The organism is Stappia stellulata DSM 5886 (genome assembly GCF_000423705.1).
GTDB lineage: Bacteria > Pseudomonadota > Alphaproteobacteria > Rhizobiales > Stappiaceae > Stappia > Stappia stellulata.
The window spans coordinates 171,762-285,603 of record NZ_AUIM01000010.1 but is presented as its reverse complement, the minus strand read 5'-3'; the positions used below and the strand labels follow the sequence as shown (position 1 = coordinate 285,603).

Below are 113,842 nucleotides of genomic sequence, written 5' to 3'. Positions count from 1 at the left end.
CGCGATCCTAGCAATGAATGGTGTCGCTGCGAAAGGCGGGTGACCGGGGCACGCGCGTGTTAAAAGGACGTGCGGGCCTTCAGTGCCTGGGTCAGCGTGCCCTCGTCGAGATAGTCGAGCTCGCCCCCCACCGGGACGCCATGCGCCAGCCGGGTGACGCGTACGTCCATCCCGCGCAGCCGGTCGGTGATGTAATGGGCGGTCGTCTGTCCCTCGACCGTGGCATTGACCGCAAGCACGATCTCGGAGACCTCGCCCCCGGCGACCCGCTCGACGAGCTGGGTGATGGTGAGATCGTCCGGGCCGATGCCGTCGAGCGGCGACAGCGTTCCGCCGAGCACGTGATAGCCGCAGTTCAGTGCTGCCGCGCGCTCCAGCGCCCAGAGGTCGGCGACATCCTCCACCACGATGATGGTCGAGGTGTCGCGGCGCGGGTCGGAGCAGATGGTGCAGGGATCGCAGGTGTCGACGGTGCCGCAGGTGGAGCATATGGTGACGCGCTCCACCGCAACCCCCATCGCCTGGGCGAGCGGGACGAGCAGCTGGTCTTTCTTCTTGATCAGGTGAAGCGCTGCGCGCCGCGCCGAGCGCGGCCCCAGCCCCGGCAGTTTCGCCAGGAGCTGGATCAGCTTTTCCACTTCCGGCCCCGCGACCGCCTTGTTGCTCATGGATCGATCAGAACGGCAGCTTGAACCCGGGGGGCAGGCCGAGACCGCCCATCAGTTCCTGGGTCTTTTCCTGGAGCATGGCTTCGGACTTTGCCTTGGCGTCCTGATGGGCGGCAAGGATCAGGTCTTCCAGGATCTCGACGTCCTCTTCCTTGACGAGCGAGGGGTCGATCTTGAGGGCGGTCATCTCGCCCTTGCCGGTCATGGTGACGCTGACCATGCCGCCGCCGGCGCTGCCCTCGACGCTCACCGCGGCGATTTCCTCCTGCAGGGAGCCCATCTGCTCCTGCATCTGCTTCGCCTGCTTCATCATCTTCATAAAGTCCATGACGGATCTCCTTGGCGCGGCCGTGTTGCGGCCAGGCGGGACGGGTTTCGCCCGCGCCTCACATGTCGGGGTCGGTTTCGGTCTCGTCCGGCGCCATGTCAAGGGGCGGGGTCATGTCCTCCGCCTCCTGGATGCGCACATCCACCACCTTCGCACCGGGAAAGACGGACAAGAGGGCCGCGACCGTCGGCTCGGATTTTGCATCGGAGAGCAACTGGTGCCTGTTCGCCGTGCGCTCCTCGTGGAGCGTCGGTCGCCCCTGGCTGCGCGAGACGCTGACGATCCAGCGCATGCCCGTCCATTCGGTCAGCATGCGGCCGAGCTTTCCGGCAAGGTCGGGGTCGGCCTTCTCCGTCGGTTGAAACTCGATCCGGCCCGGCACGAAGTTCACGAGCCGCATCTGGTGCTCGATCATGAACAGAAGATGGAGGTCGCTTTTTTTCCGGGCAAGCTCGGCGCAATCGGCCAGTGACCCGAGCGCGACGACCGGTTCCGGCTGGGGCACCAGGCGCGGAGCCGGGTATGGCGCCGTGGCGGAGGCACCGCCGTTGCCACCGCCGCCGGCCAGTGCCTGAAAGCGGCGCGGGGCGGGGTCGGCCTCCGGAGCGGCGGAGGCCTGAGGCGCTGCCGGCGGAGAGGCGGCGTCAACGGCGGCCGGTGCGCTCTGCGCCGGGGCCTGGTCCGGAGAGTGTGCCTGAGGCGACCCGCCACCGGTGGGCGCGCCCGGGTTGGCCGGCAGGGCCGCCGCAAGATCCGATGCCTTGCCCTCGCGCAGAAGCTTGAGCGCCTCTTCCGGGTCGGGAAGGTCGGCGGCATAGGCAAGGCGCACCAGAACCATGTCGGCGGCGAGATTGGGCTTGGGGGCCGCCTGTACTTCCGCGATGCCCTTCAACAGGATCTGCCAGCTCCGCGACAGCAGCCGCAGCGACAGCTTGTCGGCGAGCTCTCGGCCGCGCAGCCGTTCCGTCTCGGTGACGGAGGCTTCCTCGCCCGCTTGCGGCACGATCTTGAGACGGGTCACGAGATGGGTGAATTCGGCGAGGTCGGAGAGCACGACGACCGGGTCCGCGCCAACCGCATATTGCGCCTTGAACTCCGCCATCGCGGCGGCGGCGTCGCCCTTCATCAGATGGGTGAAGAGGTCGATGACGCGGGCGCGGTCGGCAAGGCCAAGCATGGCGCGCACGGTTTCGGCGCCGATCTCCGTCTCGCCGTGCGTGCCTGCGCCATGGGCCATCGCCTGATCGAGCAGCGACAGCGAATCGCGCGCCGATCCTTCGCCGGCCCGCGCGATCAGCGCCAGTGCCTCGTCGGACACGGCCATGGCTTCCGACTGCGCGATCCGCCTGAGCAGGCCCACGATGTCGTCGGCGTCGATCCGGCGCAGGTCGAAGCGCTGGCAGCGCGAGAGCACCGTGACCGGAACCTTGCGGATCTCGGTGGTGGCGAAAATGAATTTCACATGCTCGGGCGGCTCTTCCAGCGTCTTCAACAGGCCGTTGAACGCCGACTTCGACAGCATGTGCACTTCGTCGATGATGTAGACCTTGTAGCGCGCCGATGCGGGCCGGTAGCGCGCGGCCTCGGTGATCTCGCGAATGTCGTCGATGCCGGTGTGCGAGGCGGCGTCCATCTCGATCACATCGACATGGCGGCCGTTCATGATCGCCTCGCAATGCACGCCCGGCTTGTCGAGATGCACGGTCGGCCGGTCGATCTCGCCGGGGATTTCGTAGTTGAGGCCACGGGCGAGAATGCGCGCCGTCGTGGTCTTGCCGACACCGCGCACGCCGGTCAGCATCCACGCCTGGGCGATGCGTCCGGTCTCGAAGGCGTTGCGCAGGGTCTGGACCATCGGCTCCTGGCCGACGAGGTCCTCGAAGGTCGCGGGCCGGTACTTGCGCGCAAGCACGCGATATTCGGCGTCCGTTCCGTCGCTGCGGGGTGTTGGGGCGAGATCATCCATGCCGGTCAGCTTAAACCTGCGGGGCGCCCATGTTGAGGGCTATTCCGTTCCTGTCCGCGTTTTCTTGTGCGTGTGCGAAGGGAAAACGGCAAATGCCGCCCTGCCGGCGCGAGGACACGACACGGAAGACGTTTCAACAGCTGAAAGGGAAAGGGTGGGAGGCTGGCACGGTGACCCGTGCCCGACTCGTTGGGGCTGCTTCCTTCCGGACCTGACCCGGTTGGCGAGTGGCTCGTCCACCACCAACCTCCCGCGCCCTATATGTCGATTCCGCGCCTGCGTTGCAAGGAAAAATCCTGGGCCGGGGTCACGCGCCGTCTGTCTCTCGCGCGGCGCGCTGCCTCAGCTCCTTGCGGATGATCTTGCCCGTCGTCGTCATCGGCAGCGTGTCGACGAAAGCGATCTCGCGCGGGTATTCATGGGCTGCGAGCTTCACTTTGACGAACTCTTGCAGCTCGCGCGCCAGATCGCCGCTTGGATCGACCCCTTCGGCGAGCACGACATAGGCCTTGACGATTTCCGTGCGCTGCGGGTCGGGCTTGCCGACAACGCCGGCCATGCTGACGGCGGCATGGCCGATCAGGCAGTCCTCGATCTCGCCCGGGCCGATCCGGTAGCCGGCGGAGGTAATGACGTCGTCGTCGCGTCCGACGAAACGGAGCCAGCCGTCGGCGTCGCGCACGCCCCGGTCGCCGGTCAGCAGAAAGTCGCCGGCGAACTTCGCCTCGGTGGCTTTCGGGTTGTTCCAGTAGCGCAGGAACATCACCGGATCGCCGCGCTTCACACCGATGTTGCCCTCCTGGCCATCGGCGACCGGCGTGCCGGACCCGTCGACGATCCGCACGTCATGGCCGGGGACCGCCCGGCCCATGATACCGGGGTGCGGCGGCATGATCGCGGCGCAGGAGGAGACGATCATGTTGCACTCGGTCTGGCCGTAGAACTCGTTGATCGTCACGCCGAACACCCGCCGCCCCCAGTCGAGCAACTCCGTGCCGAGCGTCTCGCCGCCGCTGGCGACGGTGCGCATCTCAAGGGGAAGGGACGGGTCCGGATCGCCGTGGGCGCGCATCATCTTCAGCGCCGTTGGCGGCAGGAAGGCGTTGCGCACCTTTTCCCTGGCCATCAACTCGAAGGCGGCCTCGGCTGTAAATTTCGCGAAGCGGCAGGCAACGACACAGACCCCGTGATGAAGGGCCGGCATCAGCACATCGAGCAGTCCGCCGATCCAGGCCCAGTCGGCCGGCGTCCAGATCCGGTCGCCAATCTGCGGAAACAGGTCGTGGCTCATCTCGACGCCCGGAAGATGGCCGAGCAGAACGCGATGGGCATGCAGCGCGCCCTTGGGCTGGCCGGTGGTGCCGGAGGTGTAGATCAGGATCGCCGGATCGTCGGCATGCGTGTCGACGGGCGTAAAGCTGTCCGGCTGGTCGGCGAGGGCGGCATGCAGGTCGGTGGTTCCCGGCTGCGCGCCGTCGATGGTGTAGGTCCTTGCCAGATCCGGCAGCTGCGCGCGGATGGCGTGAAGCTTGGCGGCCCCGGTTGCGTTGGTGACGACGGCTTTCGCCCCGGAATCGCCAAGACGGAAGGCGAGCGCCTCGTCGCCGAACAGCATGAACAGCGGAATGGAGATCGCGCCGAGCTTGTGGACCGCGATATGGGCCGCGGCCGTCTCCTTCGCCTGCGGCAGCAGGATGGCGACCCGGTCGCCCCGCGTCACGCCGTCGGCGGCAAAGGCATTGGCGATGCGGTTGGACAGCGCCATGAGGTCGCCGTAGGTCACCTCTTCGCGTGCGCCGTCCTCGGAAATGCAGATCAGCGCCGGGCGGTCGGGCTCGCGCCTTGCCCATTTGTCGCAGATGTCGACGCCGATGTTGTAATGCGCCGGCACCTGCCACTGGAAGCGGGCGAGAAGCTCTTCGTAGGTCTGTGCGTCGCTCAGCATCGATGCGATCCTCCCCGGTGGCTGTCATGCCCCAGGGGATTTGGATGCAACGGAAGGGCGAAGGCGTCAACGGCTGTCGTTTGTTTGACCGCGACGGGGGTGGTGCCGCTGCGCGGCGCTTGTATAGTGCCGCCATCATCAAACGCCGTCCGGCCGGGGAACCGCACATGTCCGACTTTACCCTCGACCATCGCCTTGCCGGCGACAGCCTGGCTGTCCTCGATCTCGACCTGTGCACCGTCCGGCTGATGAACGATGCGCGCTACCCCTGGCTGCTGCTCGTTCCCAAGCGCGCCGGCGTGACCGAGCTTGTCGACCTTGGCGCCGACGACCGGCTGCGGCTGATCGAGGAAATCGCCGGCGCGAGCAAGGCGCTGAAAGCGGTCAGCGGCTGCGACAAGCTCAATGTCGGGGCGCTGGGCAACATGGTTCCGCAGCTCCATGTGCATATCGTCGCCCGGTTCGTTGGCGACGCCGCCTGGCCGGGGCCGGTCTGGGGCAGCGGTGCGGCCGAGCCCTATGCCCCCGATAGCGGGCGCGATCTGGCGGAGCGGCTTGCACAGGCAATCGCCGGGGCAAACCGGTGACCCGTTTTCGCCCTGCGTCGGGACACGCCGGGACACAAGGACCGTCTTCATGAACGACCTGCCGCAGACCGGCTTCGGTTTCGCCTTCACGGGAAATCCGCTCGAGCGCCAGTCCGAGCATCGGGGCGATGCCGCCTGGTTCGAGGCGCATCGCGGCGCGGCGAATGCCCGCTTTCTGTTCGTCAGCGAAGGGCGCCCGGTGCTCGACGTCGCGAACGGTCGGCTCGAGCTGCTGCATGGGCGCGCGCTCGGTGATGCCCTCGTCATGCGTGGCGATGAGACGATCCTCCTCGGCTTCGGCGATCCGGACACCGCGCCGGTCTTCGCCGTTCCCGTGTCGCGCACGGTGGAAGAGATCGAGGCCGCTCATCCCGATCTGAAGTGCATCGACACACGCTCGCTCGCCGTACAAGGCGTCTTGCCTTCCGGGTATCTGGGACTTCTGGCGCAGGCGAGCGCGCTTCTGCACTGGCATGACACGCACCGCTTCTGTTCGCGCTGCGGCGCCCCAAGCGCCATGACCCAGGGCGGCTATCGCCGCGACTGCGCGTCTTGCGGCGGCTTGCATTTCCCGCGCACCGATCCGGTGGCGATCATGCTCGTCACCGACGGCGAGCGCTGTCTGATGGGCCGTCCGCCGCGCCTGCCGGAGGGGGTGTTCTCCACCCTTGCGGGCTTCATCGAGCCGGGCGAGACCATCGAGGAAGCGGTGCGGCGCGAGGTGATGGAAGAGGCGGGCGTTCATGTCGGCGCCGTCGGCTATCGCGCGAGCCAGCCCTGGCCCTTCCCCGCCTCGCTGATGATCGGCTGCGAGGGGCGTGCCGAAAGCACCGAGATCCGCATGGACGAAACCGAACTGGAGGCCTGTCGCTGGTTCTCGCGCGACGAAACGCGGGCGATGCTGGAGGACAGGCACCCGGACGGGCTGAAGATCCCGCCGCCGCTGTCCATCGCACACTGGCTGATTCGTTCCTGGGTCGAGGCGGCGTGACACGCGGCTTGTGCGGAAGCGCCCCGCGACCTACCTGAAGCGGGTGGACACGACAGAGAACCAGGACGCCCGACCGACATGATTTCCTCCGCGCTCACCGCGCTCACCCAGATCTTCGAACAGCCGCTGCGCGCGATCTTCTGGAAGACGCTTGGCTATACGCTGCTCCTGCTCCTGCTGGTCTGGGTGGCGCTGAACGGCGCGGTGGCCACACTGGTGACGCTGCCGTATCCGTGGCTGGAAACGGTGCTGTCGCTGCTCACCGGTATCGGTGCGATCTTCGTGCTCGGGTATCTCGTCGCCCCTGTCACGGCGGTGATCGCGGGCATCCTGCAAGACGATATTGCCGAGGTTGTCGAACGGAGAAGCTATCCGCGGGATCCTCCGGGGCGTGCTATGCCGCTTTCCGAGGCGATTCCGCAGGCGATCAAGTTCACCGGCGTGGTCATTCTCGGCAATATTTTCGCGCTGTTTCTGCTGTTGATTCCGGGCGTCAATCTGATCGCCTTCTTTGTCGTCAACGGCTATCTGCTCGGACGCGAATTCTTCGAGTTCGCCGCAATGCGGCACATGTCGGCGGTGGAGGCGCGTGCGTTTCGCCGCGCCCATTCCACGACCGTTTTCCTCTCCGGTCTCGCGATTGCCGGATTTCTGGCGATTCCCTTTCTCAACCTGCTGACGCCGATCTTCGCGACCGTGATGATGCTGCATCTCTACAAGCGCCTTACCTATAGGTCATCTCGTCCGCGTCCGCTCTGACCGCCGGCCTTCGACCTCCCGGCCGGCGCCGGCCTGCCGTTTCCAATCCGTATCCGTCTTGGCCGATAGGATATTTTGACGTTCCGCTGCGATGGGGTTAGAAGGCTGGGATACAAGGCCCTGTTATAGCTAACGTTTACGTAAGCGTGAGGCGATCGGGGAGACGGGAGAACAACCCATGTCGGATGTCGGGATGAAAAACAGCAGGCCACTGTCGCCGCATATCCAGATTTACAAGCCCATCATGACCATGGTCATGTCGATCCTGCACCGCATCACGGGTGCGGCGCTGTACTTCGGCACGATCCTTGTCGCCTGGTGGCTGGTGTCCGCCGCGGCCGGACCGGCCTATTTCGAATTCGTGAACGGAATTTTCGGCTCCTTCCTCGGCCGGCTGGTGCTGTTCGGCTTCACCTGGGCGCTGATCCATCACATGCTCGGCGGCCTTCGCCATTTCATCTGGGACATGGGGCACGGCTTCGGAACCGAAGCCCGTGAGTGGCTTGCCCGTGCAACGATCATCGGCTCCGTCGCGGTCACGATCCTTCTATGGGTCATCGGCTACGCGGTTCGCTGAGGGAGATGAGACGATGACTGATATGCGCACGCCTCTCGGCCGGGTTCGCGGTCTTGGCTCGGCCAAGGACGGAACCTCCCATTTCTGGCGCCAGCGGGTCACCGCCGTGGCCAATGTGGTGCTGATTTCCTTTTTCGTGGTCCTCGTGGTCGCGCTCCAGGGCAGCGATTACGCGAGCGTTTCCGCAGCGCTGGGAAATCCGCTCGTCGCGATCGTCCTGCTCCTCGTGATCCTGTCCGCCGTCTATCACATGAAGCTCGGCATGCAGGTGATCATCGAGGACTACATTCACGGCGAAGGCCTGAAATTCCTCGCCCTGATGGGCAATATCTTCTTTTCGACGTTCATCGGCCTCGCATCGGTGTTCGCCGTTCTCAAAATCAGCTTCGGAGGCTGAATACATGTCAGGACAAGCCTATTCCTTCGTCGATCACAGCTATGACGTTGTGGTGGTCGGAGCCGGTGGCGCGGGCCTCAGGGCAACGCTTGGCATGGCCGAACAGGGCCTGAGAACCGCCTGTATTTCCAAGGTGTTCCCCACCCGCTCGCATACGGTCGCGGCGCAGGGCGGCATTGCCGCCAGCCTTCAGAACATGACGCCCGACAGCTGGCAGTGGCACATGTACGACACCGTCAAGGGCTCCGACTGGCTCGGCGATACCGACGCGATGGAGTATCTCGCCCGCGAAGCCCCCAAAGCGGTCTACGAGCTGGAGCATTACGGCGTGCCCTTCTCGCGCACCGAGGACGGACGCATCTATCAGCGTCCCTTCGGCGGTCACATGCAGAATTACGGCGACGGTCCGCCCGTGCAGCGCACCTGCGCCGCGGCCGACCGCACCGGTCATGCCATCCTGCACACGCTCTACGGCCAGTCGCTGAAGAACAACGCGGAATTCTACATCGAGTATTTCGCGCTCGACCTGATCATGTCGGAAGACGGTGTGTGTCAGGGCGTGATCGCCTGGAACCTCGACGACGGCACGATCCATCGCTTCTCCGCCAAGATGGTGGTGCTGGCGACCGGCGGCTACGGCCGTGCCTATTTCTCCGCGACCTCCGCGCATACCTGCACGGGCGACGGCGGCGGCATGGTGGCGCGCGCAGGCCTGCCGCTCCAGGACATGGAGTTCGTCCAGTTCCATCCGACCGGCATTTATGGCGCAGGCTGCCTGATCACCGAGGGCGCGCGCGGCGAGGGCGGCTATCTGGTCAACTCCGAGGGCGAGCGCTTCATGGAGCGCTACGCTCCGTCGGCCAAGGATCTGGCGTCGCGTGACGTGGTGTCGCGCTGCATGACCATGGAGATCCGCGAAGGCCGGGGTGTGGGCAAAGACAAGGACCACATCTTCCTGCATCTCGATCATCTGGATCCGGACATTCTCGGGGAGCGTCTCCCGGGTATCTCGGAATCGGCGAAGATCTTCGCCGGCGTCGATGTGACCAAGGAGCCGATCCCGGTTCTGCCGACCGTGCACTACAACATGGGCGGCATCCCGACGAACTACTGGGGCGAGGTGCTGAACCCGACCAAGGACGATCCGAACGCGATCCAGCCCGGCCTGATGGCTGTTGGCGAGGCGGGGTGTGCGTCCGTGCATGGCGCCAATCGTCTTGGCTCCAACTCGCTGATCGACCTTGTGGTCTTCGGCCGCGCCGCGGCGATTCGCGCCGCGGAGACCGTCGATCCGAAGACGGCCGTGCCGACACCGAACGAAGCGTCCTGCGACAAGATCATGGCCCGCTTCGACAAGTTGCGCCATGCCGACGGCAAGACGCCGACGGCGCAGCTGCGCGAGAAGATGCAGCGCGCGATGCAGGAAGACGCGGCGGTGTTCCGCACCCAGGAGAGCCTGAAGCAGGGCTGCGAGCGTATTTCCGCGATCTGGGGCGAACTGTCCGACCTCAAGGTCACCGACCGTTCGATGATCTGGAACTCCGATCTGGTGGAAACGCTGGAGCTGGAGAACCTGATGGCCAACGCGATCACCACGGTCTATGGCGCCGAGGCGCGCAAGGAAAGCCGTGGCGCCCATGCCCGCGAGGACTACAAGGACGGTCCGCTGGGCGGTCGCAACGACGACGACTGGCGCAAGCACACGCTCGCCTGGGTCGCCGAGGACGGCAAGACGACGCTCGACTATCGTGCCGTCGTCACCGATCCGCTGACGACCCTCGAGGAAGGCGGCATCGATCCGAAGAAGATCGCGCCCAAGGCCCGCGTCTACTGAGGACGGCCCGGCGAGAGGCGAAGCATCATGTCGATGCCGGCACGGATAACGGATGTGAACTCTCCCTTCGGCACCTATCGTGCCGGGGGGCGGGCACGGTTTGCCTGGGCGCTTGCCGACCGGCACGAACTGTCGCCGCGCTGGCGCAAGCGCGTGCGTGCCTTCGTTGCCCGTCATTATCGCGGTCCCTTCGACCGCGAGGCGGAGGGATTGCGCTTTCGTCTTTATCCGGAGGCCAATTACGACGATCGCAAGATCATGGCCCGCGGACGCCTGCCGGAACGCGCCGAACACGGCCTGCTGGGCGACCTGCTTCGTCCAGGCACCGTGTTTGTCGACATCGGTGCCAATGTTGGCAGCTACAGCCTGGATGCCGCGCGCCGCGGCGCAAGGGTGCTGGCGATCGAGGCCGACAGCGACACGGCGGCGAAGCTTGCCTTCAATCTTGCCGCCAACAAGCTGGGCGATGTCGAGGTGGAGAATGTGGCGGTCGGCGCCCGCGACGAGGTTCTGGATCTGTGGAGCGAACCGTCGAACTGCGGGTTCGCAACGCTGGTTGGGGACCTCACGACCGGCGAATGGGCCGGCGACTGGCGGTCCCGTCCGGTGCAGGTGCGCCCGCTGGCCAACATTCTGGCGGACCACCGCATTGCCCGCGTCGATGTGCTGAAGATCGACGTGGAGGGTTTTGAGGACCGGGCGCTTCTGCCGTATCTGCGCGCACTGGATGACCACGATCTTCCGGGCGCCATCCTGCTGGAGACCAACTGCCGGGAGCACTGGCAGGACGATTGCATTTCACAGCTTCAGGCCCGCGGCTATCATGCGGCCGGAGCGACCAGGGACAACACGATCTTCCGGCGCGGCGCCTGAAGATCCGGATGACGAGGCCGCCGCCAAAGGCGGGCCAAACGCGGAGCGAAACAAGATGGTACAGCTGACGCTTCCCAAGAACTCGCGGATAACGGAAGGCAAGGTCTGGGACAAACCGACCGGCGCCAACGACCTGCACGAGTTCCGGATCTACCGCTGGAACCCGGACGACGGGCGCAATCCGCGCGTCGACACCTATTTCATCGACAAGGAAGACTGCGGGCCGATGGTGCTCGACGGGCTGATCTACATCAAGGACAAGATCGACCCGACGCTGACCTTCCGCCGCTCCTGCCGCGAAGGCATTTGCGGCTCCTGCGCGATGAACATCGACGGCACCAATACGCTGGCCTGCACCCGGGGCATGGAAGAAATCGGCGCCGGGCCGGTGAAGATCTATCCGCTGCCGCACATGCCGGTGGTCAAGGATCTGGTTCCGGACCTGACGCGCTTCTACGCCCAGCACCGCTCCATCGAGCCCTGGCTGAAGACGACGACGCCGGCTCCGGAAAAGGAATGGCGCCAGTCCCACGAGGATCGTGCCAAGCTCGACGGGCTTTATGAGTGCATCCTCTGCGCCTGCTGCTCGACGTCCTGTCCGAGCTACTGGTGGAACGGCGACCGCTACCTCGGCCCGGCCGTTCTGCTGCAGGCCTACCGCTGGCTGATCGACAGCCGCGACGAGGCAACCGGCGAGCGTCTCGACGATCTGGAAGATCCTTTCCGCCTCTACCGCTGCCACACGATCATGAACTGTTCGCAGGCCTGCCCCAAGGGCCTGAACCCGGCCAAGGCCATCGCCGAGATCAAGAAGATGATGGTCGAACGCCGGGTCTGAGGCGCGACGCACACGCAGGCATCCATGCCGACATTTGAAAAGCCGTCCTTCGGGGCGGCTTTTTGCTGCCGGGACGCCGCAACGCAGCCGTGCGGGCGACGCAAGCCGTCCCGCCGTGTTTGGAGGCGGATCCGGGAAAGGATGACGCGCGGGAGGCGGTTGGGTTGGATGGTGACGCGATTGCCAGGGCACTGACGCGACAAGGCACGCGGTGTTCCGCGGTCCGCTTCAGCCCGCGAATCACGTGCCGCGCGTGCATTTCGACAGCGAGGCCGGCGACAGCGAGGCCGAAGTCTACCGGCTCGAACGGTCCGGCGCGCCTCGGCTCGCCCTCAGCTCCAGACCGGACTGGTGAAGATCGCGATGGTCGACAGGAAGCCGACGGCCCAGGCGAGCGAGCGCGGGGTGGCGCGGTCGCTCCAGTAACAAAACACATAGATCAGCCGCGCGCCGATGAAGAGCCCGGCGAGCCGGTCGATCCAGATTGCATCGCCGCCCTGCCAAAGGCCGACGATGATCGCGACGGCGAAAATCGGGAATGCCTCGAAACCGTTCGCCTGCGCGCTGGCCGCGCGCGCGCGAAAGCCGCTCTTCCAGTACTCCGGGTCGCGCGGGCGCGCATTGTCGAAGTCCTTCGAAAGCTTGGCGGGGAAGGCCGAAAGGATCGGCAGAAGAGCGGCTGCGAAAACGCACCAGATGGCAAATGGCATGAAGACTGTCCTGACCTGACGGGGCTGCCGGTCCTTGTGTTTTTTTCTCTTTTCGGTCCGCCGTCAAGGCGGCGCGGCGGTTCCGGGAGAGATTTTGATCCAGCGCATGGCGCTTCGCGAGCTGCGATGGTGTGACTTGGGCAAATGGCCTGCGAGGTCATTCAAGACACCAAGGAGACAGGCACATGGCCGTCAGCGACTGGAACGCCTTCATCACCCAGACGGATGCCCGCATGGCGGAGCTTCGCAGCGGAATTCCCGGCGTGGCGAAAGGATTTCACGAGATCGCCCGCTCGGCCATCGGGAAGGGCGCGCTTGATTCCAGGACCAAGGAGCTGATTGCGCTCTCAATCGGGATCGCCGCGCGCTGCGACGGTTGCCTTGCCTATCACGCCAAGGCGGCGGCGAAATACGGCGCGACACGCGCGGAAGTGATGGAGGCCATCGGCGTTGCGGTCTACATGGGCGGCGGCCCGTCGATGATTTACGGCGCGGAGGCGCTGGCCGCCTTCGACAGCTTCGCGGCTCCCCGGGGCGAGGAGAGCTGAGCTCCGGCGGGCGGCCGAAGCTGCAACGGCACGCCCGCGTCCCGCCGAAGGCAAGATCCCGAAGTCGCCATGATTTCGCCGGGCCTCACCCGCGTTTCGTCATACTCGCGTTTTGCCGGAACGTTACTGCTCCTCGCGGGTTTATGGGGGCGAGGCAAGCGGCGGGAACGAGCATGGCGACCACGATCTTGTTTGTATGTAACGACAATGCCGGCCTCAGCCCGATGGCCGAAGCCTGCCTCAACGCGATCAGCGACGGCACGATACGCGCGTTTTCCGCCGGACTTGCGCCGGCCGGTCATCTCGCGCCGGCGACGGCACGGGTGCTTGCCGAGAACGGCATTTCCTGCGGCGATCTCGTGCCGAAGTCCTGGGAGCTTTTCGCGCTTCCGCATGCGCCGTCGCCGGACATCATCGTCGCCCTGACACCGGGAGTGGCGGCGGCGACTGCCCGCGTGTGGCCTTGGCCGGCGCGCCATGCCAGTTGGCCGCTGGAGCCTTGCGGGCCTGCGTCAAGCGCGCTCCAGGAGGCGCGGAGCGTCTTTGCGACGCTGCGCCGGGACATCGAAATGCGCTTTGCCGGTTGCGGCATTGACCCTTGCATCCGGCGCCGCTCTGCATGACCGGAACCGCGTGTCCAAGGGGGGAACCTGCCTCAGGGATGGCTTCGAAGCAGAGCGCGCGAACCGTCGATCAGGCCGTCGAGCGCGCCGAAGATGTCGGAGGTGTGTTCGCGCAGATGGCTGAAGGGGGAGGCCGAACGCGGGTCGATGCGACCGACGATATCGCCCATCTCGAAGGTCAGGTCCTTGGTGAACTTGCGGGCGAGCTGCTGCATCGCCCGGTTGGTCGCCAGGCAGTTCATGTAGATGTGATGGCACCCCCGGTTGCGGGCGGCGATCAGCGTCAGTTCCATCAGCCGGGTTCCGACGCCGCTCTGGCGGCAGCTGTCTTCGACGGAAAAGGCGGCTTCCGCCGTTTGGGGATCGCCGCAGGGCCGCAGCTCCGCCACGGCCCGCACGTGGCCGTCGACGACATACCCGTGCAGGATGGCGTCCAGTGAAAAGCTGGTCTCCGCATAGCAGCGCAAAAAGGCATCACTCGCCGGCATGGCGAACCGCGCCTGCCTGGCGCCGGGGTCGAGACGCAGGAGATGGTCGCGAAAACGAGGCTGGTCGGCGAAGGAAAGTTTGCGAAAATATCCGGTTGAGCCGGTTTCTGGTGTTTGCGGCATGGGGCGCTCCTGATTGTGTTGCGCCACTCCTTGAAGGTCTCCCCAGACCGAATACACACTCTGGCCGCTTTACTGCGGCAGTTTGATGGCAAGCATGACGGTTGCGTCAACGATTTGGTCACCATAAACGGAGAGGATCGATATGGGCAGCGCCCAGACTGTTGCGCTAGACTGCGCAACCGACTCCTGCCGGACGGACAGCACAAGGAAAGACAGCGCATGATCCGAACCGCCCCGCTTCGCATGCCCCGGCTGGGCACGCAGATGACTGCCGTCGTCTGCCTGACACTCGCGCTCGCAGGCTGCCAGCGGCTTGGCTACGGCAACCGCTCGGCGCCATTGCCCGCGACACCGACCGCGCCGGTCGCGAGCCAGTCGCTCGAGCCGCTCGATCCGAGCCTGAATCCCCGCGACACACAGACGCTCGACGGCACGGCGCCGCTCGACGGCGACACCCAGGTGGCCGGCGTCGATCCGCTTGCCGGCGGCCCGCCCGCCGGCGCACGCGAGATCGGACGCAGCGACATGCTCGGTGGCTGGTCGCTGGCGTCGGGGGCCGACAACTGCAAGCTCTTCATGACGCTGACCACCTGGGAAGGCGGCTATCGCGCCAACTCCCGCGGCTGCGCCACGCCGACCCTGCAAACCGTTTCGGCCTGGGACCTTCAGGGCAAGGAAGTGATCCTGAAGGACACCACCGGAGCAACGGTCGCGCAGCTCTATGCCACAGGCGCGGAACGCTTTTCCGGCCGCACAACGAGCGGCGCGCCGATTTCCGTGTTCCGCTGAGTGCGGTTTCGGTAACGACAAGCGGAGACAGCCCATGTCGATCTGGCCCGTCCTGGACGACGCCGACTTGCCCGAGCGCGCGTCGGCGGTCATCGAGGACATAAAGACCACACGCAACACGGACTTCATCAACAACTTCTGGCGGGTGCTCGCCAATGACCCGGCGCTGCTGGAGCGGACATGGGGCAGTCTGAAGGAGGTGATGGGGCCGGGCGAGATCGATCCCGTGATGAAGGAGATGCTCTATGTCGCCGTCTCCATCGTCAACGGCTGCGAATACTGCATCCGCTCGCATACGGCGGCGGCGCGTGCCAAGGGGATGAGCGAGGCGCAGCTCGGCGAACTTCTCGCGATCGTCGGTATGGCAAGCGAAACAAATCGCCTTGCGACCGCGCTGCAGGTGCCGGTCGACGAAGCCTTCCTGCCCAAGACCTCCGGCAAAGACTGAGTGAAAAGCGCCCGGCCGCCGGCCGTGTCGGGCCGTTTTGCGCCTTGCGCGACTTGCGAGCCTTTGTCCGGCGCGGTATCCCCGCCTAAAGAACGTTGTTTGCGAGGGTGACGTGACGTTTCTTCCGGCTGTGCAACACGATCTTCGTTCCCGCCCGTTCCCGTGCGGTGCCGCGCCGCAAGGCTGCATGCGATGAGCCTGTCGGACGCAAGATCCTCTCCCATCGCCATCACCCATACGGTGGACGGTCGCTACAAGGCGCTGATCGAGGCGGGCGAGATCGAGCACGACCCCGCCCAGGCGGATGTCGTGGCCGCGCTCGACCGGCTTAACGCGGTCCTTGCCGAAACCGGGCCGGCTTCGAAAAAAAGCGCCCTCGGCTGGCTTTTCGGCAAGCGCGGCGCCGCAAAGGACACGCCCAAGGGGCTTTACGTCTGGGGCAAGGTCGGTCGCGGCAAGACCATGCTGATGGACCTGTTCTTCGACATTGCGGTGGCCCGCAAGAAGCGACGCGTGCATTTCCATGAGTTCATGGCGGATGTGCACGAGCGCGTGCACCGGGTCCGTGCGGCGATCCGCGACGGCGAGATCGCCGGCGACGATCCGATTCCCCCCGTGGCGGCGGAACTGTCGGAGGAAACGCGTCTGCTGTGTTTCGATGAATTCACCGTGACCGACATCGCCGATGCGATGATTCTCGGGCGGTTGTTCACGCGGCTGTTCGAGCAGGGCGTGGTGGTGGTCGCAACCTCCAACGTCGCGCCCGACGACCTGTACAAGGACGGCCTCAACCGGGGGCATTTCCTGGGGTTTGTCGAGCTGCTGAAAACCCGGGTGGACGTGGTCTGCCTCGATGCGCGCACCGACTACCGCCTGGAGAAACTTGCCGGCGCGCCGCTGTATCTTTCGCCGCTCGGTTCCGAGGCCGAGCGCGGGGTGGAAGACCTGTGGCGCAAGCTGACCCACGGGTTGAAGGCTCACAGCGAGGAGCTGGAGGTCAAGGGGCGACACATTCCGGTGTCGCGAACCGCCGCCGGCGTTGCCCGCTTTACGTTTACGGAACTTTGCGAGCAGCCACTGGGGGCGGCCGACTATCAGCGCCTGGCCCTCTCCTACCACACCTTCGTGATCGAGAACGTGCCGGTCATGGAGCTGGCGCAACGCAACGCGGCAAAGCGCTTCATCACCCTGATCGACACGCTGTACAACAACCGAAACAAGCTTGTTCTTTCGGCAGAGGCCGAGCCCGACGGGCTCTATGTGGCCACCACCGGGACCGAATCCTTCGAGTTCCAGCGCACGGTCTCGCGCCTTGTCGAGATGCGCTCCGAGGACTGGCTGAGCGAAGGTGACTCTTAGGGCACCCTCATGCCCTATCCCTTCGATTGGCTTGCGCCCAGACGCCAAAGGGTTTATCGCCATGCGCGACCGTTGATGCGGTATGTGCTCCATTTTACGTAAAGGGAAGCAATAGGATATGGCTCGGAACAAGATCGCTTTGATCGGCGCGGGACAGATTGGCGGCACGCTCGCCCACCTCGCCGGCCTGAAGGAACTCGGCGACATCGTGCTCTTCGACATTGCCGAAGGAACGCCCCAGGGCAAGGCGCTCGACCTTGCAGAATCCTCGCCCGTCGATGGCTTCGACGCCAAGATGTCCGGCGCGAACTCATATGAGGCGATTGCCGGTTCGGACGTGGTGATCGTCACCGCCGGCGTGCCGCGCAAGCCCGGCATGAGCCGCGACGACCTTCTGGAAATCAATCTGAAGGTGATGGAGCAGGTCGGCGCCGGCATCAAGGCCCATGCCCCGGACGCCTTCGTCATCTGCATCACCAACCCGCTCGACGCCATGGTCTGGGCGCTGCAGAAGTTCTCCGGCCTTCCGGCGAACAAGGTTGTCGGCATGGCCGGCGTCCTCGACAGCGCCCGCTTCCGCTATTTCCTGGCCGAAGAGTTCGACGTGTCCGTGGAAGACGTCACGGCCTTCGTGCTCGGCGGCCACGGCGACACGATGGTGCCGCTGACGCGCTATTCGACCGTCGGCGGCATTCCGTTGCCCGATCTGGTCAAGATGGGCTGGTGCACGGCCGAGCGTCTGGAAGAAATCGTCCAGCGCACCCGCGACGGCGGCGCCGAGATCGTCGGCCTGCTGAAGACCGGGTCTGCCTTCTACGCCCCGGCATCGTCGGCGATCTCCATGGCGGAGAGCTACCTCAAGGACAAGAAGCGCGTCGTGCCTTGCGCCGCGCATCTGACCGGTCAGTACGGTCTCAGCAACACCTATGTCGGCGTGCCGGTCGTGATCGGCGCCAACGGCGTGGAGCGCGTCATCGAGATCGAGATGAACGCGGACGAGAAGGCCATGTTCGACAAGTCCGTCGCATCCGTCGACGGCCTCGTCGAGGCCTGCAAGAAGATCCAGCCGGCGCTGGCCTGAACCAAGACATGCGGGAGGCCTCGAGCCTCCCGTTTCGCATAACGCGAACCGTCTCCGACACTGGGGGAGTGACGCATGAATATCCATGAATACCAGGCCAAGCAGGTGCTCAAGGCCTTTGGCGCGCCTGTCGCAAACGGCGTGCCCATCTTTTCCGTCGACGAGGCCGAGGCTGCCGCCAAGCAGCTTCCCGGTCCGCTCTGGGTGGTGAAGTCGCAGATTCACGCCGGCGGCCGCGGCAAGGGCAAGTTCAAGGAACTCGGCCCCGACGCCAAGGGCGGCGTCCGCCTCGCCTTCTCGATCGACGAGGTGAAGTCGCACGCGGCCGACATGCTCGGCAACACGCTGGTGACCGCGCAGACCGGCGATGCCGGCAAGGTCGTCAACCGTCTTTACATCGAGGACGGCGCCGACATCGAGAGCGAGCTGTATCTGTCGATCCTCGTCGACCGCACGGTCGGCCGGCCGGCCTTCGTCGTTTCGACGGAAGGCGGCATGGACATCGAGGCGGTGGCCGAAGAGACGCCGGAAAAGATCGTCACCCTGCCGATCGATCCGGACACGGGCGTGACCGAGGCCGACGCAGCCAAGCTCTGCGACGCGCTTGAGCTCACCGGTGACGCACGCACCGACGGCATGACGCTGTTCCCGATCCTCTACACCGCCTTCGTCGAGAAGGACATGGCGCTGCTCGAGGTCAATCCGCTGATCGTCATGAAGGACGGCCACCTGCGCGTTCTCGACGCCAAGGTCTCCTTCGACGGCAATGCGCTGTTCCGCCATGACGACATCATGGAGCTGCGCGACAAGACCGAGGAAGACGCCAAGGAAATCGCGGCCTCGAAATACGACCTCGCCTATGTGGCGCTCGATGGCGACATCGGCTGCATGGTGAACGGCGCAGGCCTTGCCATGGCGACCATGGACATCATCAAGCTCTATGGCGCGGAGCCGGCCAACTTCCTGGACGTCGGTGGCGGCGCCTCCAAGGAAAAGGTCACGGCGGCCTTCAAGATCATCACGTCGGACCCGAACGTGAAGGGCATCCTGGTCAACATCTTCGGCGGCATCATGCGCTGCGACGTGATCGCCGAAGGCGTGGTCGCGGCCGTGAAGGACGTCGGGCTTCAGGTTCCCCTCGTCGTGCGCCTCGAGGGCACGAACGTGGAGCAGGGCAAGACGATCATCAATGAAAGCGGCCTGAACGTTATCGCCGCCGACGATCTCGACGATGCGGCGCAGAAGATCGTCAAGGCCGTGAAGGGGGGCGCATAATGTCCATTCTCGTCAACAAAGACACCAAGGTCATCGTTCAGGGACTGACCGGCAAGACCGGCACGTTCCACACCGAACAGGCGCTTGAGTACTACGGCACCAAGATGGTCGCCGGCGTGCATCCGAAGAAGGGCGGCGAAACCTGGTCGTCCGGTCTCGACGGCGCGGCGAATCTTCCGATCTTCGCCACAGTTGGTGAAGCGAAGGAAGCGACCGGCGCGGATGCTTCCGTGATCTACGTCCCGCCGGCAGGCGCGGGCGCCGCGATCATCGAGGCGATCGACGCGGAAGTTCCCTTCATCGTCTGCATCACGGAAGGCATTCCGGTCGCCGACATGGTCAAGGTCAAGCGCCGGCTGGAGAAGTCCAACTCGCGCCTCCTCGGCCCGAACTGCCCGGGCGTCCTCACGCCGGAAGAGTGCAAGATCGGCATCATGCCGGGCTCCATCTTCAAGAAGGGCTCCGTCGGCGTCGTGTCGCGCTCCGGCACGCTGACCTACGAGGCGGTGTTCCAGACGTCCAACGCGGGTCTCGGCCAGACCACGGCCGTCGGCATTGGCGGCGACCCGGTCAAGGGCACCGAGTTCATCGACATCCTGGAGATGTTCCTCGCCGACGACGCGACGGAATCGATCATCATGATCGGCGAGATCGGTGGCTCGGCCGAGGAAGAGGCCGCGCAGTTCATCAAGGACGAGGCCGAGAAGGGCCGCTCCAAGCCGATGGCCGGTTTCATCGCCGGCCGCACGGCGCCTCCGGGCCGCACCATGGGTCACGCCGGCGCCGTGATTTCCGGCGGCAAGGGCGGTGCGGAAGACAAGATTGCGGCGATGGAAGCGGCCGGGATCAAGGTCTCGCCGTCTCCCGCCAAGCTTGGCGAGACGCTGCTTGAGGTTCTCAAGGGCTGATTGCGCGCGGTCACGGGAAATTAACCGTGACCGCAGCACCATATCGGCTACGGGACCTTCCCTTGGGGTATGTTCCCGTGTACCGATGGGACTGTATGGACTGACAAGGGGGTTGGCGCGGGACACGCCCTGCGCCTGCCCATCCCACATCCGTTCTCTGGGGCGCTGCGTGAAAGGGCTCCCCTCAACAGGCGGGCGGGGGATTCCCCGCTATTGTGATGGCTCGGCAAGACGCGAACACTGCATTCGCGATGACGTCGTTTTTGTACGGCGGCAACGCGGCGTATATTGAAGACCTCTATGCGCGCTTCAAGGAAGATCCGTCCTCTCTCGACGAGACGTGGCGTGACTTCTTCTCAAACCTCCCCGATGAAAAAGCCGATGTGCTGAAAGAGGCGCGCGGCGCGTCCTGGACGCGCAGCGACTGGCCGGTGACGGCCAATGGCGATCTGGTCAATGCCTTCGACGGCAACTGGGCGCCGGTCGAAAAGGCGCTCGGCGACAAGATCAAGTCCAAGGCGGACGCGGCCGGAAAGCCGCTGAGCGACGCGGACGTCCAGCAGCAGACGCGCGATTCCGTGCGGGCGCTGATGATGATCCGCGCCTATCGCATGCGCGGTCACCTGCATGGCGATCTCGACCCGCTTCACCTCAAGGAACGGGTCGATCACGAGGAGCTTCACCCCTCGGCCTACGGTTTCACCGAGGCAGACTGGGATCGCAAGATCTTCATCGACTACATGCTTGGGCTGGAATTCGCGACCATTCGCGAGATGCTCGGGATCCTGAAGCGGACCTATTGTTCCACGCTGGGCGTGGAATTCATGCATATCTCCAATCCGGCCGAAAAGGCATGGATCCAGGAGCGCATCGAGGGACCCGACAAGGAGATCGAGTTCACGCCCAAGGGCAAGCACGCGATCCTGAACAAGCTGCTTGAAGCCGAGGGCTTCGAGAAGTTTCTCGACGTCAAGTACACCGGCACCAAGCGCTTCGGTCTGGATGGCGGCGAGGCGCTTCTGCCCGCGCTTGAGCAGATCATCAAGCGCGGCGGCGCACTCGGCGTCGAGGAGATCGTGCTGGGCATGGCCCACCGCGGCCGGCTCAACGTCCTGTCGCAGGTCATGGGCAAGCCGCTGCGCGCGATCTTCCACGAGTTCAAGGGGGGCTCCTTCACGCCGGACGACGTGGAAGGTTCCGGCGACGTCAAGTACCACCTTGGCGCCTCGTCCGACCGCGAGTTCGACGGAAACAGGGTGCACCTGTCGCTGACGGCCAACCCCTCGCATCTGGAAATCGTCGATCCCGTCGTGCTCGGCAAGGCCCGTGCAAAGCAGGATCAGCTGTCGGCTGTCGACGGACGTTTCATCGAGACGACCGAGGTGGATCGCTCCAAGGTCCTGCCGCTGCTTCTGCACGGCGATGCGGCCTTCGCGGGCCAGGGCGTCGTTGCCGAATGCCTGGGCCTGTCGTCGTTGCGCGGACATCGCACCGGCGGTTCGATCCACGTCATCATCAACAACCAGATCGGCTTTACCACCAATCCGCGCTTCTCGCGCTCCTCGCCTTACCCTTCAGATGTGGCGAAGATGATCGAGGCGCCGATCTTCCACTGCAATGCCGACGATCCGGAAGCGGTCGTCTATGCGGCGAAGGTCGCGACGGAGTTCCGTCAGCTCTTCGGCAAGCCGGTGGTGATCGACATGATCTGCTACCGCCGTTTCGGGCACAATGAGTCGGACGAGCCCGCATTCACCCAGCCGATCATGTACCGCAAGATCCGCAAGCACCCGACAACGCTGCAGATCTACGCGGAAAAGCTGATCAAGGAGGGGGTCCTCACGTCCGAGGAACTGGAAAAGATGCGCGGCGATATCCGCGCCGGTCTCGACACGGAGTTCGAGGCGGGCCAGTCCTACAAGCCGAACAAGGCCGACTGGCTGGACGGCAAATGGGCCGGCATGAAGCAGGCAAAGGATCTGGAAGATCCCCGGCGCGGCCAGACCAGCGTTTCGACGGACGATATCGAGCGTATGGCAAAGGCGCTCACCAGCGTTCCGGACGGCTTCAACGTTCACCGCACGATCCGCCGCTTTCTCGACAACCGCAAGAAGATGTTCGACACCGGAAAGGGCGTGGACTGGGCGACGGCAGAGGCGCTTGCCTTCGGCTCGCTTCTCCTCGACGGTCATCCGGTGCGCCTGTCGGGGCAGGATTGCGAGCGCGGGACGTTCTCGCAGCGTCACTCCGTTCTCTACGACCAGGAAGACGAGAGCCGTTTCATTCCGCTCAATCATGTCGGCGAGACCCAGTCGCGCTACGAGGTCATCAACTCGATGCTCTCCGAAGAGGCGGTGCTCGGGTTCGAATACGGCTACACGCTGAGCGAGCCGAACGCGCTGACCCTTTGGGAAGGCCAGTTCGGCGATTTCGCCAACGGCGCGCAGGTGGTCTTCGACCAGTTCCTGTCGTCGGGCGAACGCAAGTGGCTGCGCATGTCGGGTCTCGTGTGCCTTCTGCCGCATGGCTACGAGGGGCAGGGGCCGGAGCATTCCTCCGCCCGTCTCGAGCGCTTCCTGCAGATGTGCGCGGAAGACAACATGCAGGTGGCGAACTGCACGACACCGGCGAACTATTTCCACATCCTGCGGCGCCAGCTGAAACGCGATTTCCGCAAGCCGCTGATCCTGATGACGCCGAAGTCGCTTCTGCGTCACAAGCGGGCGGTCAGCCGCGTGGACGAGTTCACCAACGGATCGACCTTCCACCGCCTGTTGTGGGACGATGCGCAGATGGATCCCGACGCGGGCATCAAGCTGGTCGCGGACGAGAAGATCCGCCGCGTCGTCTTGTGCTCGGGCAAGGTCTATTTCGATCTCTTCGAGGAGCGTGAAAAGCGCGGCATCGACGATGTGTATCTCCTGCGCGTCGAGCAGCTCTATCCGTTCCCCACGAAGGCGCTGGTGACCGAGCTCGGCCGCTTCAAGGATGCCGACATCGTCTGGTGTCAGGAAGAGCCCAAGAACATGGGGTCCTGGTTCTTCATCCAGTCCTATGTCGAATGGGTCCTGACCCAGATCGAGGCAAAGCACAGCCGGCCGCGGTATGTCGGACGCGCCGCCTCCGCGGCGACGGCAACCGGCCTGATGTCCAAGCACCTGGCCCAGCTGCAGGCCTTCCTCGACGAGGCTTTTGCAGATTGACCTTGAGGTCCCGGCCGCCAGCAACGCGCGGCCGGGACCCTTGCAGCATTTCGTGACCTTCCGTCCCCGCCAAGCGTCGCGGGCGGCAAGGCCAGGGGGCGGATGGCGCCCCGACGTTTCGCACGCGGGCCGATGCAGTGGCCGCGCTGCCAGTGGATGAAAGAGACTGAGATCATGGCGACCGAAATCCGAGTGCCCACCCTTGGCGAGTCCGTTACCGAGGCCACCATCGCGCAGTGGTACAAGAAGCCCGGCGATGCCGTATCCGCCGATGAGCCGATCGTCGAGCTGGAAACCGACAAGGTGACGGTCGAAGTGCCCGCACCCGCATCCGGAACGCTGGGGGACCTGCTCGTCAAGGAAGGCGACACGGTGGAGGTCGGAACCCTTCTCGGCCAGATCGAGGAAGGCTCCGGCGCCGCTGAAAAGCCCGCGGCCGCCAAGCCCGCAGCAGCGAAATCCGAGACAAAGGCCGAGGAGCCGAAGCAGGCCGAAACGGGCGCGCAGGAGACGGTCGACGTCGTCGTGCCGGCCGCCGGCGAGAGTGTGACGGAAGCCGATGTCGGCGAATGGTTCGTCAAGGTCGGCGACGCCGTGAAGGCCGACGACATTCTCGTCGAACTGGAAACCGACAAGGCCGCCCAGGAAATTCCGGCGCCGGTCGCCGGCACCGTCGTGGAGATCGCTGCCGCCACCGGCGACACGGTCACCCCGAACCAGTTGCTGTTGAAGATCGCCACCGGCGAGGGGGCGGCTGCGGCTGCTCCTGCCGCCAAGGCCGCGGCCACGCCGGCTCCGGCCAAGACCTCCGGCACCGACATGCCGCCCGCGCCGTCCGCATCCAAGATGATGCAGGAAAAGAGTGTCTCCGCCGATCAGGTGTCGGGCAGCGGCAAGCGCGGCCAGGTCCTCAAGGGCGATGTGATCGCCGCCGTCGCGTCCGGCATGACCGGTCAGTCGGCGCAGCAGGCTTCCGCTCCGGCGCCGGCACGCGCCGCGCCGCCGGCTGAGGACGAGCCGCGCGAGGAGCGCGTGCGCATGACCAAGCTGCGCCAGACCATCGCGCGCCGCCTCAAGGATGCCCAGAACACGGCCGCCATGCTGACCACCTACAACGAGGTGGACATGGGCCCGGTCATGGAGCTGCGCAAGCAGTACAAGGATCTCTTCGAGAAGAAGCACGGCGTGAAACTCGGTTTCATGGGCTTCTTCACCAAGGCTGTCTGCCATGCGCTGAAGGACGTCCCGGCCGTCAACGCCGAGATCGACGGCACCGACGTGATCTACAAGAACTTCTGCCACATCGGCGTTGCCGTCGGCACCGACCGCGGTCTGGTCGTGCCGGTGGTGCGCGACGCGGACGAAATGTCGATCGCCGAGATCGAGAAGACCATCGCCGGTCTGGGCCGCAAGGCGCGGGACGGCAAGCTCGGCATGGCCGACATGCAGGGCGGCACCTTCACGATCTCCAACGGCGGCGTCTACGGCTCGCTGATGTCGTCGCCGATCCTGAACGCGCCGCAGTCCGGTATCCTCGGCATGCACAAGATCCAGGAGCGTCCGATGGTGGTGAACGGCGAGATCGTCGCCCGCCCGATGATGTATCTGGCGCTCAGCTACGATCACCGCATCGTCGACGGCAAGGAAGCCGTCACCTTCCTGGTGCGCGTCAAGGAAAGCCTGGAAGACATCCAACGCCTGGTGCTGGACCTTTAAGGGCCCGACGCCGGCGCGGAGTGGGAAGGTAACCCATGGGAACGGAGTTTCTCGTTGCAGCGCTGATTGTGGTGATGATCCCGGGGACCGGGGTCATCTACACGGTTGCGACAGGTCTCGCGCACGGACGCGGGGGCGCCGTCGCCGCAGCGGTCGGCTGTACGCTGGGGATCGTTCCGGCGCTCCTCGCGTCGGTCGCCGGGCTTGCGGCGCTGCTGCACGCGAGCGCTGTCGTGTTTCAGGTCCTGAAATATGCCGGCGCCGCCTATCTGCTCTATCTGGCGTGGCAGACCCTGCGCGATACGGGACCGCTGTCCCTCGGCAGCGCGGCCGCCGTACCGCCGGGCCGGCTCCGGATCGCGCGCACCGCGTGCCTGATCAACATCCTGAACCCGAAGCTCTCGGTGTTTTTTTTGGCGTTTATCCCCCAGTTCATCACACCGGGTGCCGGCTCCGCGACCCGGCAGATGGTCGAGATGGGGACCGCGTTCATGGCGATCACCTTCGCGGTTTTCTGCCTTTACGGACTGTTCGCCTCCGCGGTCGGGGCGCGGGTCCTGCGCAGTGCCCGCGCGATGGCCTGGATCCGGCGGACCGTCGCGGTCGCATTTGCAGGTTTCGGCCTGCGCCTCGCCCTCTCGGAGCGATAGGCCCGGCGGTGGAGCGGACACGAAAAAAAGCGGCACGCGGTGTTCCGCAGCACCCGCTTTTATCACGCAGAGCGATTGCGGAGCGCGAAGCCCCGATTGCGAAACACGATTTCCAGAAGCCGGCCGTGTGACGCCGGCGCGCTGCGAACAAAGAGGCGACTTGCAATGGCAGACTATGATCTTCTCGTCATCGGAACCGGTCCTGGCGGCTATGTGTGCGCCATCAAGGCGGCCCAGCTTGGCCTGAAGGTCGGCGTGGTGGAAAAACGCGCGACCCATGGCGGCACCTGCCTGAACATCGGCTGCATCCCGTCCAAGGCGCTGTTGCATACCTCGGAACTCTTCGAAGAGGCCGGTCACAGCTTCGAGGACTTCGGCATCAAGGTCGGCAAGCCCAAGCTCGATCTCAAGTCCATGATGGGCCACAAGCAGAAGACCATTGACGGCAACGTCGGCGGTATCGATTACCTGTTCAAGAAGAACAAGATAACCGCCCATCACGGCACCGGCCGCATCCTTTCTCCGGGTCGGGTCGAGGTAAAGGCAGACGACGATTCGACCACGATTCTCGAGGCCAAGTCGATCGTGATCGCGACCGGCTCCGACGTGGCCCCGCTGCCAGGCGTCGAGATCGACGAAAAGCAGGTCGTGTCCTCGACCGGTGCGCTTGAGCTCGACAAGGTGCCCGGTAAGCTCATCGTGGTTGGCGCCGGTGTCATCGGGCTGGAACTCGGATCCGTCTGGCGTCGCCTCGGATCGGAAGTCGTCGTCGTCGAATTCATGGACAAGATCCTCGGCCCGATGGATGCGGACGTGTCGCGCAATTTCCAGCGCATCCTGAAAAAGCAGGGCATGACCTTCCATCTGTCCTCCAAGGTCACCGCCGTGGAAAAGAAGGGCAAGCAGCTTGCCGTGACGGTGGAGCCGGCGGCGGGTGGCGAAGCCGCGGCCGAGACGCTGGAAGCCGATGTCGTGCTGGTCGCCATCGGTCGACGTCCGGTGACGGCGGGCCTTGGTCTGGAAGAGGCCGGCGTCGCGCTGGACGATCGCGGCCGCGTCAAGACGGACGCGCATTATCAGACGAATGTGCCGGGCATCTATGCAATCGGCGACGTGATCGCCGGTCCGATGCTGGCGCACAAGGCCGAGGACGAAGGTGTCGCACTTGCCGAGATCCTTGCCGGGCAGGCCGGCCATGTGAACTACGGTGTGATTCCGGGCGTGGTCTACACCAGCCCCGAAGTCGCCGATGTCGGCAAGACGGAAGAGCAGCTGAAGGCCGAAGGGATCGATTACAAGGTCGGCAAGTTCGCCTTCATGGCCAATGGCCGCGCCAAGGCGATGAACCACACCGAGGGCTTCGTGAAGGTTCTGGCCGACAAGGAAACCGACAAGGTTCTCGGCGTTCACATCATCGGTCACGGGGCGGGCGAGATGATCCACGAGGCCGCCGTCCTGATGGAGTTCGGTGGGTCCTCGGAGGATCTGGCGCGCACCTGCCATGCGCATCCGACCATGAGCGAGGCCGTCAAGGAAGCGGCGATGGCCGCCTTTGCCAAGCCGATCCACGCCTGAATTCTGTCGGCCGGGGGCCGGCAAGGCCGCGCGTTGAAAACACAAGACCCGCCTTTCATGCGAAAGGCGGGTCTTGTCGTTTGCTCGCGGTTGTCGCGAAGACGTTCAGTCCGTCGCCGCCTCCCCGTCCAGCGGAGGCGTCGGCGTGGCCTCGGCCTCGCCCGCTTTCACCAGATCGTCGCTCAGGTCGTTGGTGGCGATGGCATCCGTCGGCGGCGCTTCCACGCTTGCGACAGGCGACATCCCGGACTGCGCGCTCTTCATCCAGTTGCACTCCGCGATGGCGGGCGCGGTGGTGAAGGCGACAAGGGCGGCAACACTCGTCAATCCGGTCAGAATACGCATGGTGGTCTCCTCCGTTGGCGAGGCGCGGCGGCCGCCGCGCGCTTCTTGCGCCTTCCTTGTGATGGGTAATCCCTGGAAGACGCGACGTAAACAATAGCGCGGGGCGTGCCCCACGGCCAGCCGCGGGCCGTTGAAGGCCGACGGGCGTTATTCGCGCGACAGAATGGCCGCGTGAAAGGCATCGGGTTCCCGAGGATCGTGCGGATCGATGGTGACCAGCGCCTCGATCCGGTTGCCCATCAAGATGACCTGGATCTCCCGGGCGCCGAAAAACCCCGGAAAACGGGCGAAAAGCCGACCGTTCGAGGTGCGGTAAGCATCCGTCCAGCCCCATTTGCAATCACGCGGCGAACACTTCGTGAAGGCGCGCATGCGGGCGACGAGCTGTCCGTTCTCGCAGTGGCTCTCGACTTCGATGCGTTTGATCTGCTGCGTGCGGGCGGATGGATTGACCCAATGTCCGGCTTCGGCAACCCGGCAGGGATCCTGGGCGTGGGCACGCTCCGGCATCGCGCCTGCGCAAAACGCGAGGAAGAAAACCACCGCAGATGAGGCGCTGAAAAACGCGTTGCCGACCGTCATCCGCGGAGTCTGAGATTTTCCGGGGCCAACTGCAAGTGGAACCGTGTGCCCGGTCAGTGCGCGCCCGTCACTGGCGCGGCGTTCTGCCGCGCCCGCGCGGATGCGCCTTGTCGTAGCTGTCCAGCAGGCGGGCCGCATCCACTTCGGTGTAGATCTGGGTGGTCGACAGACTGGCATGCCCGAGCAGCTCCTGGATCGTGCGCAGGTCTCCGCCACCGGCCAGAAGATGGGTGGCGAAGGAATGGCGCAGCGCATGCGGCGTGGCGCTGTCGGGAAGCCCGAGGGCCCTGCGCATCCGTTCCATGGCGTATTGCACGATGCGCGGACTGAGCGGGCCGCCCCGCGCGCCGAAAAACAGCGGCCCGTCGGCATCGGGGACATAGGGGCAGCCGGCCAGATAGACCTCGATCGCCTCGCTTACCACCGGCAACAGCGGGACAATGCGCTCGCGCCCGCCCTTGCCCCGGATGAGCAGCGTTTGTGCCCCCTTGCGCGGGGCGGTGCGCCCGGTGAGCGACAGCGCCTCCGACAGCCGCAGTCCGCAGCCGTAGAGCAGGGTAAGCACGGCGGCGTTGCGTGCGGCGATCCACGGCTCCTCGTCCATGCCGCTGTCGGCATCGACCAGGGTCATCGCGTCGCCGGCGGAGACGGGCTTGGGCAGGGATCGCGGCTGGCGGGGAGCCCGCACTGCGGTGGCGGCGGCGGCGTTGATCTCGCCGCGCTGTTCCAGAAACCCGAGAAAAGAGCGCAGCCCCGAAAGGCCGCGCGCCAGCGACCGGCTTTCGGCACCCGCGCGGCGTCGCTCGGCGAGGAATCCCCGAAAATCGAGAGGCTTCAGATCCGACAGGTCGCAGATGGCGGGGGGCGCGCCCAGATGATTGGTGAGAAAGCGCAGGAACTGCCGCACATCGCGCTCATAGGCGATGAGGGTCTTGTCGGCCAGCCGCCGTTCGGAGCCGAGATGGTCGAGCCAGTCTTCCATCGCGGCATTGACGTCGGGCCGGGCCGATACGAGGAGCGAATCGCCGTCGGTCATGGCGTGAGGCTACCATGGCACGCGGACGGGGGTGGCAATCTCCGCCCCCGCCCGCAAGCGATGTCAGAGAATGCTCTGGCCGGTCTTCGCCCAATCGGCGAGGAACTGCTCCAGGCCCTTGTCGGTCAGCGGGTGCTTGACCAGACCCTTGAGCACGGCCGGCGGCACGGTGGCGACATCGGCGCCCACCATTGCGCATTCCTTGACGTGATTGGCCGTGCGGATCGAGGCGGCGAGGATCTCGGTCTCGAAGCCGTAGTTGTCATAGATGATGCGCATCTCGCGGATCAGGTCCATGCCGTCGATGTTGATGTCGTCGAGGCGGCCGATGAAGGGCGAGACGAAGGTCGCGCCGGCCTTGGCGGCGAGCAGTGCCTGGTTGGCCGAAAAGCACAGCGTGACATTGACCATGTGGCCTTCGCCGGTGAGCGTGCGGCAGGCCTTCAGCCCGTCGAGCGTCAGCGGCAGCTTGACCGCGATGTTGTCCGCGATGCCGGCGAGCGCCCGGCCTTCGGCGATCATCGCGTCGGCGTCGGTCGCCGTGACCTCGGCCGAGACGGGCCCCTCGACAAGATCGCAGATCTCGGTGATGACATCCTTCATCGGCCGGCCGGACTTGAGAATGAGCGAGGGGTTGGTGGTGACGCCGTCGAGCAGGCCGGTGGCCGCAAGGTCCTTGATGTCCCCGGTGTCGGCGGTGTCAACGAAGAATTTCATGGCGGTGCGTGCTCCCTGGCGGTTCGGACATGGGTCCGGAATTGATGCGGTCGTGCGTCTGCATACCTTAGGATAGCCTGCAACGACAGTCCCGATTCGCCCGCGCAACGCCCCTCGTGCCGCAGTCGCAGCCTGCAAGGACCCATGACCGATATCGCTTCCTCCCGAGCCGTCGCGAACGATCTGTTCGGCTCTGATTCGCCGGTGGTCGCGCGGGTGCTGCTGCCCGTGGCGATCGGCATGGCCTACAGCTACCGGGTGCCGCCGGGGATGACCGTGGCGCCCGGCGCGATCGTGCGCGTGCCGCTTGGCCCCCGCGAGGTGATCGGCGCCGTGTGGGACATCCTCGACGGTGAGGCCGCCGCCGAAATCCCGTCCGCCCGGCTCAGGGACATCCTCCATCACTACGACCGTGTTCCGCCGCTTGCCCCCGATCTGAGGGCGTTGGTGGACTGGGTCGCCAACTGGACCCTGGCCACCCCCGGCATGGTGTTGCGCATGGTGTTGCGCTCCCCGGAGGCGCTCGAGCCGGAGCCGCCGGTGGCGGGCGTGCGTCTTGCTGCGGGCGAGGCGCCGCCCGACAGGCTGACGCCGGCGCGAAAGCGCGTCCTGGAAACGCTGGCGGAGGGAATGGCCTGGTCGAAAAGCGGACTTTCGCATGCGGCAGGCGTCAGCCCGTCGGTGATCGACGGCCTTCTGGCGCATGGCACCCTGGAAGTGGTTTCCATGCCCGCCGCCCCGCCGGCGCCATGCCCGGATCCGGACTTCGGCCCGCCGGTGCTGACCGCTATGCAGGACAAGGCGGCCAGCGCGCTGATCGACAGCATCGGCAAGGGTTTCGGGACGTTTCTCCTCGACGGCGTCACCGGCTCGGGCAAGACCGAGGTCTATCTGGAGGCGGTCGCCGAGGTGCTGCGCCAGGGAGGGCAGGCGCTGGTGCTGATTCCCGAAATCGCGCTGACCAGCGCGTTCCTGGAGCGATTCGAGCGCCGCTTCGCCGTGCGCCCGGCAGAGTGGCATTCCGAGATCACGGCCAAGCAGCGCGCCCGCGTCTGGCGCGGGGTCGCGGACGGCGAGGTTCGGGTGGTCGTGGGGGCACGCTCCGCGCTTTTCCTGCCCTTTGCCGAACTCGGGCTGATCGTTGTCGACGAGGAACACGACGGCGCCTACAAGCAGGATGACCGCGTGCCCTACAATGCGCGCGACATGGCCGTGGTGCGCGGACATATTTCCCGCTTTCCCGTGGTTCTCGCCTCCGCGACGCCCTCGGTGGAAAGCCAGGTCAACGCCCTGTCGGGGCGCTACCGGAAGCTGGACCTGCCGGAGCGGGCGAGCGGCGCGCCCCTGCCGGAGATCGCGATCGTCGATCTGCGCATCGACAAGCCGGAGCGCGGGCAATGGCTGTCGCCGCCGCTGCGCACCGCCATTGCCAAGACGCTGGCCGGCGGCGGGCAGTCGCTCCTTTTCCTGAACCGGCGCGGCTATGCCCCGTTGACCCTGTGCCGATCCTGCGGCCACCGCTTCCAGTGTCCCAACTGCACCGCCTGGCTGGTGGAACACCGGTTTCGCAAGCAGCTGGCCTGTCATCACTGCGGACACGCCGAACCGACCCCCGACCACTGTCCGGCCTGCGGCGACACCCAGTCGCTGGTCGCCTGCGGCCCCGGTGTCGAGCGCATCGCGGAAGAGGCGGTGGAAACGTTTCCCGACGCGCGGGTGCTGGTGCTGTCGTCGGACATACAGGGCGGTGCCGACCGCCTGCGCCGCGAGATGCGGGTGATCGAGGAGGGGGGCGCCGATATCGTGGTCGGCACGCAGCTGGTCGCCAAGGGGCACAATTTTCCGCTGATGCGTCTGGTGGGGGTCGTCGACGCCGATCTCGGGCTGGCGAATGGCGATCCAAGGGCGGCGGAGCGGACCTATCAGCTTCTCGCCCAGGTGACGGGGCGCGCCGGGCGCATCGGCGGCGGCGGGCGCGGCTTTCTGCAGACCCACGCGCCGGACCATCCGGTGATCAAGGCGCTTGCCTCCGGCGATGGCGCCGCCTTTTACGAGGCGGAGATCGCGGCCAGACGGGCCGCCGGTCTTCCGCCGTTCGGACGGCTTGCCGGACTGATCGTCTCGGGCCCCGACAAGGCGGCGGCGCACGCCCATGCCCGCGCACTCGCCCGCGCCGCGCCGGTCGACCCGGGGCTGACGGTTCTCGGGCCGGCCGAAGCCGCGCTTGCCCTGGTGCGCGGCCGCCACCGGTTTCGTTTGCTCGTCATGGCATCGCGCGCCACGGACCTGCAGGGCCTGTTGCGCGCCTGGCTCGCCAAAGCCCCGAAAGCCCGCGGCGGACTGCGTGTTCAGGTCGACATCGATCCGCAAAGTTTCTGGTGATCGCGGCAATGTGGCTGCCTGCCGATCGTCTATTCGCCCTTTTTCCGGGCGGTTTGCTCCATTTGGGCTGTGTGGCTATGTTGCACCCTTCAAAGCCCTGTGGTAATCGGAGCGCGGCTTTGGGGAACGGGCCGGACCGGTGGTCCGCCAATTTCCCAAAATTTCAAGATTTTCCAACGCCTTGCAATCAGCCTAGCTGAGAGCTCCGGCCTAACCCGCCTCAGAGAGCACGGACCCTGTGACCGACAACGTATCTCTCATATCAGGTGTGGCTTCCCGTTACGCGACGGCGCTGCTCGACTTGTCAGAGGAGCAGGGCTCCGTGGCGGAGGTCGAGAAAGCCCTTGCCGGTTTCGAGAAGCTGCTTCAGGACAGCGACGATCTTCGTCGTCTCGTCTACAGCCCGGTGTTTTCCGCCGACGACCAGTTGAAGGCGCTCACCGCAGTTCTCGACAAGGCCGGCATGACCGGTCTGGCCGCGAGCTTCCTGAAACTGGCCGCCAAGAACCGCAGGCTCTTTGCGGTTCCGGGAATGATCGATGCCTTCCGTGCCGAAGTGGCGCGGCGCCGCGGCGAGGTTGCAGCGGACGTGGTGTCGGCGAATGCCCTGTCCGAGGCGCAGCTTTCCACGCTGAAAGAAGCGCTCAATGCTGCGACCGGAAAGGTCGTGACTATCTCCGCGAAGGTTGATCCTGCTCTGATCGGCGGCCTTGTCGTCAAGGTCGGCAGCCGCATGATCGACACTTCGCTCAAGACAAAACTCAATTCCCTCAAGTTCGCGATGAAAGAGGTCGGCTGATGGATATTCGGGCAGCGGAAATCTCCGCCATCCTCAAGGACCAGATCAAGAATTTCGGCCAGGAAGCCGAAGTTTCAGAGGTCGGTCAGGTGCTTTCCGTGGGTGATGGTATCGCTCGTGTCTATGGTCTCGACAATGTCCAGGCCGGCGAGATGGTCGAGTTCCCCGGCGGCATCAAGGGTATGGCGCTCAATCTGGAAACCGACAATGTCGGTGTGGTGCTCTTCGGTTCCGACCGCAGCATCTCGGAAGGCGATACGGTCAAGCGGACCGGCGCCATCGTCGAGGTTCCGGTCGGAAAGGGTCTGCTGGGTCGCGTCGTCGATCCGCTCGGCAACCCGCTCGACGGCAAGGGGCCGATCGAGTCGACCGAAATGCGCCGCGTCGACGTCAAGGCGCCCGGCATTCTGCCGCGCAAGGGCGTTCACGAGCCGATGTCGACCGGCCTCAAGGCCATCGATGCCCTGATCCCGGTCGGCCGTGGTCAGCGCGAGCTGGTCATCGGTGACCGTCAGACCGGCAAGACGGCGATCATTCTGGACACGTTCCTGAACCAGAAGCCGATGCATGCGACGGACAATGAGAGCGAGAAGCTCTATTGCATCTACGTTGCCGTCGGTCAGAAGCGTTCGACCGTTGCCCAGTTCGTCAAGCAGCTCGAGGAATCGGGCGCGCTGGAGTACTCGGTCATCGTCGCTGCGACGGCGTCCGATCCGGCGCCGCTCCAGTTCCTGGCGCCGTTCTCCGGCACCGCGATCGGCGAATTCTTCCGCGATAACTCGATGCACGCGGTGATCGGCTACGACGATCTGACCAAGCAGGCCGTGGCCTATCGCCAGATGTCGCTGCTGCTTCGTCGTCCGCCGGGACGTGAAGCCTTCCCGGGCGACGTGTTCTACCTCCATTCGCGTCTGCTCGAGCGCTCGGCCAAGCTGAACGAGGACAACGGCCTCGGTTCGCTCACCGCGCTCCCGGTCATCGAGACGCAGGGCAACGACGTGTCGGCGTTCATTCCGACCAACGTGATCTCGATCACCGACGGCCAGATCTTCCTCGAGACGGATCTGTTCTTCCAGGGCGTTCGCCCGGCGGTGAACGTCGGTCTGTCGGTGTCGCGTGTCGGCTCCTCGGCCCAGATCAAGGCGATGAAGCAGGTCGCCGGCAAGATCAAGGGCGAGCTGGCCCAGTACCGCGAGATGGCGGCCTTCGCCCAGTTCGGTTCGGATCTCGACGCAACGACCCAGCGCCTGCTGAACCGTGGCGCGCGTTTGACCGAGCTTTTGAAGCAGGGCCAGTTCCAGCCGCTGAAGACGCAGGAGCAGGTCGCCGTGATCTACGCCGGCGTCAACGGCTACCTGGACAAGGTCGCGGTCGACCGGGTCGGTGACTACGAGGAAGGGCTTCTGCTCAACCTGCGTGGCGAACATGCCGATCTCCTGGATGCGATCTGGGACAAGAAAGCCCTCGACGCTGACCTTGAGGGACGTCTCAAGGCGGCGATCGAAGCCTTTACCAAGAACTTCGCCTGACGCGTGTTTGACGGCATCCAGGACAAGGGGCGGCCATGCCGAGCCTGAAGGAACTAAGAAACCGGATCGCCTCCGTTAAGGCGACGCAGAAGATCACCAAGGCCATGCAGATGGTGGCCGCGGCGAAGCTGCGTCGCGCCCAGGAGGCTGCGGAAGCTGCGCGGCCCTATGCGGAACGCATGGAAGCCGTTCTGGCCAATCTTGCAACCGCCTTTGAGGGGCGCGACGACGCGCCGCTCCTGCTTGCGGGCAACGGCAAGGACGACGTCCATCTTCTGGTCGTCGCCACCGCCGAGCGCGGGCTGTGCGGCGGTTTCAACGCCTCGATCGCGAAACTGGCCCGCGAGCGGGCCAAGACGCTGCTTGCGGCCGGCAAGACGGTGAAGATCCTGTGTGTTGGCAAGAAGGGCTTCGACAGTCTGAAGCGTGATCTTGGCAAGCACATCGTCAAGACGATCGAGCTGCGTCACGTCAAGCGTGTGGCCTTCGAGAACGCCGACGAAATCGGAATTCTCGTTCGCCAGATGTTCGACGACGGCGAATTCGACGTCTGCACCTTGTTCTACTCCCGTTTCAGGTCGGTGATCAGTCAGGTGCCGACTGCGCAGCAGCTTATTCCGGCGACCTTCGAGAACGCGGAGGCCGAACTGCCGGAGGGCAACGAGGCCGTTTACGAGTACGAGCCCGACGAGGGCGAGATTCTCGCGGAACTTCTGCCGCGCAACATCTCCGTGCAGATCTTCCGGGGGCTGCTGGAGAACGCCGCTTCTGAACAGGGCGCGCGGATGAGTGCGATGGACAATGCGACACGCAATGCCGGTGAAATGATCGACAAGCTGACGCTGAGCTACAACCGTCAGCGTCAGGCTCAGATCACCAAGGAGCTGATCGAAATCATCTCGGGCGCCGAAGCGCTCTGACCGGATCTAGACGAGGATAGCAATATGGCTGACAAGACAGTCGGACGGATCAACCAGGTCATCGGTGCCGTCGTCGACGTGCAGTTCGACGATCACCTGCCCCCGATCTTGAACGCGCTGGAAACGGACAACAATGGCACCCGTCTGGTGCTTGAGGTCGCCCAGCACCTTGGTGAAAACACCGTCCGCACCATTGCGATGGATGCAACCGAAGGCCTCGTTCGCGGCCAGGAAGTGGTCGACACCAAGGAGCCGATCTCGGTTCCGGTCGGTGCCGGCACGCTCGGCCGCATCATGAACGTCATCGGCGAGCCGGTCGACGAGGCGGGCCCGATCGTTCACGAGGCCAAGCGCGGCATTCACCAGGAAGCCCCGAGCTTCACAGAGCAGTCCACCGAGGCTGAGATCCTCGTCACGGGCATCAAGGTCGTCGACCTGCTCGCGCCTTACTCCAAGGGCGGCAAGATCGGCCTGTTCGGCGGCGCCGGCGTCGGCAAGACCGTGCTCATCATGGAGCTCATCAACAACATCGCCAAGGCGCACGGTGGCTACTCCGTTTTCGCCGGTGTCGGCGAACGCACCCGCGAGGGCAACGATCTCTACTGGGAGATGATCGAGTCCAACGTGAACCGCGACCCCAAGGAGAACGACGGTTCCACCGAGGGTTCGAAGTGCGCGCTGGTCTACGGCCAGATGAACGAGCCTCCCGGAGCGCGTGCCCGCGTGGCGCTGACCGGCCTCACCGTTGCCGAGCATTTCCGCGACGAAGGCCAAGACGTGCTGTTCTTTGTCGACAACATCTTCCGCTTCACGCAGGCGGGTTCGGAAGTGTCGGCTCTGCTCGGCCGCATCCCCTCGGCCGTGGGTTACCAGCCGACGCTCGGCACCGACATGGGCGCGATGCAGGAACGCATCACCACGACCAACAAGGGCTCGATCACCTCGGTGCAGGCCGTCTACGTGCCGGCCGATGACTTGACCGATCCGGCACCGGCCTCGACCTTTGCCCACCTCGACGCGACGACGGTGCTCAACCGCTCGATCGCCGAGAAGGGCATCTACCCGGCCGTGGATCCGCTCGATTCGACCTCGCGTATCCTCGATCCGCGCATCATCGGCGACGAACACTACGAAACGGCTCGTGCCGTCCAGGAAACGCTGCAGCGTTACAAGGCGCTTCAGGACATCATCGCCATCCTGGGCATGGATGAGCTGTCGGAAGAGGACAAGCTGTCGGTGGCACGCGCCCGCAAGATCGAGCGTTTCCTGTCGCAGCCGTTCTTCGTGGCCGAGATCTTCACCGGTTCGCCGGGCAAGCTCGTTGCGCTGGAAGACACGATCAAGGGCTTCAAGGGTCTGGTGGAAGGTGAATACGACCACCTGCCCGAGGCTGCCTTCTACATGGTGGGTTCGATGGACGAAGCCATCGAGAAGGCCCAGAAGCTCGCTGCTGAAGCCGCGTAAGACAGTCAAGGACCGAGGCACGACATGGCCGAAGCATTCCAGTTCGAACTCGTCTCCCCGGAGCGGCTTCTTCTGTCGGAAGAGGCGACGCAGGTCGTGGTTCCCGGCAGCGAGGGTGAGTTCGGCGTCATGGCCGGACATGCTCCGATGATGTCGACGCTGCGCCCCGGGGTGCTCAGGGTCTCGCGTCCGTCCGCGTCCGAAGAAGCATTCTTCGTGCGCGGCGGTTTCGCCGAGGCCGGCCCCAAGGGGCTGACGGTTCTCGCGGAACTGGCGGTGCCGATGGCCGATCTCAAGGCCGACGACATTGCACGGCAGATCCGTGAGGCCGAGGAAGACGTTGCGGACGCGAGTGACGACGCATCGCGCATGCGCGCGCAGATCGCGCTCGATCATCTTCGCGAGATGGAGCAGGCTGTCGGCTCCAACTGACACGCCGACACGCAAATTGAAACATTGAAGCCCGGGGCGGAAACGCTCCGGGCTTTTTCATTGCCGCTTGATCGCATAAGTTTTCCCGTCAGACCACGGCGTTAGGATGACAACCATGAAGATGTGTCAGATCACTCGATGAACAGCCGGACGTTCGAAATGCTGCCGGGGTTCCGGATTTTGCCCGGATACTTCGACCGGGCGGCGCAGGAGCGCCTCCTCGACGAGATCCGCGCGGTGGTCTCTGCCGCGCCGCTGTTTCTTCCCCGCATGCCTGGAACCGGAAAGCCGTTTTCCGTCCGGATGTCGAATTGCGGCCCGTTGGGTTGGGTCGCAGATGCCGATGGCTATCGTTATCAACCGACCCACCCGGTCACGGGCGCCCCCTGGCCTCCGATCCCGGGCTTGCTGCGCGACGCCTGGCACGACCTGTGCCCGCAGGCACCCGATCCGCAAGCCTGCCTCGTCAACTATTACAGCGCGGAGGCCCGGCTGGGATTGCATCAGGACCGGGACGAGGAGACTTTCGACGCGCCGGTTCTGTCGGTTTCGCTCGGCGCCACCGCCGTGTTCCGGATCGGAGGGACCACCCGACGCGCGCCCACCCGCTCGCTCCGCCTCGGGTCGGGCGATGTCGTCGTGCTTGGCGGGGAGGCGCGGCTGGCATTTCACGGGATCGATCGCATCGTCAAGGGCACGTCGGAGCTTGTGACGGATGACGGGCGGATCAACCTGACGCTGCGCAGGGTCGGGCCCTAGCCGAATACCGCGATGGCGAGAAGGGCGGCGATCACCCAAAGGGCGAGGCGCCCGGAGCGGCTGTGGCGGGCTTCCGCCCGGCCGATTGCCTCGGCGGTCTCGGCGTCGAAGCGCAGGCCTTTCTCGGCCATCCGCTCCAGCTCACCCGACAGGCGTTGTGCGCGGTCCGCCATCAAGGGCAGGTCGGCGGCAAGGCGGCCGAGCGCGGTCAGGCCGCCGGCGGCGTCCTGCAGGCGGCCGGCCGGCCCGAGGTTGCGCTCGATCCAGCTGCGGATCACGGGTTCGGCGGTGCGCCACATGTCGAGATGCGGGTTGAGGGTTCGCGCCACGCCTTCGACCACGACCATGGTCTTTTGCAGCATGATCAGCTGGGGCTGGGTGCGCATGTTGAAGAGTTCGGTGACCTCCAGCAGCTGCGTCAGCAACCGGGCCATCGAGATTTCCGACGCGTCGTGGCCATGGATCGGTTCGCCGATGGCGCGGATCGCCTGGGCGAAGACGTCAACGTCCTGGTCGGAGGGCACATAGCCGGCCTCGAAGTGGACTTCCGCCACGCGGCGATAATCGCGGGTGATGAAGCCGAACAGGATCTCGGCGAGGAACCGGCGCTCCGTCTTGCCGAGACGTCCGGTGATGCCGAAGTCGACGGCCACCAGCGTTCCGTCGGGCTCAAGGAACAGGTTCCCCTGATGCATGTCGGCATGGAAAAAGCCGTCGCGCACGGCATGGCGCAGAAAGGACTGGATGATGTTGGCGCCGACCGCCTGCAGGTCGTGGCCGTCGGCGGCAAGTCCGTCGACATCGGAGAGCTTGCGCCCGGAAATCCACTCCATCGTCAGCACGCATTTGGCGGTGCGCGGCCAGTCGACGAGCGGAACCCGGAAGCCCGGATCATCCGCGGTGTTCTCGCCCATCTCCGAAAGTCCGGCCGCCTCGAGCCGGAAGTCCATCTCCAGCTCGACGGAGCGTGCCAGCGTGTCGACGATGGCAAGAGGACGGAGCCGGCGTGAAGGCGGGTGGAAGCGTTCCATCAGCCGGGCGATCAGATAGAAGCTGCGCAGGTCGCGGCGGAAGCGTTCGGCAACGCCGGGGCGCAAGACCTTTACGGCCACGTCGCGCAGATGGCCGTCGCGATCGCGAACCTGCGCCGGATGCACCTGGGCGATGGAGGCGGCGGCGACCGGCAGTCCGAATGTCTCGAACAGCGATTCGACCGGCTTGCCGAGCTGTTCCTCGACCACCTTGCGTGCGGCATCCATGGGAAATGGCGGGATCTGGTCCTGGAGCGCCGTGAGATCGCTTGCCATGTCGCGCCCGACGACATCGGGTCGGGTGGCAAGAAACTGGCCGAGCTTCACATAGGAGGGCCCGAGCCGGGTCAGTGCATCGGACAGGCGCTTGTCTGCTGCCTTGTCGCGTGCCGAGCGGCGCTCCAGCAGGCGCACCAGCCTGAGGGCGTAGCGTTGCGCCGACGGCAGGTCGGGGAGGTCGACGATACCGAACACGCCCTCGCGGGCCATCACGTAGCCGGCACGGGCAAGCCGGAAGAGTGCGATCACGGCCATTGGCGCTTCAAACCACCCAGCCGGAATGCAGGCAGGCGATGCCGCCCGAGTAATTGCGGTAGGTTACCCGCGAGAAGCCCGCATCGCGGATCATCTGGGCGAAACGCTCCTGATGGGGGAACTTGCGGATCGATTCCACCAGGTAGCGATAGGGTTCGCCGTCGCCGGTGACCATGCGGCCCATGGCCGGGATCGCGTTGAAGGAAAAAGCGTCATAGACCTTGTCGAGAGCGGGAACGTCGACCTGGCTGAATTCAAGGCACAGGAACCGGCCGCCGCGCTTCAGAACGCGCCTGGCCTCGCGCAGCGCCTTGGCGATATCCGGTACATTGCGAATGCCGAAGGCAATCGTATAGGCGTCGAAGCTGCGGTCGGGGAAAGGGAGGTCCTCGGCATTTCCCTCGACAAAACGCATGACATCGCCAAGTCCGGCTTTTTGAGCCCTTTCGCGGCCCACGGAGAGCATCGAGCCATTGATGTCGCAGACAACGGCCCGTGTTCCCGCGCCGCCCTGGCGCACGATCCGGGTTGCGATATCGCCCGTTCCGCCGGCGACGTCGAGCACCGAATAGGCGCGTCGGTCGCTCTTGGGAGGCGCCAGCGTGGCCACCGTCGCGTCCTTCCAGAGCCGGTGCAACCCGCCGGACATCAGATCGTTCATGACGTCGTAGCGGGTGGCGACGTGGTGGAAGACATCGTTGACCAGCGGCTGTTTCGCGCCGCTTTCCACTGTGCGGAAACCGAAGCTGGTCGCCATTTCGGGCCCTTGCGCGCGCGCGTCATTTCCGTTCGTGCTGCCCGGCATCACCTGTCTCCCGCCTGTCGTCCGGCTGCCCGGATTCCAACCGGTGCCGCCTCTTCCGGTTGCCTTACAGCATTTTCTCCAAGAGGTCACGACCGCCTTGCGCCGGGCGCAGCGCCTGCGTCGATCCGCCCCCGCGCCCCGCTTCCATGTCTTGGCGTTGACGCGGTTCGCCACTTCTATATGCAGGCGAAGTGAAAACGCGGCCGGACATCCGGTCGGCGTGCGATGCCTGTCCCTCAAGAGAGACCATGTCATGCCCGAGTTGCCTGAGGTCGAAACGGTCCGTCGCGGATTGCAGCCGGTGATGGAGGGCGCGCGGATCGAGGCGGTCGCGCTGGCGCGCGCGGACCTGCGGTTTCCTTTCCCGCCCGGGTTCGCCGACAGGATCGCGGGGCGGCAGGTGGTTTCACTCGGCCGTCGCGCGAAATATCTGCTGGTTGATCTCGACGACGGCGAGGCGGTCGTGATGCATCTGGGCATGTCGGGGGCATTTCGGATCGAAGACCCCGAGCCGCCGCGCGGGGAGGCCGCGTTTCGCACGCCGGGGGCTTTCCATTATCCGCGCTCCGAAGAGCGCAAGCACGATCATGTGGTGTTCCGTCTGCGCTGTGCAAACGGTCGCGCGATGCGCATTGTCTACAATGACCCGCGCCGCTTCGGATTCATGACCCTGGTGCGGCGCGCGGACATGGATGCCCATCCCTATTTTTGCAAGCTGGGGATCGAGCCGACAGGCAATGAGCTCGACGGGGCTTATCTTGCGCGCGTGCTTGCCGGAAAGGCAACCTCGCTCAAGGCTGCGCTGCTCGACCAGCGCATCATTGCGGGGCTCGGCAACATCTATGTCTGCGAGGCGCTCCACGATGCCGGGCTTTCGCCGCTTCGCGCGGCCGGGACGCTGACGGGAAAAAGCGGGCGGGCGGGCGCGAAGGTCAACCGGCTCGCGACGGCGATCCGTGCCGTGATCGATGCCGCCATCGCGGCGGGTGGATCGACGCTGCGCGATCACCGTCAGGCGGACGGCGAGCTTGGCTACTTCCAGCACACCTTCAAGGTCTACGGTCGCGAAGGCGAACGGTGCCGGACGGAGGGCTGTAACGGGACCGTTGTGCGCGCCGTCCAGTCGGGCCGTTCGAGTTTTCATTGCCCGCGCTGTCAGACATAGACCCGCGCCAACGCCGGCCTTGCCGGCAACGGCACCCGCATCTCCCGGTGCGGTTGCGGCGGGTGCGGCCATCGGCTACCCCTTCGGTGTTGGGAGCGGCGTTGAGGGTCGATGCCGCGCGGACTGCCGGAGGTTTCATGGGATACGAAAACATTCAGGTCGAGAAGCGGGGCCGCGTGGCCTTGGTCACGCTCAACCGCCCGAAGGCGCTGAACGCGCTGAACTCGGCGCTGATCGCGGAGTTGAACGAGGCGCTTGCCCAGTTTCAGGGCGACGACAAGATCGGATGCGTTGTCCTTACGGGCTCGGAAAAGGCCTTTGCCGCCGGCGCCGACATCAAGGAGATGAGTTCACTCTCCTATGTCGAGGCCTACAAGGGCGACTTCATCACCTCCTGGGATGAGGTCTCGCGGTTCCGCAAGCCGATCATCGCGGCGGTCGCCGGCTACGCGCTTGGCGGCGGTTGCGAACTGGCGATGATGTGCGATTTCATTCTTGCGGCGGATACCGCGAAGTTCGGTCAGCCGGAGATCACCCTGGGCGTCATGCCCGGCGCCGGTGGCACCCAGCGCCTCACCCGCTTCGTCGGCAAGTCGAAGGCGATGGAGATGTGTCTCACCGGCCGCATGATGGATGCGGCGGAGGCGGAGAGCTCGGGTCTCGTCAGTCGCGTCGTTCCCGCCGACGAGCTGGTCGACGAGGCCATGCGCGTGGCGGAGAAGATTGCCGACTTCTCGCTGCCGATCACGATGATGACCAAGGAGAGCGTGAACCGCTCCTATGAGAGCACCCTGGCGGAGGGCGTACGCTTCGAGCGCAGGGTCTTCCACTCGATGTTCGCGACCGAGGATCAAAGCGAAGGCATGTCCGCCTTCGTCGAAAAACGCGCACCGCAATTCAAGAACCAGTAGCGGTTCGGGCGGAAACCGGCCGGCGCCGCGACTTTCACGTTGACGCGCGCCGGGTGGGCCACTATAAGCCAGTTCGACCGGTGGCGGAGTGTTTCGCCGCCGCTTTCGTTTGACCGGGGTGACATCTGGCGCCTCGATCGTGACGAGCCAGAATGTTCACGTAACGCATCAGGACACACCATGGCCAACACCCCTTCGGCCAAGAAGGCGGCACGCAAGATCCAGCGCCGCACGGCCATCAACAAGGCCCGCCGTACCAGGGTGCGCTCGCACCTTCGCAAGGTCGAGGAGGCGATTGCTTCCGGTGACCAGTCGGCGGCCAACGACGCGCTCAAGGCTGCCCAGCCGGAACTCATGCGGGCGGTAACCAAGGGCGTCTTTCACAGCAATATGGCAGCCCGGAAGATTTCCAGGCTGAATTCGCGGATCAAATCGATCGGCGCCTGAATTTTTGCTGCGATACGAGATTTTGAACCCGGCCTTTTGGTCGGGTTTTTCTTTTGCCGGCACACTCTTTCCCGCTTGCTATCCGTCTAAATACACGGACCGAATCGCGCGCTTCCGATGCCGGCGCCCATGGCAAAGAAACCTTCGCAACTCCAAGCCGTTAGGTGGATGTAGGCTGGCTGTGCCGGTCCGCTCGCGGGTTTGGGGTCTGTCAAGAATGAAGTCTGTAAATTTTTTTTCGTGCACAGCAAAATGGGATTTCAGGTGGCTGCGAACGCCAAAATGCATTGAGTCCAAACGCCTTCCAAATCGATGTGACGGGGATGGATGCGCGCGAGACCGGGCAGGGGCCGCACTGCGTTAACGAAATGCTCCGCGTCGCTGTTGCGAGCCCGAATTCGGCTGTGTATGGTCACTTCATCGGGCTGTCGCCCGGGTAAATCGAAACAACAAATCGGAAGAGGGCCTCTGGAAGGGCGATGATATATTTTGGTCAAAAATATTCATTGAGTGGTTCCTGTAACGCCTTCCAGTCCGGTCGAAAGCTTGTCTGGAGGTCATGGCCTCGGCCACTTGTGACCTTCGAGTAAACAGCTTTCTAATCCAAAAAAGATGACATGACGGCCGCCAAATGTATTTGGCGGATCGGGATCCTGTTGTCTGATTACATCAGCGATGCGCCGGGTAGGCGTGCAGCACACGACGGGTGTAAACGCCCGCATCATCGGGCCCGCACTGCGGGTGTCGCAATCGGGAAACACATGGGACGTGCCGTGCGGCAGGTTCCGCGGGCTCGAAGCGAAAACAAAAATGAGGGGCTTGACGATGAACGCGCAATGGACTTTCTGTGCCGCTCCGAAATCGGCGAAAGCGGTCAGGCGCGATCCCTAGCTAGCCCCGGCTGAGCCGACCGGTCGGACACTCCCGTCCGCCGGGTAAAACTGGATCATTCAACCCACGTGCGGCCCGACGGGTCAGGGTTTTGCGACGATGCATCGTGCATCCGTCTCGCACCCAGACGTCGACCGGCCGCGCATCAAGAAACGCCAACGGATGCGGCTTCGCCGCTCCGGATGTGCTCTGTGCGCCAGCGCCAGGGCCCGTCAGGCAAAAAACGATGAAAAAACAAAGGACAGCGGGATCTGCGGCGGCGGACACTCTCGTTGGACAAGGAGGCGATCACGATGAACTTGCAGGAGATGCCGGCGTCTGAACTTGGCGGTGCGGAGCACTGGGTTCGCGTCAAGAAACGGCTGCGTGCGGAGCTGGGCGAGGATGTGTTCACCAGCTGGTTTGCACGTGTCGATCTTGAGGATCACGCGAACGGCACGGTGCGCCTGTCGGTCCCGACCCGTTTCCTGAAGCAGTGGATCCAGTCCCATTACCGCGACCGCCTGATCGGCCTTTGGCAGCGTGAGTGCGAGGACGTTCATCGCATCGAGCTTACCGTCCGCGGCGCCGTGCGAGCCCGGCCGACACCTCAGGCCGCGCTTGGCGGGACCGTGCGCTCTTCGCAAACGCTCAAGGCTGCCGACAAGCCGCGCCTGGAGGCGGTGGCCGGATCCGATGTCGCGCGAGCCGGGGCGGCCGTGTCGCCGAGCGGTGGCGCATCGGTGCCGGACGGCCTTGAGGGGGCGGCGCTCGACCCGAAGTACACTTTCGAGTCCTATGTCGAGGGTGAGTCCAACGCCCTTGCCCTTGCAGCTGCACGCCAGATCGCGACGGCAAGCGCGGTCACCTTCAATCCCCTGTACGTTCATGCCTCCGTCGGACTGGGCAAGACCCATCTCATGCAGGCGGTCGCAAGTGCTGCCCGGGCGTCGGGCAAGCGGGTGCTTTATCTGACGGCGGAGCATTTCATGTACCGCTTCGTCGCGGCGCTGAAGGCGCAGTCGGCACTTGCCTTCAAGGACACGCTGCGCACGATCGACCTGCTCCTGATCGACGACATGCAATTTCTGCACGGCAAGCAGGTTCAGCAGGAGTTCTGCCACACGCTCAACGCGCTGATCGACAGCGCGCGCCAGGTCGTCGTCGCCGCCGACCGTCCGCCCTCGGATCTCGAGACCCTGGACGACCGGATGCGTTCGCGTCTGGCCGGCGGTCTTGTCGCGGCGATTTCCGAGCCGGACTACGGCCTGCGCCGCGCGATCCTGACCGGTCGCGTCGACACGGTGCGCCGCGCGCACCCGGGCTTTGCAATTCCCGAAAGCGTGCTGGACTATGTCGCACGCAATGTCGGTACCTCCGGCCGCGACCTTGAGGGCGCGCTCAACCGGCTGATCGCCCACAACCAGCTGACCAATCAGCCGGTGACCCAGGAAATGGCCGAGGCGACCCTGCGCGATCTGGTCCGCAACACCGAGCCGCGCCGGGTGAAGATCGAGGACATCCAGCGCGTGGTCTCGAAACACTACAGCGTGTCGAAGGCGGACCTTCTGTCGGCGCGACGCACGCGCACCATCGTGCGCCCGCGTCAGATCGCGATGTATCTGGCCAAGATGATGACCCCGCGTTCCTTGCCCGAGATCGGTCGCCGCTTTGGCAATCGCGATCACACCACGGTGCTTCACGCCGTTCGAAAGATCGAGGACCTGAGCCGCAATGATAGCACGCTGGCCCAGGAAATCGACCTGCTGAAGCGCATGCTGGACGCCTGAATACGGGTGAGCTCCGGCACGGGGCGGCTGCCGCCTCGTCTGTGCCTGGCCGCTTGCCGGCGCCGAATCCGGCGCTGGTGGCACCCGCCGGTCCCGGTTGATGGCGCTGTGACCCGACACGACCGCCGCTTCCCCGGGAGCGGCGGTTTTCTGCGGATAATGGCCGAAACAGCGCCGTTCCCCTCTTGCTTTTTACGACGCGAAGGGCCAGTGTCGACGCCCATTTCGCCGTCGCGGCTCACCCTTGCGGACGCGGCCTCCCGGTGCCAACGCATTTGACAACGGACGACACAATGAAAGTGACGCTTGAGCGGACGGATCTCCTGAAGTCCCTGACCCATGTCCACCGTGTCGTCGAACGCCGGAACACCATACCGATCCTCTCCAATGTGCTGTTGCGCTGCGAGGCGGGTGAGCTGGCGTTGAAGGCGACCGATCTCGATCTTGAAATCTCCGAGCGCATTGCCGCTCATGTGGAGCAGCCGGGGGCGACGACCGTGCCCGCGCACATGATCTACGACATCGTGCGCAAGCTCCCGGAAGGCGCGCAGGTGGCGCTTGAAACCTCCGGTGACAATGCGACGCTGGAAATTCGTGCCGGACGCTCGCGCTTTGCGCTTCAGATGCTCCCGGAATCCGACTTTCCCGACATCACGGCCGGCGACTTCACGCATTCCTTCACGCTGACCGCGCGAGACATGCGCACGGTGCTCGATGCCACGCAGTTCGCGATTTCCACCGAAGAGACGCGTTACTATCTCAATGGCATCTACATGCATGCCGTCGCGGGGGAGGCGGGCGAGCGCTTCCGCGGGGTCGCGACCGATGGGCACCGCCTGGCGCGGGCCGAGATCCCGGCGCCGTCGGGTGCCTCCGGGATGCCGGGCATCATCGTGCCGCGCAAAACCGTCGGCGAGATGCAGAAGCTGCTGGAAAATCCGGATGCCGAGGCGCTGATCGAGATCTCCGAGACCAAGATCCGCATCACCACGGCCAACGTCGTCCTGACGTCGAAGCTGATCGACGGCACTTTCCCGGATTACGGGCGCGTCATTCCGCAGAACAACGACAAGGAAATGCTGGTCGATCGCGACGAGTTCAAGGCGGCGGTCGATCGTGTCTCGACGATTTCGTCGGAGCGCGGGCGTGCGGTGAAGCTGGCGATTTCGGAAGGACGAATGGTGCTGACGGTGGTCAATCCGGACTCCGGGTCGGCGACCGAGGAGCTGGCGGTCGACTATGAGTCCGATCCGCTGGAGATCGGCTTCAATTCGCGTTATCTGCTCGAGATTGCCGGTCAGTTGCGCGGCGATACGGCCTCGTTCCGCTTTGCCGATTCCGGTGCGCCGACCCTGATCCAGGACAAGGGCGTGGAAGATGCGCTTTATGTCCTGATGCCGATGCGGGTCTGACGGACGTCCGGGCCCGCCGTTCGCGAAATCGGAGAAAGAAGGGCGCGCGATGGGCGAGCCGGTCAGGGTTGCCCTGCGCAGCCTCACCTTGTCTGATTTCAGGAACTACGAGGCGCTTTCCGTAACCTTCGAGGCGCCCCTGATTGCGCTGGTTGGCGAAAACGGGGCGGGCAAGACCAATCTCCTTGAGGCGGTTTCGCTTTTGACAGCGGGGCGCGGTTTGCGCCGGGCCGCGCTTGACGACCTCGCGCGCCGCGATGCGCCGCGCGGCTGGGCGGTGTCGGCGCGGATCGACGGCAGTGGCGGGGAAACCCGCATTGGAGTGGGGCATGCGCCCGGCGATCCCGGGCGCCGCATCCGCATTGACGGAGCGGATGCACGCAGCTCCGACATGCTGCTCGATTATGTGCGTGTTCTCTGGCTTTTGCCGTCGATGGACGGGCTTTTCACCGGGCCGGCCGGGGACCGGCGGCGGTTCCTGGACCGCTTGGTGCTGGCCATCGACCCCGGTCACGGGCGCCGCGTTGCCGATCTGGAACGCACATTGCGGGCCCGGAACCGCCTGCTCGACGAGCGCGGCTCCGATGCATTTCTCGATGCCGTGGAGGCGCAGCTTGCTCCGCTCGCCGTTGCCGTCAGCTACGCCCGTCAGGAAACCGTGACATTGCTTCGGGCACGCATGGCCTCCCAGGCGCGGGCCGGTCAACCGTTTCCGCAGGCCGACGTCGCCCTGGCCGGTGCCTTCGAGGACAGTGCCGCCGGGGCCGCCGCCGGCGACCTTGAGGATGTCTATCGCGACATGCTGGCGGCCGGACGTTATCGCGATCGGGCGGCGGGCCGCACGCTCGAGGGACCGCATCGCTCGGATTTGACCGTGCGCCATGTCGCCAAGGACATGCCGGCCGCGCTCGCCTCGACCGGCGAGCAGAAGGCGTTGCTGATCGGCCTCGTGCTCGCTCATGCGGAGGTGGCCGCGGCGACCGCCGGGCTGACACCGCTGCTGCTTCTCGACGAGGTTGCCGCGCATCTCGATCCCGAGCGTCGGCGCGCTTTGTTCCAGCGTCTCGAGACCCTTGGCCTTCAGGTCATGATGACCGGGACGGACCCGTTTCTCTTCACCGAACTGCCGCCCGGCAGCGCGATACTAAAGGTCGCAAACGGTACGGTTTCGGTCTATAAGATGTCATAGATCGGCGGCCGATTGCCCGCGCGGTGCGCAGTGTCCGGCACCGATCGCCACCTGATCCGGCTTTGGCGCGTCCCCGGCGGCGCGCAGGGTTGGCATGTGAAGGTTTTCCGACATGGATCTTTCGGCACTCGCGCTGTTCGCGGCTGCGCTTTTCGTGGCTGCGGCCTTGCCCGGTCCGGGCGTTGCGGCGATAGTCGCGCGCGTTCTGGCCAATGGCCGCCAGGGCGCTTTTGTCTTCTGCTTCGGCGTGGCGCTCGGCGATGTGATCTGGCTCGGTTTCGCCGTCGCCGGTCTCGCCGTGGTGGCGAAGACCTTTGCCGGCGTCTTTCTGGCGATCAAATACGCCGGCGCGGCTTATTTGATCTATCTGGCGTGGAAGCTGTGGTCAGCTCCGGCGGACGCGGGGCTTGCGGGCACGGCGGCGCCCCGCAGCGAAAGCCCCTTGCGACTTGTCGCAGGCGGGCTTGCGGTGACCCTGGGAAACCCCAAGCCGATGGTCTTCTATCTCGCGCTTCTGCCCAACCTGATCGCGCTGGAGACCGTGACCGTGCTGGGATATATGGAGCTCAGCGTCGTGGTCCTGGCCGTTCTGGCCTTCGTGCTGGGCGGCTATTGCCTTTTGGCCGAACGGGCCCGTCGCCTGATCGCCAGTCCGCGTGCGGCGCGTCTCGTCAACCGGGGCGCCGGTGCCCTGATGGCGGGCGCGGCCGTGGCGATCGCAACCCGGTGAGGCGCGATCGGCGCTGTCTGGCCGTTAAGGTTGGTTGAACCCGCCCCATCGCCCCGTATACCTTCGAGTTCAAGACATTCAGTGAGCGATTGATTCGTATGAACGACACACCGACGCCCAGCGACAATGACCCGACCCTCCCGCAGGATCCGGATGCCTATGGCGCCGACTCGATCAAGGTCCTGAAGGGCCTGGATGCGGTGCGCAAGCGGCCGGGCATGTATATCGGCGACACCGATGACGGGTCGGGCCTGCATCACATGGTCTATGAGGTCGTCGACAACGCCATCGACGAGGCGCTGGCGGGCCATGCCGACCGCGTGACGGTGGCGCTGAATGCCGACGGATCGGTGACAGTGTCGGACAACGGCCGTGGCATCCCGACGGAGGTTCATTCGGAAGAGGGCGTGTCGGCGGCCGAAGTGATCATGACCCAGCTGCATGCGGGCGGCAAGTTCGACCAGAACTCCTACAAGGTGTCGGGCGGTCTCCACGGGGTCGGCGTGTCCGTGGTGAACGCGCTGTCGTCCTGGCTTGAATTGCGCATCTGGCGCAATGGCAAGGAGCACGCAATGCGCTTCGAGCACGGCGATGCCGTGTCGCCGCTCAAGGTCGTTGCCGAGGCGGACGGACGCAAGGGCACGGAAGTGAGTTTCCTCCCCTCGACCGAGACCTTTACACGCACGGAATTCGATTTTGCGACGCTTGAGCACCGGTTGCGCGAGCTGGCGTTCCTCAACTCCGGCGTCCGCATTCTCCTTACCGACAAGCGTGGCGTCGAGGATGTCGTCGTCGAACTGTATTACGAAGGCGGGCTTGAGGCCTTCGTTCGCTATCTCGACCGCGCCAAGCACCCGCTGATCGAGGATCCGGTGGTGATGAAGGCGGAGCGCGACGGCATCACCGTCGAGGCGGCGCTGTGGTGGAACGACAGCTATCACGAGCAGGTCCTCTGCTTCACCAACAACATCCCGCAGCGGGACGGCGGAACCCATCTGGCCGGCTTCCGGGGGGCGCTGACCCGCCAGATGACCGGCTATGCCGACCAGTCGGGGATCCTGAAACGCGAAAAGGTCTCGCTGACGGGTGACGACTGCCGCGAGGGACTGACCTGCGTCTTGTCGGTGAAAGTGCCGGATCCCAAATTTTCCTCGCAAACCAAGGACAAGCTCGTGTCCTCGGAAGTGCGGCCGGTGGTGGAAAACATCATCAACCAGACGCTGTCGAGCTGGCTTGAGGAAAACCCGGCGCCGGCGCGCGTGCTCATCGCCAAGATCGTGGAAGCGGCCAGCGCCCGGGAAGCGGCGCGCAAGGCGCGCGAACTCACCCGCCGCAAGGGCGCGCTCGACATCGCGTCCCTGCCCGGAAAACTCGCCGACTGCCAGGAGCGGGATCCGGCCAAGGCCGAATTGTTCCTGGTGGAGGGCGATTCCGCCGGTGGCTCCGCAAAGCAGGGCCGCAGCCGCGAAAATCAGGCGATCCTTCCGCTTCGCGGCAAGATCCTCAATGTCGAGCGGGCGCGCTTCGACAAGATGCTCTCCTCCAACGAGATCGGAACGCTGATCACCGCGCTTGGCACGGGCATCGGCAAGGAAGAGTTCAATCTCGAAAAGCTGCGCTATCACAAGATCATCATCATGACGGACGCCGACGTCGACGGGGCCCATATCCGGACGCTGCTGTTGACGTTCTTTTTCCGCCAGATGCCGGACCTGATCGAGAACGGGCACATCTATATCGCCCAGCCGCCGCTCTACAAGGTGAAGCGGGGCAACTCCGAGCAGTATCTGAAGGACGAGGACGCGCTGGAGCGTTACCTCATCGACACCGGCCTTGAGGACTGCGCGCTGACGCTCGCCAATGGCGAGGTGCGTACCGGACAGGACCTGCGCGCGGTGGTGGAGACGGCACGTACCGTGTCCCACACGCTGGACGGCCTGCACTCCCGCTATGACCGGGATGTGGTGGAACAGGCGATCATCGCCGGAGCGCTCGATCCCGACGTCCACGACGATCCGGACCGCGCGCGCGAGGCGGCCGCCTATATCGCGCGGCGGATGGATATTCTGGCGGACGAGTTCGAACGCGGCTGGGAAGGTCGGGTTCTCGACAACAGCGATCTGGTGTTCGAGCGCATCGTGCGCGGCGTGAAGGAAGTGGCGACCATCGATGCCGCTCTGATCGGCTCCGCGGACGCGCGCAAGCTCGACGCGCGCGCCGCGACGCTTCAGGAGGTTTTCGGCAAGGCCGCCACGCTGACGCGCAAGGACACCGATACGCCGATCCGCGGACCGCGCGCGCTTCTGGCGGCGGTCTTCGCCCAGGGACGCAAGGGCATTTCCATGCAGCGCTACAAGGGTCTTGGCGAAATGAACGCCGAGCAACTCTGGGAAACCACGCTCGATCCCCATGCGCGCTCCCTGCTGCAAGTGAAGGTGCGCGAAGCCGACGCGGCCGACGACATCTTCACCAAGCTGATGGGTGACGATGTCGATCCGCGCCGCGCGTTCATCCAGGACAATGCGCTGTCCGTGGCCAATCTCGACGTGTAGATTGCCGCCCGCGCAGAAACCTTGCCTGCGCGGCAATCTCCCTTTGACAAAGCCGGTCGCTCCCCCTATACGAAGCGGCCAAGACATTCCTCAAAAACAAGCCGCAAGCAACCTATGCCGACAATCAATCAGTTGGTTCGTCAGAACCGCAAGCCGACCGTCAAGAAGTCCAAGACGCCTTCGCTGGCGGGTAACCCGCAGAAGCGCGCCGTATGCACCCGCGTGTACACGACCACGCCGCGTAAGCCGAACTCGGCTCTGCGTAAGGTCGCCCGCGTGCGTATGACCAATGGCAACGAAGTCACCGCCTATATCCCGGGCGAGGGCCACAACCTGCAGGAGCACTCGGTCGTGCTCGTGCGTGGCGGCGGCCCGAACGATCTTCCGGGCGTGCGCTACCGCGTGATCCGCGGCGTGCTCGATACCCAGGGCGTCAAGGATCGTAAGAAGCGTCGTTCGCTCTACGGTTCCAAGCGTCCGAAGTAAGCCGCGCTCGGCGACACACGCCGAAGGCAGTTTGCGCGCACATTTTGACCCCCGGCAATGCCGGGGGTTTTTGCGTTTGCCGGGTGGGGTCTTGGCGGCGCGATCGCGTGTTCCAGCCGCGCGGCTTTCCGCTGGTCAGAGCGCTCCGCGATCGAGCCTGTCGAGGGTGCGGCGCGCGGCCGTACGATAGGCAGCCCGGGTGGCCGGCTTCATCCGCTCCCAGGTGCGATAGGGCTGGGCCAGGCGGGGATTCTTGGCGAGAACGTCCCTGTTGCGCAGCAGGAAATCCCAGTACAGCGGATTGAACGGACAGGCGTTTTCGCCGGTCTTGTCCGTCACGTCATAATGGCAGTCGCTGCAGTAGTCGGACATCTTGTTGATGTAGTTTCCGCTTGCCGCATAGGGCTTCGATCCGAGCAGGCCGCCGTCGGCAAACTGGCTCATTCCAAGCGTGTTCGGCAGTTCCACCCATTCATAGGCGTCGGCATAAACGGCGAGATACCATTCGTGGATCTGCTTCGGCTCGACGCCGGACAGGAGCGCGAAGTTTCCGGTGACCATCAGCCGCTGGATGTGATGGGCATAGGCTTCCGCGCGCGTCTGTTCCACCGCATCGCGCACGCAGGCCATCTTGGTGTTGGCGCTCCAGTAGAATTCGGGCAGGTCGCGCTCGGCGGAGAGGAAGTTCTCCTGCGCATAGTCCGGCATCTTCAGCCAGTAGATCCCGCGCACATATTCCCGCCAGCCGATGATCTGGCGGATGAACCCCTCGGCGGCATTCAACGGCGCATGACCGTCGCGATAGGCGCTCTCGACCGCGCGGCAGGTTTCGAGCGGGTCGAGCAGTCCGGCGTTGAGATAGAGCGCGAGGACGGAGTGATAGAGAAACCGTTCTCCCCTCAGCATCGCATCCTGATAGTCGCCGAAACCGGGCAGGGCCGTCTTGATGAAATGGGTCCGCGCCGCCTTCGCGTCCTTCTGTGTGACCGCGAAACGGAACGGCTCCAGGTCCCCGAACCGGTCGGGGAAACGTGCGGCGACGAGGTCGAGCACGGCGCGGGTTGTCTCGTCCGGTTCCACCTGCCTGGGCGAGGGCATGAAGAGGTCGCCTTTCGCCGGCTTGCGATTGTCCGCATCGAAATTCCATTGTCCGCCAACGGGCTCGTCGCCGTCCATCAACAGGCCGGTCTTGCGGCGCATGTCGCGGTAGAAATACTCCATGCGCAGTTGTTTGCGGCCCTGCGCCCATTGCGCAAAGGCTTCGTGGGAGCACAGGAAACGGTCGTCGGGGCAGATTTCGACCGGGATCCCGAATTGCTCCTGCCAGGTCTTCATTGCCTCAAGCACCCGCCATTCACCGGGTTCCGTTACCCGGACCCTGTCGGGCGAATGGCGATCAACCGCGCGCTTTAGCTCGCCGGTGAAGGTCCCGCTGTTGTCCGGATCCTCGAGACGCACATAGTCGACGGTCCAGCCGGCGCTTTCGAGCGCTCTGGCATGGTGGCGCATGGCGGAAAACAGGAAGGCGATCTTCTTGCGGTGATGCGCGACATAGTCGGCCTCTTCGCCGACCTCCATCATCAACACGCGCGCGCTGGCCGGATCGACAGCGCGAAGAGAGGGCAGGGTAAGCGTGAGCTGGTCGCCGAGAACGGGAATGAGAACGGTTGGTGTCATGGCGTGGAAGCTGTCCGAAGAGCAGGCCGGAGGGAACTGGATGCTCTTTCGGTTACGCAGCCGCCAAGGTTGTGGATCGTCGCCGCAATCGTTGGCCGTCAATACGAAAAAGCCGCCGGCGCGAACGCAGGCGGCTTTTCTGGTCTTGGATGCTGATCGTCACGATGCGCGGCGGAGACGTACCCGCGTGCGCCGCGTCGCCTCAGGCGGCAATGCGCTTCTGGGCACGGAAGGCAACCGGCGTGTTTTCGCGGTTGCGGCGGCGCTCCTCGGGAGAGATATAAACGAGCGCACGATGCTCGTCGCAGTAGGAAATCCCTGCCTCGACGCGGTTGCGACACGGAAAGGTGTAGTTGCCACCGGTGCCTTCTGCCCATTTGCATTGGCCGGCGCGCGGAAGTCGAAGATCAGTCATGGCGAAGCATACCCTTGTTGAGGCGCAACCGTCATCCGGCGGGCTGTGCGGCCCTTGCACGCCCCTGGGGGACGGCCATGTCATCGAACGAAGATGTCAACGGACGAAGCTGTGCAAGAATACCGGGGGCTGAGCCAGCCACCCGGCATGTGAAATCTTGTGCGTAATATAAGTGTCACATGGTCGCGCGCCAAGCGCATCCCCTGCATGGGAGCCATGTAAATATTGCAGTGCAGCATTGTGGTTAATGCAACAGGCTGTGCAAACAGGCCCTTGTCGCATCAACAGTCGTGTCTCAGCTTTCCTTTTCCTCGCGCAGGTTGGTCACGACGCGCCGGTTCTGCGCCTTGCATTCTTCTTCCGGACAGTCGCGCACCTTGCGTTCGGTGCCGTATCCCTTGGCCCAGAGACGTCCCGGGGCGACGCCCTTGGAAATCAGATAGGCCATGGTCGCGTTGGCACGGCGGGTCGACAGCGACCTGTTGTCCGCTGCTGTGCCGGGGTCGTCGGCAAAACCCTGGAGCTTGGCATACCAGTCTTTGTTGCGGTTAAGCCAGTCCGCCTGCTTGTCGAGCGTCATGCGCGCGGTCTCGTCGATTTCGGCGGATCCGGGTTTGAAGTAGGTCCGGCGGCCGACGTTCAGCATAAATGCCTCTTCGCTACCTGGCGCGAGATTGGCGAAACCGACCGCCGGCGCATTGGTGACATTGGGTGTGGCGATCGTGTCGGCCGTATTGCAGCCGGCAAGGGCAGCCGCGCCGGCGGCAAGGGCCAGGCCGAGGGCGAGACGTTTGGCGTTCGACGTGGCCACGAGGCGGGGGCTCCTGTTCTGTGTCATCCGTCCTGCGACCCCGTACCCAGATGTTCCAGAACCGAGACGCGCGTCCCGACCGGGCAGCGCTGGTAGAGATCGATCACGTCTTCAGGGAACATGCGAATGCAGCCGGAGGACACATCGGTGCCGATGCTCCAGGGTTCCAGCGTGCCATGCAGGCGGTACCCGGTGTCCGATCCGCTGTCGTGGTAAAGATAAAGCGCTCGCGGTCCGAGCGGATTGTTCGGGGCGCCACCTTCTACCAGGCGTGGAAGATCGGGCTGGCGCTTGAGCATTTCCGGCGGCGGCACCCAGCGCGGCCACAACGCCTTGCGCTTGATCTGCGCACGACCGTACCACTTGAAACCGTCGCGGCCGACGCCGACGCCATACCTCAGCGCCGTATTGTTTTCCCAGATCCAGTAGAGGAAGTGGTTGCGGGTGTCGACGACGACGGTGCCGGGCGATTCCTCGGAAAGATATTTGACCATCTGCCGCTGCCATTGCGGCTTGATCACAGAGAAATTCGTGCGCCGGTAGGCAAATCCATTGTCTTGCGAGGCACCGTCAAACCATTTCGAGGATGCGATGGCCGGCGTGGGCAGCGCCGACCACGCAAGAACCGCTCCGGCTCCAACGAGAATGTTGCGGCGCGAAAACGCCCCCGTTGCGTTCGCCCCGTTTGCCGGATGCTCTCTGGATGTCACTTCGTGGGTCATGCCGTCTCCTCCGCTGACGGGCGGAGCTCTTGCGACAGCGGACCGGCGTGGGTTCAGCCGGTCTCACCGCGCGCGTCCGCCGGACCTCGACGCGGGCCATTACGAAACAGATGGCGGAAAAGGTCAATCCCGGTCGGGCGGCGGCGTGGGGGGGAGAGCGCCGGCGGCGGCAAGGGCTTCCGGCGTGTCGAGATCGAGCCGCGCGCCCGGGCCGATGTCGACAAGCTTGAGTTCCTCTTGATGTTCGTCGATCAGATGGCGTGCACCCGTGTCGCCCTCGAGCCGGGCGAGCGCCTCGAAGTGGATCTTGTCCCACAAAACGGGATTGCCCCGCGCCCCGGCAGCGGAGGCCGCAACGACCGAGATGCCGGCCTGGGGGCTGTAGGCGGCGATCAGCCGGTCGAGTGAGTCCGCCGTGACCTCCGGCATGTCCGCAAGGAGGATGAGCGCGGCGTCGGCGTCGGCCGGCAATGCAGTGATCCCTGCGCGGAGGGAGCCGGCCATGCCCTCGGCGAAATCCGGATTGTGGACGAAGGTGACCGGCAGTCCGTCAAGCGCGGCCTCGATCTGCGCGCTCATGTGGCCGGTGACCACGGTGACGCTGGAAAGGGTGCTCTCCAGCGCCTGTCTGGCCGCGATGCGCACGATCGGTTCGTCCCCGATCTCGGCGAGGAGCTTGTTTATCCCGCCGGCCCGCCGCGCCTGTCCCGCTGCCAGCAATACGCCGGCGACGCGCGGTCGCGATGCGCCTTGCAAAGGCACCTCGCGCGGCTGCGGGCGCGATCCGATTTCCATCAGGAGGCCGCCGACTCCCATCTCCATGATGTCGTCTGCGGTCACGGGACAATCCGCCATGTAGCGGTCGAGCACCCAGTCGAAACCGTTTTCCTTTGGACTGCGGGCACATCCCGGTGCGCCGATCACCGGAATGCTCCCAACGTGACCGATCAGCAGGAGGTTGCCGGGATCGACGGGCATGCCGAAATGATCGACCTCGCCACCGGCTGCGCGGATGCCTTCCGGGATCACGTCCATCGGGTCGACGATGGCGGATGCGCCGAATACCAGAACCATCTCCGCCCCGGCGTTCACCTGGGCCCGGATGGCGCCGGCAACGTCCTCTACCGTATGCGCGACCCGCGTTTCGCCGGTCATGGTCGAGCCCGAAACGGCAAGCCGCGCCTCGGTGATCCGCCGCGTCTTGTCGAGCGTCTTTGTTTTCAGATGCGGAAGCGTGGTCGCGACCAGTCCGACGGGACGGGCGCGAAACGGAGCGACGCGCACCGACCCCCGCACGGTGTCCTCCGCCCGCGCCATCGGGGCCTCGGACACGGCAAGGGGGATGATCTTCGCCGTCGCCACCATGCGCCCGGCCGTGACCCGCGCGAAGGCGGGCAGGGTCGCAAGCGTGATCGCGGGGTCTATCCGGTTGACCGCATTGACCGCCCCGGCATCCACGATGAGCAGGCCGTCGCTTGCCGCGTGGAGATTGACGCGACCGGTGAATGCCGGTGCGCACGTCATGCCGCCTCCGTCGGCCGCGCAGGCCAGCCGCTCCGCCGCCCGGTCTTCGTGGCAATCGTCCGGGTCCAGGCGCGCCGCGACGACTTCTTCGACGCGCGCTGCCTCGAGCCTGCGGATATCTTCGGCTTGCAGGCAGTGCCCTTTCTTCAAGGCACCGCCGTCAAGGCGGATCGTGTGGGCGAGCAGGGCGCCTTCCGCATCTTGCGTGCGAAGGGGGCCGAATTTCACGACGCCGCCTCCGGCCCCTTTCGCAGGGCATGGATGATGTTGGCGAGGACCGCCACCGCGATTTCCGCCGGGGAGGCTGCCCCGATATCGGCGCCGATCGGAGCGTCGAGCCGGTCGAAGTCAGCCGTGCCGACGCCGGCCTCCAGCAGACGGTCACGGCGTTTGCCGTGGGTCTTGCGGCTGCCGAGCGCGCCGACATAGAAGCAGCCGGCGGCAAGGGCCGCGCGCAGCGGTGCGTCGTCGATCTTCGGGTCATGGGTGAGGGCGGCGACCGCCGTATACGGATCGAGGGCGACCTCGCCCAGAACGTCGTCCGGCCATTCGGCGAGCACTGTTCCGCCGGGAAAGCGCTCCGGTGTGGCAAAGGCGGTGCGCGGATCGATCACCACGACATCGAAACCGGCGATTTGTGCCATCGGCACCAGAGCCTGGCTGATGTGGACCGCACCGATCAGGACGAGACGCGGCGGCGGTACGCTCACGGTCAGGAAAAGCTGCGTTCCGTCCGGGTGCTCCACGATGCCGGATTTCCCGGATCTGAAACGGCGGGCAATGTCGTCGGCAAGCGGATCGCCGGTCATGTCGTCGCTCGGGCCGACCAGACGTTGGGGGCTGCCGGGAGCGTCCAGAGGGGTGATCAGGATCGCCGGTCGCCGGCCCGTGCGGGCGGCATTGAAGCGGGAGAGCAGATCGATATCCATCGGGGTCAGCTTCTGTCGATCGCGGGTGGAATTGCAAAGGGGCGTCGGTGAGGGGCGGGGGCGCTGGCGGGAGCCCGGTCACGCTCAGGCCGGCGCAGGTTCCCGGGTTACCGGCTCGACGAGCACCCGTATGCGTCCGCCGCAGGACAGGCCGACGCGCCACGCGGTCTCGTCGGCCACGCCGAACTCGAGCATGGCGGGTTTCTTTGTCGATATGACATCGACCGCTTCGGCGACGACCGCGCCTTCGACACATCCGCCCGAGACCGATCCCTCGAAGTTTCCCTCCGAATCGATCACCAGATGCGCACCGACAGGGCGCGGGGCCGAGCCCCAGGTCTCGACCACGGTGGCAAGCGCCACGTCACGGCCTTCCCGTGCCCAGGTTTCGGCCAGTGCGAGCGGGTCGCTGGCATTCGCGTCGGGTGCCGACTGCATGGGATCTCCTCCGTTTCGTCGGAATATAGTCCGCCTGAGCGCCTCTGCACAGGGAGGGCTGTCCGGCGACACCCCAAAAGAAAAGGGGCGAAGCCATGCCGGCTCCGCCCCTTGCATCAGTGAAAAAGGGTGCTTGCGTTATTCGGCGGCAGCGCGAAAGGACGGCGCCGCGGCCAGCACCGTGCCGTCGACGTGGCTCTCGAATTTCGCGAAGTTGGTCACGAACATCTCCACCAGCTTGGCGGCCTGTGCGTCATAGGCGGTCGGATCCGCCCAGGTCGAACGCGGATCCAGGATCTTGCTGTCGACGCCGCGCACCTCGAGCGGAACCGCAAAGCCGAAGTTCGGATCGGTGCGGCATTCGATGTCGCGCAGCGAGCCGTCGAGCGCTGCGCCCAGAAGGGCGCGCGTGGCACGGATCGGCATCCGGTGGCCGGTGCCGTAGGCGCCGCCGGTCCAGCCGGTGTTGACCAGCCAGCAATCGACGTTGTGAGCCGCGATCAGGCTGCGCAGCAGATTGCCGTATTCCGACGGATGCCGCGGCATGAAGGGAGCGCCGAAGCAGGTCGAGAAGGTCGCCTGCGGTTCGGTCACGCCCTTCTCGGTCCCGGCAACCTTCGCCGTGTAGCCAGAGAGGAAGTGATACATTGCCTGCGCCGGTGTCAGCTTGGCAATCGGCGGCAGGACGCCGAAGGCATCGGCCGTCAGCATGATGATGTTCTTGGGGCGCGGAGCGGTGCCTGTCGCGCTGGCATTTGGAATGAAGTCGATCGGATAGGCGCAGCGTGTGTTTTCCGTTTTGGATCCGTCATCGAAATCGGGAACGCGGGTCACCTCGTCGAGAACGACGTTTTCCAGAACGGTGCCGAACCGCTTGGTCGCGGCATAGATCTCCGGCTCGGCCTCTTCGGACAGCTTGATCGTCTTGGCGTAGCAGCCGCCCTCGAAATTGAAGATGCCCTCTGGGCCCCAGCCGTGTTCGTCGTCGCCGACGAGCGTGCGCGAGGGATCGGCCGACAGGGTCGTCTTGCCGGTCCCCGACAGGCCGAAGAAGACGGCGGTGTCGCCGTCGTTCCCGACGTTGGCGGAACAGTGCATCGGCATGATGCCCTTTTCCGGAAGCAGGAAGTTGAGCAGCGAGAACACCGATTTCTTCATCTCGCCGGCGTAGGACGTGCCGGCGATGAGAACGATCTTGTTCGTGAAGTCACAGGCGATCAGCGTTTCCGACCGGCAGCCGTGCCGTGCCGGATCGGCCTTGAAGCTCGGCAGGTCGATAATCGTCATCTCCGGCATGAAGCCGGCGAGATCGGCGTGGTCGGGACGGATCAGCAGATTGCGGATGAACAGCGAGTGCCAGGCATACTCGGTGAACACCCGCACATTGATGCGGTTGGCCGGTTCGGCGCCGCCATAGAGATCCTGGGCGTAAAGCGACATGCCTCGCGCATGGGCGACCATGTCGTCATGCAGGGTGGCGAAGGCCTCTGAACTCATCTGGGCGCTGTTGTCCCACCACACAGTGTCGCGTGTGGCATCGTCGAGAACGACGAATTTGTCCTTGGGCGAGCGGCCGGTGTGAACCCCGGTTTCCACGACCAGCGCACCGCCATCGGCAAGAACCGCTTCGCCGCGTCGCAGGGCATGCTCGTAAAGCGCAGGCGCCGAAAGATTGTGATGAAGCTCGCCGAGGTCGGTCAAACCGCCCATCTCCTTGGGAGTTGACCGAAGCCCTACGCCCTGATCCGCCATGTTCCGAGATCCCTGTCTGCGTTTCCGGTGTCGCGCGTTTTTGATGTCGCGTGGTTGCCTGTTCCGGCGGCAAGGCCAGACGACCCGTTGGTTGTCACCACCGGTGACGGTTTGCCTGGTTGCCTTGCGCCGTGGTCCTGCTCGTCTGCCTTGCGCCTGGTCTCGTCCGGAGGGTCCGGAATGCCGAATTGTCGATTTGTCCGATCCTGCTTCCCGCAGTCGCGCGGTTGAGCGGGCGATCGAATAAACCTCAAGTTGCGACAGGCGCCTTCGATTTGAGCAAAGTGAACCTAGAGGATGGGTCTTCGATCAACAAGCGCAAGATCCCTCGCAAAATGCAACTTAATCGATTTAATACTCGGAACTGCAAAACAGAATTTCTTTCATGGGCAAATTAACCGAAGTGCCGGGCCGACCAGGTGTGGAATGTATGTTTCAATTCCGTGAGATTTCGGATTGTGTATTCCGAAAGGGCTTGCCCGGATCCGGGATTGGGCGCAGGTGTTAAGAGGCACGGGCGCACCGACCGTGCCAAAAGACCCGCCGATCTGTTTCCTGCCCGACCTGTTTCCTGCCAAGGACGTTCGATGATTGCCATGACCGCCCGCGCCCCGGATTCCCTGGCGAGACATTTCGGCAGAACCGTCGCTCTCGCCGTGCCGATCATTCTGGCACGGGCCGCGCTTGTGGTGATGTTTTCGGTGGACACGCTGATGGTGGGGCGGATCAGCCCTGAGGACCTGGCGTATTTCGGGCTTGGCGTTGCGCCGCAACTGACGCTGATGCTCATTGGCGTCGGGGCGTTGCAGGCGTCCTCGGTGCTTACTGCCCAGGCCATCGGCGCGGGGCGCATAGCCGAGGTGGGCAACGTGTTTCGGACCTCCATCGCACATGCCCTTGCGATGGGGGTCGCGGTCCTTGGCCTGTCGTTGCTCGCCGGCCCGTTCTTTCTTGCAGTCGGCCAGGCGCCGGATCTTGCCGCGGGCGCGGCGACGGTGTCGCTCGCCTTCGGGGCGGGGATGCCCGGAACGCTGCTGTTCATCGCGTGCAATCTCTTTATGGAATCGACCGGACGGCCGAAAACCGGAATGGCGATCATGCTGGGCGCCAACCTGGTGAATGTGCCGTTGAACCTCGTCTTCGGGTTCGGCTGGGGCGGGCTTGTTCCTCCGATGGGGGCGGATGGTGTGATGTTGGCAAGCTCGATTGCTCGCACGGCAGCAGGGGTCACGATTGCCGGCGTCCTTGTCGTTTCCGCCCTGCGAATAGACAATTTTCGGATTCTGTCATTTGACAGCTCCCGGGGGCCTGGCCTCGCAGGCCTGGTCTGCCTGTTTCGCAGCCCGGAGGCGGCGGGCCTTCGTCGCATGGGGCTGCCCATGGGGCTGGCGCAAGGTGTCGAAAGCGCAGCCTTTGCGACCGTGGTGATGTTCGCCGGTCTGATCGGCACGGTTGAGCTTGCCGCCTACCAGACCACAATGACGCTGGTGACGCTGACCTTCATGATGGCGATCGGCACAGCCGGTGCGACGGCGATCCGTGTCGGTCGTGCCTATGGCGAAACCCGGAGCACCGACATGCGGATCGCGGGATGGGCGGGGATCGCCCTTGGCGGCCTTTGGCCGTTGCCTGTCGCGATCTGCTTTCTCGTATCGCCGGAAACGGCCGCACGACTGGTTACCGACGATCCGGTGACCGTCGCAGCGGCATCCGAGGCGCTTTTCGTGGCCGGGTTGATGTTGTCTGTCGATGCCATGATGGCGGTCGCGCTCGGCGCCTTGCGCGGCATGGGCGATGTCTGGTGGCCGACGATGCTGCAGATCGCGGCCTTTTGGTGTGTTGCGATTCCCGTCGCCTATATTGGCGGGCTGGTGATGGATCTGGGGGCCGGCGCGCTGATCGGCGGCCTTCTTGCCGGCATTTTGGTGTCGCTTGCCGGGCTGCTCTGGCGCTTTCATCGTGCGACAAGGGGCAAGGCTTGCAACGTTGCCGGGCGCACCTGAGGGGGCTCCAATCCGGGCCCGCGTGCCGCCACAGCCTGGCGCCCCCCTGTACGGCGTCATAATTTGCGCGCATTTTCACCGCCAAGGCTGGTAAACACGAAAACACCGCGCGAAAAGAATGGGAACAGGACCCGGATTATGCCGACGATTGCGCTTGTGGACGATGACCGCAACATTCTCACATCGGTATCCATCGCCTTGGAAAGCGAAGGGTACCGCGTTCATTCCTATACGGACGGCGCCTCCGCCCTCGACCGGCTGGTGACCGATCCGCCGGATCTGGCGATCTTCGACATCAAGATGCCGCGCATGGATGGAATGGAGCTTCTGCGCCGGCTGCGTCAGAAGTCCGACCTGCCCGTCATTTTCCTCACCTCCAAGGATGACGAGATCGATGAGTTGTTCGGCTTGAAAATGGGTGCGGACGATTTTATCCGCAAACCGTTTTCGCAGCGACTGCTTGTCGAGCGCGTCAAGGCGGTGTTGCGCCGGGTGCAGCCGCGCGACGCAACCGCGACGAAGCCGGAAAGCGACAAGTTGCTGGAGCGTGGCGATCTTGTCATGGATCAGGAGCGGCACACCTCGATGTGGAAGGGAAAGCCGGTTACCCTGACGGTGACCGAATTCCTGATCCTTTATGCGCTTGCCCACCGGCCCGGCGTGGTCAAGAGCCGCAATGCGCTGATGGATGCCGCTTATGACGATCAGGTCTATGTGGACGACCGGACCATCGACAGCCATATCAAGCGGCTGCGCAAGAAATTCAAGATTGTCGATGACAGCTTCGACATGATCGAAACGCTATACGGCGTCGGATACCGCTTCCGGGAGAGCTGAGGGACCGGGCGGCCGGACCGTCGCGGGGACAGGGCATGGTAACGGAAGTCGAGACAGGCGAAGAGGCCGGACCGGCGCGGCGGACCGCCGGCGGGGCGGACCGGCCGTCCGCCCTGCGTTCGCTCGGCAACCGGCGGTTTCGCAGGCGCTTCCTGTCGCGCACCTTCGGATTTCTCGGCCCCTATCTCACCTCGTCGCTGACCCGCCGCATTCTGGTGCTCAACCTCGCCGGCCTGTTTGCGCTCGTCGCCGGCATTCTTTACCTCAACCAGTTCCGCGCCGGCCTGATCGATGCGCGCGTGCAAAGCCTGCTCACGCAGGGCGAGATCATCGCGGGCGCGATTGCCGCGTCCGCGACTGTCGAGACCGACGGTCTGATGGTCGATCCCGAGCAATTGCTGCAGCTCCAGGCCGGAGAAAGCCTGTCGCCCTCCGACGGCGCGCGTCTGCTGGACTTTCCGATCAATCCCGAACGGGTGGCGCCGGTGCTGCGCCGGTTGATCTCGCCGACCAAGACGCGGGCGCGGATCTACGATCCGGAAGGGATCCTCATCCTCGATTCGCGTCACCTCTATGCAAGGGGGCAGATCCTTCGCTTCGACCTTCCGCCTCCCACCACCGAGGAGCCGGGCCTCTGGGAGCAGGTCTGGTCCGACATCAAGCTGTGGTTCCGACGGGGCGACCTCCCGCTTTACGAGGAAATCGGCGCGGGAAACGGGCGCTCCTACCCGGAAGTCGAAGCCGCCCTTGCCGGGTCTCCGGCAAGCGTCGTGCGGGTGTCGCCGCGCGGCGAGCTGATCGTCTCGGTCGCCGTGCCGGTGCAGCGCTTTCGCGCGGTGCTGGGGTCTTTGCTCCTGTCGACGCAAGGTGGCGATATTGATGCGATCGTGCGTGCGGAGCGCGTGGCGATCATGCGGGTGTTTCTGGTCGCTGCCGCCGTGACCATGGTCCTGTCCATCCTTCTGGCCGGCACCATCGCGGGGCCGGTCCGCCGGTTGGCGGCGGCGGCGGAACGTGTGCGTCGCGGGATCAAGTCACGTGAGGAGATTCCCAATTTTTCCGACCGGCGCGACGAAATCGGCCATCTCGCCCGGGCGCTGCGGGACATGACAAATGCGCTCTACAACCGCATGGATGCGATCGAGACCTTCGCCGCCGATGTCTCGCACGAGTTGAAGAACCCGCTGACCTCGCTGCGCAGCGCTGTCGAGACACTGCCACTCGCCCGCAAGCCGGAAGCGCGCGACCGGCTTATGGAAATCATCCAGCACGACGTGCGGCGCCTCGACCGGCTGATCACCGACATCTCGGACGCTTCGCGGCTCGACGCCGAACTCGCCCGCGCGGATGCCGAACCGATCGACATCGCCGCATTGTTGCGCGGCGTCACGGATATTGCCAACGAGCGTGCCACCCCGGGGGAGGCGCCGGTCGAGATCTCCATTGCCCCCTCCCGGCGCGACCACCCCTATCGCATCAACGGGCACGACAGCCGTCTCGCCCAGGTGATCAACAATCTGATCGACAACGCTCGCTCGTTCTCCCCCCCCGGCGCCAGCGTTCGTATTGATGCCACGCGCCACGCCGACGCGGTGGAGATCACCGTCGACGACGACGGACCCGGGATCAAGCAGGATGTGCGCGACCGGATTTTCGAACGCTTCTATACCGACCGTCCCGAGGCGGACGGGTTCGGCAACAACTCCGGACTGGGCCTGTCGATTTCCCGGCAGATCGTGGAGGCGCACCAGGGAACGATCTCGGTTGAAAACAGACAGGAGCGCGACGCGCTCACCGGCGACATGAAAATCCTCGGGGCGCGGTTCACGGTTCGCCTGCCCGCCGGGGCAAAGCCACGCGCATGAGCGCGGAGACAATCCACGGTTCATGCGTTCTCCTTGGCGCTGCCGGTGTTGTCCTGCGCGGGGCGTCCGGGGCGGGGAAGTCCCGCCTCGGCGACGATCTTGTTGCGCGGGTGCGCCGCCTTGGCGGGTACGCGGCGCATGTGGCCGACGACCGCCTCGTGCTGAGCGTGCGCGGCGGCCGGTTGGTCGCAGGGCCACCGGCGGGTCTCGCGGGGCTTTGGGAAGTGCGCGGCGAGGGCATTCAGCAGGTTGATCACGCGCCGGATGCGGTCGTCAGGTTGCTGGTCGACCTTGTTGCGGAAAAGGACATGCCCCGCCTGCCGGAGGCCGGCGAAGCATCGACCTGCCTGAAGGGGGTGATGCTCGCGCGCCTGGCCGTGCCCGCGCCTGCTCCCGAAGGATCCGTGGAACGCGTGCTCGCGCATCTGGCTGGCGATCTGCGGTTTCTCGCCCCCGGCGGGCCCCGGAATGCGCCGGCTCCCGGCCGAAGCGGCGAAGGCTGAGGGAAAAGGAGGCACGGGGCGCCGATTTTTCTTGCACTGCAGCGCCCCCTTGCTGACATTGGGCCTCCGGCGCCGGCAGGGCGGACGGCGGTCCGTCAGGGGCTGCCGGGACGCTCGCGGGAACCAACGGGCATAAAGCCCGATCGAGGGATGAACGACGGACAGGGCATGATAGGTCTCGTACTCGTCACGCATGGGCGATTGGCTGAAGAATTCAAATCGGCACTGGAACACGTGGTGGGCCCCCAGGAGCGGGTGGCGACCATTTGCATCGGTCCCGATGACGATATGGAGCAGCGGCGTCAGGACATCCTCGCCGCGGTTGAGGACGTGAACGACGGCGGCGGTGTTGTCCTGCTGACGGACATGTTCGGCGGCACGCCGTCCAACCTCGCGATTTCGGTGATGGACGGCACCAACATCGAGGTCATCGCCGGGGTCAACCTACCCATGCTGATCAAGCTTGCCAGCGTGCGTGAAGACGCCGCGATCGCGGAAGCGGTCGACGAGGCGCGCAAGGCCGGGCAGAAATATATTTCGGTCGCCAGCCAGGTTCTCTCCGGGCAGGGATGACGATGACCGAAACACAGGCGCCGCCGGCGGCAACCGCGGAACTGACCATCGTCAACCGACGCGGCCTGCATGCGCGCGCCTCCGCGAAACTGGTCAAACTGGTGGAGCGCTTCGATGCCGACGTCATCGTCACCCGTGACGGGCAGTCGGTCGGCGGCACCTCCATCATGGGATTGATGATGCTGGCCGCGAGTCCGGGGTGCTGCATCAAGGTCAGTGCCACTGGCCCCGAGGCCGAGCAGGCCATGGCGGCAATCCGCGCCCTCGTCGAGGACGGTTTCGGCGAAGTCGACTGAAAACCGCCTGCACTGTGCGTCAAACGCGAGCGCCCTGTCCGTGCGCCTGACGGTTTCCGGACGCCCCTTTCCACAACGCGCCTGCCGGAAACGGCCGGAATTTGCCTTCGCCCGGCCTGCACAAGGGGCCGGGAGCGGGATTGGTGCGCGGTGTTTTAGGGAATTTTTCATGATATAAAGAAATCTTTATATCATTATTGCTTTGTATCCGTCGACCGCCTATAAGGGGGCACCGGAAGCCGCGCGCCGCAAGGGTGCGCTTCCCTGTCAATTCCCAGTCCCCTCCAGCCGCGCGTCGTGCCGGTTCCGGACCGGGACCACGGGCGTCAACGCCAACCGAGTGAGCGGATCCAGCTGATGAGCACTGCAAGCGACTACTACGTCAAGGATATTTCCCAGGCCGATTACGGGCGCAAGGAAATCGATATCGCCGAAACCGAAATGCCGGGCCTGATGGCTTGTCGCGAGGAATTCGGCGAGAGCAAGCCGCTCAAGGGAGCGCGCATTGCCGGCTCCCTGCACATGACCATTCAGACGGCCGTCCTGATCGAGACGCTGACCGCGCTGGGCGCCGATGTGCGCTGGGCCTCTTGCAACATTTTCTCCACGCAGGACCACGCGGCCGCCGCCATCGCCGCCTCCGGCGTGCCGGTCTTTGCCGAAAAGGGCGAGACCCTTGAGGAATACTGGGACTATTGCGACCGTATCTTCATGTTCCCCGAAGGCACGGCCAACATGATCCTCGACGATGGCGGTGACGCCAGCATGTACATCCTGCTGGGCGCTCGCGCCGAGGCCGGTGAAGACGTGCTGTCCAATCCCTCGTCGGAGGAAGAAACCGTTCTCTTCGCCCAGATCCGCAAGCGCATGAAGCAGAGCCCGGGCTGGTTCACCCGCCAGCGCGACGACATTCGCGGCGTCTCCGAAGAGACGACGACCGGCGTGAACCGTCTGTATCAGCTCAAGGCCAAGGGCCTGCTGCCGTTCCCGGCGATCAACGTCAACGACAGCGTCACCAAGTCGAAATTCGACAACAAGTACGGCTGCAAGGAAAGCCTTGTCGACGGCATTCGCCGCGGCACGGACGTCATGATGGCCGGCAAGACCGCCGTTGTTTGCGGTTACGGCGATGTCGGCAAGGGGTCCGCCGCCTCGCTGCGCGGCGCCGGCGCGCGCGTCAAGGTCACCGAGGTCGATCCGATCTGCGCGCTGCAGGCTGCCATGGACGGTTTCGAGGTCGTGACGCTGGAAGCGGCCGCACCGACCGCCGACATCGTGATCACCACCACGGGCAACAAGGATGTGGTCACCATCGATCACATGCGTTCGCTCAAGGACATGGCGATCGTCGGCAACATCGGTCACTTCGACAATGAGATTCAGGTCGAGTCGCTGCGCAATTACAAGTGGACGAACATCAAGCCCCAGGTGGACATGATCGAGTTCGCCGACGACAAGCGCATGATCCTTCTGTCCGAGGGCCGTCTGCTCAACCTCGGCAATGCGACGGGTCACCCGAGCTTCGTGATGTCGGCGAGCTTCACCAACCAGGTGCTTGCGCAGATTGAGCTGTGGTCGCGTCCGGACCAGTACGAGAACGACGTCTACGTGCTGCCGAAGCATCTCGACGAGCGCGTCGCGCGCCTGCATCTGGCAAAGCTCGGTGTCGAGCTCACCGAGCTGACGGGCGAGCAGGCTGCCTATATCGGCGTCGAGACCACCGGCCCCTACAAGCCGGAACACTACCGCTACTAAGGCACCTCGGGCGGACCGTGTCCGCCCCCGCCTTACACGACCGAACGCTTGTGCGGGAGCTGTGGACGACACGGCTCCCGTTTACTTTTCGGCAAGGAACCCTTCTTCGCGATTCGGCTTTGCGTTATGGTCTTTGCGAATCGGGCGGTTCGTGAGGCACAACTGTCCCGACGAGCATTTTCGGGCTCGAAGCGGCGGTAGAGGATCGTGAGAATGCCGGCGGACGGCTTGCAACATGCGCGCACCAGCGGCGCGTGGCTGGAATTGAGTCGAAAGACGGCAGTCCGGGCCACCGGTAGCACCCTTGCATGGCTGTCGCTGACCGGGGTCTCCAGGGCACAGGACGCGTCCTCCCTGTCGATCGGCGACGTCGATGCCTTCAAGGTGGTCTGGGTCGCGGCCGTCGGTGGCGCGGTGACATTTGCCGTGACCGCCGCGGTGACGTTCCTGCGCAACCGTCGCGCTACCGCCGGCACCCTGACCCAGGTTCGCGAGAAGAACGCCGGTCTGACTGCGCGGCTGGACCGGCTGGAGAGCCTGGTCGATTCCGATGATCAGCGCCTGATCGTCTGGCAGCCCGGAGATGCGGCGCCCATGATTGCCGGCGTTCTTGACGAGGCCTGCGGCGTTCCGCGTTCGCCGGCCCGTTTGCTGGCTTTCGGCACATGGCTCGACGCCAAGTCCGCCACGGCGCTGGAGCGTGCGGTGGAACGCCTGCGTCGCAACGGCGAAACTTTCCATATGGTGCTGCCCACCCAGCCCGGCGGGCTGGTCGAAGTGTCGGGCCGCGTCGCGGCCAGCGCACCGGTCGTGCGGATGCGCGACCTGACGGGCGAGCGCAAGAACCACGCGATGCTGGTCAAGCGGCATGAGGAACTGACCCGGGAAGTGGCGACCCTGCGGGCACTGCTGGATACGGTGCCCGCTCCTGCGTGGCTGCGTGACGGCGACGGGCATCTCGTCTGGGTGAACACCGCCTATTCCACCGCGGTCGAAGCGCCGGATTCCAACAGCGCCGTTGAGGCCGGAACCGAGTTTCTCGATGCCCGCAATCGCAAGGCGATGGATCGCGCCCGCGACGGCAACGGTGTGGCTCACGCCCGCATGCCAGCGGTCTTTGCCGGAGCGCGCCGGATTTTCGACGTGACGCAATGCGCGGTCGACAGCGGCACCGGCGGGTTCGCCATCGACGTCAGCGAACTGGAACACAGCCGCCAGGAACTCGGCCGAACCATCGACTTTCACGCCCGCACGCTCGATCAGCTCGCCACCGCGGTCGCGATTTTCGGCTCCGACCGCCGACTGCAGTTCTACAATGCCGCCTTCCGCGCGCTTTGGGATCTGGACACCGGCTTCCTGGAGGGAAATCCCACCGACGGAGCGCTGCTCGATGCGCTGCGTGCGGCGCGCAAGCTGCCCGAGCAGGCGGATTATCGCGGCTGGCGCAACAAGCTGCTTGAGACCTACACGTCCGTCGACGCGCGGGAGTTCTGGTGGCATCTGCCGGACGGGCGCACCCTGCGCGTGATCGCCAACCCGCACCCCCAGGGCGGCGTCACCTATATCTATGAAAATGTTACCGAGCGTCTCGACCTGGAAAGCCGCTACAATTCCCTTATCCGGGTGCAGGGCGAAACCCTGGACAACCTCTCTGAAGCGGTGGCGGTGTTCGGTTCCGACGGTCGTTTGCGGTTGTGGAACCCGGCCTTCGAGGTGATCTGGGCTCTGGCCGACGACGGTCTGGGCGAGAGTCCGCACATCACGCGGATCGTCGAGGCCGGACTTCTGGAACCCGAAGAGGCGCATGTCTGGCAACGGCTGGTCACGGCGGTGACGAGCCTCGCCGACAACCGCGAACCGGTGATCGGGCGCATGGAGCGCGAAAGCGGTGAGGCGATCGACTATGCCACCGTTCCGCTCCCCGACGGCGGAACGCTCGTCACCTTCGTCAACGTCACCGATTCGGTGAACGTCGAGCGCGCGCTTCTCGACAAGAACGAGGCGCTGGAACAGGCGGACCAGCTCAAGAACGCCTTCATCCAGCACGTGTCCTACGAGTTGCGCTCGCCGCTGACCAACATCATCGGTTTCGCGCAGCTCTTGTCCGACCCCAAGTTCGGCCCGCTGACGACGAAGCAGGGCGAATACGTCGACTACATCCTGTCCTCGTCTTCGGCGCTGCTGGCGATCATCAACGACATTCTGGACCTTGCCACCATCGACGCCGGCATCATGGAGCTGGACCTGTCTTCCGTCGACGTCGCCAGGACGGTGCAGGCGGCTGTCGAGGGCCTGAAGGACCGTCTCACCGATTCCGGAATTGCGCTGAACCTCGACATGTCCGACGACGTCGGTGTGATTCAGGCGGACGAGCGCCGGCTCCGGCAGGTGCTGTACAATCTCATTTCGAATGCGCTGCGCTTTTCCGATGTCGGCGGGGCCATCGACGTGTCGTGTCAGCGCACCGCCGACGCCATCGAGTTCCGCGTTCGCGACCATGGCTGCGGCATCCCCGAGGACATGCTCGATCAGGTCTTTGCGCGGTTCGTCGGACGGGATGCAGGGGCAAGGCGGCGCGGCGCCGGGCTTGGCCTGTCCATCGTCAAGAGCTTTGTGGAGCTGCACGGCGGGACGGTCGAGATCTCCTCACAAGAGGGGGTCGGCACATATGTCGTGTGTCGATTTCCCTTCACGCCCGACGCCCTCCAGCACGCCGCCGAATAGTCCTGCATGATGGGGGAGGCAACCGGAACGGGGCAGCACGCAAGTCCCTCGGGCTCGACCGCCCGGCACACCGTCGAGGCTCGCGTGCGGGTGGAGGACGTCGCCGGGACACGACATCTTGCCGAGGATCTGGCGATGATCCTCGCGCCGGGAGACTGCCTGTGCCTGTCGGGAGATTTGGGGGCAGGGAAATCCACCTTCGCGCGTGCGGTGATCCGCGCGCTCGCCGATGACGAAGCGTTGGAAGTTCCCAGCCCGACCTTCACGCTTGTGCAATCCTATGCGCTTGCCCGCTTCGACGTGGCGCATCTCGATCTCTACCGGCTCGAGGAGCCGGAGGAAATGGAAGAACTCGGTCTGGACGATGCGCTGGAGATCGGGGTCGCGCTTGTCGAGTGGCCGGAAAGGGGCGGTGGCTTCCTGCCTGAAGACTGTCTCTCGATCGAGATCGAGGCGGCGGAGGAAACCGATGCGCGCACATTCGTCTTTCGCGGCCGGGAGACCCAATGGGCAGACCGCCTTGCGCGTACGCGCGCCATCCGCGCCCTTCTGGAGCGCGTCGGAATGGGCGATGCGACGCGCCGCTACCTTCAGGGCGATGCATCGCCCCGAAGGTATGAGACGGCGACGAGCGCGGACCGGGCCGCGATCCTGATGAACGCGCCTGCGCTCGATGTCCCCGCGGCGAGCGACGCAGGCGAGACCTACGCCGATATCGTGCATCTGGCGCAGGACATGCACGCTGTCGTCGCTGTCGGCGAGGCCTTGCGCAGTCACGGTTTCAGCGCGCCGGAGACGCTTGCGGCGGATCTTCCCGGTGGGCTCTTGCTTCAGGAAGACCTCGGGCGTGGGACGATTGTCGAAGGCGGCGCTCCCGTGCCCGAGCGCTATGCGGCGGCCGTCGACCTTCTCGCCGATCTTCATGCGGCTCGGATCGGTCCGGAGCTCGCGCTCCCCGACGCCGCGGGCGGCGGCATCTATCACGTCCCCGCCTACGATGCCCGCGCCCTGATGACCGAGGCGAGCCTGTTTCTCGACTGGTATCTGCCGTCGCTCGGCGTCTCGGTGACGCCGGCCATGCGGGCTGCGTTTCGCGCGCACTGGGCGCCGCTGATCGCGCGGGTGCAGGAGCTGCCGCCTGTCTTGGCCTTGCGCGATTATCACTCGCCCAACCTGATCTGGCGCGGCGCACGCAGCGGGAACGCGCGCATCGGCCTTGTCGACTATCAGGATGCGGTGATGGGATCGCCGGCCTATGATCTCGCCTCGCTCGCCATGGACGCGCGGGTCACCGTCCCGCCTGCGCTGGAGGCGGCGCTGGTGGAACGCTACGTGGCCCTGCGACAGGCGCGGGATCCGGGTTTCGATGCGCAACATCTGCGCGGCGATTATGCGATTCTGGCCGCGCAACGGGCGCACAAGGTGCTTGGCGTGTTCGTCCGTCTGGCGCAGCGGGACGGCAAGCCGGCCTATCTTGCTCATCTGCCGCGGGTGCGCGACTACCTCGGGCGGGCGCTCGCGCATACGCTTCTGGCCCCCCTGGCGGCATGGATTGCGGAGATCGAGGCCGGGCGCGACCCGGCCGCAACGCAGGAATGACAATGGTTCACGACAGGCGGATACGCCGTGCGATGGTCTTGGCTGCGGGCATGGGAAAACGCATGCGCCCGCTCACCGCAACGACGCCCAAACCACTTATTCCGGTGTGCGGCGAAGCCCTGATCGACCGGGCTTTCGACAAGCTCGAGGCCGCCGGCGTCGAGACCTGCGTTGTCAACGTCCACTATCTGGCAGATCTCGTGGAGGTGCATGTCGCGCGCCGGCCGGGCCTGCCCCGCGCCGTGGTGTCCGATGAACGCGGCGTCCTTCTCGACACCGGCGGCGGGATTGCCCGGGCGCTTCCGCTCCTGGGCGAGGAGCCGTTCTTCCTGCTGAACTCCGACAGCAGCTGGATCGAGGGCGTCCGGCCCAACCTCGATCATCTTGTCGATGCCTGGAACGCGGACGAGATGGATGCGCTTTTGTTGCTGTCTGAATATGTGGAGTCCGTCGGCTATGGCGGGAAGGGCGATTTCGTGATCGATCCGACGGGTCGGCTGGAGCGGCGAGCGGAGCGCACGATCGCGCCCTTCGCCTATGCCGGCGCCGCGATCCTCCATCCGCGTCTCTTCGAGGGGTGTCCGCCCGATGCCTTCTCGCTCAACCGTTTGTTTGACGTGGCGATTGCCGCCGGCAGGCTCTACGGTGTGCAGATGGAGGGCCTGTGGCTGCATGTGGGCACGCCGGAGGCCGTCGACGAGGCGGAGCGGGCGATCCGGACCAGCGCTAGATGACTCTTGTGCGAACCGGGGTTTTGCGTTTCCTGCGCCTGTCCGATCTGAACGTGGACCCTTGCTCTTGAAACCGGGACGGTGCGTATGAGCGCGCGGCGCCAGCCGAATATCTTCAGCATCCCGCCTTCGGCGCCTTTCCTGCCGACCTTCGTCGATGCCTTGCTGGCGGGGCGGCTCGTTCCCGGACTGGACGCGGAAACCGACCCGCTCGCGCTGGCGCGCATAACGCTCTATGTGCCGACGCGGCGCGCCGCCCGCGCCCTGCCCGCATTGTTTCAGGCGCGGCTGGGCCGCAACGCGACCCTGCTGCCGGTCATCCGTGCGCTTGGCGATGTCGACGAGGACATTCATCTGCTGCGCAACGACGGTGCCGATCTCGATCTGCCGCCGGCACTCCCGGAGATGCATCGCAAGATGGCGATGGCCCGCCTTGTTCATGCCTGGGAGGGGGCGCTGCGCCGCGAGGTGCTTGAGCTGGGCGCGGATGCGGTCCTGCGCACGCCGGCATCGGCGGCCGACGCCGCCTGGTTGGCTGGCGACCTCCTCGCCCTGATGGACGAGATGGAGACGGAAGAGGTTCCCTGGAGCGGGTTGGCGCAGCTGGTGCCCGAGGACCATGCCCGCTATTGGCAGATCACCCTCGATTTCCTCAAGATCGCGATGACCTATTGGCCGGCGCATCTGGCCGATCGGGGCGCGATGAATCCCAAGGCCCGGCGGTCTGCCCTCATCCGCCGCGAGGCGCAGCGCCTGCGCGAAACGCCGCCTGCCGGCCCCGTAATTGTCGCCGGCGCGACCGGCTCCGTTCCGGCGACGGCAGACCTCCTGCGTGCCGTTGCCGACCTCGCTCAGGGTGCCATTGTCTTGCCGGGCTTCGATATGGAACTCGACGATCCGTCCTGGGAGGCGATCCTGGGGGGCGGCGGGGCGGAGGGCGATCGCGCAGGCAAGGCGGATGCGGGCGGGGTTCCCAGCCATCCGCAATACGGCATGGCCCATGTTGTCGTCGGACTTGGCGTCGCGCGGGCGGACATTGTGCCTCTCGCGGCCGGTTCCTTGCGCGATCGTATTGTCGGCGAAGCCTTGCGGCCTGCGGAAACGACAGATGCCTGGCCGGTGCTGGCGGCGCGCATCTCCGATGCCGAGCGCGCCCATGCCTTCGACGGTGTCGACCTTTTGGCCGCACGCAACGAGGCGGAGGAAGCGCTCGCGGTTGCAATCGTGTTGCGGCGCGCGGTCGCGGATGGCCATTCGGCTGCGCTGATCACGCCCGATCGAACGCTGGCGCGACGGGTCGCCATCGAACTGCGGCGCTGGGGTCTTCAGGCGGACGACAGCGCAGGCCGTCCGCTCGACCAGACCCCGCCGGGTGTGCTGGCCCGCCTTGCCGCGGGTCTGGCGCTTGACGGTCTCGAGCCGGTGCCATTGCTCGCGCTCTTGAAACATCCGCTCGTGCGCCTTGGTTTGCCGGCAAATGAAGTTCGTGCCGCCGCGAGGGCACTGGAACGTGCCGTGCTGCGTGGCCCGCGCGCGCGAAGCGGCACCTTGGGGCTGCTCGATGGCGTCCGCGCCGCGCGCGGTCTTGCCGAGGATGCGGGTGCCGGCGGGCGCATGCCGCGCTGGAAACGCCTGCATGGTGAAGACTGGGACGTCGTGGAAAATCTGGTTGTCCGACTGAGCGAGGCCCTTGCTCCGCTGGAAGGATTTGCCGTCGATGCCGGCGAAGATGCGGGCGCCGAAGCGGATGCCGTGACGCTGGCCCGGGCCCACGAAGAGGTGCTGCGACGCCTGTGCCGCAACGAGGCCGGGGATCACGGCGAACTCTATGCCGGAGAGGCGGGGGATGCGTTGGCCGCGGCCTTCGCCGAGATCTTCGATGCCAGCGAGGCCGGGCTCGCCATTCCGGTTCGTGACTGGCCGGACGTCTTCATCGCGCTCCTGTCCGGCCTGAACGTCCGGCGACGGTTGCCCGGCGATCCGCGGATCGCGATCCTGGGGCCGATGGAGGCGCGGCTCCAGCCCTTCGACGTCGTGGTTCTCGGCGCCCTCAACGAGGGCAGCTGGCCGCAGCGCACGCGCAACGACCCCTGGCTCAACCGGCCGATGAAGCGGGGCATCGGTCTCGACCCGCCCGAGCGTCGCATCGGCGCCGCCGCGCATGATTTCATTCAGGGACTGGGCGCCGGGAGGGTGATCTTGTCGCGCTCCGAGCGGTCCGACGGCGCGCCGACGGTGGCGTCGCGCTGGATTCTGCGCCTGACGACCCTTCTCGGAGGGGCGCAAACGCAGGCTATGCGCGCGCGCGGCGACCGGTGGCTGGCGCTTGCCCGCTCAATGGACCGGCCGGCCCATCCGCCGCAGCCCGCAAAACGTCCCGCACCGACGCCACCGGTCGCCGCGCGACCGGCGCGCCTCTCCGTCACGGCGATTGAAACGCTGATCCGGGATCCTTACGCGATCTATGCGCGCGACGTGCTCAAGCTCGACCCGGTCGATCCGATTGGCGGCGATCCGGGCGCCGCCGAAAAAGGCACACTGATCCACGACATTCTGGCGGATTTTCTCGAGAGCTGGAGCGACCGCGCCTTCGATGCGCAGGCGCACGACAGGCTTCTGGAAATCGGGCGGCAGCGCTTCGCGGTCGTCGACGCCTTCCCCGCGATCCGGGCGATCTGGTGGTTGCGCTTTACCCGCATCGCGGCAGCCTTTCTGCGCAACGAAGGCGCCTGGGCGGCCGAAATCGCGAAACGGCATCTGGAGATCGGCGGAACGCTCGACCTCGATCTCGCCCCCGGGCGCATCGTGACGCTGAGCGCAAGGGCGGACAGGATCGACCTGCGTCGCGACGGAACCTATGCGGTGATCGACTACAAGACGGGACAGGCGCCGAGTGCGAAGGAAGTGGCCGCACTGCTGGCCCCGCAGCTGCCGCTGGAAGCCGCGATGGTCACAGGCGGTGCATTTCCCGGCGTCGATCCTTCCGTTCCGGTCGGCAATCTCCTCTATCTGCGCCTGGCTGGCGGGCGGGTGCCTCTGGAGGTCGCCGAGCGTGCGCCGAAAGAGGGGGAGGTGGACGCACTGGCTGCCGAGGCTCTTGCGCGTACCAAATCTTTATTTGCCGGCTATGAAAACCCGCAAACCGGATATCTTTCCCGCGCCCGGGTGATGAAGGAGCGCGAGTTTGCCGCGCCCTACGATCATCTTGCCCGCGTTCGCGAATGGGCTCTCGACAGCGGAGAAGACCGGTGAGCGCAATCGAGATTCCAGCGGCCACGCGTGAGCGGCAGGGCCTTGCCGCCGACCCGTTGCGTTCGGTCTGGGTGAGCGCAAATGCGGGTTCGGGAAAAACCTTCGTGCTGGCGCGGCGCGTCATTCGCCTTCTGCTCGCCGGCACGGCGCCCTCGCGGATCCTGTGTCTGACTTTCACCAAGGCGGCGGCGTCTGAAATGCAGACGCGCGTGTTCGAGACGCTGGGAAACTGGACCGGATATGACGATGCGCGGCTGAGCGAGGAAGTGCGAGACATCGAGGGCAGTTCCCCCGATGCCGCGCGTCTGGCCCGGGCCCGGCATCTCTTCGCCACGGCACTGGAAACGCCCGGCGGTTTGAAAATCCAGACGATCCATGCGTTTTGCGAGGCATTGCTGCACCAGTTTCCGCTGGAGGCCAATGTCGCCGGGCATTTTTCCGTCCTCGATGACAGGCAGTCGGCCGACCTTCTGGCCACGGCCCGGGCGCAGGTTCTGGCGCGCGCCGAACGCGATCCCGACAGCCCGCTCGGTCGCGCGCTGGTTTTCCTGATTGCGGAACTGCCCGACAAATCCGTTGAGAGCGCGCTGGGGGAGCTGGTGGCAAGGCGCGACCAGTTGCGGCGTTGGTTGCAGCATGCCGGCACGCCGGACCTGGCGCTGAAGGAGTTGCAGGCGCTGTTCGGTCTTTCGCAGGACGAGACGCTGGAGGCCATCGACGCAAAGCTGCAGGCGCAGCGCAGCATCGACGATCCTTCGGCAATGCGGATTGCCGAGGCGCTGGAGAGCGGAAACGCCACCGACGCCAAACGCGCGCAGAAGATCCGGGCAGCCCTTGCCTGCGGCGATCCGGACACCTGGCGCGCGCTTTGGCTGTCTGTTTTCCTGAACAAGGACCTGTCGCCGACGAAGGCGCTTGCCGGCAAGGCGGTGGCGACGGCGGATCCGTGGGTCGTCGAGCGCCTGCAGGGCGAACAGCAACGGCTCGTGGACCTCACGGAGCGGCGGCGCGCCGCCTACACGCTTGCAGGAACGGACGCCGCGCTGCGTCTCGCGGATGCGATGCTGCAGGCCTATGAACGCGAGAAGACGCGTCGCGGTCTCATGGACTTCGAGGACCTGATCGTGCGCACCGCGAGCCTGCTGTCGCGCGCGGATGCCGCCCTTTGGGTGCAATACAAGCTCGATCAGGGGCTCGACCACATTCTGGTCGACGAAGCGCAAGACACCAGCCCGCACCAGTGGCAGGTGATCAAGGCTCTGGCCGAGGAGTTCTTTGCCGGCGCCTCCGCGAATCCGCGCACGCGAACGCTCTTTGCGGTCGGCGACGAAAAACAGTCGATCTATTCGTTCCAGGGGGCGGTGCCGGCGTATTTCGCCGAGATGCGACAGCACTTCGAGCGGCGCGCGCGCGATGCGGAGACGGCCTTTTCCAGGGTCGAACTGACCCTGTCGTTCCGCTCGCGTCCCGATGTCCTGTCGGCGGTCGATACGGTCTTCGCCGACCCCGCAGTGCACCGGGGCCTGGCGCAGGATCCCGCTCCGCCCGTTCACGAAGCCGTCCGGCGCAACGAGCCGGGCCATGTCGAGATCTGGCCGCCGGAGGAGGTGGATCCGGTCGAGACCCCCGACGACTGGACGCAACCGGTGGACCGGCTGTCCGCCGGCAACGCGATGATCCGCCTTGCCACCCGGATCGCGGCAACGATCGAGGCCTGGCGCGAAACGGGCGAGGCCGATCCCGAGGATGTTCTGGTTCTCGTGCGCAAGCGCGGGGCCTTCGTCGATGCACTGACCCGCGCCCTGAAACAGGCCGGGGTTCCCGTCGCAGGCAGCGACAGGCTCGTTCTAAACGAGCATATCGCGGTGGAGGACCTGATTGCGCTTGGCCGTTTCCTCCTCCTGCCGGAGGACGATCTCTCGCTGGCGGCGGTTCTCAAGAGTCCGCTGTTCGGTCTCGACGAGGAGGCGCTCTACCGCATTGCACGACCAGACGGCACCCAGTTGAGACGCGGCACGCTGTGGCAGTCGCTGGTGAGATGCGCGGAGACGGATGCAGGGCTGGCTGCGGTGCGAACCCGCATGGAGGAGCTGCGGTCCCGGGCCGATTTCATGCCGCCTTTCGAGTTTTTCTCCAGACTTCTGTCCGCCGATGGCGCGCGCGCCGCCTTTCGCGCGAGGATGGGCACCGAAGTCGATGACGTCCTCGACGAGTTTCTGGCGCTGACCCTGACTTTCGAGCAAACCGGAACGCCCGGTCTCGAGGGCTTTCTCGCCTGGTTCGCGGCCGCCCCGACGCAGGTCAAGCGCGAGCTCAATGCGGCGCGCGGCGTCGTCCGCATCATGACCGTGCACGGCGCCAAGGGGCTGGAGGCGCCGCTCGTGATCCTGGTCGACAGCGGGGCCGCGCCGGTGGTCTCGCAGCACGACCCGGCATTTCTGGCGCGCGCGCGCGGCGACGACGCGGCCGCGCCCCGGGCGCTTGTCTGGTTGCCCCCCAAGGCGTCGCGCACCGTCTGGCACGACGAGGCGCTGGCGAACCTGAGAACGGCCGCGGAGGAGGAGTATCGACGCCTGCTGTATGTCGCCATGACGCGGGCGCGCGACCGGCTGGTCGTATGTGGCTGGTCGCCGGCGAGCGGGCAGAAGGACGGTTGCTGGTATCGCATCGTCTCGGCCGGTCTCGATCCGGGCGCGCGCGACGGCGTGACGGCGACGGGCGATCCCTGCCGGGTCTGGCAGGCTGCCGGAACACAGGCGCCCCCGCCCGTCCTCGCAGCGCCCGCACCTCAGGCAGCAGCCGGCCCGGGCGCGCCCGACATTGCGCCCGGCTGGTTGCACACGTCCGTTGCGCCGCTCGTCCGGCCCCGGCGGCTGCAGCCCTCGGCCGCCTTTGAGGAAATGGAGACGAGGGACGGTCCCGCCGACCTGGCGCCCGCCCAGGAGCTCGCCGTTGCCCGCGAGCGACAGTCCTTTGCCCTGGCGCGGGGGCGCCATCTTCACCGCTTGCTCCAGCTCCTGCCGGACCTCGATGCCGATGACCGTCTCGCCGCCGCGATGCGCTACCTTGAGGCAAGTCTGGCGCCGGAGTTTGCGGAAAACGCGGATGTCCTTGCACGCGAGGCCTGTGCGGTCCTGACGGAGCCGGGGTTTGCGGAGGTCTTTTCGACCCGGGCCCTGACCGAAGTGCCCGTGGTCGGTCGTCTTCGCCTCGACGACGGCAACACTGTCGAGGTCTCGGGGCAGATCGACCGCCTTTGCGTGACCGGGACCGCGGTCCTCATCGTCGATTTCAAGACGGACCGTTTCGTCCCGGCCCTGTCGGATGGTCCCGGCGAGGCGTATGTCGCGCAGCTGGCGGTGTATCGTGCGCTGTTGCAGGATATCTATCCCGGACGTCAGGTGCGCGCGTCTTTGCTCTATACGGCCGGGCCGGTTCTGCGGGAAGTTCCGCCGGCGGATCTCGACGCCGCTGTCGCGGCCTTGAAAGCGCAGTCCGGCGGATCGACGCACGGATCGCTCGCTTGACGCGGGCGGGCCGGCTTCCTACGTTCAGCGCAACGAAGAATGCAGTCGCATTCGTGATTTTGGAAAGGGCGAGAAATGGCCACCGCAGTCGTAACAGATGAATCCTTTGAAGACGATGTCCTGAAGGCCTCTGGCCCGGTCGTCGTCGATTTCTGGGCGGAATGGTGCGGCCCCTGCAAGATGATCGCGCCGGCGCTCGAGGAGATTTCCGATGAGATGGGCGAGGCGGTGACGATCACCAAGCTCAACATCGACGAAAACCAGAACATCGCCATGAAGTACGGTGTCCGGTCGATTCCCACGCTGATCATGTTCAAGGACGGTGAGCCGATTTCCACGCAGATCGGTGCCGCTCCGAAGAACAAGCTGGCGGACTGGATCAAGACATCGTCCTAGGGCATGCCCGTTTCGATGCGTGCGAATCGGCATCGGGCTGCGTCGCATTGAAACGACCAGGGTTGCCCCTTTGCGGCCCTTGGTCCAGGAACCGGTGACACATTTACATGAGCGCACCCCGTGTCTGACCGGATAGCGATCTGGACACGGGGTGCGCGGCGTTTTAAAGGCGGTTCTCGTCGCGGCCGGTTTGGCACTGGGCGCGATGGAACACGTCAGACAGTTTCGGGCAGATCATGAGCGACACCAGCAAGAATCCGAATGACACTCCGGAAGACATCGCAGCCGCGGAGGCGCGGGCGCATGAGGCGCATGCCAATGCCGATGGCGGTGTGGAGAACGAGGCCGAGGGCGATCGGGTGGAGGCACTGCAGAGCGAAAACGCCGAGATGAAGGACCGTGTGCTGCGGACCATGGCGGAGATGGAAAACCTCCGTCGGCGCACCGAAAAGGAAATCCGTGAAAGCCGCCAGTATGCGGTCGCGAATTTCGCGCGCGACATGCTGGGCGTTGGCGACAATCTGCGCCGGGCGCTTGACGCGGTGTCGGAGGATGCCCGCGAGTCGGCCGACGAGGCGATGCGCGTGCTGATCGAGGGCGTCGAACTGACCGAGCGCGAGATGCTCAACCAGCTCGACAAGCACGGCGTCAAGAAACTCGAGCCGGAAGGCGAGCGCTTCGATCCGAACTTCCATCAGGCGATGTTCGAGGTTCCCAACACCGAGGTGCCGAACAACACTGTCGTGCAGGTTGTCCAGGCCGGCTACATGATCGGCGATCGCGTCTTGCGGCCCGCCATGGTTGGCGTATCGAAGGGCGGCCCGAAGGAGCGCAGGTCAGATGCGCCGCAGGGCGAGCCGGGCGCGACCGTCGACAAGACGGCGTAGGTTCCCGCAGGCCGCTACGGCAGGCAGGCTCGGAACGACAAGGACGATGGGGCCCGACAGGCCCGGATGAAGACGCGGCGCCTCGAGTGACCGCGTCTTTTTAATGGGTGCCGACGACCGGGGCAGCTTTGCTTTCCGGCGTCGTCTCTACACTGTCCGCCGGGATATGCACGGGAGGCCGGAACATGGCCACAATGCTTCAGCTTCTCGATTTCTTCGGCGTCGCGGTGTTTGCCGTGACCGGGGCGATTGTCGCCTCGCGGCTGAGGCTCGATTTTCTCGCCTTTGTCTTCTTCGCCGTCTTTACCGGCGTGGGCGGCGGCACCTTGCGTGACCTGGTTCTGGGCGTGCCGGTTTTCTGGGTCGACAATCAGCTTTATCTTCTGGTGTGCACTGGCATTGGCGGCGCAATGTGGTTGGCCGCCGCCTGGGTGGAGAAGGTGGACCGTCCGCTTCGCTGGGCGGATGCGATCGGCGTTGCGGCCTATTCGGTCATGGGCGCGGCCAAGGCCCTGTCGCTCGGCTATCCGGCGGCCGTCGCAATCTTCATGGGGGTTGCGACAGCAACCTTTGGCGGGATCATTCGCGACACCATTGCGGGTCAGCCATCGGCGCTGCTCAAGCCGGAAATCTATCTCACCGCCGCGTTTGCGGGCGCGGGCACCTATGTCGTGTTGACCGCGCTGGCCGTTCCCTCCTGGCCGGCGGCCCTTGCGGGCGTTGCCTGTGCGCTGCTGTTGCGCGGTGGAGCGATCGTTCGCGGATGGTCGCTTCCTCCTTATGCGCCGCCGCAAGACCCTTCCTGACGACGATCCGGCAATCGCCCGGCGGAGCTGGTGCGAAGGATGACATGCGAAGCGCGCCGTCTTTCACTATGATGCGGGTGTCGCATGGAAACGCCGCACGCAGGGCGTGTCACGTCGCGTGCCGCCTTGACTTGGGGGACCGCATGGCCGTCACGCATGGCATGTATTACTGGAATGAACTGCTGACGCGCGATCCGGAAGGGGCGTCACCGGACGGCTGACACCGGTCGAACCTGCCCAGGCTGCGGCCTCATGAACGGGATTGCCATGGGCTGAGACGGATTGCGTCTCGCCGAGTTGCGGAAGGGCAGGAAATGCAGGCGTTTTTCCGGCTTTTTGCGATGACGACGACACGCAATGCGCGTCGGGCCCAAAGGACATGAAACTGGTCTTGCAAGCGGCATCGTCAGCGCGCGGATCCCGGGCAACCAGCCGGCTCGGCGTGCCCGTCCATGCAAAGCGCCCTCATTTTCAAGGCCATGTCAGCCCTTTGTACGGGGCGACACCCTAGGCTGCGTTGCGCGAGGACGCCGGCGACGGCAGGGCCGATCCCTTGTTGGCGGGTTCGTGCACGGCCTTCAGCCGGTCGGCCTCATCGTGCCAGCGGTTGGCTTCGCGACGCTTGACGCGCGCTTCCTTGCGCCATTTGCCCTGACCGGCCCAAGAGGCGATCCCGCCGATCAGAACGCCGAAGGCGACGGCGGCGAAAAGAAACCAAAACAGCGGCGCATTGAGGCTTACGGCCGGGTCGGCGGGCGAGAAGGGGTCGAGCGAGAGCGTCACCGGATCACGATTGGCCACCGCCAGTGCGATGAGCACGATTGCGATCGGTATGAGTACCAGATTCTTGATCAACCGCCGCACGGTCTGTTCTCCCGCATTTGATACATCACGCCTGCGCTTGTCCCGGGGTCATCCTGATAGGCCGATGCCTTCGTCCGGAGGTCGCGCCTCAATCCTCGGAGCCGTCCCCGTCGTTCAGACGCTCGCGCATTTCCTTGCCGGTCTTGAAGAACGGCACGTATTTCTCGTCCACGTCGACCTTTTGGCCCGTGCGCGGGTTCCGCCCGGTGCGTGCGGGACGGTTCTTCACCGAAAACGCCCCGAAACCGCGCAGCTCGACGCGGTTCCCGTTTCGCAGCGCGTTTGTGACCTCGTCGAGGATGGCGTTGACGATGTTTTCCACGTCCCGCTGGTAAAGATGCGGATTTTGTTCGGCAATCCGCTGCACCAGTTCTGACTTGATCATTCCCGTCCCCCAGGGCCACTGCTTGCGTCCGACGCGTTTTGAGCGTGCCAAACGGATACCAGACCGTCAAGCGTAACTCCTTCCGGCACAAGCGCTCTGGTGGCGCCTAGCGCTCCAAGAGCCGCCTCGCCGATCCCCTGGCCCAGCGCATGCGACATCCGGGCGGCGAAGGGCAGGTCGTCGTATTCCTGTGGCACGGCCCATGTGACGACCGGAAGTTCGGTGGAGATATCGTGTTCGGCCTTGAGCCATGCCTGCGCGGTCTCCTGCCCCCCGATCGCGTCGACCAGATTGAGCCGCTGCGCGCGTTCGCCGGAAAAGATGCCGCCCTGCGCGATCCCGCGGACTTCGTCATCGCTCATCTTCCGGCGCTCCGCGACACGCTGGAAGAACCAGTTGTAGCTGTCGTCGATCACGTTCTGGAGGTTTTCACGCGCGGCCTCGGGCGTGTCGGAAAAGAAGTTCGGCTCGGCTTTCAGGGGGCCGGAGCGCACAACGTCGACCTTGACGCCCAGAGAATCGAGCAGACCCTTGATGTTGCCGAACTGGATATAGACGCCGATGGCGCCGGTCAGCGAGGTATGCCGGGCAACGATGTGATCGGCCGCAATCGCCGTCATATAGCCGGCCGAGGCGCCAAGCGTGCCGATGGTGGCGACGACCGGCTTTGTCTCGGCGACTTCTCGTATCTTCTGGTAAAGCGCCTCGCCGCCGACCGTTGAACCGCCTGGCGAGTCGATATCCAGGATTACCGCCTTGACCTGGTCGTTTTCGGCAATGGAGTCCAGCAGCGCAAGTCGCCGCCTGTCATCGACGATCACGCCTTCGACGGAGACGCGCGCAACATGTGCGGAGCGTTTCGAATAGGACCCGAAACCACCGCCCCAGCCGATGACCCCGGCAAGAGCGACTAGCGCGACAACAAAGGCCGCGATCCGCCAGAACGTGACTTTGCGGCGCAGGCGACGGCGGTCGACGATGGCGTCGGCATCGAGGGACATGGACGAAAAGCCTTCTGTCTGGTCGTCGGAAGCCTATGGCTACATGCCTGCGCTCCGGATGGAAAGCCCGGATGCGGACTGAACCCACATTCCTGTCGGCGGGATCCGGTGGTAGGACAGGGGCCTGCATTGCCGGTCGCCGCGCCGGTTTGTCAAAAGGAGAGTAGCAACAGTCATGTCCGCGATCACCCTTGCCACTTTGAACCGGCTGAAGACAGAGCGGAAACGCTTTTCCATGTTGACCGCCTATGATGCCTCTTTTGCCGCGACGGCGGCGCGGGCAGGCGTTGCGTCCGTACTGGTGGGCGACAGCCTGGGAATGGTTGTTCAGGGCGGGTCCTCGACCGTTTCCGTGACCCTTGAGGACATGGCCTATCACACCGCCTGCGTGGCGCGCGGTGTCGCCGGGGCCGGCAAGGCGGCCCCGCTGATCGTCGCCGACCTGCCGCTTGGGACCTACTACACCGCCGAAGATGCCGGGCGCAACGCGGCCTGCCTGATGCGGGCCGGTGCCAATGCGGTCAAACTGGAGGGCGGCGCCTTTCTGGCCGAGACCGTCCGCTTCCTCACGGAGCGTGGCGTGCCGGTCTGCGCGCATCTGGGTCTGACGCCGCAAACCGCGGATATGCTCGGCGGCTACAAGGTTCAGGGGCGCGACGAGGCCGCCGCCCGCCAGATCCAGGATGATGCCGTTCTGCTCGAGGCGGCAGGTGCGCGCCTGATGGTGCTGGAGTGCGTGCCCGATGCCGTCGGCGCGGCGGTGGCTGCCGCGCTTTCCATCCCCGTCATCGGCATCGGTGCGGGCCCGGGAACGGATGCGCAGGTGCTGGTGATGCATGACATGCTGGGGGTATCGCCGGGGCGCAAGGCGCGCTTCGTCAAGGACTACATGGCGCAGGCCGGAAGCGTCGAGGCGGCGTTTCGCGCCTTTGCCGAGGAGGTCGAGACGGGCGTCTATCCCGCGCCCGAGCACTGCTACGGGTAAGCTGTGGCCTGTTTCGGACGCTGAAACAGGAAAGCCCGGCCAACTGGCCGGGCTTTCGTTTTTTCGCGGGTGCGCGCCGGTGAGGGCGCGGCCGGCCGATCAATCGTCGGTGTCGCGCGCCTTGTTCAGGGCCGCACCGAGAATGTCGCCGAGCGAGGCGCCGGAGTCCGACGAACCGTACTGCGCGACGGCTTCCTTCTCTTCGGCGATTTCCAGCGCCTTGATGGAAGCGGTAACGCGACGGGTCTTCTTGTCGAACTGCGTGATGCGCGCGTCGAACTTCTCGCCGACCGAGAACCGCTCGGGGCGCTGCTCGGAGCGTTCGCGCGCAAGATCCGCACGACGGATGAAGGTGGTGATGTCGGAATCCGTGATCTTGGCTTCCAGACCGCCGTCCTTCACCTCGAGAACCTCACAGGTCACGATGGCGCCCTTGCGCAGTTCGCCGGCGGCAGCCGTGTCGAACGGATCACCGCCCAGCTGCTTGATGCCGAGCGAAATCCGCTCCTTGTCCATGTCGACGTCGAGCACCTGGGCGCGAACCATGTCGCCCTTCTTGTACTCTTCGATGACCTGCTCGCCGGGACGGTTCCAGTCGAGGTCCGACAGGTGGACCATGCCGTCGACGTCGCCGTCGAGACCGATGAACAGACCGAACTCGGTCTTGTTCTTGACCTCGCCCTCGACCTCGGTGCCCGTCGGGAACTTCTCGGCGAAGGCCTCCCACGGATTCTGGAGCGTCTGCTTCAGGCCGAGCGAGATGCGACGCTTCACCGGATCGACTTCCAGGATCATCACTTCCACTTCCTGCGAGGTGGAGACGATCTTGCCCGGATGGACGTTCTTCTTGGTCCAGGACATTTCGGAAACGTGGATCAGGCCTTCGATGCCCGGCTCCAGTTCCACGAATGCGCCGTAGTCGGTGATGTTGGTCACGCGGCCGGTGAACTTGGCGTCGACCGGGTACTTGGCCTCGATGCCGTCCCACGGATCGGCTTCGAGCTGCTTCATGCCCAGCGAGATCCGGTGCGTTTCCTGGTTCACGCGGATGATCTGGACCTTGACGGTCTGACCGATCGCGAGAACCTCGCTCGGATGATTGATGCGACGCCATGCGATGTCGGTGACATGCAGCAGGCCGTCGATGCCGCCAAGGTCCACGAACGCACCGTAGTCGGTGATGTTCTTGACCACGCCTTCCATGACCTGGCCTTCCTCGAGGCTCTGCACCAGCTCCGAACGCTGTTCGGCGCGGGTTTCCTCCAGGACGACACGGCGGGAAACGACGATGTTGCCGCGGCGCTTGTCCATCTTGAGGATCTGGAACGGCTGCGGCGTGTGCATCAGCGGCTGGACATCGCGCACGGGGCGGATGTCGACCTGGCTGCGCGGCAGGAAGGCCACGGCGCCGTCGAGATCGACGGTGAAGCCGCCCTTGACCTGATTGAAGATCTGGCCGCTGACCTTCTCGTTCGCCTCGAAGGCGGCTTCGAGACGGATCCAGCTTTCTTCGCGGCGGGCCTTGTCGCGCGACAGCACGGCTTCGCCGAGCGCGTTCTCGACGCGCTCAAGGTAAACTTCGACGGTGTCGCCGACGGACACTCCGGCATCGTCGCCATCGCGACCCTTGATGCCGAATTCCTTCAGCTGGATGCGACCCTCGACCTTGAGGCCGACGTCGATGACCGCAAGGTCTTTCTCGATCGCGACAACCTTGCCGGTGACCACGGAGCCTTCCTGCAGCTCCGTCTCTTCGAAGCTCTGCTCCAAAAGAGCGGCAAATTCATCGCGAGTGGGGTTCAAACTGTTCATCGAAACTCCTGGCAGCCAAGTTTGGCTCGTCGCCGGCGGGTTTGTGGTGTCGGTCAGTCCTGTCTGCCACCCGGCACCGCGCCGTTTCGGCGAGGATGCAATCGCAGCGCCGGCCCGGTGTCTGGGCGGCGGATGCGAGCCGGCGAAGCGGGGGCCTCAGGACCTGGGCTTCCTATGTCGTTTCCGTGCAAGGCGGGCGGTGCGACGGCAGCCGGTCCTCATGACGATCCGCGCGCCACGCGCGCGCGCCCGGGACTGGCTGTCCACGCGGAAAAACGCCAACGGCGTGTTCGCTCATTTTGCGTACACGTTGTCGACGATATCCACAGCCGCCTTGAACGCCGTCTCTATATCCATTTCCGAGGTGTCGAGCAAGTGCGCATCGTCCGCCGGCTTCAAGGGCCCGACGGTCCGGGCCGCGTCACGGGCGTCGCGGCGTTCCAGATCGGCCTGGACGGTCTCCAGCGTGGCTTCGACGCCTTTCGATTGAAGCTCCGCGGTACGTCGCCTTGCACGCTCCTGCGCCGACGCCGTGCAGTAGAGTTTCACCGTTGCGTCGGGGCACACGACCGTGCCGATGTCACGTCCGTCCAGCACCGCGCCCGGCGGCTCCATCGCGAAGGCGCGTTGCAGGCGCACCAGCTCCTGGCGCAGACCCGGCAAAACCGCGATCCGCGAGGCCGCCTCGCCGATTTCATGCGCCGACAGCACATCGCGGTCGAGCGCGCCGAGATCGAGATTGCGCGCTGTCGCCACTGCCACGCCCTCGTCGCCGAGCGGCAGGCCGCGCGCCAGAAGGGCGGCTGCGACCGCGCGGTAGGTCAGGCCGGTGTCGAGGTGGCGCAGCCCGAAATGCGCGGCGATCCGCCGGGCCAGCGTGCCCTTGCCCGATGCGGCCGGTCCGTCGATTGCGATGATCATGCCGCGTTCTCCCCGCGCGGTGCCAGCGACGCGCCAAGGTCGGCGAACAGATCGAGGAACGTGGGAAAACTGGTGGCGATCACATTGGCATCGTCGATGCTCACGGGATCGTCTGCAGCCATGCCCAGCACCAGGAAGGTCATGGCGATACGGTGGTCGAGATGGGTGACGACCGTCCCGCCCCCGATCGGTCCCTGACGGCCGTGAACCGTGAGTGAACTTTCGCCTTCCTCGCAGACGATGCGGTTCGCGGCGAGCCCGGCGGCGACGGCCGCAAGTCGGTCGCTCTCCTTGACGCGCAGCTCTTCCAGGCCGTGCATAACGGTCTGTCCCTGGGCAAAGGCGGCGGCGACCGCAAGCACGGGATACTCGTCGATCATCGAGGGCGCGCGTTCGGGCGGGACCTCGATGCCGGTCAGCCGGGAGTGTTTGACGCGGAGGTCGCCAAGCTGTTCGCCGCCGGTCTCGCGAATGTTTTCGATGGAAAGATCCGCGCCCATCTCCTGCAGCGTCTTGAACAAGCCGGTGCGATGCTCGTTGAGAAGGACATCGGCGACGGTGACGTCCGACCCCGGCGTGATCAGCGCCGCGACGATCGGGAAGGCCGCGGACGAGGGATCGCAGGGCACGATAATGTCTTGCGGGCTCAGCTCCGCCGGGCCGGCGAGCGTGATGACACGTGCGCCGTCGGCATCGATCTCAACCGAGATGTCGGCACCGAAACCGGAAAGCATCCGCTCGGTGTGGTCGCGGGTGGCGACCGGTTCGATCACGGTCGTCTGTCCGGGCGTGTTGAGGCCGGCGAGCAGCACCGCCGATTTCACCTGTGCGGAGGGCACGGGCACCCGGTAGGTGATCGGTGATGGCGTTGCCGCGCCGCGGATCGACAGGGGCAGCCGGTCGCCGCTTCGCGCGATGACCAGCGCGCCCATCTGGCGCAGCGGCTCCAGCACCCGGCCCATTGGCCGGCGTGACAGCGAGGCGTCGCCGGCAAAGGTGGTGGCGATGGCATGCGTGCCGGCAAGCCCGAGCGCCAGGCGAACGCCGGTCCCGGCGTTTCCGTAATCGATGATGCCGTCAGGCTCCATCAGTCCCCCGACGCCCACACCGTCGATCCGCCACACGCCGTCCTCGTCGCGCTCGATCCGGGCTCCGAAGGCGCGCATGGCGGCGGCCGTGTTCAGCACGTCTTCCGATTCAAGCAGGCCGCGCACCGTGGTTCGGCCGATGGCGAGCGCGCCGAGCATCAGTGCGCGATGCGAAATCGACTTGTCGCCCGGCACCAGAACGCGGCCGGAAAGGCGGGATCCGGCGCGGGCCGTATAGGGGGTTGCAGGAAGCAGTTGGGACATGTTGGAATTCCGGATCTTCAAGCCGAGTGTTGCATGGCACGTCGTACCATGCCGGATGCGATCCGTCACCGTGGCGCTTGCGTGCGAAGATCGGCTTGATGCGGCCTCTTTGCCGGCCTCAACAAAGCGTTTGACGAAGCAGGTCGGATTAGGCTTTGACAGATCGGCGGGCAGTCTTTAAGCGAACGCCCGATTATCAAAAAACAAGGGTTGAAACCGTGGCAAAACCCGAACTTGGCACAAAACGGCTGTGCAGCGGATGCGGGTCGAAATTCTACGATCTGAACCGCGATCCGATCACCTGTCCGAAATGCGGCACGGTCTACATCGTGGCCCAGTCCCTGCGCCCGAAAAAGGCGACCAAGGCGGCGGTCGTCGAGGACGATGAAGACGAGACGGAAGACGAGGGCGCCGAGATCGTCAGCCTGGAAGAGGCGGACGCGGAGACCGAAGGCGATGCGGCCGTCTCGCTTGGCGATGACGACGAGGAGGTCGAGGACAATACGGCAAGCGACGACGTCTTCATCGACGACGAGGACGAAGAAGACGCCAACGTGCCGGGCATTGTCGTCGAGCGCGACGACGAGGATACCGACCGATAAGGGCAATGCCCGCTTGCGGGCATGTCCGGTGGCTGGGGTTGTCCACAGCCATCGAGCGGCGGAATACGGCGATTGTTCCGGCGGGCGATTATTCCGCTTGACTTGAGGGGCGGAAGACGTATTTTCCGCCCGCACCGGCCAAGGCGACCCCAATCGCCGACACGCCGCGAAGCTCCAGCAACCGCCGACCCTGTCGGCCGCCGCGGGAGCCTCAGGAACTGGAAGACGGGGCCATAGCTCAGTTGGGAGAGCGCTTGAATGGCATTCAAGAGGTCGGCGGTTCGATTCCGCCTGGCTCCACCAGTCTTCCCCTTTCCGCCAGCGCTCTGGCGCGGCGGCATCTCCCGGGCAGGACATGCCGGGGTCCCCTGACAGACCTTCTTCCCTTGTTCGGATTTCACGTCGGTCGTAGCGCGTTGCGCAGCCTCACAGGCTGTCGAACCAGTCGCCGTTGACCGTTACTTCCTCGATCATCCGTGTCGCAACGCCAAGCTCGTACTGCTTGAGCAGATCGCACAGCCGTTCGCCGTCGATGAGATCGATGGCGCCGTCACGCGTGGCCTCTTCCGAGGCCTGGCTGGTGAAGGCGCCGGTGGTGATGAAGAGGCCCTTGTCGGCGCGGCCTTGAAGTGCACCGCGAAAATCGCGGATCTCTTTCGAGCCGACGCTGCCCTTCCAGCGCTTGCACTGGAAATAGACCTGGAAGGAGACGAGGTTGACGCGCAAGACGCCGACCCCGTGGATGCCGCCGTCGCCGGTCTTGCCGCGCACCTCCACCTTGATGAAGCCTGCTTCGCGCAAAAGGCGCTGCGACAGCCGCTCGAAGGCGGACGGGTCCATGCCGCGCAGGGTCTCGAGCAGGACGGCCTTCCAGTCGCGATCGGTGCCGGTGGGCTCGTCCCCGTTCAGCTCGATCTCGTCGGACGCTGCGGCCTGACGTTTTGCCTTTCGCGCGGCCGCCTTGGCCTGTTTGTCCTGACGCTTGGCTCGCGCGCGCTCGCGTTCCTCTTCGATGACGCGCTTGTAGATCTCTTCCGTTTGTCGCGCGTCGACGATGGCTTCGCCGGTATCGGTCAAGGCCCAGATGCCGCGTGAAGAGTTTTCCAGGGCCCCGCCGCGCTTGAGGTAGGTCCTCGCCCAGGCTAGGAAGTAGGCGACCCGCGTGCGCGGATCGTTGCCGGGTTGGGTGTAGGACTGTTCCTCTTCGGAAACACCTTCGATCTCGATGACCTTCTCTTCCAGTTCGTGAATGGACGCGGAGCCGCCGATTCGCTTCAGTGCCTCGACGGTCGCCAGCATCATGCCGGGCAGATCCGGCATTCCGGTCGGCTGAATCGTGAAGCGGCGGGTCATGCGACGGGCTCCTCAGGCCGGAAAACGACGAGTGAATGAGGACCCTCGCTGCCGCCGGAGGGTTTCCAGCGCTCGATGAAGGCGTCGACGGAGGGAAAATCGTTGGACATGAACGGCTTTGAATTCTGAGAAGGACACGCAATGCGCCATCTAGCGCTGGTCTTTCGTGCAAAATCAACCGGGGAAGGCGGTGTGTGCGCCTGCGCGACGGGCGTTCCGGAACAAAACGCAGGCCACAAACGAAAAAAGCTCCGGCGAACCGGAGCTTTTTCGATAGTCTGGATCCAATTGGCAAGATCCAGCATCGGAATTTGGTGCCCAGGAGAGGACTCGAACCTCCACGCCCTTTCGAGCACTAGCACCTGAAGCTAGCGCGTCTACCAATTCCGCCACCTGGGCTCGTGAGGAGCGCTTGTAAGAGGCGAGCACGGCCTTGTCAACGGGCCTTTTGCGCTCATGTGCGGTTCGTGCACAACTGCCCTTCACAGATGCAGGCGCAGGGGCTAAGAGACGCTGACAGGTCCGCGCGCCGCGCGGGAAAGATCACGTCCGGCAAGGGAGCGACTGGCATGACGACCGCCTCCGGTTCATCCGCTCTGAATGGCAAGCTCGTTACCGTTTTCGGCGGCTCGGGGTTTCTCGGCCGCCATGTCGTGCGCGCGCTGGCGCGCCGCGGCTACCGCGTGCGCGTCGCCGTGCGCCGACCGGATCTCGCCGAGCACGTGCAGCCGCTCGGCGCCGTCGGCCAGATCATGCCGGTCCAGGCCAATCTGCGCCACCGCTGGTCGGTGGACCGCGCCGTGCAGGGCGCCGACGCGGTGGTCAATCTCGTCGGCATTCTCTACGAGGCCGGTGCCCAGTCCTTTGACGCGGTGCAGACCTTCGGCCCGCGTGCCGTCGCCGAGGCCGCCCGGGCGGCCGGCATCGACACGGTCGTTCATGTCTCGGCCATCGGTGCCGATCCCGAATCGCCCTCCGTCTATGGCCGCTCCAAGGCACTGGGCGAGGCCGGCGTCTTCGAGACCGTGCCCGAGGCTGTCGTGTTCCGCCCCTCCATCGTCTTCGGGCCGGAGGACGGCTTCTTCAACCGCTTCGCCTCCATGGCGCGGATGTCGCCGGTGCTGCCGCTTATCGGCGGTGGCGCAACGCGGTTCCAGCCGGTCTTTGTCGGCGATGTTGCGGAAGCCGTTGCCATGGCGGTCGACGGGCAGACCGCACGCGGCACGATCTATGAACTCGGCGGCCCCGAGATCAAGACGTTCAAGGAATGCCTGGAACTGATGCTTGAGGTCATCCGCCGCAAGCGTCTGTTGGTCACGCTGCCGTTTTCCGTGGCACGCGTTCAGGCAAGCGTGATGCAGTGGCTTCCCAGCCCGCCTCTCACCGTCGATCAGGTCGAGCTGCTCAAGTCCGACAATGTGGTCTGCGAAGAAGCGATTGCGGACGGGCGTACCCTGGAAGGGCTCGGCATCGAGGGACGTACGCTGATGGCGATCCTCCCGACCTATCTGGAGCGGTTCCGCGAGCATGGCCAATACGACGCCAATCGCGCCGCCTCCTGAGCCGACAATTCCGGGCGGCGGCGCGAGATTTGGCGCCGCCGGCCCGACGGGATCACAGCCGGTTTCCCCAGATCTTCGACATCTCGCGCATCAGCCGCAACTCGCGCTCGCGCACGCTCGTCTGCGCGCGATAGCCCTCTGGCGTGCGCGTCAGTCCGATGTCGGCCAGTTGATCCTCGCTCAACCTGTCGAGTTCCCTGCGGCTGCGCCTGGCGCGGCGCCACGCCTGCCAGCGATGGAAGAGCGTGTGCCACCACCGGACGCGACCGGTCTGCGGACGAAACGCGGGAACTGCGGTGAAGTTCGAAGCGGTCATGACCGTGCCCTTACCTTTTGAAAATATGTCGATAAGGGAGTGTCGCGCACCATACCTGACACCAGAGCGTCAGGTATGATCTGCGCATGATGGCTTTTTCCGCCGGCCGATCCGCGTTGCCGGCGAGGTGGCTCGGGCGGGAGGGGCGATGAACACCATAGAACGGGCGCTGGGCATCCTTCTGCTTTTGAGCGGCGGACAGCGGCGGGCATCCGGTCTTGCAGAACGGTTTGGCGTTTCCGTTCGCACGATCTACCGCGATATCGACAGGCTGATCGCGCTCGGCATCCCGGTCGAGGCCGAGCGCGGCGCGGAGGGCGGATATCGTCTGGCGCGCGGCTATCTGCAGCCGCCGATTGCCCTCACGCGGGGAGAAACGGCGGCCCTCCTCGTGGCGTTGACGCTGGTGCGCGGGCTGCGGGCGACGCCCCTGCTGGAGGACCTGGACAAGGCGCAGGCCAAGCTGCTTGCGTCCCTGCCGGGCAGCGCGCGCGAGGTGATGGAGCAGGGCGAGCGGATCGTGGCGATCGAGCAGCCGCCGGTCGACATCTTTCATCCGGAGCCGGAACCCGTTGCCGCGGCAGGAATGCAGGCTGCGGTCGATGCCTTCATGCAAGGGCTATTGGGGTCGCGTCGCGTGCGCATCCGGCATGAGAACCCCTATCGCGGAGAAGTCAGGGACTACGATCTCGAGCCTTGTGGCCTGCTGTTCGACCGGGACCGGTGGTACCTTTACGGCTGGGAGGTCGATCTGGGCGCGGAGCGGTTCCTGCGCGCCGACCGGGTCCGCCATGCGGAGGTCAGCGGCCTGGTTTTTCGTCCGCGCCTCGACATGACGGTCCAGAGCCAGACCGGCCGGACCTGGCTGTCGCGGGCGATGCGACGTTGGGAAGGCGAAGGCGTCGCCAGCGAAATTCGCGTGTCGCGCGAACAGGCCGCCCAGCTGGGTCGCGACTGGTACTACCGCCATGCGTTCTTTGAAGCGGAGCCCTGCGGCGGTGTCCGCGTCCGCGTTCCCAACGTCGACCCGGAGGTAATCCTGCCTCTGGTACGATGGCTCGGGCCCGGAGCAGACCTAATCTCGCCGCCGGACCTGCGGGCCCGGTTGGCGCGAGAGCTGGTGGAAATGGCGCAGGATGCCGGATCAGCCGGTGAGATATAGGCCCGCAAAGCCGGCCAGCCCCACCGCGATCCGCCACCAGGCGAAGGGAGCGAAACCGTGCTTGCCGACGAAGTCGAGCAGGCCGCGCACGACGAAGACGGCCGTGACGAAGGCAGCAATGAAGCCGACGCCGATGATTGTCGCATCGTCGATGGACAGGACATTGCGGTTCTTGAACAGGTCATAGGCGAAGGCGCCGGCCATGGTCGGCATCGCCAGGAAAAACGAAAACTCCGCAGCCGAGCGCTTGTCGGTCCCCATCAAAAGGGCGCCCGCGATGGTCGCGCCCGAGCGCGAAACGCCCGGCACCATGGCCAGCGTCTGGCAAAAGCCGATGGCGACACACAGCCACAGCGGATAGTCCATCGCATCGTGATAGCGCGGCTTCAGCGGCATCTTGTCGATTACCAGCAGGATGATCCCGCCGATGACGAGCGTGGTGCAGATCAGCGCGGGCGATTCAAACAGTACGGTCTTGATGAAGCCGTGCAGCATCACGCCGATGACCGCGGCCGGCAGGAAGGCGAGGAGCACGCCGAAGACAAAGCGCCGTGCCGAGGCCTGATACGGCAGCGCCGTGGCGATGGCGATGAGGCGATGCGCATAGACGGTGAGGATCGCGAGGATCGCGCCGAGCTGGATCAGGACCTCAAAGGTTTTGCCGGTGCTCTGGAAGCCGATGAAATGGCCAAGCAGCAGAATGTGTCCTGTCGATGAGACGGGGATGAACTCCGTCAGGCCTTCGACCAGGCCGAGAATCAATGCGCTGACGAGGGTTTCCGATTCCATGGACAAAGGATCTCCGATCGTGTCCCGACGGGGACGGAAATGCTGCGTTGTATAGCGCTTGCTGCGGGCGTATACGGGGGCGCGCCGGGGGGCGCCCGACGCGATCTTGCATCGTTTGATTAACCCCAAGCAGTTACAATCCTGTTATGCTGGTTCTTTATCGCCACCCCTTTTCTCCCGCATCGCGGTTCGTGCAGCTTGTGCTGAGCGAATATGGCGCGAAGGTGGAGCTCGTGACGGAGCGCCCGTGGGAGCGCCGCCGCGATTTTCTGATGCTCAATCCCGCAGGAACGGTGCCGGTCCTGCGCGAGAACGATGGCCCGCCGGTGTGCGGGGCCTTCGCGATCATGGAGTATCTCGACGAGACGCGCGGCTATGCGGTGGGCGACCGCCGCCTGATGCCGGATCATCCGGACGCGCGCGCGGAAACGCGCCGGCTGGTCGACTGGGCTGTGAACAAGCTCGACGCGGATGTTGTCGGGCCCTTCGTGCGCGAGCGCATCTACAAGCAGGAAATGCCGTCCTCCATGGGAGGCGGCTCTCCTGACTCAGCAATCCTGAGGGCGGCACGTGCCAACATCGGGCATCATCTGCGCTACTTCGGCTATCTGGCGGCGTCGCGCAACTGGCTGGCAGGCGAGCGGCTGAGCTTTGCGGATTTCGCCGTGGCGGCGGAATTGTCCTGTGCCGATTATCTGGGTGAGGTGCCATGGGCGGAGGAGGAAAACGTGAAGGCCTGGTACGCGCGGATCAAGTCGCGTCCGAGCTTCCGTCCGCTTCTGGCGGAAAAGATGCTGGGCATGCCGCCGGCGCCGACCTACGCGGATCTCGACTTCTAGAAGCGCCGGAGTTGTCGCAAAAGGCGGCCGCGCGTCTGAAGGCCAGCCTCTGCAAAAAGGCGGAGGAACTCGGCTTCGACGCCTGTGCGATCGCCGATGTCGATGGCATTCCCCAGGCGCCGGGGCGTCTTCGGCAATTCCTCGCCGACGGCCATCATGCGACGATGGAGTGGATGGCGGAGACGGAGACGCGCAGAGGCGCTCCGCGTGAGCTCTGGGCCGGCACGCGCCGCATCGTCACGCTTGCGATGACCTACGCCGGTGAGGGCGATCCGCTTGCCACGCTGGACGATCCCGGGGCGGCGGCAATCTCCGTCTACGCCCGCAATCGCGATTATCACGATGTCATCAAGGGCCGGCTCAAGGAGCTTGCCCAGCATCTCCTTGCACAGGCGCGTCGGCAGGGCGTGGAGGGCGCGGTCAAGGTGTTCGTCGACACAGCCCCCGTGATGGAAAAGCCGCTGGCCCAGGCTGCCGGTCTCGGCTGGCAGGGCAAGCACACCAATCTCGTGTCGCGCGATCTCGGGTCGTGGTTTTTTCTGGCCGAAATCTTCACGGACCTGCCGCTGCCGGTCGACGCGCCGGAGAGCGACCATTGCGGCTCGTGCCGGGCCTGCCTCGATGTCTGCCCGACGCAGGCTTTCCCGGCCTCCTACCGCCTCGATGCGCGCCGCTGCATCTCCTATCTGACGATCGAGCACAAGGGGCCGGTCCCGGAAGAGTTCCGCTCGGCCATGGGAAACCGGATCTATGGCTGCGACGATTGTCTTGCCGCCTGTCCCTGGAACAAATTCGCGCAAGCCGCGCGGGAGGCGAAGCTGCAGGCGCGTGAAGACCTGGTCGCGCCGCGGCTGAGCGATCTTCTCATGCTGGATGACGCTGGGTTTCGCGCGCTGTTTTCCGGGTCTCCGATCAAACGGATCGGCCGCGACCGCTTCCTGCGCAATGTTCTGATCGCTGCCGGAAACGCCGGCGATGAGGCCTTGGCGCCCCGCGTCGAATCGTTGCTCGAGGATGGGAGCGCCTTGGTTCGCGGCGCCGCCGTGTGGGCGCTCCGCCGCCTCGTTCCGACGGCGGAGTTCATGCGTGTGGCCGCGCGCCGCGAAGGGCTGGAATGGGACGCCGATGTGCGGGCGGAATGGGACGCGGCTCAGCGCCAGTAATCGGTGCCTTCCTTCTTGTAGAGGCGCGCGAGCACCATCTTGTGCACCTCTGACGCCCCGTCGACGAGCTTTGCCGCACGGGCATAGCGGTAGATCCATTCCAGGATCGTGTCGGTGGAATAGCCCCGCGCGCCATTGAGCTGGATCGCGGTATCTGCCGCCTGATGCAGCGTGTCGGCGACATGGATCTTGGCCGAGGACACTTCCGCGCGGGCCTTGTCGCCCTGATCCAGCATCCAGGCGGCATGAAACACCAGCAGGCGGCCGATCTGGATGTTGTGAGCGAGTTCGCCGAGCGCGAGCTGGACCGATTCCCGGTCGCCGAGCTTGGTGCCGAAGCCTTCGCGTTCGCTGACGTAGGCCTGGGCGATTTCCATGCAGCGCTGGGCCAGTCCCAGCCAGCGCATGCAGTGGGTAAGTCGGGCCGGGCCGAGACGGGTCTGCGTCAGGCGCAGTCCGTCGCCGACCTCCATCAGGCGGTTCTCGTCCTTGATCTCCAAGCCGTCGAACTCAAGCTCGCAGACGCCGCCGTGCTCGTCGGGGCCCATGTTGCCGATGCGTCGCACGATCCGCCAGCCGGGCTGGTCGGCGTGGAACAGAAAGCCGGTGAGATGCCGGCGTTTTTCTTCCGGATTCGGGTCGGTACGGGCCATCAGGATGAAATGTTTCGCCACTGCGGCGCCGGAGATATACCACTTGCGGCCCGTTATCCGCCAAATGTCGCCGTGACGTTCGGCGCGGGTCCGGATCATGCCGGGATCCGAGCCGCCGCCGGGGTGGGGTTCGGTCATGGCGAAGGAGGAGTTTACCTGGCCGGAAGCGACGGGTTTCAGCCACCAGTCCTTTTGCGCCGGCGTGCCGACCGCCTCCAGAACCCGCATGTTGCCGTCGTCGGGCGCGGCGCAGTTGAAGCAGGACGGCCCGAAGATCGAGCGATTGGCTTCGGTGTAGAAAATGCTTTGCCCGACCATCGACAAGCCGAGCCCGCCATGGGCCTCCGGCAGCTGCGGGTTCCACAGTCCGGCTGCGCGCGCCTTCTCGCGGATCGCGTCGCGCAGGTCCATGCGGATGTTTTCAAATTCATTGTAGCTTGCCGGGTCGCTTTCCAGCGGCTGGATGTGTTCGGCCACAAAGGCGCGCACCCGGTCGCGCAATTGCGCGTGGCGGGGGTCGATGGAAAAGTCCATGGATCAGGTCCTCAGGCGAGAAGGTGGCCGCCGTCGACGGGGATCGCCGCACCGGTCATGAAGCGCGAGGCATCGCCAGCCAGGAGCAGGAAAGGCCCGTCGAGGTCTTCGGGCTTGCCGATGCGGCGCATCGGGATCCTTTTGATCATGGCTTTGCCGGCGTCGGTCTCGAAGAAGCCTTGGTTGATTTCGGTTTCGACGTAGCCGGGCTCGAGCGCATTCACGCGAATGTTGTGACGGGCGAATTCCAGCGCCAGCGCGCGGGTCATCTGCACGACACCGGCTTTCGAGACGGCATAGGAGGCCGTCCCGGAGCTGACGCGCTCGCCGAGGATGGAAGCGATATTGACGATGTTGCCGGGTGTTCCGCTCTCGCGCCAGTGACGTGCGGCGGCAACCGCCATCAGCCAGACGCCGCGCAGGTTGACCGACATCACATCATCGAAGTCTTCGGCGGACTGGTCGATCGCCAGGCCCTGTCGGGCCGTCCCTGCATTGTTGATGAGCACGTCGAGACCGCCGAGCGCCGTGACGGCATCGACGACGCAGGCGTGGATCGAGGCGCCGTCGCTCACATCGAGCGCGATTGCGGCAGCGTCGGGCGCGCCGAGCTCCTTGAGGACCTCAACAAGCGCTTCCAGCCGATCCGTCCGCCGTGCCGCGATTGCCACCGACGCGCCGTTGCGCGCAGCGAGTTTGGCGAAATGTTCTCCCAGGCCACTCGAGGCTCCCGTGATCAGCAGGCGCTGTCCCGCGAGCGCGGTGTCACGATTCATAAGCGTCTTCTCCTGTGTCCCGCTCCGCCCGGAGCACTTTGTTTCGGCTGGAAGACTAGCCCCGATCGCGGGAAAATAAAAAGGGCGTGCGGATGCCTGCCGGGCGTCAGGCCGTCAGCCGGGCGAAGGTGTCCACCACCGCCTCGTAGGTCGCGCGCTTGAATGGAATGATGAGGCCGGGCAGCTCGCGCGCGCGCACCCACCGCCACGCGCAGAACTCCGGCTTGTGGCCCTCCGGCGGGTTCAGAATGTCGATCTCGGTCTCTTCGCCGTCGAAGCGGAAGGCGAACCATTTCTGGGTTTGCCCGCAGTAGCGGGCCGTGCGGGGATTTTGCGCGACCTCCGGCGGGTAATCGTAGGAGATCCAGTTGGGCGCCTCGGCGATGAGGCTCGCAGAGCGAATCGAGGTTTCCTCGTAGAGTTCGCGCCGCGCTGCCTGGAGCGGAGTTTCCCCCTTGTCGATCCCGCCTTGCGGCATTTGCCAGCAATAGCTCTCATCCGCCCCTGTGTTGGGGTGTCGCTTGCCGACCCATACGAGACCACGTGGATTGAGCAGCAGAATGCCCACGCAGGGACGATAGGGCCGGGGGGAGGCAGAAGACATGACCATGCTCCGGAAAGGGGACGCTTGCGGTCCATGTCCTAAAGCATTTTCCGGGCGGCTGGAAAGGGGCGCGATGCCGTTCGTGTCAGCGCGCCGTGCGGTCGATGGATGCGCTCACCGGGACCAGCTGCAGCCCGCGCTCGTCAAGATCCCGCGACCATTTCGCAAGCAGTTCCACCGTGACGGGCAGAGCCGTCGCGATGCCAACGGCCACGCCCTGCGCGCGGGCCGTGCCTTCGAGTTGCAACAGTCGTGCGGTGATGTCTTTCGGGCGCGGCACGTCGTCAATGACGAGATCCGCGTGCGAAAACGGCGTGCGAAGACCGCTCGCAGTCGGCGTTGCCAGGCTTCGCGAGGACGAACCGTCGTCGACGAACATCAGGCCGCGTTCGGTTATGGCGGTCAGCAGCTTCTCCAGCGGCTCTTCCGATGCCGTGAAGCGGGCGCCCATGTAGTTCATCACCCCGACGTAGTTGGTCATCCGGCTGAGCAGCCAGGCGAGGCGTTCGTCCATCTCGCGCGTGTTGTGGCTGACGAGCAGCGTATGGGGGCCGGGATCGTTGTCGGGATAGTCGAAGGGTTCCATCGGGAGCTGGAGCAGCAACTCGTGACCGTCGCGCCGCGCCCGCTGCACCCATCTGTCGAGGCTGGCGCCATAGGGGGCGAAGCCAAGCGTGATTTCGGCCGGCAGCTGCTCGATCGCCGTTTGCGTTCCGGTTTGCGACAGCCCCAGACCGCCGACGATGATCGCGATCTTCGGAATGGACGCGAAAGACTGGTTGGCGGGCCGTGCATAGACGTCGATTGGTCGCAGGCCGCTGTCGGAAACCTTGGGCAGGGGGCCGTGGGGGCCGGGTTCGGTAACCCTTGCATCGGCGCGCACGGACAGGCCGTTGGCGGCGGCGTCGGCGCTTGGGTGAGGACCGGGCGCATCCGTGGCGGAAAGCGGTTTCGGCTCGAATCTCGGACCCAGCGCCGTTTTTTGAATGTCGTTGCCGGCGGAGGGGGCGTCCGCGTCCTCGGGCAGGGACGGGCGGATCTCGACAACGCCGAAATCGCGCGAGGACAGCCCTTCCAGGGATCGCTCAAGCGGCACGGTCGCGGTCGGTTCGCCGCCAAGCGGATCGTCAACAACTCCAATCCACACCAGTCCGGTCGTCACCAGCACCGTCAACAGGCTGGCACCGATCAGTCCGAGAGGGAGATTGAAGTACTTGCGCTTGCCAAGCCCCAGCGGAGCCGACAGATCCTTCCCCGCCATGATACCTCATTTGCCGCGTTTGACGGGCGTTTGCTGCAACCGCTCCCTACGGCTGCCGCAAACGGTCATCGGTTGTATCAGTTCGGAATGCCGGCTTTCTGGTCGCCGACCGGCGGGAAGGCACTGTTCACCTGAACGCCGTTGAGCAGATCAAGAGCGAAGTTCAACTGTGCGTCGTCCTTCGGGTCCGGCGGGACATATGCCTGGCTCCCCGAGCCTTCCTCATCCTCGCCCTCGCCCTTGAGGTGGCCGCGCAGTCCGGCCTCGCCTTCGGTCTCGACCTTGCCGCGCAGCTCCTCGGGAAGCTCCTGCAGGAATTCGATGTCGGGCGTGATGCCCTTGGCCTGGATCGAGACGCCGGAGGGCGTGTAGTACCGCGCCGTCGTCAGGCGGATGGCACCGTTGGCCCCGAGCGGAACGATGGTCTGCACCGAGCCCTTGCCGAAGGAGCGGGTGCCCACGATGGTCGCCCGGCGATGGTCCTGGAGTGCGCCGGCGACAATCTCCGACGCAGAGGCCGAGCCGCCGTTGATCAGCACGATCACCGGGTAACCGTCGGCAAGGTCTCCGGAACGGGCGTTGTAGCGCTGTGTCTCGTCGGAATCGCGCCCGCGGGTCGAGACGATCTCGCCGCGCTTGAGGAACCCGTCGGAAACGGCGATTGCCTGGTCGAGGAGGCCGCCGGGATTGTTGCGCATGTCGAGCACAAATCCCTTGAGCTTGTCTTCGCCGATCGTCTCTTTCAGCTCTTCGATGCTCGACTGCACGCCGTCGAAGGTCTGCTCGCTGAACTGAGTGACGCGAACGTACCCGATGTCGCCTTCCGCGCGATGGCGAACGGAGCGGATGCGGATGACGTCGCGCGTGATGGTGATGTTGAGCGGCTCGCTGGCGCCTTCGCGGCGGACCGTCAATTCGATCCCGGTGTTGACCGGTCCGCGCATTTTCTCGACCGCTTCGGAAAGCGTCAGGCCCTGGACCTGTTCGCCGTCGAGATGCGTGATCAGGTCGCCGGCAAGCACGCCTGCCTGGAACGCCGGCGTATCGTCGATCGGCGTGACCACCTTGACGAGACCGTCTTCCATGGTGACCTCAATGCCCAAGCCGCCGAATTCACCGCGGGTCTGCACCTGCATGTCGCGGAAGTGCTTGGGCGAGAGATAACTCGAATGGGGGTCCAGCGAACTGAGCATGCCGTTGATCGCAGATTCGATCAAAGCCGCGTCGTCCGGGGTTTCGACGTAGTCGGAGCGAACGCGCTCGAACACGTCGCCGAACAGGTTGAGCTGCCGGTACGTATCCGAAGCGGCTGCATTCGCCACCCCGCTCACGCGCACGGGCATCTGGGACAGGGCCGTCACGGTTGCGCCACCAATGAGCGCACCGACCAGCAAGAGGGAAGCTTTCCGAATCATCCGCGAACCTTTTCGTCTTCGGGCCGAACCCACCATGGGGTGGGGTCGATCGAAATGCCGTCTTTCCTAAACTCTACATAGAGCACCGGCTGCGGTGCCGACAGGTCGAGTGTCGCTGCGCTGGCCACCCGGGTTTCCCCCATGGCCGCCACCGGCTCGCCTGCAAGCACGAATTGACCTTGCTCCACACTGGTTCGATCCATTCCGGCCAGGAGGACATGATATCCATCGCCGGCATTCAGGATCAAGACCTGACCGTAGGAGCGAAACGGTCCTGCATAGACCACCCAGCCGTCGGCGGGCGCCACGACCTGGGCACCAGTTCGTGTGGCGATGGAGCGCCCCCGGGTTTGTCCGCCGAAGCCGTCATCCATGCCGAAATCGCGCAGGGTCGTTCCGGCCACCGGCAGGTTCAGCCTGCCCTTGGCCTGCGCGAAGGAAATCGCCGGGGCGAGCCGCCCGGCATCGCTGAAGGGGTCTGCGGGAACCGCCTTTCCGTCGCGCGCCCTGGTCGCGTTGCGGGCCGCTTCGGCGGCGGCGCGCGCGCTGGCGATGTCGCGCTCAATCGTGGCGATCAGGTCCTTGAGGCTCTCGGCATCGTTCGCCAGTTCCTCCGACCGGGCCTGTTCCCGGGCAAGCTGGGCTTCGGTTGTTTCTCGTTCCTGCTTCTTGGAGGCGACCAGAAGCTCGACCCGCGCCTGTTCTTCGGTCAGCCGTTGCGCATCGGCGACAAGACGGTCGCGTTCGGCGGCGCTCGAGATCCGCAGCTGGCGCAGGCTGGAAAGGTCGCTCGTGAGCGCTTGCGCCTCCAGATGGATTTCCGGCATGACCGCATTCAAAAGAAGCGCGCTTCGAACAGCGCCAAGCGCGTCCTTCGGCCGGACCGCGAGTGCGGGCGGCGGGTGCTGGCCGATGCGCTGAAGCGCAGCCAGTACCTCGGACAAGACATCCTGACGTTCCGCCAATGATGCGCGCACCGCGTCCTCGTTTGTTCCCAGGCGACGCAACCTGTCTTCGGTCGCCGCCAGTTGCTCTTCGAGTTGCGTGACCCGTTGCGCCGTGCGCAGCAGTTCCGCGTTGAGGGCCTTGCGGTCGCGCTCGATCATGCGGATCTCGCGGGCGATCGCGGCCTGGCGTTCCTCCGACAGCGTGAGGTCCCGTGTCAGCGCGGAAAGTTCTTCTTCCCGCCGGGCCTTGCGTGTCGCAAGAGCTGGTTGCGCTTCGGACGGCCCCTCCGGATCCTCCCGGACACCCGCATCCTCAGTCTCGCTCTGTGCCCACGCGGCTCCGCCCTCTCCGGGCAGGTGGCCGGGCACGAGTGCGAGCCAGACGGCAGCGAGCAGCGGTCCTGTCCGCAATGCGATCGGCAGTTTCTTGCGCATTCACCACTCCGCCCGCAGTCACGCGACGGTCAAGCGCGGAGACCGCCGACAACGGGCACTTCGTAACGGGGACTGTGACGGATAGTCCGTAGGTATCAGAATGCCCCAGTCTCGTTAACGAAACGTCAACCCTAACGAATGGTGAACCGTAAATCCCTGCCTGCTCCGTCAAACAGCTATCGGACAATTAGGGCGGAATACGGGCAGGAACCCGCGCGATGCCTCACGCGCGGTGGTAGGGATGACCGCTTGCGATGGTGATCGCGCGGTAGATCTGTTCGGCAACGAGTACCCGCGCGATCTGGTGCGGCCAGGTCATCGGGCCGAGCGCAAGTGACAGGCGCGCGGCCTTCAAGAGGGCGGGGCCGTGGCCGTCCGGCCCTCCGATGACGAAGGCCACATCCGCCGTCCCGGCGTCGCGCAGACGAACCAAGTCCTCGCAAAACGACGTGCTGGAGCGTGTTTTGCCCGTTTCGTCGAGCGCGATGATGACGGCGCCGGACGGCATTGCCGCCAACAGGGCGCGGGCTTCCTCGGCCTTGCGGTCGTCGTCGCGCTGGGCACGCGATTCGGCGAGTTCCGACACCGAAAGCGGGCCGATCGAGACGCTCCGGCCGGCCTTGCCGATCCGGTCGGCGTAGCGGTCGAAAAGCGTACGTTCGGGGCCGTTCTTCAAACGGCCGATACAGGCGATGTGAACACGCATGAGGGTTTCCGCTGGATCCGCCCGACCGGGCCGTGCAGGCAAGACAGTGCGCTGCGCGAAGGTGAGACCGGAGCGCCATTTTGTCTTCAAGCGCGCGGACTGCAGGCGCGATCACCTGCCCGGTCAGGGCACGACGATGCATTGGTCCCGGGGCGACGGCACGGCCGCCCGGGACAGCAAAAAGCACACGTCAGGGAGCTCTGCGGGAACGCGATGTCCTGCCGCAGGCGTCTCCGCTTGTCCGCACCGTCTAGCCGGCGTAGTGGACCGGCGCGTTGTCGTCGACCGACCACATCTTTTCGATGTTGTAGAAGGCGCGAACCTCCGGTCGGAAGACATGGATGATGACATCGCCGGCGTCGATCAGGACCCAGTCGCATTGGGGAATGCCTTCGACACGGGCGCTGCCGTGTCCGGCTTCCTTGAGATCGCGCAACAAGTGGTCGGCGATGGCGCCGACGTGCCGATGCGAGCGACCCGAGGCGACGACGACCTGATCCGTCATCGGCGATTTGCCGGTGATGTCGATTGAGACAATGTCTTCGGCCTTTGAATCGGACAAGGAGGCCAAGACGGTTTCGTGCAGGTCCGCACGCGGAAGCGTGCCGGCTGCAGTGTGATGAGGAGCGGTCGGTGCCGTCCCCTCGGTTTCGAAGGTCATGCTCAGACGGATTACCTTTCGTCCAGTTTGCATCCTTGGGCAGGTGAACGGAATGTTCGCCGCCCGACCCCATGGGGACGCCGCGTCATGCGACCCTTTCCCCATGGACAAAGATAAGCTTCGGTTGTTGGCCTTTTCAAGACATCGCAGTTTCACCAAGGTCGCGCGGTGGCGCGCAGATGCGTCGATGACATGGGATCGCGCGGCGCATGCAAAAAGACCCAGGCCGGGGCAGGGCCGTCTGCAAGCCGTCGCGCGCGCCACTCCGCAAGCCGTGCGGACGCAAATGTTTGCGCCGCCGGAGACCACAAGGCCGACAGCGTGGCGCCTGGCCGGTCAACCACGGCGACGGGAGCACGCTCGAAGATCGAACGCCACGCCTGCCACCGGTGAAAGCCTGCAAGATTGTCCGCTCCCATCACCCAGACAAAACGGACACCCGACCGTTTTTGCTGAAGGTGCTGGATCGTTTGCGCGCTATAGCGTGTTCTCAAGCTCGCCTCAAGCGCCGTGACGCGCATGCGCGGGTGATCGGCGATTTCCTCGACACGGGCGAGCCGGTGCGTCAGCGGTTCAAGTTCTCTCGTGTCCTTCAGCGGATTGCCCGGCGTGACAAGCCACCAGACCTGGTCGAGCGCGAGCCGCTTGAGCGCCGTATCCGCCACGAGCCGGTGTCCGGAATGGGGCGGATTGAAGGATCCGCCGAACAGGCCGACGGTCAGTCCCGGTTCCGTGTGAGGGATCCGAAGATAGCGGTCGGCCACGGCCTCCGTGTTGCTCATCGTCGGCCGCGCTTTTGCATTGCCTGCGCGGGCATTCAGGACCGAACCTGCCCGATGCCGCGCACCCGGTACTTGAAGCTGGTGAGCTGTTCCACCCCGACCGGGCCGCGTGCATGCATGCGCCCTGTTGCGATGCCGATCTCGCCGCCCATGCCGAACTCGCCGCCGTCGGCGAATTGCGTCGAGGCGTTGAGGGTGAGGATGGCGCTGTCGACTTCCGCAAAAAACCGTTCCGCCGCCGCCTGGTCGTCGGTGACGATGCCGTCGGTGTGGTGCGAGCCATAGGTTTCGATATGCTCGATCGCGGCCGACAGGTCGTCGACCACCCGCACCGAAAGGATCGCGTCCAGATACTCGGTGCGCCAGTCGTCCTCGGTCGCGGGAATGGCGTCGGGCACGGCCGCGCAGACGCTCGCATCGCCCCGGATCTCGCAGCCGGCCGCGATCAGCGCGTCGCAGATCGGCTTGAGGTGGGTCGCGGCGACGGCGCGGTCGACCAGCAGGGTTTCCAGCGCGCCGCAGATGCCGGTGCGCCGCATCTTGGCATTGACCGCGATGTCGCGTGCCATGTCGAGGTCGGCCGACTTGTCGATCACCAGATGGCACAGGCCTTCCAGATGCGCGAAGACGGGCACCCGTGCTTCCTCCTGGACGCGGGCAACAAGGCTCTTGCCGCCGCGCGGGACGATCACGTCGAGGGTGCCGCCGAGTCCGGAAAGCATCTCGCCGACGGCCGCGCGGTCGGTGACCGGGACCATCTGGATCGCGGCCTCGGGCAGGCCCGCGTCGGCCAGTCCCTGAACCAGCGCTGCGTGGATGGCGAGGTTGGAGCGGATCGTGTCCGACCCGCCGCGCAGGATGACGGCATTGCCGGCCTTCAGGCACAGCGCACCGGCGTCCGCCGTCACATTCGGCCGGCTTTCGTAGATGACGCCGATAACGCCAAGCGGCGTGCGCACGCGTTCGATCTTGAGGCCGTTCGGCCGCTCCCAGGCCGCGATGAGCGAGCCGACGGGATCGTCGAGGGTTGCAACGGCTTCCAGGCCGCCGGCGACCGCCTCGATGCGTGCGGCGTCGAGCGTCCCGCGGTCGAGATAGGCGGCTGTCTGGCCATTGGCCCGCATGGATTCCAGATCCATGGCATTGGCGGCGAGAATTGCGTCGCGGGCGTTGCGCACGCAGGTGGCCATCGCGCGCAGGGCGTCGTTTTTCTGACCGCTCGACGCGGTCGCCAGAACGCGGGCGGCGCTGCGGGCCCGCGTTCCGATGTCCTGCATCAGGCCGGCGATATCCGTGTCCGTTTCCCGTGAAGGGTCAAGCATGTCCGCGTTCCTCTTCCGCTGCCGTGTCGCAAGGAGCGGTTTCAAGTGTCTGGTCGTTGAGCACGAGATCGTCGCGATGCACCATTTCGGCGCGCCCGGCGTATCCCAGGATCGCCTCGATCTCGCGGCTGTTGCGGCCCATGATCAACTGCGCGTGCCTGTGGTCATAGGCGACGATCCCGCGTCCGATGTCGCGCCCGTCGGGCGCGACGATCCGAACGGCATCGCCCCGGCTGAAGCCGCCTTCGATGCGTCGCACGCCAGCGGGAAGGAGACTGCGTCCGTCCACGACCGCGCGGATTGCACCGGCATCGAGTTCCAGCGTGCCGCGCGGCTCCAGATGACCGCCGATCCAGGCCTTGCGCGCACTCGCCGGCGTCGCGCGGGCCGAAAACCAGGTGGCCCGTCCGCCATTCTCGATTGCCGCCAGCGGGTTCATCCGGGTGCCGCTGGCGATCGCCATCGTCGTGCCGGCCGATGTGGCGATCCGAGCGGCGTCGATCTTGGTGCGCATGCCGCCGCGCGACAGTTCCGACCCGGCCGCACCGGCCATGGCCTCGATCTCGGGTGTGATCGCCGGAACCTCGGGCAGGAAGACGGCATTCGGGTCCTGCGCCGGCGGGGCTGTGTACAGCCCGTCGACATCCGACAGGAGCACGAGGCAGTCGGCGCTGCACATGGTGGCAACCCGTGCCGCCAGGCGGTCATTGTCGCCATACCGGATTTCCGACGTTGCCACCGTGTCGTTCTCGTTGACGATCGGAACGGCGCCGAGCTTCAGGAGCGTGGAGACGGTCTCGCGCGCGTTGAGATAGCGGCGGCGTTCCTCGGTGTCGCCGAGTGTCAGCAGGATCTGTCCCGCCGTCAGCCCGCGCCCGCCGAGCGCATCCGCATAGGCCTGCGCCAGCGCCACCTGACCGACAGAGGCGGCCGCCTGCGCCTGTTCCAGTTTGAGTGCCCCGGAGGGAAGACCGAGCACGCCCCGTCCCAGCGCGATGGCGCCGGAGGAGACGACGATCAGTTCCGCGCCCGCCTTCGCCAGCATCTTCAGGTCGTCGCACAGTGCGGCGAGCCAGTCGCGTTTCAACTGGCCGTCGGCCACAAGCAGTGAGGATCCGATCTTGACGACGATCCGACGGGAGCGGGACAGGCGTCCCGTCTCTGCCGTTGCGGGATGGAATAATTCGCTCATGATCTCCCAGGTCCGGTTTTGCGACTCAGGTGCTGCTCAGGGGCGCCAGGGTTCGGACGGCACTTGGGGCACGGTGTTCGCCTCTTCCGCCCTGTCGCTGTCGATGGCGCGCTGGAGCATGCGCAGGGTGAGGTCGACATTCTCGCCGCTGGTGGAGGAGAGAAGCACGGGCTTCTGCCCGCAGGCAGCCTCCAGTGCAGCGGCTTTCTCGTCCCTCAGTTCGGGGGTGAGCGCATCGACCTTCGACAGTGCAACCACTTCGGGTTTTTCCGTCAGACCGTGGCCATAGGCAGCCAGTTCGCCGCGCACGACCCGATAGGTCTCGCCGGGGTCTTCCTCGGTTCCGTCGACCAGATGCAACAGCGTGCGGGTGCGCTCGACATGACCGAGAAAGCGGTCGCCGAGCCCGACGCCGTCATGCGCGCCCTCGATCAGGCCCGGAATGTCGGCCAGAACGAAGCCGCGCCCGTCGATCTCCACGACGCCAAGGTTGGGGTGAAGCGTGGTGAAGGGGTAGTCCGCGATCTTCGGACGCGCCGCCGAAACCGACGCCAGGAAGGTCGACTTGCCGGCATTGGGCATGCCCACCAGCCCTGCATCGGCGATCAGCTTGAGCCGCAGCCAGATCCATTTTTCCTCTCCCGGCAGACCCGGGTTGGCATGGCGCGGGGCCTGGTTGGTGGAGGATTTGAAATGCGCATTGCCGAAACCGCCGTTGCCGCCCTTCATCAAGAGCAGCCGCTCGCCGACATGGGTCAGGTCGGCAATGACCGTGTCGTTGTCTTCCTCCAGGATCTCGGTTCCGACCGGCACGCGCAGCACGACATCGTCGCCCTTGCCGCCGGTGCGGTTCCGGCCCATGCCGTGCATGCCGGTCTTTGCCTTGAAATGCTGGTGGAAACGAAAGTCGATGAGCGTGTTCAGCCCGTCGACGCATTCCACGAAAACGTCGCCGCCGCGCCCGCCGTCGCCGCCGTCGGGTCCGCCGAACTCGATGTATTTCTCGCGACGAAAGGAGACGGCCCCGGCGCCGCCGTCGCCGGAGCGCACATAGATCTTGGCCTGGTCGAGAAATTTCATCTTTGCGTCGCTTTCTGCGCGGCCCTGTCGGCCGCTGTCCCGTTCATATCATCATGCAAGCGAAAAAACGCCGCCCGGTCGAGCCGGAAGTGCAGATCACGCTCGCCGGCGGTGTCCGATCCTGCGCGCGTGAAACCTGCCCGCGAAAGCACGGCCTGCGATGCCGTGTTGACACCGATGGCCCGTGCCGCCACCGCCTGCGTTGCCGTTGCGCCGAACAGCCATCCGAGCGCGACGCGTGCCGCCTCGCTCATGTAGCCTTTTCCCCAATACGCTCGGCCAAGCCAATAGCCGATCTCCGGCGTTTCGTCCAACGCGCGAAAAGAAATCACGCCGATCAGACCCGTTCCGTCGTCGAGCGCAAAGGCGATCTCGCGGCCGCGCGCGCGCTCAAGGTAGGCCAGCCAGTCGCGGGCATCCGCCGCGGTGTAGGGATGGGGAAGCCGCGCCAGGAAGCGAGTGACCTCCCGGTTGCCGGCAAGGGCCGCGATCCGGGCGACGTCAGACCCGGCGGGTGCCCGCAGGGACAGCCGCGCGGTTGCAAGCGTCGGAGGGGCGACGCCTGCAACCGGTGTCTCGCAGCCAACAGGCGTTTCTAGAGATCGCTCAGGCACTTCGCCCGTCCCCAGCGCTTAAGCGCCGTCCAGGTGCTCTTGTCGATCGCGAAGCGGTCGACCGAAACCGCGCCGCCGGCGCCGCGCGACATGATCATGCCCTGATCGAGGAACTCGAACCCGCATTTCACCAGCACCCGGCGCGAGGCGGGGTTGGTGACGCGGGCCGCGCCCGTCAGCCGGGTGATCGGCGTTGCGGAAAACACGAAGTCGATCATCGCCTGGGCGGCCTCGGTGGCATAGCCCTGGCCCCAGAACGGCTCTCCGATCCAGTAACCGAGATGGACCGCGCCGCCGTCTTCCAGCGCGCTGTAGCCGGCCGCGCCGATAAAACGGCCCGTTGACTTCATGCGGATCGCGAATTTCGCGCGGTGCGCCGTGCGCTGGGCGGCCTTGGCCACCAGATTGCGTCCGTCCTCGAGCGTGAAGGGATGGGGCATGGTGGCGACCATGGTCGCGACCTTGCGGTTGTTGGCCAGCGTGACGATGTCGGCGAGATCGTCGCTGCGCGGTGCGTCCAGACGCAGCCGCTCGGTGTCCTGCGGCGCAAGGGCCGCGCACAAACTCTCCTCGTCGAGGGTCTCTTCAAGATCGGCAACCATGGTGTCCTCCGGCAATGCGACAGAAAAACGAAAAGGGGAGATGGCGGCCCATCTCCCCTGATCTGTCACGATCTTGCCGGTTTTCTCAAACCGCCGGGTCAATGGGACGCCGGCGGTTTGGAAACAACACGTCGGCTTTACTCTGCAGCTTCCACGAGTGGCATTACGGTAATAAACGTGCGCTTGTTGGCCTTGTTCTCGAAGGTCACCTTGCCCTCGATCGTGGCAAAGATCGTGTGATCCTTGCCCATGCCGACGCCCGTGCCCGGATGCCATTTCGTGCCGCGCTGACGCGCGATGATATTGCCCGGAATGACGGTCTCGCCGCCGAACTTCTTGATGCCGAGACGGCGGCCCGCGGAATCGCGGCCGTTACGTGACGAACCACCTGCTTTTTTATGTGCCATGACGAAACTCCTCGTCCGAAATCTGTGCCTGAGGCGACGGGGCGTCGATTACTTCGACGCCAGCTCCGAAGCCTGTTCGATCCAGTTGTCGCGGTCGATGCGGCCCTTGAAGGACAGCGCGTCGTCGACGCGGGCGATGTCTTCCGCGGTGAATGCCGCGACCTGCGCGTAGGTGGTGATGCCGAGCGCATTGAGCTTCTTCTCGAGCACCGGACCGACGCCGGAAATCTTCTTCAGGTCGTCCGCCGGTCCCTCGGGAGCGGTGAACAGCACCGGAAGCTCTGCCTCTGCCGGAGCTTCGGCGGCCTTCTCGGCCTTCGGAGCGGCCTTCTTTTTGGCGGCCGGCTTCTTGCCGTCCGTCAGGATGTCGGTGATCTTCACGAGCGTGAAGCTCTGACGGTGACCGTTGCGGCGGCGCGAATTCTGGCGGCGACGCTTCTTGAAGATGATGATCTTGCGGGTGCGGGCCTGGTCGACGACCTCGCCGACGACGCTGGCGCCGTCGACGCGCGGTGCGCCGATCATGGTCTCGGTTCCGCCGCCGACCATCAGCACTTCGTCGAAGGTCACGGTCTCGCCGGGCTCGCCGTCGAGCTTCTCGATCTTGAGTAGGTCGTCCTGGGCGACAGTGTACTGCTTGCCGCCGGTCTTGATCACTGCGAACATGTCTCGCACGTCCTTCTTTTCGTTCTTCGATTTCGCTCACCTTGCCGTTTTGGCGATGAGCGGCCTGCGACGCACCCTTTGGCGCCCCGACGACGCGGGGACTTTTGACAAGCCGGCTCCCGGGACAAGCGACCGAGTGGGTCGCGAACGTCTTTGGGAAACGACTCTGCCGCAATTCGCCACGAAAAAACGCGGGCCGGAAGGCCTGGGTTTCAAGGTGGGTGGAAGCGGCGGAAGCCTCGGGCAACGATAAAGGGAGACAGAACCCCCTACGCGAAGCAGCGCGACTATACGGATCGGCGGTGGAAAGTCAACGCTTGCAGTGGCGGGAATAGCGGGCGTGCGGGCGCCTTTTGCCCTGCGCGACTGCGAGTGTGCGCGAAGCGGGAAAAACCTCCACCGCCCCCTTGTGCGACTTCGTGGTCTTCGCTATGTACGCCATCACGTCGCGACCACATCGCGAGACGTTTGCGGAGAGGTGCCGGAGTGGTCGAACGGGGCGGTCTCGAAAACCGTTGAGCGCGCAAGCGTTCCGAGGGTTCGAATCCCTCTCTCTCCGCCATTCCTTTTTGATCCCCACAAATCGATACGAACATCTTGATCGGACTGGTGGTTCTCGCGGTTCGAGAGCCATGCTTCCGTACATTTGGCAGTGAAGCTGCAAAGACCGGTTTGATGAGGGGCTTGCGCTGTTCTGGAAGCGGTGTCCCCCCGGCTTTGCGGATAGGTGAGGGTTTGCCGGCTTCACTCAGGTTTGGGCGCTGCTTTCGTCGTTGACGGGTGATTGGTCGCCGTGGGCGAGGTCAGTGCCGTTGTAGGGCGCTCCACAGGTCTCTTTCGAGGCGGGGGAGGCTCTGATGCGCTCGAGCCGCACCGCGTCGGCAGTGACCCGTCGCTTCGGCGTCTTGTTTCTCATTGACACGTCAACGGCGGCGAGGCGGCTTCAAAGCTGCAGGATGAAAGGCGATCTGTCGCTCCCAGACCGTCGACGCTTCCCTGGAAATATTTTTCTCCCCTCGCCCGGCCATGACTGGAAAGTTCCAGCTCGAAACGCTCTTGAAATCGAGACGTGCGTCAGAGTGTTTCAGCGCTGCGCGCTCGGCAAATGTCCGAAACGGTCCTTGTAGTAGTGCGAGAACCGGCCAAGATGGGAAAAGCCGCAGGAATATGCCGCTTCACTCACGCTGGGCGGGTCCTGCCTGGCCGCCAGCAGGTAATGCGCTGTATCGAGCCGGGCATTGCGCAGGACTTCCATCGGACTTTGGCCGTAGAAACGCTGGAATCCCTTTTGAAGGGTTCGAACGTTCAGACGCGCCGCGCGCGCGATATCAGTCAGGTTGATCGGCTCTGCCAGGTAGGCGTGAATGTACTCGAGCGCGATCCGGATTTCGCGGGGACCCGCCCGTCGGTCCGAACGTTCGATGATGTGCGAGATGTTGCTTGGTTGAAAGGTAAGCAGCGCGTGCGCCAGGTCCTCTTCCGCCCTCAGGTCCCGTGCCGCCAGCTGGCCCTGGAACAGGTCTCCGTTTTCAATGGCCTGGGCACAAGCCATCACGAGGCGTCTCAACCGTCGCCCCGGCCCGTTGGCCAGGTCGACCTGCATTTCAAATCTTATGGGTCCGGGGAGCGGAACGCCCGTCAACGACCGGGCTACCGCCTCCAGCTGGCTCTTGTCGACCTGGAGCAAGAGCTTGCTGCAATCGCGCCCCCAATGCAGCAACGCGGTCCGGTCAGGGTTCAGGATGGTTCCCATCTGCGTCGTGGCGGTCATTTCTTCGCCACGGTGTCTGATGTTTGCACGCCCCGAAAGGGGGACCTGAAACAGATAGAAAGAGCCCAGCCGTCCCGGATCCACCGTCACGTCTGCTCCATAGTGCAGGTAATTTGCGGAAATGCTTTGCCCGCTCACCC

At 65.2% G+C, this 113,842-nt stretch carries 103 protein-coding genes, 3 tRNA genes and 1 other RNA gene (1 of these 107 running past the window's edge); 59 read left to right on the top strand and 48 right to left on the bottom strand.

Annotated elements, in window-relative coordinates:
- Window positions 1-59: 59 nt before the first annotated feature.
- From recR to G572_RS0106510, 5 genes are all read right to left on the bottom strand, one after another.
- Window positions 60-668 (bottom strand): recombination mediator RecR, encoded by a 609-nt coding sequence (recR, locus tag G572_RS0106525; protein WP_029057782.1) that lies wholly within the window; start codon window positions 666-668, stop codon window positions 60-62.
- A gap of 7 nt (window positions 669-675) precedes the next feature.
- A complete protein-coding gene (locus tag G572_RS0106520) occupies window positions 676-996 on the bottom strand; it encodes a YbaB/EbfC family nucleoid-associated protein (RefSeq protein ID WP_029057781.1) in 321 nt (106 codons plus the stop codon).
- A 58-nt stretch (window positions 997-1,054) separates the two neighbouring features.
- Window positions 1,055-2,962, bottom strand: a complete 1,908-nt coding sequence (locus tag G572_RS22835) for a DNA polymerase III subunit gamma/tau (protein ID WP_037545972.1) — start codon at window positions 2,960-2,962, stop codon at window positions 1,055-1,057.
- Between the two features lie 154 nt (window positions 2,963-3,116).
- An RNA gene (gene ffs / locus G572_RS25850) (signal recognition particle sRNA small type) lies at window positions 3,117-3,213 on the bottom strand.
- A 56-nt stretch (window positions 3,214-3,269) separates the two neighbouring features.
- Window positions 3,270-4,907, bottom strand: a complete 1,638-nt coding sequence (locus G572_RS0106510; RefSeq protein ID WP_029057780.1) for an acyl-CoA synthetase — start codon at window positions 4,905-4,907, stop codon at window positions 3,270-3,272.
- A gap of 167 nt (window positions 4,908-5,074) precedes the next feature.
- Here G572_RS0106510 and G572_RS0106505 point away from each other — a divergent pair, with 167 nt between their 5' ends.
- The 8 genes from G572_RS0106505 to G572_RS0106470 all read left to right on the top strand — a co-directional run bounded on the left by G572_RS0106505 (window position 5,075) and on the right by G572_RS0106470 (window position 11,763).
- On the top strand, window positions 5,075-5,494 hold the full coding sequence (locus tag G572_RS0106505) for an HIT domain-containing protein (RefSeq protein WP_029057779.1): 420 nt from the start codon (window positions 5,075-5,077) through the stop codon (window positions 5,492-5,494).
- A 49-nt stretch (window positions 5,495-5,543) separates the two neighbouring features.
- Entirely contained in the window at window positions 5,544-6,485 is a 942-nt protein-coding gene (gene nudC, locus G572_RS0106500) for an NAD(+) diphosphatase (RefSeq protein WP_037545970.1), read from the top strand.
- 78 nt (window positions 6,486-6,563) lie between these two features.
- On the top strand, window positions 6,564-7,244 hold the full coding sequence (locus G572_RS0106495) for a sulfate transporter family protein (protein WP_029057777.1): 681 nt from the start codon (window positions 6,564-6,566) through the stop codon (window positions 7,242-7,244).
- Window positions 7,245-7,437: 193 nt separating this feature from the next.
- On the top strand, window positions 7,438-7,821 hold the full coding sequence (gene sdhC, locus G572_RS0106490) for a succinate dehydrogenase, cytochrome b556 subunit (protein WP_425423419.1): 384 nt from the start codon (window positions 7,438-7,440) through the stop codon (window positions 7,819-7,821).
- A 13-nt stretch (window positions 7,822-7,834) separates the two neighbouring features.
- Window positions 7,835-8,218, top strand: coding sequence for a succinate dehydrogenase, hydrophobic membrane anchor protein (gene sdhD / locus G572_RS0106485; RefSeq protein WP_029057775.1), 384 nt, complete (start codon window positions 7,835-7,837; stop codon window positions 8,216-8,218).
- Between the two features lie 4 nt (window positions 8,219-8,222).
- Window positions 8,223-10,052 (top strand): succinate dehydrogenase flavoprotein subunit, encoded by a 1,830-nt coding sequence (sdhA, locus tag G572_RS0106480; protein ID WP_029057774.1) that lies wholly within the window; start codon window positions 8,223-8,225, stop codon window positions 10,050-10,052.
- Between the two features lie 27 nt (window positions 10,053-10,079).
- Window positions 10,080-10,925: an FkbM family methyltransferase gene (locus G572_RS0106475; RefSeq protein WP_029057773.1), complete on the top strand. Its 846-nt coding sequence runs from the start codon at window positions 10,080-10,082 to the stop codon at window positions 10,923-10,925.
- A gap of 55 nt (window positions 10,926-10,980) precedes the next feature.
- A complete protein-coding gene (locus G572_RS0106470) occupies window positions 10,981-11,763 on the top strand; it encodes a succinate dehydrogenase iron-sulfur subunit (protein ID WP_029057772.1) in 783 nt (260 codons plus the stop codon).
- A 332-nt stretch (window positions 11,764-12,095) separates the two neighbouring features.
- Here the strand turns inward: G572_RS0106470 and G572_RS0106460 are convergent, their stop codons facing one another.
- Window positions 12,096-12,473 (bottom strand): MAPEG family protein, encoded by a 378-nt coding sequence (locus tag G572_RS0106460; protein WP_029057771.1) that lies wholly within the window; start codon window positions 12,471-12,473, stop codon window positions 12,096-12,098.
- Window positions 12,474-12,658: 185 nt separating this feature from the next.
- Here G572_RS0106460 and G572_RS0106455 point away from each other — a divergent pair, with 185 nt between their 5' ends.
- Both G572_RS0106455 and G572_RS25380 read left to right on the top strand, forming a co-directional pair.
- The gene (locus tag G572_RS0106455; RefSeq protein ID WP_029057770.1) at window positions 12,659-13,021 is read left to right on the top strand and encodes a carboxymuconolactone decarboxylase family protein; all 363 of its coding nucleotides are present in this window, start codon (window positions 12,659-12,661) and stop codon (window positions 13,019-13,021) included.
- A gap of 173 nt (window positions 13,022-13,194) precedes the next feature.
- Complete coding sequence (locus tag G572_RS25380) at window positions 13,195-13,644, top strand: arsenate-mycothiol transferase ArsC (RefSeq protein ID WP_051241776.1); 450 nt, start codon at window positions 13,195-13,197, stop codon at window positions 13,642-13,644.
- A 32-nt stretch (window positions 13,645-13,676) separates the two neighbouring features.
- Here the strand turns inward: G572_RS25380 and G572_RS22825 are convergent, their stop codons facing one another.
- Window positions 13,677-14,255 carry a GNAT family N-acetyltransferase gene (locus G572_RS22825; RefSeq protein ID WP_051241774.1) on the bottom strand — a complete coding sequence of 193 codons (579 nt, stop codon included), beginning with the start codon at window positions 14,253-14,255 and terminating at the stop codon, window positions 13,677-13,679.
- A gap of 219 nt (window positions 14,256-14,474) precedes the next feature.
- On the opposite strand from G572_RS22825, the gene G572_RS0106440 reads away from it, so the two are divergent.
- The 10 genes from G572_RS0106440 to lpdA all read left to right on the top strand — a co-directional run bounded on the left by G572_RS0106440 (window position 14,475) and on the right by lpdA (window position 27,259).
- Window positions 14,475-15,044, top strand: a complete 570-nt coding sequence (locus tag G572_RS0106440) for a protease inhibitor Inh/omp19 family protein (RefSeq protein ID WP_208979048.1) — start codon at window positions 14,475-14,477, stop codon at window positions 15,042-15,044.
- Between the two features lie 34 nt (window positions 15,045-15,078).
- Window positions 15,079-15,492: a carboxymuconolactone decarboxylase family protein gene (locus G572_RS0106435; protein ID WP_029057768.1), complete on the top strand. Its 414-nt coding sequence runs from the start codon at window positions 15,079-15,081 to the stop codon at window positions 15,490-15,492.
- A 192-nt stretch (window positions 15,493-15,684) separates the two neighbouring features.
- A complete protein-coding gene (zapE, locus tag G572_RS0106430; protein ID WP_051241769.1) occupies window positions 15,685-16,851 on the top strand; it encodes a cell division protein ZapE in 1,167 nt (388 codons plus the stop codon).
- Window positions 16,852-16,969: 118 nt separating this feature from the next.
- Entirely contained in the window at window positions 16,970-17,932 is a 963-nt protein-coding gene (mdh, locus tag G572_RS0106425) for a malate dehydrogenase (protein ID WP_029057766.1), read from the top strand.
- Between the two features lie 75 nt (window positions 17,933-18,007).
- Entirely contained in the window at window positions 18,008-19,207 is a 1,200-nt protein-coding gene (gene sucC, locus G572_RS0106420) for an ADP-forming succinate--CoA ligase subunit beta (protein WP_029057765.1), read from the top strand.
- Window positions 19,207-20,115 carry a succinate--CoA ligase subunit alpha gene (gene sucD, locus G572_RS0106415; RefSeq protein WP_029057764.1) on the top strand — a complete coding sequence of 303 codons (909 nt, stop codon included), beginning with the start codon at window positions 19,207-19,209 and terminating at the stop codon, window positions 20,113-20,115. Before sucC ends, sucD begins: the two co-directional genes overlap by 1 nt.
- Before the next feature lie 218 nt (window positions 20,116-20,333).
- A complete protein-coding gene (locus tag G572_RS0106410; protein WP_029057763.1) occupies window positions 20,334-23,318 on the top strand; it encodes a 2-oxoglutarate dehydrogenase E1 component in 2,985 nt (994 codons plus the stop codon).
- 174 nt (window positions 23,319-23,492) lie between these two features.
- The gene (odhB, locus tag G572_RS0106405) at window positions 23,493-25,034 is read left to right on the top strand and encodes a 2-oxoglutarate dehydrogenase complex dihydrolipoyllysine-residue succinyltransferase (RefSeq protein ID WP_029057762.1); all 1,542 of its coding nucleotides are present in this window, start codon (window positions 23,493-23,495) and stop codon (window positions 25,032-25,034) included.
- A 35-nt stretch (window positions 25,035-25,069) separates the two neighbouring features.
- Entirely contained in the window at window positions 25,070-25,684 is a 615-nt protein-coding gene (locus tag G572_RS0106400; RefSeq protein WP_029057761.1) for a LysE family translocator, read from the top strand.
- 165 nt (window positions 25,685-25,849) lie between these two features.
- A complete protein-coding gene (gene lpdA, locus G572_RS0106395) occupies window positions 25,850-27,259 on the top strand; it encodes a dihydrolipoyl dehydrogenase (RefSeq protein WP_029057760.1) in 1,410 nt (469 codons plus the stop codon).
- Between the two features lie 105 nt (window positions 27,260-27,364).
- On the opposite strand, the gene G572_RS0106390 is transcribed toward lpdA, so the two are convergent.
- From G572_RS0106390 to fsa, 4 genes are all read right to left on the bottom strand, one after another.
- Window positions 27,365-27,604, bottom strand: a complete 240-nt coding sequence (locus tag G572_RS0106390) for a hypothetical protein (protein WP_029057759.1) — start codon at window positions 27,602-27,604, stop codon at window positions 27,365-27,367.
- Window positions 27,605-27,751: 147 nt separating this feature from the next.
- Window positions 27,752-28,186, bottom strand: coding sequence for a hypothetical protein (locus tag G572_RS25375; RefSeq protein WP_051241766.1), 435 nt, complete (start codon window positions 28,184-28,186; stop codon window positions 27,752-27,754).
- A gap of 67 nt (window positions 28,187-28,253) precedes the next feature.
- Entirely contained in the window at window positions 28,254-29,222 is a 969-nt protein-coding gene (locus G572_RS0106380) for a tyrosine recombinase XerC (protein WP_029057757.1), read from the bottom strand.
- 63 nt (window positions 29,223-29,285) lie between these two features.
- Window positions 29,286-29,939, bottom strand: coding sequence for a fructose-6-phosphate aldolase (fsa, locus tag G572_RS0106375; protein ID WP_029057756.1), 654 nt, complete (start codon window positions 29,937-29,939; stop codon window positions 29,286-29,288).
- A gap of 144 nt (window positions 29,940-30,083) precedes the next feature.
- On the opposite strand from fsa, the gene G572_RS0106370 reads away from it, so the two are divergent.
- The 7 genes from G572_RS0106370 to G572_RS0106340 all read left to right on the top strand — a co-directional run bounded on the left by G572_RS0106370 (window position 30,084) and on the right by G572_RS0106340 (window position 38,224).
- Complete coding sequence (locus tag G572_RS0106370; RefSeq protein WP_084649919.1) at window positions 30,084-32,321, top strand: primosomal protein N'; 2,238 nt, start codon at window positions 30,084-30,086, stop codon at window positions 32,319-32,321.
- A gap of 238 nt (window positions 32,322-32,559) precedes the next feature.
- Window positions 32,560-33,120: a F0F1 ATP synthase subunit delta gene (locus G572_RS0106365; protein WP_029057754.1), complete on the top strand. Its 561-nt coding sequence runs from the start codon at window positions 32,560-32,562 to the stop codon at window positions 33,118-33,120.
- A complete protein-coding gene (gene atpA / locus G572_RS0106360) occupies window positions 33,120-34,649 on the top strand; it encodes a F0F1 ATP synthase subunit alpha (protein ID WP_029057753.1) in 1,530 nt (509 codons plus the stop codon). The genes G572_RS0106365 and atpA overlap by 1 nt, the downstream gene beginning before the upstream one ends.
- A gap of 35 nt (window positions 34,650-34,684) precedes the next feature.
- Window positions 34,685-35,569 carry a F0F1 ATP synthase subunit gamma gene (locus G572_RS0106355; RefSeq protein WP_029057752.1) on the top strand — a complete coding sequence of 295 codons (885 nt, stop codon included), beginning with the start codon at window positions 34,685-34,687 and terminating at the stop codon, window positions 35,567-35,569.
- A 24-nt stretch (window positions 35,570-35,593) separates the two neighbouring features.
- Window positions 35,594-37,033 carry a F0F1 ATP synthase subunit beta gene (atpD, locus tag G572_RS0106350; protein ID WP_029057751.1) on the top strand — a complete coding sequence of 480 codons (1,440 nt, stop codon included), beginning with the start codon at window positions 35,594-35,596 and terminating at the stop codon, window positions 37,031-37,033.
- 24 nt (window positions 37,034-37,057) lie between these two features.
- Complete coding sequence (locus tag G572_RS0106345; RefSeq protein WP_029057750.1) at window positions 37,058-37,465, top strand: F0F1 ATP synthase subunit epsilon; 408 nt, start codon at window positions 37,058-37,060, stop codon at window positions 37,463-37,465.
- Between the two features lie 138 nt (window positions 37,466-37,603).
- Entirely contained in the window at window positions 37,604-38,224 is a 621-nt protein-coding gene (locus tag G572_RS0106340) for an alpha-ketoglutarate-dependent dioxygenase AlkB family protein (RefSeq protein ID WP_029057749.1), read from the top strand.
- Here the strand turns inward: G572_RS0106340 and ubiB are convergent.
- Both ubiB and ubiE read right to left on the bottom strand, forming a co-directional pair.
- Window positions 38,221-39,789 (bottom strand): 2-polyprenylphenol 6-hydroxylase, encoded by a 1,569-nt coding sequence (ubiB, locus tag G572_RS0106335; protein ID WP_029057748.1) that lies wholly within the window; start codon window positions 39,787-39,789, stop codon window positions 38,221-38,223. The two genes, G572_RS0106340 and ubiB, sit on opposite strands and share 4 nt — an antisense overlap.
- Window positions 39,790-39,796: 7 nt before the next feature.
- Entirely contained in the window at window positions 39,797-40,594 is a 798-nt protein-coding gene (gene ubiE / locus G572_RS0106330) for a bifunctional demethylmenaquinone methyltransferase/2-methoxy-6-polyprenyl-1,4-benzoquinol methylase UbiE (RefSeq protein ID WP_029057747.1), read from the bottom strand.
- Between the two features lie 253 nt (window positions 40,595-40,847).
- Between ubiE and mutM the strand changes: the two genes are divergently transcribed.
- The 9 genes from mutM to rpsL all read left to right on the top strand — a co-directional run bounded on the left by mutM (window position 40,848) and on the right by rpsL (window position 52,146).
- Window positions 40,848-41,759 (top strand): bifunctional DNA-formamidopyrimidine glycosylase/DNA-(apurinic or apyrimidinic site) lyase, encoded by a 912-nt coding sequence (gene mutM, locus G572_RS0106325; RefSeq protein WP_029057746.1) that lies wholly within the window; start codon window positions 40,848-40,850, stop codon window positions 41,757-41,759.
- A gap of 137 nt (window positions 41,760-41,896) precedes the next feature.
- Window positions 41,897-42,670, top strand: coding sequence for an enoyl-CoA hydratase (locus G572_RS0106320; RefSeq protein ID WP_029057745.1), 774 nt, complete (start codon window positions 41,897-41,899; stop codon window positions 42,668-42,670).
- Between the two features lie 180 nt (window positions 42,671-42,850).
- Window positions 42,851-43,117 carry a 30S ribosomal protein S20 gene (gene rpsT, locus G572_RS0106315; protein ID WP_029057744.1) on the top strand — a complete coding sequence of 89 codons (267 nt, stop codon included), beginning with the start codon at window positions 42,851-42,853 and terminating at the stop codon, window positions 43,115-43,117.
- Between the two features lie 1,184 nt (window positions 43,118-44,301).
- Entirely contained in the window at window positions 44,302-45,777 is a 1,476-nt protein-coding gene (dnaA, locus tag G572_RS0106310) for a chromosomal replication initiator protein DnaA (RefSeq protein ID WP_037546142.1), read from the top strand.
- A gap of 293 nt (window positions 45,778-46,070) precedes the next feature.
- Window positions 46,071-47,189 (top strand): DNA polymerase III subunit beta, encoded by a 1,119-nt coding sequence (gene dnaN, locus G572_RS0106305; protein WP_029057742.1) that lies wholly within the window; start codon window positions 46,071-46,073, stop codon window positions 47,187-47,189.
- Window positions 47,190-47,238: 49 nt separating this feature from the next.
- Window positions 47,239-48,378: a DNA replication/repair protein RecF gene (gene recF, locus G572_RS0106300; protein WP_029057741.1), complete on the top strand. Its 1,140-nt coding sequence runs from the start codon at window positions 47,239-47,241 to the stop codon at window positions 48,376-48,378.
- Window positions 48,379-48,490: 112 nt separating this feature from the next.
- Window positions 48,491-49,108: a LysE family translocator gene (locus G572_RS0106290; protein WP_029057740.1), complete on the top strand. Its 618-nt coding sequence runs from the start codon at window positions 48,491-48,493 to the stop codon at window positions 49,106-49,108.
- 98 nt (window positions 49,109-49,206) lie between these two features.
- Window positions 49,207-51,660: a DNA topoisomerase (ATP-hydrolyzing) subunit B gene (gene gyrB / locus G572_RS0106285; protein WP_029057739.1), complete on the top strand. Its 2,454-nt coding sequence runs from the start codon at window positions 49,207-49,209 to the stop codon at window positions 51,658-51,660.
- A 114-nt stretch (window positions 51,661-51,774) separates the two neighbouring features.
- Window positions 51,775-52,146 carry a 30S ribosomal protein S12 gene (gene rpsL / locus G572_RS0106280; RefSeq protein ID WP_029057738.1) on the top strand — a complete coding sequence of 124 codons (372 nt, stop codon included), beginning with the start codon at window positions 51,775-51,777 and terminating at the stop codon, window positions 52,144-52,146.
- Window positions 52,147-52,281: 135 nt separating this feature from the next.
- Here the strand turns inward: rpsL and G572_RS0106275 are convergent, their stop codons facing one another.
- From G572_RS0106275 to G572_RS0106240, 8 genes are all read right to left on the bottom strand, one after another.
- Window positions 52,282-53,823 carry a cryptochrome/photolyase family protein gene (locus G572_RS0106275; RefSeq protein ID WP_029057737.1) on the bottom strand — a complete coding sequence of 514 codons (1,542 nt, stop codon included), beginning with the start codon at window positions 53,821-53,823 and terminating at the stop codon, window positions 52,282-52,284.
- Window positions 53,824-54,025: 202 nt separating this feature from the next.
- Window positions 54,026-54,238: a hypothetical protein gene (locus tag G572_RS0106270; RefSeq protein ID WP_029057736.1), complete on the bottom strand. Its 213-nt coding sequence runs from the start codon at window positions 54,236-54,238 to the stop codon at window positions 54,026-54,028.
- Between the two features lie 295 nt (window positions 54,239-54,533).
- The gene (locus tag G572_RS0106265; RefSeq protein WP_425423418.1) at window positions 54,534-55,049 is read right to left on the bottom strand and encodes an OmpA family protein; all 516 of its coding nucleotides are present in this window, start codon (window positions 55,047-55,049) and stop codon (window positions 54,534-54,536) included.
- A 23-nt stretch (window positions 55,050-55,072) separates the two neighbouring features.
- The gene (locus tag G572_RS0106260; protein WP_051241763.1) at window positions 55,073-55,771 is read right to left on the bottom strand and encodes a L,D-transpeptidase; all 699 of its coding nucleotides are present in this window, start codon (window positions 55,769-55,771) and stop codon (window positions 55,073-55,075) included.
- Window positions 55,772-55,894: 123 nt separating this feature from the next.
- Window positions 55,895-57,523: an NTP transferase domain-containing protein gene (locus G572_RS0106255; RefSeq protein ID WP_029057733.1), complete on the bottom strand. Its 1,629-nt coding sequence runs from the start codon at window positions 57,521-57,523 to the stop codon at window positions 55,895-55,897.
- Window positions 57,520-58,224 carry an XdhC family protein gene (locus G572_RS0106250; RefSeq protein WP_029057732.1) on the bottom strand — a complete coding sequence of 235 codons (705 nt, stop codon included), beginning with the start codon at window positions 58,222-58,224 and terminating at the stop codon, window positions 57,520-57,522. Before G572_RS0106250 ends, G572_RS0106255 begins: the two co-directional genes overlap by 4 nt.
- Window positions 58,225-58,308: 84 nt before the next feature.
- Window positions 58,309-58,662, bottom strand: coding sequence for an XdhC family protein (locus tag G572_RS0106245; RefSeq protein WP_029057731.1), 354 nt, complete (start codon window positions 58,660-58,662; stop codon window positions 58,309-58,311).
- Between the two features lie 138 nt (window positions 58,663-58,800).
- On the bottom strand, window positions 58,801-60,414 hold the full coding sequence (locus G572_RS0106240; protein ID WP_029057730.1) for a phosphoenolpyruvate carboxykinase: 1,614 nt from the start codon (window positions 60,412-60,414) through the stop codon (window positions 58,801-58,803).
- A gap of 587 nt (window positions 60,415-61,001) precedes the next feature.
- Here G572_RS0106240 and G572_RS0106235 point away from each other — a divergent pair.
- From G572_RS0106235 to G572_RS0106165, 15 genes are all read left to right on the top strand, one after another.
- Entirely contained in the window at window positions 61,002-62,417 is a 1,416-nt protein-coding gene (locus G572_RS0106235; protein WP_029057729.1) for an MATE family efflux transporter, read from the top strand.
- Window positions 62,418-62,555: 138 nt separating this feature from the next.
- Complete coding sequence (locus G572_RS0106230) at window positions 62,556-63,254, top strand: response regulator transcription factor (RefSeq protein ID WP_029057728.1); 699 nt, start codon at window positions 62,556-62,558, stop codon at window positions 63,252-63,254.
- 35 nt (window positions 63,255-63,289) lie between these two features.
- On the top strand, window positions 63,290-65,119 hold the full coding sequence (locus G572_RS0106225; protein ID WP_029057727.1) for a sensor histidine kinase: 1,830 nt from the start codon (window positions 63,290-63,292) through the stop codon (window positions 65,117-65,119).
- Entirely contained in the window at window positions 65,116-65,622 is a 507-nt protein-coding gene (locus G572_RS22815) for an HPr kinase/phosphorylase (protein ID WP_051241761.1), read from the top strand. The genes G572_RS0106225 and G572_RS22815 overlap by 4 nt, the downstream gene beginning before the upstream one ends.
- Before the next feature lie 168 nt (window positions 65,623-65,790).
- Window positions 65,791-66,195: a PTS sugar transporter subunit IIA gene (locus tag G572_RS0106215; RefSeq protein WP_029057726.1), complete on the top strand. Its 405-nt coding sequence runs from the start codon at window positions 65,791-65,793 to the stop codon at window positions 66,193-66,195.
- Window positions 66,196-66,197: 2 nt separating this feature from the next.
- Window positions 66,198-66,491 (top strand): HPr family phosphocarrier protein, encoded by a 294-nt coding sequence (locus tag G572_RS0106210; protein ID WP_051241932.1) that lies wholly within the window; start codon window positions 66,198-66,200, stop codon window positions 66,489-66,491.
- Between the two features lie 357 nt (window positions 66,492-66,848).
- Window positions 66,849-68,246 carry an adenosylhomocysteinase gene (gene ahcY, locus G572_RS0106205; RefSeq protein WP_029057724.1) on the top strand — a complete coding sequence of 466 codons (1,398 nt, stop codon included), beginning with the start codon at window positions 66,849-66,851 and terminating at the stop codon, window positions 68,244-68,246.
- 213 nt (window positions 68,247-68,459) lie between these two features.
- On the top strand, window positions 68,460-70,970 hold the full coding sequence (locus tag G572_RS0106200) for a sensor histidine kinase (RefSeq protein WP_084649917.1): 2,511 nt from the start codon (window positions 68,460-68,462) through the stop codon (window positions 70,968-70,970).
- A 6-nt stretch (window positions 70,971-70,976) separates the two neighbouring features.
- On the top strand, window positions 70,977-72,569 hold the full coding sequence (gene tsaE / locus G572_RS22810) for a tRNA (adenosine(37)-N6)-threonylcarbamoyltransferase complex ATPase subunit type 1 TsaE (RefSeq protein ID WP_245566163.1): 1,593 nt from the start codon (window positions 70,977-70,979) through the stop codon (window positions 72,567-72,569).
- On the top strand, window positions 72,566-73,303 hold the full coding sequence (locus G572_RS0106190; RefSeq protein WP_245566162.1) for a nucleotidyltransferase family protein: 738 nt from the start codon (window positions 72,566-72,568) through the stop codon (window positions 73,301-73,303). The genes tsaE and G572_RS0106190 overlap by 4 nt, the downstream gene beginning before the upstream one ends.
- A gap of 84 nt (window positions 73,304-73,387) precedes the next feature.
- Window positions 73,388-76,552, top strand: coding sequence for a double-strand break repair protein AddB (addB, locus tag G572_RS0106185; RefSeq protein WP_029057721.1), 3,165 nt, complete (start codon window positions 73,388-73,390; stop codon window positions 76,550-76,552).
- A complete protein-coding gene (gene addA, locus G572_RS22805; protein WP_208979047.1) occupies window positions 76,549-80,079 on the top strand; it encodes a double-strand break repair helicase AddA in 3,531 nt (1,176 codons plus the stop codon). The genes addB and addA overlap by 4 nt, the downstream gene beginning before the upstream one ends.
- Before the next feature lie 75 nt (window positions 80,080-80,154).
- A complete protein-coding gene (trxA, locus tag G572_RS0106175) occupies window positions 80,155-80,475 on the top strand; it encodes a thioredoxin (RefSeq protein ID WP_029057720.1) in 321 nt (106 codons plus the stop codon).
- 236 nt (window positions 80,476-80,711) lie between these two features.
- Window positions 80,712-81,362 (top strand): nucleotide exchange factor GrpE, encoded by a 651-nt coding sequence (gene grpE / locus G572_RS0106170; RefSeq protein WP_029057719.1) that lies wholly within the window; start codon window positions 80,712-80,714, stop codon window positions 81,360-81,362.
- A gap of 185 nt (window positions 81,363-81,547) precedes the next feature.
- Window positions 81,548-82,168, top strand: a complete 621-nt coding sequence (locus tag G572_RS0106165) for a trimeric intracellular cation channel family protein (protein WP_037545954.1) — start codon at window positions 81,548-81,550, stop codon at window positions 82,166-82,168.
- 507 nt (window positions 82,169-82,675) lie between these two features.
- Here the strand turns inward: G572_RS0106165 and G572_RS0106160 are convergent.
- The 3 genes from G572_RS0106160 to sppA form a co-directional block, all read right to left on the bottom strand.
- Window positions 82,676-83,032, bottom strand: a complete 357-nt coding sequence (locus tag G572_RS0106160; protein ID WP_029057717.1) for a LapA family protein — start codon at window positions 83,030-83,032, stop codon at window positions 82,676-82,678.
- Between the two features lie 88 nt (window positions 83,033-83,120).
- Window positions 83,121-83,417: an integration host factor subunit beta gene (locus G572_RS0106155; RefSeq protein ID WP_029057716.1), complete on the bottom strand. Its 297-nt coding sequence runs from the start codon at window positions 83,415-83,417 to the stop codon at window positions 83,121-83,123.
- The gene (gene sppA, locus G572_RS0106150) at window positions 83,414-84,418 is read right to left on the bottom strand and encodes a signal peptide peptidase SppA (protein WP_029057715.1); all 1,005 of its coding nucleotides are present in this window, start codon (window positions 84,416-84,418) and stop codon (window positions 83,414-83,416) included. Before sppA ends, G572_RS0106155 begins: the two co-directional genes overlap by 4 nt.
- Window positions 84,419-84,593: 175 nt before the next feature.
- Between sppA and panB the strand changes: the two genes are divergently transcribed.
- Complete coding sequence (panB, locus tag G572_RS0106140; protein WP_029057714.1) at window positions 84,594-85,403, top strand: 3-methyl-2-oxobutanoate hydroxymethyltransferase; 810 nt, start codon at window positions 84,594-84,596, stop codon at window positions 85,401-85,403.
- A 99-nt stretch (window positions 85,404-85,502) separates the two neighbouring features.
- Here the strand turns inward: panB and rpsA are convergent, their stop codons facing one another.
- From rpsA to aroA, 3 genes are all read right to left on the bottom strand, one after another.
- Window positions 85,503-87,215 carry a 30S ribosomal protein S1 gene (gene rpsA, locus G572_RS0106135; protein ID WP_029057713.1) on the bottom strand — a complete coding sequence of 571 codons (1,713 nt, stop codon included), beginning with the start codon at window positions 87,213-87,215 and terminating at the stop codon, window positions 85,503-85,505.
- A 294-nt stretch (window positions 87,216-87,509) separates the two neighbouring features.
- The gene (gene cmk, locus G572_RS0106130) at window positions 87,510-88,136 is read right to left on the bottom strand and encodes a (d)CMP kinase (protein ID WP_029057712.1); all 627 of its coding nucleotides are present in this window, start codon (window positions 88,134-88,136) and stop codon (window positions 87,510-87,512) included.
- Window positions 88,133-89,488 carry a 3-phosphoshikimate 1-carboxyvinyltransferase gene (aroA, locus tag G572_RS0106125; RefSeq protein WP_029057711.1) on the bottom strand — a complete coding sequence of 452 codons (1,356 nt, stop codon included), beginning with the start codon at window positions 89,486-89,488 and terminating at the stop codon, window positions 88,133-88,135. The genes cmk and aroA overlap by 4 nt, the downstream gene beginning before the upstream one ends.
- A 218-nt stretch (window positions 89,489-89,706) precedes the next feature.
- Here aroA and G572_RS0106120 point away from each other — a divergent pair, with 218 nt between their 5' ends.
- The gene (locus G572_RS0106120) at window positions 89,707-90,090 is read left to right on the top strand and encodes a TIGR02300 family protein (RefSeq protein WP_029057710.1); all 384 of its coding nucleotides are present in this window, start codon (window positions 89,707-89,709) and stop codon (window positions 90,088-90,090) included.
- Window positions 90,091-90,317: 227 nt separating this feature from the next.
- Window positions 90,318-90,393 (top strand) — tRNA-Ala (locus G572_RS0106115).
- 123 nt (window positions 90,394-90,516) lie between these two features.
- On the opposite strand, the gene G572_RS0106110 is transcribed toward G572_RS0106115, so the two are convergent.
- Entirely contained in the window at window positions 90,517-91,443 is a 927-nt protein-coding gene (locus G572_RS0106110; RefSeq protein ID WP_084649916.1) for a restriction endonuclease, read from the bottom strand.
- A 312-nt stretch (window positions 91,444-91,755) separates the two neighbouring features.
- Window positions 91,756-91,842: transfer RNA gene (locus G572_RS0106105), tRNA-Leu, on the bottom strand.
- 170 nt (window positions 91,843-92,012) lie between these two features.
- On the opposite strand from G572_RS0106105, the gene G572_RS0106100 reads away from it, so the two are divergent.
- The gene (locus tag G572_RS0106100) at window positions 92,013-93,005 is read left to right on the top strand and encodes a complex I NDUFA9 subunit family protein (RefSeq protein WP_029057708.1); all 993 of its coding nucleotides are present in this window, start codon (window positions 92,013-92,015) and stop codon (window positions 93,003-93,005) included.
- A 52-nt stretch (window positions 93,006-93,057) separates the two neighbouring features.
- On the opposite strand, the gene G572_RS22800 is transcribed toward G572_RS0106100, so the two are convergent.
- Entirely contained in the window at window positions 93,058-93,321 is a 264-nt protein-coding gene (locus tag G572_RS22800) for a YjiS-like domain-containing protein (protein WP_037545947.1), read from the bottom strand.
- 148 nt (window positions 93,322-93,469) lie between these two features.
- Between G572_RS22800 and G572_RS0106090 the strand changes: the two genes are divergently transcribed.
- Window positions 93,470-94,483 (top strand): helix-turn-helix transcriptional regulator, encoded by a 1,014-nt coding sequence (locus G572_RS0106090; protein ID WP_029057707.1) that lies wholly within the window; start codon window positions 93,470-93,472, stop codon window positions 94,481-94,483.
- Here the strand turns inward: G572_RS0106090 and G572_RS0106085 are convergent.
- A complete protein-coding gene (locus G572_RS0106085) occupies window positions 94,466-95,272 on the bottom strand; it encodes an undecaprenyl-diphosphate phosphatase (protein ID WP_029057706.1) in 807 nt (268 codons plus the stop codon). The two genes, G572_RS0106090 and G572_RS0106085, sit on opposite strands and share 18 nt — an antisense overlap.
- Before the next feature lie 146 nt (window positions 95,273-95,418).
- Here G572_RS0106085 and G572_RS0106080 point away from each other — a divergent pair, with 146 nt between their 5' ends.
- Together G572_RS0106080 and queG are read left to right on the top strand one after the other, a co-directional pair.
- A complete protein-coding gene (locus tag G572_RS0106080; protein WP_029057705.1) occupies window positions 95,419-96,111 on the top strand; it encodes a glutathione S-transferase family protein in 693 nt (230 codons plus the stop codon).
- An 11-nt stretch (window positions 96,112-96,122) separates the two neighbouring features.
- Window positions 96,123-97,274, top strand: a complete 1,152-nt coding sequence (queG, locus tag G572_RS0106075) for a tRNA epoxyqueuosine(34) reductase QueG (protein WP_029057704.1) — start codon at window positions 96,123-96,125, stop codon at window positions 97,272-97,274.
- Here queG and G572_RS0106070 read toward each other — a convergent pair.
- The 16 genes from G572_RS0106070 to G572_RS0105995 all read right to left on the bottom strand — a co-directional run bounded on the left by G572_RS0106070 (window position 97,262) and on the right by G572_RS0105995 (window position 111,931).
- Complete coding sequence (locus G572_RS0106070; RefSeq protein WP_029057703.1) at window positions 97,262-98,461, bottom strand: acyl-CoA dehydrogenase family protein; 1,200 nt, start codon at window positions 98,459-98,461, stop codon at window positions 97,262-97,264. The two genes, queG and G572_RS0106070, sit on opposite strands and share 13 nt — an antisense overlap.
- Window positions 98,462-98,472: 11 nt before the next feature.
- Entirely contained in the window at window positions 98,473-99,237 is a 765-nt protein-coding gene (locus G572_RS0106065; RefSeq protein ID WP_029057702.1) for an SDR family NAD(P)-dependent oxidoreductase, read from the bottom strand.
- A 106-nt stretch (window positions 99,238-99,343) separates the two neighbouring features.
- On the bottom strand, window positions 99,344-99,841 hold the full coding sequence (locus G572_RS0106060) for an RNA pyrophosphohydrolase (protein ID WP_029057701.1): 498 nt from the start codon (window positions 99,839-99,841) through the stop codon (window positions 99,344-99,346).
- Between the two features lie 85 nt (window positions 99,842-99,926).
- A complete protein-coding gene (locus G572_RS0106055; protein ID WP_029057700.1) occupies window positions 99,927-101,102 on the bottom strand; it encodes a divergent polysaccharide deacetylase family protein in 1,176 nt (391 codons plus the stop codon).
- 77 nt (window positions 101,103-101,179) lie between these two features.
- Window positions 101,180-102,517 (bottom strand): S41 family peptidase, encoded by a 1,338-nt coding sequence (locus G572_RS0106050; RefSeq protein WP_029057699.1) that lies wholly within the window; start codon window positions 102,515-102,517, stop codon window positions 101,180-101,182.
- Window positions 102,514-103,899, bottom strand: coding sequence for a murein hydrolase activator EnvC family protein (locus G572_RS0106045; protein ID WP_084649915.1), 1,386 nt, complete (start codon window positions 103,897-103,899; stop codon window positions 102,514-102,516). Before G572_RS0106045 ends, G572_RS0106050 begins: the two co-directional genes overlap by 4 nt.
- Before the next feature lie 223 nt (window positions 103,900-104,122).
- Window positions 104,123-104,605, bottom strand: coding sequence for a 23S rRNA (pseudouridine(1915)-N(3))-methyltransferase RlmH (gene rlmH, locus G572_RS0106040; protein WP_029057697.1), 483 nt, complete (start codon window positions 104,603-104,605; stop codon window positions 104,123-104,125).
- A gap of 250 nt (window positions 104,606-104,855) precedes the next feature.
- Entirely contained in the window at window positions 104,856-105,266 is a 411-nt protein-coding gene (gene rsfS / locus G572_RS0106035; RefSeq protein ID WP_029057696.1) for a ribosome silencing factor, read from the bottom strand.
- A gap of 152 nt (window positions 105,267-105,418) precedes the next feature.
- Complete coding sequence (locus G572_RS0106030) at window positions 105,419-106,048, bottom strand: nicotinate-nucleotide adenylyltransferase (protein ID WP_029057695.1); 630 nt, start codon at window positions 106,046-106,048, stop codon at window positions 105,419-105,421.
- A gap of 35 nt (window positions 106,049-106,083) precedes the next feature.
- Window positions 106,084-107,370, bottom strand: coding sequence for a glutamate-5-semialdehyde dehydrogenase (locus G572_RS0106025; RefSeq protein WP_029057694.1), 1,287 nt, complete (start codon window positions 107,368-107,370; stop codon window positions 106,084-106,086).
- Window positions 107,363-108,562 (bottom strand): glutamate 5-kinase, encoded by a 1,200-nt coding sequence (gene proB / locus G572_RS22795; protein WP_051241755.1) that lies wholly within the window; start codon window positions 108,560-108,562, stop codon window positions 107,363-107,365. The genes G572_RS0106025 and proB overlap by 8 nt, the downstream gene beginning before the upstream one ends.
- Before the next feature lie 36 nt (window positions 108,563-108,598).
- Entirely contained in the window at window positions 108,599-109,642 is a 1,044-nt protein-coding gene (gene obgE, locus G572_RS0106015; protein ID WP_029057693.1) for a GTPase ObgE, read from the bottom strand.
- On the bottom strand, window positions 109,639-110,256 hold the full coding sequence (locus tag G572_RS25370) for a GNAT family N-acetyltransferase (RefSeq protein ID WP_051241752.1): 618 nt from the start codon (window positions 110,254-110,256) through the stop codon (window positions 109,639-109,641). The genes obgE and G572_RS25370 overlap by 4 nt, the downstream gene beginning before the upstream one ends.
- Complete coding sequence (locus tag G572_RS0106005; RefSeq protein ID WP_029057692.1) at window positions 110,238-110,858, bottom strand: GNAT family N-acetyltransferase; 621 nt, start codon at window positions 110,856-110,858, stop codon at window positions 110,238-110,240. Before G572_RS0106005 ends, G572_RS25370 begins: the two co-directional genes overlap by 19 nt.
- 137 nt (window positions 110,859-110,995) lie before the next feature.
- Window positions 110,996-111,265 (bottom strand): 50S ribosomal protein L27, encoded by a 270-nt coding sequence (rpmA, locus tag G572_RS0106000; RefSeq protein WP_029057691.1) that lies wholly within the window; start codon window positions 111,263-111,265, stop codon window positions 110,996-110,998.
- Between the two features lie 48 nt (window positions 111,266-111,313).
- Window positions 111,314-111,931 (bottom strand): 50S ribosomal protein L21, encoded by a 618-nt coding sequence (locus tag G572_RS0105995; protein WP_029057690.1) that lies wholly within the window; start codon window positions 111,929-111,931, stop codon window positions 111,314-111,316.
- 472 nt (window positions 111,932-112,403) lie between these two features.
- On the opposite strand from G572_RS0105995, the gene G572_RS0105990 reads away from it, so the two are divergent.
- Window positions 112,404-112,493: transfer RNA gene (locus G572_RS0105990), tRNA-Ser, on the top strand.
- Between the two features lie 522 nt (window positions 112,494-113,015).
- On the opposite strand, the gene G572_RS0105985 is transcribed toward G572_RS0105990, so the two are convergent.
- Window positions 113,016-113,842, bottom strand: the 3' portion of a protein-coding gene (locus G572_RS0105985; protein WP_029057689.1) for an AraC family transcriptional regulator. The gene runs 163 nt beyond the window's last position; the window shows 827 of its 990 coding nt (coding positions 164-990); its start codon lies beyond the right edge, outside the window — the gene reads right to left on this strand; the stop codon is at window positions 113,016-113,018.

Excerpts from the sequence above, each read along its gene's own strand:
- G572_RS0106200 (WP_084649917.1), top strand. The coding sequence starts at position 68,460 with ATGCCGGCGGACGGCTTGCAACATGCGCGCACCAGCGGCGCGTGGCTG.
- G572_RS0106060 (WP_029057701.1), bottom strand. The coding sequence starts at position 99,841 with ATGTCTTCTGCCTCCCCCCGGCCCTATCGTCCCTGCGTGGGCATTCTG.
- G572_RS0106005 (WP_029057692.1), bottom strand. The coding sequence starts at position 110,858 with ATGGTTGCCGATCTTGAAGAGACCCTCGACGAGGAGAGTTTGTGCGCG.
- G572_RS0106245 (WP_029057731.1), bottom strand. The coding sequence starts at position 58,662 with ATGCAGTCGGCACCCGACGCGAATGCCAGCGACCCGCTCGCACTGGCC.
- ahcY (WP_029057724.1), top strand. The coding sequence starts at position 66,849 with ATGAGCACTGCAAGCGACTACTACGTCAAGGATATTTCCCAGGCCGAT.
- G572_RS0106215 (WP_029057726.1), top strand. The coding sequence starts at position 65,791 with ATGATAGGTCTCGTACTCGTCACGCATGGGCGATTGGCTGAAGAATTC.
- G572_RS0106235 (WP_029057729.1), top strand. The coding sequence starts at position 61,002 with ATGATTGCCATGACCGCCCGCGCCCCGGATTCCCTGGCGAGACATTTC.
- G572_RS0106460 (WP_029057771.1), bottom strand. The coding sequence starts at position 12,473 with ATGCCATTTGCCATCTGGTGCGTTTTCGCAGCCGCTCTTCTGCCGATC.
- zapE (WP_051241769.1), top strand. The coding sequence starts at position 15,685 with ATGAGCCTGTCGGACGCAAGATCCTCTCCCATCGCCATCACCCATACG.
- G572_RS0106470 (WP_029057772.1), top strand. The coding sequence starts at position 10,981 with ATGGTACAGCTGACGCTTCCCAAGAACTCGCGGATAACGGAAGGCAAG.
- G572_RS22825 (WP_051241774.1), bottom strand. The coding sequence starts at position 14,255 with ATGCCGCAAACACCAGAAACCGGCTCAACCGGATATTTTCGCAAACTT.
- G572_RS0106520 (WP_029057781.1), bottom strand. The coding sequence starts at position 996 with ATGGACTTTATGAAGATGATGAAGCAGGCGAAGCAGATGCAGGAGCAG.
- G572_RS0106340 (WP_029057749.1), top strand. The coding sequence starts at position 37,604 with ATGAACAGCCGGACGTTCGAAATGCTGCCGGGGTTCCGGATTTTGCCC.
- G572_RS0106370 (WP_084649919.1), top strand. The coding sequence starts at position 30,084 with ATGACCGATATCGCTTCCTCCCGAGCCGTCGCGAACGATCTGTTCGGC.
- G572_RS0106225 (WP_029057727.1), top strand. The coding sequence starts at position 63,290 with ATGGTAACGGAAGTCGAGACAGGCGAAGAGGCCGGACCGGCGCGGCGG.
- G572_RS0106290 (WP_029057740.1), top strand. The coding sequence starts at position 48,491 with ATGGATCTTTCGGCACTCGCGCTGTTCGCGGCTGCGCTTTTCGTGGCT.
- G572_RS0106320 (WP_029057745.1), top strand. The coding sequence starts at position 41,897 with ATGGGATACGAAAACATTCAGGTCGAGAAGCGGGGCCGCGTGGCCTTG.
- rpsL (WP_029057738.1), top strand. The coding sequence starts at position 51,775 with ATGCCGACAATCAATCAGTTGGTTCGTCAGAACCGCAAGCCGACCGTC.
- G572_RS0106455 (WP_029057770.1), top strand. The coding sequence starts at position 12,659 with ATGGCCGTCAGCGACTGGAACGCCTTCATCACCCAGACGGATGCCCGC.
- G572_RS0106475 (WP_029057773.1), top strand. The coding sequence starts at position 10,080 with ATGTCGATGCCGGCACGGATAACGGATGTGAACTCTCCCTTCGGCACC.
- G572_RS0106505 (WP_029057779.1), top strand. The coding sequence starts at position 5,075 with ATGTCCGACTTTACCCTCGACCATCGCCTTGCCGGCGACAGCCTGGCT.
- dnaA (WP_037546142.1), top strand. The coding sequence starts at position 44,302 with ATGAACTTGCAGGAGATGCCGGCGTCTGAACTTGGCGGTGCGGAGCAC.
- addB (WP_029057721.1), top strand. The coding sequence starts at position 73,388 with ATGAGCGCGCGGCGCCAGCCGAATATCTTCAGCATCCCGCCTTCGGCG.
- G572_RS0106440 (WP_208979048.1), top strand. The coding sequence starts at position 14,475 with ATGATCCGAACCGCCCCGCTTCGCATGCCCCGGCTGGGCACGCAGATG.
- G572_RS0106055 (WP_029057700.1), bottom strand. The coding sequence starts at position 101,102 with ATGGCGGGGAAGGATCTGTCGGCTCCGCTGGGGCTTGGCAAGCGCAAG.
- G572_RS0105995 (WP_029057690.1), bottom strand. The coding sequence starts at position 111,931 with ATGTTCGCAGTGATCAAGACCGGCGGCAAGCAGTACACTGTCGCCCAG.
- G572_RS0106410 (WP_029057763.1), top strand. The coding sequence starts at position 20,334 with ATGGCTCGGCAAGACGCGAACACTGCATTCGCGATGACGTCGTTTTTG.
- lpdA (WP_029057760.1), top strand. The coding sequence starts at position 25,850 with ATGGCAGACTATGATCTTCTCGTCATCGGAACCGGTCCTGGCGGCTAT.
- odhB (WP_029057762.1), top strand. The coding sequence starts at position 23,493 with ATGGCGACCGAAATCCGAGTGCCCACCCTTGGCGAGTCCGTTACCGAG.
- G572_RS0106380 (WP_029057757.1), bottom strand. The coding sequence starts at position 29,222 with ATGACCGACGGCGATTCGCTCCTCGTATCGGCCCGGCCCGACGTCAAT.
- mdh (WP_029057766.1), top strand. The coding sequence starts at position 16,970 with ATGGCTCGGAACAAGATCGCTTTGATCGGCGCGGGACAGATTGGCGGC.
- aroA (WP_029057711.1), bottom strand. The coding sequence starts at position 89,488 with ATGTCCCAACTGCTTCCTGCAACCCCCTATACGGCCCGCGCCGGATCC.
- tsaE (WP_245566163.1), top strand. The coding sequence starts at position 70,977 with ATGATGGGGGAGGCAACCGGAACGGGGCAGCACGCAAGTCCCTCGGGC.
- G572_RS0106155 (WP_029057716.1), bottom strand. The coding sequence starts at position 83,417 with ATGATCAAGTCAGAACTGGTGCAGCGGATTGCCGAACAAAATCCGCAT.
- G572_RS0106260 (WP_051241763.1), bottom strand. The coding sequence starts at position 55,771 with ATGACCCACGAAGTGACATCCAGAGAGCATCCGGCAAACGGGGCGAAC.
- ubiE (WP_029057747.1), bottom strand. The coding sequence starts at position 40,594 with ATGCCGGGCAGCACGAACGGAAATGACGCGCGCGCGCAAGGGCCCGAA.
- G572_RS0106050 (WP_029057699.1), bottom strand. The coding sequence starts at position 102,517 with ATGATTCGGAAAGCTTCCCTCTTGCTGGTCGGTGCGCTCATTGGTGGC.
- G572_RS0106110 (WP_084649916.1), bottom strand. The coding sequence starts at position 91,443 with ATGACCCGCCGCTTCACGATTCAGCCGACCGGAATGCCGGATCTGCCC.
- gyrB (WP_029057739.1), top strand. The coding sequence starts at position 49,207 with ATGAACGACACACCGACGCCCAGCGACAATGACCCGACCCTCCCGCAG.
- G572_RS22835 (WP_037545972.1), bottom strand. The coding sequence starts at position 2,962 with ATGGATGATCTCGCCCCAACACCCCGCAGCGACGGAACGGACGCCGAA.
- G572_RS0106190 (WP_245566162.1), top strand. The coding sequence starts at position 72,566 with ATGACAATGGTTCACGACAGGCGGATACGCCGTGCGATGGTCTTGGCT.
- G572_RS0106085 (WP_029057706.1), bottom strand. The coding sequence starts at position 95,272 with ATGGAATCGGAAACCCTCGTCAGCGCATTGATTCTCGGCCTGGTCGAA.
- G572_RS0106100 (WP_029057708.1), top strand. The coding sequence starts at position 92,013 with ATGACGACCGCCTCCGGTTCATCCGCTCTGAATGGCAAGCTCGTTACC.
- sdhA (WP_029057774.1), top strand. The coding sequence starts at position 8,223 with ATGTCAGGACAAGCCTATTCCTTCGTCGATCACAGCTATGACGTTGTG.
- G572_RS0106065 (WP_029057702.1), bottom strand. The coding sequence starts at position 99,237 with ATGAATCGTGACACCGCGCTCGCGGGACAGCGCCTGCTGATCACGGGA.
- G572_RS0106080 (WP_029057705.1), top strand. The coding sequence starts at position 95,419 with ATGCTGGTTCTTTATCGCCACCCCTTTTCTCCCGCATCGCGGTTCGTG.
- rpmA (WP_029057691.1), bottom strand. The coding sequence starts at position 111,265 with ATGGCACATAAAAAAGCAGGTGGTTCGTCACGTAACGGCCGCGATTCC.
- sdhC (WP_425423419.1), top strand. The coding sequence starts at position 7,438 with ATGAAAAACAGCAGGCCACTGTCGCCGCATATCCAGATTTACAAGCCC.
- rlmH (WP_029057697.1), bottom strand. The coding sequence starts at position 104,605 with ATGCGTGTTCACATCGCCTGTATCGGCCGTTTGAAGAACGGCCCCGAA.
- G572_RS0106275 (WP_029057737.1), bottom strand. The coding sequence starts at position 53,823 with ATGACACCAACCGTTCTCATTCCCGTTCTCGGCGACCAGCTCACGCTT.
- G572_RS0106030 (WP_029057695.1), bottom strand. The coding sequence starts at position 106,048 with ATGAGCAACACGGAGGCCGTGGCCGACCGCTATCTTCGGATCCCTCAC.
- sucD (WP_029057764.1), top strand. The coding sequence starts at position 19,207 with ATGTCCATTCTCGTCAACAAAGACACCAAGGTCATCGTTCAGGGACTG.
- G572_RS0106045 (WP_084649915.1), bottom strand. The coding sequence starts at position 103,899 with ATGCGCAAGAAACTGCCGATCGCATTGCGGACAGGACCGCTGCTCGCT.
- G572_RS0106495 (WP_029057777.1), top strand. The coding sequence starts at position 6,564 with ATGATTTCCTCCGCGCTCACCGCGCTCACCCAGATCTTCGAACAGCCG.
- obgE (WP_029057693.1), bottom strand. The coding sequence starts at position 109,642 with ATGAAATTTCTCGACCAGGCCAAGATCTATGTGCGCTCCGGCGACGGC.
- G572_RS0106390 (WP_029057759.1), bottom strand. The coding sequence starts at position 27,604 with ATGCGTATTCTGACCGGATTGACGAGTGTTGCCGCCCTTGTCGCCTTC.
- fsa (WP_029057756.1), bottom strand. The coding sequence starts at position 29,939 with ATGAAATTCTTCGTTGACACCGCCGACACCGGGGACATCAAGGACCTT.
- G572_RS0106510 (WP_029057780.1), bottom strand. The coding sequence starts at position 4,907 with ATGCTGAGCGACGCACAGACCTACGAAGAGCTTCTCGCCCGCTTCCAG.
- recF (WP_029057741.1), top strand. The coding sequence starts at position 47,239 with ATGGGCGAGCCGGTCAGGGTTGCCCTGCGCAGCCTCACCTTGTCTGAT.
- G572_RS0106210 (WP_051241932.1), top strand. The coding sequence starts at position 66,198 with ATGACCGAAACACAGGCGCCGCCGGCGGCAACCGCGGAACTGACCATC.
- G572_RS0106090 (WP_029057707.1), top strand. The coding sequence starts at position 93,470 with ATGAACACCATAGAACGGGCGCTGGGCATCCTTCTGCTTTTGAGCGGC.
- G572_RS0106435 (WP_029057768.1), top strand. The coding sequence starts at position 15,079 with ATGTCGATCTGGCCCGTCCTGGACGACGCCGACTTGCCCGAGCGCGCG.
- panB (WP_029057714.1), top strand. The coding sequence starts at position 84,594 with ATGTCCGCGATCACCCTTGCCACTTTGAACCGGCTGAAGACAGAGCGG.
- rsfS (WP_029057696.1), bottom strand. The coding sequence starts at position 105,266 with ATGACCTTCGAAACCGAGGGGACGGCACCGACCGCTCCTCATCACACT.
- G572_RS0106165 (WP_037545954.1), top strand. The coding sequence starts at position 81,548 with ATGGCCACAATGCTTCAGCTTCTCGATTTCTTCGGCGTCGCGGTGTTT.
- G572_RS25375 (WP_051241766.1), bottom strand. The coding sequence starts at position 28,186 with ATGACGGTCGGCAACGCGTTTTTCAGCGCCTCATCTGCGGTGGTTTTC.
- G572_RS0106230 (WP_029057728.1), top strand. The coding sequence starts at position 62,556 with ATGCCGACGATTGCGCTTGTGGACGATGACCGCAACATTCTCACATCG.
- trxA (WP_029057720.1), top strand. The coding sequence starts at position 80,155 with ATGGCCACCGCAGTCGTAACAGATGAATCCTTTGAAGACGATGTCCTG.
- mutM (WP_029057746.1), top strand. The coding sequence starts at position 40,848 with ATGCCCGAGTTGCCTGAGGTCGAAACGGTCCGTCGCGGATTGCAGCCG.
- sdhD (WP_029057775.1), top strand. The coding sequence starts at position 7,835 with ATGACTGATATGCGCACGCCTCTCGGCCGGGTTCGCGGTCTTGGCTCG.
- G572_RS0106270 (WP_029057736.1), bottom strand. The coding sequence starts at position 54,238 with ATGACTGATCTTCGACTTCCGCGCGCCGGCCAATGCAAATGGGCAGAA.
- G572_RS0106400 (WP_029057761.1), top strand. The coding sequence starts at position 25,070 with ATGGGAACGGAGTTTCTCGTTGCAGCGCTGATTGTGGTGATGATCCCG.
- sppA (WP_029057715.1), bottom strand. The coding sequence starts at position 84,418 with ATGTCCCTCGATGCCGACGCCATCGTCGACCGCCGTCGCCTGCGCCGC.
- G572_RS0106025 (WP_029057694.1), bottom strand. The coding sequence starts at position 107,370 with ATGCTTGACCCTTCACGGGAAACGGACACGGATATCGCCGGCCTGATG.
- sucC (WP_029057765.1), top strand. The coding sequence starts at position 18,008 with ATGAATATCCATGAATACCAGGCCAAGCAGGTGCTCAAGGCCTTTGGC.
- G572_RS22815 (WP_051241761.1), top strand. The coding sequence starts at position 65,116 with ATGAGCGCGGAGACAATCCACGGTTCATGCGTTCTCCTTGGCGCTGCC.
- rpsT (WP_029057744.1), top strand. The coding sequence starts at position 42,851 with ATGGCCAACACCCCTTCGGCCAAGAAGGCGGCACGCAAGATCCAGCGC.
- recR (WP_029057782.1), bottom strand. The coding sequence starts at position 668 with ATGAGCAACAAGGCGGTCGCGGGGCCGGAAGTGGAAAAGCTGATCCAG.
- ubiB (WP_029057748.1), bottom strand. The coding sequence starts at position 39,789 with ATGGCCGTGATCGCACTCTTCCGGCTTGCCCGTGCCGGCTACGTGATG.
- dnaN (WP_029057742.1), top strand. The coding sequence starts at position 46,071 with ATGAAAGTGACGCTTGAGCGGACGGATCTCCTGAAGTCCCTGACCCAT.
- G572_RS0106355 (WP_029057752.1), top strand. The coding sequence starts at position 34,685 with ATGCCGAGCCTGAAGGAACTAAGAAACCGGATCGCCTCCGTTAAGGCG.
- G572_RS0106240 (WP_029057730.1), bottom strand. The coding sequence starts at position 60,414 with ATGGCGGATCAGGGCGTAGGGCTTCGGTCAACTCCCAAGGAGATGGGC.
- nudC (WP_037545970.1), top strand. The coding sequence starts at position 5,544 with ATGAACGACCTGCCGCAGACCGGCTTCGGTTTCGCCTTCACGGGAAAT.
- G572_RS0106345 (WP_029057750.1), top strand. The coding sequence starts at position 37,058 with ATGGCCGAAGCATTCCAGTTCGAACTCGTCTCCCCGGAGCGGCTTCTT.
- proB (WP_051241755.1), bottom strand. The coding sequence starts at position 108,562 with ATGAGCGAATTATTCCATCCCGCAACGGCAGAGACGGGACGCCTGTCC.
- rpsA (WP_029057713.1), bottom strand. The coding sequence starts at position 87,215 with ATGAACAGTTTGAACCCCACTCGCGATGAATTTGCCGCTCTTTTGGAG.
- G572_RS22800 (WP_037545947.1), bottom strand. The coding sequence starts at position 93,321 with ATGACCGCTTCGAACTTCACCGCAGTTCCCGCGTTTCGTCCGCAGACC.
- G572_RS0106250 (WP_029057732.1), bottom strand. The coding sequence starts at position 58,224 with ATGGATATCGATCTGCTCTCCCGCTTCAATGCCGCCCGCACGGGCCGG.
- atpA (WP_029057753.1), top strand. The coding sequence starts at position 33,120 with ATGGATATTCGGGCAGCGGAAATCTCCGCCATCCTCAAGGACCAGATC.
- G572_RS0106070 (WP_029057703.1), bottom strand. The coding sequence starts at position 98,461 with ATGGACTTTTCCATCGACCCCCGCCACGCGCAATTGCGCGACCGGGTG.
- cmk (WP_029057712.1), bottom strand. The coding sequence starts at position 88,136 with ATGATCATCGCAATCGACGGACCGGCCGCATCGGGCAAGGGCACGCTG.
- G572_RS25380 (WP_051241776.1), top strand. The coding sequence starts at position 13,195 with ATGGCGACCACGATCTTGTTTGTATGTAACGACAATGCCGGCCTCAGC.
- atpD (WP_029057751.1), top strand. The coding sequence starts at position 35,594 with ATGGCTGACAAGACAGTCGGACGGATCAACCAGGTCATCGGTGCCGTC.
- grpE (WP_029057719.1), top strand. The coding sequence starts at position 80,712 with ATGAGCGACACCAGCAAGAATCCGAATGACACTCCGGAAGACATCGCA.